Genomic DNA, 115,343 nt, shown 5'->3' with positions numbered 1-115,343 from the left:
AGCTTGGAGTATGCTTATTTCCATAACAGGAGCTTATGCATTATCTAAAAAAAGATTGCTTTTTAGAAGACAACTTAATTTCTTTGTAGTTTTTACCATGTGGTTTAATGCAGGGATGGTTCCTATGTATTTAAACTATGTTAATATGGGAGTAGCAAATAAATGGGGAATAATTGTTGCTTTTGGAGTTCAAGCTTATAATATTATTCTTTTAAGAAACTATTTTGAAGGAGTTCCCCATGAAATAGAAGAAGCAGCTACTATTGATGGTGCAACTGAATTTCAGATGATTAGAAGTATTTATATACCTATGTCAAAAGCAGCTATAGCAACTGTTACATTATTTTATGCTACTAGTAGATGGAATGGTTATTTTTGGGCTAGAATGTTATTGACAGATCCAATGGAATTAAATATGCAAGTATATATGAGAATATTGGTTGAAAACTATCAAAAAATGTTTGATGATATGCCAATAGATTTACCTTATGCTGCAGATTCTTATATATTTGCAATATTAGTATGTTCCATAATACCAGTATTGATAGTATATCCATATATTCAACAATATTTTGCTAAAGGTGTTAATCTAGGAGGAGTTAAAGGTTAATATTCATATTTGATTAACATAAGTTAATAATGGGAATACATAGTTAAATAATAAACTTATGTATTTCCATTTATTAAAAATAAAGAATAAAATAAAAGGAAGGTGTTTTATTCATGAGGAAAAATATTGCTTTTTTGATAGCAATCATAATGATGATTAGCTTAACAGCATGCGGGGGAGGAGATTTAAAAGAATCAGAAGGTGATCAGCAACAGCAAGAACAACAGCAAGAACAGCAACAGGATGATACATCTAAAGGAGAACAGAAAGAACTTGAGCTAGCTAGTTCTATAGACTTAAATATTGCATTAGGTAATAACCAAAGAACTATTACATATCAACAATCTACACCATTAGAATTACCTAGTGGAAAGGTAGTTACACAAGGAGAGTTAAAGCCAACATGGCAGTATATCCAAGAACAACTTGGAATTACTCTTAATGACGTAACTGTTCAAGACCAATCTGCTTCTGAAATGTTAGAAATTGCGGCAGCTACAAACTTTACTAATGCTACAGTTTATGGTGGAAATGGTATAGCAGAAGATTTCTTAAGTTATGGTCCACAAGGATATTTAGTTAATTTAAATGATTATATGGATTATATGCCAAACTTTGCAAAATACTTAGAAGAAAATCCTAATATTAAAACTGCTATAACAGCTTATGACGGAGGAATATATCATGTTCCTTATATAGCTGAAATTGGTAACTATGCTCGTGCATTCCATGGAAGACAAACATGGGTAACAGCATTATTAGATTCTACTGATCAATTAGAAGATGAAACTGCTACTTTAGAAATTAATTATGAAGGTTTCTGGGGTAATAAAAGACATGATAAAAATGTTATAGAATTACAAAATGCGGCAGCTAATAACAATGTTTTAGACAGAGATACAGCACTTCAAGTATTAGTAGATTATATTAATGAAACATATCCAGATTTAGAAAAACCATCTGATCTTTACTTAGGTGAAACAGCACAATACGATATAGATGAATTAATTGCTTTATGGCGTGTTATAAAATTATCACCAAATACTTTATCTAAAGTTTCTTCAGGATCAGTAGTAGATGGAGCAGTTATTTCACCATTTTTCGTAAGAAAATCCGGATATCGTGAAGATGTATTAAGATTAGCGACTTACTTTGGAGGACAAAGAGTACATGGATCAGACTCCTATGGTTCTAGATTCTATCTAGATGAAAATGGAGAATTACAATATTCATATGCTGAAGATGGTTTTATAGAAATTGTTGATTATATTAAAGATTTATATGCTGAAGGATTAATTCATAGTGAATTCTCTGATACAAGTAATAAAGATGATTTCAGAAAAGAAATGTATGGTAAAGATAAAGAAGAAGGACATAAGCAATTTGGTTTTATGACTTATGACTGGTTTGCTTCAACAACAGCAGCAAATGAAGATGTAGTGGCATTTTTACCTCCTCTTACAACAGTAGGTAGTAGTGATGAATTCATTTATTTCCTTGAAAATACTCGTGCTATAAAACCAGATGGTTGGGCAATATCTGCACAAGCATCACAAGAAGAAATTAATGCGGCGATTACTTTATTTGATTTCTTCTTCTCAGAAGAAGGACGTATTGTACAAAACTATGGTATTCCAGAAGGACTTGAAGAAAATGAAAAATTCGTTGCTCCAGATGGAACAGAATATCCTAAGTTTAAACAATGGGTATTTGATAAAGCTCAAGAATTCAAAAATGGAGATATATCTGCTTTCCTAAGAGACTTTATGGGATCATTAATTCCAATTGGTTATCCAAAAGAAATAGGTTTTGAATTACAATACACTAATGAACGTGGTCAAGCTGCATGGGCATTACATCAAAACAAAAATGTAATTATGACATCTTATGATGCAGAAAATCCATTATTTAGATTAGTTCCTCCTGTATTTGCTTTAACAGAACAGGATTTAGCTAAAATAGCAACTACATCTGTATCTGAAGATCAAGTTGATACTATGTTCTTATATATTACTGGAGATTATGAAGCAGATAGTGCTAAAGCGATACAACAACTTTATGAAGATGCTGGTATTGATAAATATATTCAAGTTTATAGAGATGCATATGCAAGAATGCAAGGTAACTAAAAAAATTGTTTTTTAACATTTTTAAAATTTATATTTTCTATTTCATACACTATGATTTTTCATAGTGTATGAAATAGATTGGAGGTATAAAATTGAAAAATATATTATTTAAAATTCAACAAGTGTTAACTTATTGTGCAATTGTAATAGCAATTATTACTTTTATAATAGGATTAGGTTTTATGACTAATTATTATGAGTTATTTTATGAGGGTACAAATGAAATGTTTGAATATTATAAAACATTGCAAATTCTTAACAGAGTTATTTTTAACGAAGCAGTAGTGTTTGTTATACTTGCTTTTATATTAAAAATTTTTGATATACATAAAAAGATGCCAGGAATTTTTGGATATATTTATGTAATAGTTTCTTCAATTTATATAATTATGACCTCTAATACAATTTTAAATGCTATCCCCTCTTATAAAAATGATTATTTAGCTTTTGATTTTTCTGTTATGGAAAATTATAAAGCATCTACTTTTGCATTTGATATAAGTACAATTATATTTATACTTTGGATTATTGTAAGTATAATGTTGATTTTAATTACTACTATAAATTTTATAAGAAGAATAAAATTTAAAAAGAGTCAGGAAATTGCGTAATTAATGTTTGAGATTTTTTGGATTACGTGATTTTAGGTAGGAGGCTATGATGAATAAGGAAAAAAGACTCTATCAAAAAAATAATCTAGGTTATAATTTTGTAATATGGTTTATTATATTAAATACGATATATACAATTTTTAAATTAAATAGTATGCCTGTAAATTTAGACATTGGTATTTTTGTGGTAATAACTATTATATTATCACTGATGGGATTTTTAATTGCAGTAAAAGTTAGAAGTTATTCTCTTTTTTGGAGTTATGGTAGTTGTGTTATAGGGATTATTCAATTAGTAAGGTATTTTTTTGATATGGGAAACATAGATATTATTTTAAGTGCTTATTTAATAGTTTCTGCTATTTGTATAATTTTAGCAGGATTTGTATCTATTAAAAGATCAAAAGAGAGAATTTCATATATTCTAGAAAATAATCTTGATGAAAAAATTCATCCGTAGGAGGATTTAAATGAAAATCTTGGAGCTTAAGAATATTAATAAGATATATCCAGGAGGCTTCCAAGCAGTTTATGATTGTAATATAAGTATTGAAAATGGAGAATTTATTGTTTTGGTTGGACCTTCAGGATGTGGAAAGTCAACACTGCTTAGAATGATAGCAGGTTTAGAAGAAATCTCAAGTGGAGAAATGTTATTTAAAGGCAAATTAATAAATGATATTGCACCATCTGACCGTAATATTGCAATGGTATTTCAAAACTATGCACTTTATGGTAATATGACAGTTTATGAAAATATAGGATTTAGTTTAACAGTTAGACATGAAAATTCAGATATAATTCATGAAAAGGTAATGAAAACAGCAGATATTGTCGATTTAAAGGATTATTTAAATAGATTTCCTAAAAATTTATCAGGTGGACAACGTCAACGTGTAGCTTTAGGACGTTCCATTGTTAAAGATTCAGATATTTTACTTATGGATGAACCTTTATCTAATTTAGATGCTAAATTAAGAACAAGAACAAGAAGAGAAATAGTTCAGTTACATCGTAAATTAAATAAAACTATTATTTATGTTACTCATGACCAAGTAGAAGCAATGACAATGGCAGATAGAATTGTTGTTTTAAATAATGGTCATATTCAACAAATAGGAACTCCACAGGAATTATATTTAACACCAGAAAATATATTTGTAGGAGGGTTTATAGGAAGTCCTCCAATGAGTTTTATAGAAGGAGAAATAAAGGGCAATAGATTTATTGCTAAAGGAATGGATTTAGAAATGCCTAATGATAGAATGTCTGCTTTAAAACAATATGATAATAAAAAAGTTATTGTTGGTATTCGTCCAGAACATTTTTATATTCCATTAGAAAATGATTCTAATAGCAATATTTTAGAATGTAAAATAGATGTTAGAGAATTTTTAGGAGCAGATACATTATTATATTTCTATGTAGGAGATAATAGATTAATAGCTAAAATTGAAACAAAAACACATACTATTGATAATATGGAAAAAATAAAATTGGCAATTAAAATGGATGAAATACATTTCTTTGATATTGAAACAGAGAAAAGAATTCGATAAAAGGAGAAAAATTTATGAAAGAAAAATTGTTTAAAATTACAATTTTTATAATATCTGCTATGGCATTAATTCAGCTTGCTTTATCTCACTTTCATATAAAAACTATGACTAAGTTATTTACTCCTGAAGTTGGGTTTTATTTATTTTTATTTATTATTTTTGGTCTTGTTACTTTATTTAATGCATCTAGTATCAAGAAAAGTTACATAAATAGAAAGATTACTAAAAATAAAGAAGAAGGGAAAAAAAGTATTTTATTATTTATAGTATCAAATATATTAAGTGTCATAGCAGCTATTGTGTATTTAAGAATATTAATTAATAATTATAAAGTTTATGATTCAGTAACTTATCAGGATATTTATTTATCTTTATATTTAGTAATTGCAGGAGTATGTGTATATGTTATAGGAGCTATTATAGTTTTAATTACAAATAAAGTTGAATAATTATAGATGGGTAGAATTATATGAGAAGAAAAAAATTTTTTACAGATAGTAGAATAGTATTTTTCATTAGATGGTGGGTAGCTGGAGCAGTATATTTTTTTATAGGATGGGGAACTAATCTAGCTAACCAAGCCAGTATAATTGATTTTGTATTTTTTCTTGGATTGGGTTTAGGCGCTGTAAATGCTTATTTAGTAAATCCCATTGTTGCAAAAACATTTAATGTACCTTTTAGTAAAAACTATAACGAAACTACAGTAGCACAAAAGGTTAGGTTGAGAATAGGAGAAATTATTAAGGCTATAATTATAGTAATAATTATGGTCTATATATACACTGCTATAAATAAATTTTTAATTTATTTATTTTCAGCTCCGAAAAATAGGATATTTTTTCCGGGAGAACCAATATCTTTTGGGTTAATATATGTAAGTTTGTGGTATTTGTTTGAAAAATTTAAAAGTATTATTAAAAAAAATAAAAAAAATTAGGAGTTGTTTTAGGGCCTATGGAATATTTTGATTTAGATTTATTAAAAGAAAATATTGAAAAAAATGAAAAATATAAAAATATGATTGAAACAATGAAGGTAGAAGTGGAAGACTTCATGAAAGATTTTCATGATGACCCTTCCAAAACATCTAGATGGGGACATCATTACTTTTGTTCTAAAGATGGAGGATTACTTATTTATAATAGGAAAACACCAAACATTCATGTTTGTGAAATTTGTGGGCATGAGTATAAAGACAATGAACTACTTAATGGTGTTTGGGTTTATATGTATCGTAATGAAGCTATTTTAACAGCATGGAAATCAGGAGTTTTATATAGAGTAACAGAAGATAATAAATATTTAAGATATATTGAGAAAATTGTTGGATATTATGCTGACCATTATACAGAATTTGTACTTCACAATAAAGAAGGCAATGAATTTGAAAGTATAGAGGAAATGGAATGGGGTTGTGGCAGAATTATGCCACAAGGACTTAATGAATCTATTGTATTAATTAGAATAGTTAATTCACTTGAATTAGTAAAAGATTTTATATCAAAAGATTTTCTTGAAAAAGTTCATGATAAACTATTTAGAGAAGCTTTTAAATTATTAAAACCCCAGGTTAATAAAATACATAACATACCATTTTGGCTTAATAATGGTATAGGTGTAATGGGATTATTTTCAAATGATAAAGAAATGATAGATTTTGCATTTGAAGGAGAATATAATGTTAGAAAACAATTACAACAAGGGGTTACTAAAGATGGTTTTTGGTATGAAGGATCAATTCACTATAACTTCTTTACTTTAGAAGGAGCTACTAATTTATTATTATTTAGTGAATTATACGATTTTGATTTTGGAAAAGAGAAAGAAATTATTAAAAAGATGTTTATTTCTGCATATAAATATGCCTTTGATAATCAACAACTTCCAAATCCTAATGATGGTTGGCCAAATTTAAATCTAAAATCATATTCATATATTTATAGTGTAGCTACAAAAATTTTTGGAATAGAAAGTGAAGTAGGGAATCTACTTAAAAATATTTTAAAATCTGATTACGAAAGGGGACAATTCCCATTATCTAGGCCATATTATTATAAAAATGATATATCCCTTGAACAACTTATATTAATACCAGAAATTGACCCTAGTACAGCAAAACCTGTTGAACAAGTTTCAATAAATTTCGAAACTTCCAATTGTGGAATTATAAAACAAAATGGAATTAATGTATTTTATAAATATGGACATAATGGACCTTCTCATGCCCATCCAGATAAAATGAATATAGAAGTAGTAATTGGAAAATATTCCTTAAGTAGAGATTTATCCAATTCTGGATATGGTAATAAGTTATGTAATGAGTGGCATAGAATGACTCCATCTCACAATACAGTAGTTATAAACGGAGAAAATCATGTGTCTGTAGAACCAGGAGAATGTTTAGAATTTAAACCAAATATTTTAGATGCAAAAGTAGTAGATGTGTATCCAGGTGTAGATTTTAGAAGAAGAATAGAGTTATCAAATACTGGATTTATGGATAAGTTTTATGTTTATTCAAAATCAGAGAATATTAGTGATTATTTCTTCCATGTGGAAGCTAATTTAATAACTGATCTTGTAACTGAATCAGCTGATTTAGTGTTCAATAAAAATGGTTATCAGCATATTAGTGAAGTAAAGAAAGTAATAAATGATAAACCTAGTATTAAATTAGACTGGAAATTAGGAGACATGGTAATTACAAGTGATATATCTTTAGAAAATAAAGAGTTATTTATTGCAAAATCTCCTGATAATCCAATTACCGGTTCAAGAACTACTCTAATTATTAGAGAAAAAGCTTCAGAAATATTATATGAATTAAAATGGAGTATAAAATAGAAAAAAATAATAAACAAAAACAAGTTTATTTTTTGATAGATTAAATATAAAAATAGAAAGGGGTGTAGCTGATGGAAATTCAAAATTATTTCCTAAATTCAGATGTAGAATTTGAAGATTTAGGAGGTGGTGTAAAAAGAAAGATCCTTGCTCATAATAAAAACTTGATGATTGTTGAAGTTCATTTTGAAGAAGGCTCTATAGGTGAAATTCATTCTCATCCCCATGAACAAATTACATATGTAATAGAAGGAGAATTTGAATTTAATATTGATGGAAATAAAAAAATTCTCAAAAAAGGGGATAGTACTTATAAACAACCTAATATTAAACATGGAGCAGTGTGCCTAAAAAAAGGAATATTACTTGATATTTTCACACCTTGTCGTGAAGATTTCTTAAAATAAATTTTTAAATAATTAAGGAGGAATAGATTATGGAAAAATACGCTTTAATTACTGGAGGAACAGGTGGAATTGGATTAGCAACAGCAAAACAGCTTGGAAAGAGTGGATATAAAATCATCTTAAATGATATTAATGAAGAACAAGGTAATGCAGCTTTAAAAGAATTAAAAGATTTAAATATTGAAGCAGATTTATATTTATTTGATGTAACTGATGAACAACAAGTAATTGATAATTTCAAAAAAATCAGTGAAAAATATGATAAACTTGATGTTTTAGTTAATAACGCAGGGGGACTTGGTGGAAGAAGCCGTTTTGAAGATATGGAAACAAGTTTTTATAGAAAAGTAATGGCTTTAAATTTAGATAGCGTATTCTATGTTACTAGAGCTGCTATTCCACTATTGAAAAAAAGTGATTATCCATCAATAGTTAACTTTACATCTATTGCTGCATGGAATGCAGGTGGTCCAGGAGCAGGAATTTATGCTACTGCAAAAGCAGGGGTAACAACTCTTACAAGAGCATTAGCTAAAGATTTAGCAGAGTATGGAATCCGTGTAAATGCTGTTTCTCCAGGAACAATTGATACACCATTCCATCAAGCTACAAAAGAAAAAGATATTAATTTATTTAATTCTTGGAAAAACAGTATTTTGTTAAAGAGATTTGGCCAACCAGAAGAAGTTGCATCAGTAATTGAATTCTTAGTAAGTAAAAAAGCTTCTTTCTTAACTGGTGAAGTTATTCAAATTAATGGAGGTCAAGCTTTTATTTAAAAATGTAAATTTAATAATTATTGCTAAAAAAGAGGCAAGCATGAAAATTGTTTGCCTCTAATTTAGGTTTAATGAAAATATATCAGAAAAGAAGGGAATAATTTGAAAAATGGATTACTAAAACGTAGAGATCTAATAATTAATGGCTCGATGTGGAAAACAATCATTTTATTAGCAATACCAGTAGCTATTAATAATTTTATTAATGCAGCATATAATTTAATTGATACATTATTTGTTTCTTATATAGGAAGTATGGAATTAGCTGCAATTACTTTTGTAGGACCTATTAATAATCTAATAAGAGCAATAAGTGATGGATTAGCAATAGGAGAAACTAATCTTGTTGGGAGAGAAATTGGGAGAGGAGATTATGAAAAAGCAAAGACTATTTCATCACAGTTTATAACTATTTCATTAATCTTAGGAGTTATTGTAACTTTTTTTTGTTATTTAAATTCTAGACAAATATTAATAAGTGCATCAGCTACCCAAAATTTAATAGATACGGCAGATATATATTTTAAACTTACAGTCTTAAGTACTCCACTTATATTTATAAATTCTTCTTTTTTAGCCATAAAAAGAGCTAATGCTGAAACATTAAAGGCTATGATTATTAATTTTATTGCTATTATATTTAAAATTATATCTACATATATTATGATTTTCCATATGAATTTAGGAATTAAAAGTTTAGCCATAGCTACATTAATAGGCAATATGGTAGTTAGTATTTATGCAATTTATGATTTATTTTTAAGAAAATCTTTTATGCAATTAAAAATATCTCTTGAAAATTTACAGTTTGAAAAAAAGGTTTTCAAACTATTATTTATTATTGCAATTCCAATAATGGTAGAAAAATCATCAATTTCTTATAGTTTTTTAGTAGTTAATAAATATGTATTAAATTATGGAGAAAAAGTGTTAGCTGGATATGGGGTTACAAATCGAATAAATTCTCTTCTTTTTTCTTGTGTAGCTGGATTTGGAACAGGTTTATCTGCTATTATAAGTCAGAATCTTGGGGCAAATCAGCAGGAACGAGTAAGGGATGGTATTAAAAAGACTATGACCTTAGGAATAGTAGTAGCAACTGTTATTATTAGTATTATACTTTTTTATCGTTATGATATAGCTAGTATATTTGCTAAAAAAGATGATGATATACTTTATCATACAGTAAATGCTATGAGTGTATATTCTATTTCAGTTATTCCATGGGCTATATTCCAAGTTATTATAGGCGTATTCCAAGGAACTGGACATACTCAAAAAAATTTATTTATGAGTGTAGCAAGAGTATATTTATTTAGAGTTCCTTTAGTAATAGCACTTTCTAAGCTTTCTCATCTTCAAGAATATAGTATTTGGTATGCTATGTTGTTTAGTAATATTTTAACAGCTGTTTTAGCATTAATATTATATGCTAAAAGTCGAAAAAATTTAAAATTAGTTGGAGAATAATTATATTAATAAAAATTAATAATAAAAGAGGAAATGATTAATATTAATTAAAAATAATCATTTCCTCTTTTTTTTGATTTAAATATTATAACATAATCAGATAATTAATGACAGTTTTAATAAATTTTTCATGGAATTATTATTATATACATAAAATAGTAGAAAGGGAATAGGGGGGATAAAGTTATGAAAAATTTTTATATAATATTATCAGCTTTAATAATAGTAATTTTTAATATTTTACAAACTAAAGATTATCCTAGCAAATTTATTAAATCATTAAATTTTATATCATTTTTAATTATAGGATTTAGATATATTATTTTAATAATATTTACTTTAAGTAATAATATTAATTTGATAAAAATACTTTCTTATATTTATATTCCACCAACTATAGGGCTTATTATTCCTTCAGCTTTAGCATTATGGTATATTATTCCTCGCTTTAGAGAAAAAATAAAAGAATGGATAGTAGTAGTAATAATATCTCCATTTATAATTTTTTATTTTATCCTTATTTATTATAGTCCTTTTCAATTAATCAATCAAAGTGGATTAGGTTATAGATTAGAGTTAATTAGCCCCTGGATTAATTATTTAATGATAGTTCAAGGAATTTTTATATTTTTAATTATATTTATATGTATTTTAGGATGTTATTGGTATAGATATAAATTCCCAAGAAGTCAATATTTATTGTTTATATTGGGATATATTTTAATTTTTATCGATGGATTAAGCATAATATTTAAAAAACTTTATATTATAGAACCTTTAATTTTATCAGAAAGTTTTGTATTAATTGCAATATTATATGCTTTTTCTACTAATCCTATAAAGTATAAATATAGAGATTAGACAGTCTATCGTTTATGTTTTATAATGGATAAAATAGTTTTATTTATTAACTAAGGAGGAATTAAAAATGAAAATAGTATCTTCCCTTTCCATAGGAGATGAAAAATTAGATTTATTAAAATCAAAATATCCCTTTATTGATTTTTGTATTTATAAAGATATAAAAAAAGTAAATAAAGAAGATTTAAAAGAAGCAGAAGTTTTTTTAACTTATGGCTTTGATACAGATAATAGTGTGATTGATAATATGCCAAATTTAAAATGGCTTCACTGTATGTCAACAGGAATTGATAAATTACCTTTTGATAAGCTTAAAGAAAAAAATATTTTATTAACTAATGTAACAGGAATTCATGGGATTCCTATATCTGAATATGTAATGGGAGTTATTTTAAATAAACGTATAGAAGCATTTAATTTATACAATCAACAAAAAAATAAAGTTTGGAAAAGAAAAATGAATTATGAAGAAATATATAATAAAACTATAACTATTATAGGAACAGGAAGTATTGGCAAAGAAATCGCAAAAAAAGCAAAAGCTTTTTATATGAATACTATAGGTATTAATACCAATGGTAAAAAAGTAGAATATTTTGATGAAATCTTTGAAGTTTCTCAATTAAATGAAGCTTTATCTAAAGGAGATTTTATTGTTAATACAGTTCCTCTTACTAAAAGAACAAGAAAAATGATAGGTAAAGAACAATTTGAATCTATGAAAAATACTGCTTATTTTATTAACATAGGAAGAGGGGAAACTGTAGATGAAAATGCCCTAATTCAAGCTTTAAAAGATAATATAATAGGAGGGGCAGCTTTAGATGTTTTTGAAGTAGAGCCCTTACCTAAAGATAGTCCTCTTTGGGAAATGGAAAATGTATATATAACTCCTCATATTTCAGGATTATCTGATAAATATATGGATAGAGCTTTTCCTATTTTTATAAAAAATCTACAGGTTTATATAGAAAGAAAAGGAGAGTATATTAATAAAATAGATTTAAATAAACAGTATTGATTTTTGCATTTATTTTATTTTTTATTAAAATCTAATAGTCTTATTCCAAAATATAATTTTATTATTTTTCTTTGCTTTAATATATATAATTAAGCTTCTAAACGTATTTTCATTTCATTAATTATTATCTTACTTTGTTCTTCAAATTTGTGTTTAGTTAATATTATTGTATAAAAAACTGGTCTATCCTAAAATTTAGAATAGACCAGTTTTTATGTACTATATAGTATCATATTTTTTAATAAAACATATACCTAGAGCATCAGGGCCCGTATTTGTTCCTATGGTAGCTCCTATATCAAATATGGGAAGAGATATTTTTATATTCCATTTATCTTCTAACATTTTACGTAGATATTCTGCTTCTTCTAAACAATCACCATGAGCAAGACAAAATTCATAACTATCAAAATTTCCTTGTATAATTTCTTCAGCCATTTCTATTATCTTTTTCAAAGCTTTTTTTCTTCCACGAATTTTGCCATAAGGAATAAGTTCTCCATCTTTTACAACAATAAGAGGTTTAAAATTTAGAACACTTCCTATTAATGAACTAACTTTGCCTATACGGCCTCCTTTTTCTAGATATTCTAAAGTATCAACAAAGAAAGTAATTCTGATAGAATAACCAGCTTTTTTCATTTTAGCAGCCTGAAGAACAACTAATCCTTGACCAGCAGTAGCTTGAATGGAATTAATTACTTCAATATTAGCATTAGGATATTCTTCAAGTAGAATATTTTTAGCATTAACAGCTGCTTGATATGAGCCACTAAATTTTGATGTTAAACAAAAACAAATAATTCCTTTATCTTTTTCCACATAAGATGTAAAGACTTTCATATAATCATCTACTGAAGGAAGAGAAGTTTTTGGGAAAACATTTTTAGTTCTTAATGTTTTATAAAAATCTTTAATGGATAATTCAACTCTTTCTTTTTGGTATTTAATTTGGTCAAAGGATATATAATAAGGAATTAAATTAATATTATATTCTTGAATTATGGTATCTGGAAGATCACAAGAACTATCAGATAAAATTACAAAATCAGACATTAAAAGTCCTCCTATCATTTCTAATATATATCTTAATTTATTGTAATATGTAAAAATATTTATGTCAATTAATTAATAATTATACCATGAGATAACAAGTAAAATATGTATATTTCCTATTATTAATTAAAAGAAAGAAAAAAGATAAGATTTTATAAAAAATATTATAATTTATCATTTTTACAAAAATATTAAATTAATAAAAAAAGAAATTTTTAGTTTAAATAAGTCAAATTTTAAAAGGTTTTTTGATAATTTTAAGGATTAAGTCAGATATTTATTAAAAATAATTATAGAACATTATTTATGTTTTTGTATAATATAAATATAGAAAATTTATATATTTATATTTTTTTTGAAAAATTTTTTTATATATAAAAAATATGATATATATTGTAAAGTATATAATAAAAAGTATATATATAGCAAATAAATATAAATTTTGACTTGTATTTTAGTTTTATAATGTTATATTATTTTTTATATTAATAATAAAGGGGGATATTTAATTTTGGTTAAATTTAATAATGATTGGGATGAAATATTAAAAGATGAATTTAATAAAGAATATTATTTAAAATTAAGGCAATTTCTTATAAAAGAATATAGAACAAATATTATATATCCTGATAAATATAAAATTTTTGAAGCTTTAAAATTAACTTCATATAAAGATACTAAAGTAGTAATTTTAGGACAAGACCCATATCATGGAGAAAATCAAGCTCATGGTTTAGCTTTTTCTGTGCAAAAAGGAGTTGAAATTCCTCCATCTTTAAAAAATATTTATAAAGAATTAATGACAGATTTAAATTGTTACATGCCTAATAATGGATATTTAGTTCCTTGGGCAAAACAAGGGGTATTACTTCTTAATGCAAGTTTAACAGTAGTGGCAAATCATGCTAATTCCCATAGAAACAAAGGTTGGGAAATATTTACAGACAATATAATAAAGTTATTAAATAAAAAAGAAACCCCTGTAGTATTTTTATTATGGGGAAATAATGCAAAAGAAAAAGCAAAATTTATAACAAATCCCATTCATTTAGTATTAAAAGCAGCTCATCCTAGTCCTCTTTCAGCTAATAGAGGTTTCTTTGGATGTAAACATTTTTCAAAAACAAATAAATTTTTAAGAGAGACGGGACAAAAGGAGATAGACTGGCAGATACCTAATCTATAAAAATTATTAAAATGTATATGTTTAATATTTTTTTAAATATATTTTAAATAAATTTTTAAGATAAAATTTAACAATAGGAAGTGATATTATAATTACTATAAAAGATGTGGCAAAATATTGCGGAGTCTCTCCTATGACTGTTTCAAGAGCTCTTAATAATAGCAAAGAGATATCTCAAAAAACTAAAGAAAAAGTTTTAAAAGCTTGTAAGGATTTAGGATACAAGCCTAATTCTGCAGCTAAAAGTTTAATAACTAAAACTACAAAAATGATTGGATTAGTTATCCCTGATATAACTAATCAATATTATGCTTATATTAGTAAAGGAGTTAGCTCTTATTTAGAAAAAAAAGGATATGGCCTTATATTATGTAATAGTGATAGAAAAAAGAATAATGAAAGAGAATATTTAAATTTTCTTACAGAAGGAAGAGTGGATGGGATTATAATTTTACCAGTTGAACCCAAAAAAGAAGATTATGAGCAAATTATAATGCATACTCCAATGGTAATGGTAGATAATTTTGCAGAAGGACTAGATATTAGTTTTGTTGCAAATGATAATTATTATGGGGCAACTCAAATAATTGAACATATGGTTAAACAGGGATACAGAAAAATAGGAGTTATTTTAGGAAGTAAAAGTTCTACTGCTTCTAATGAAAGATATAGAGCATATAAAGATGTACTTGAAAAAAATAATATAGATTTTGACACAAATATAATTATATATAGTAATGCTACGTTTGAAGATGGATTTAACAAAGCAGAGTATTTGATAAATAGAGGTGTGGATAGTATTTTTGCAATAAATGATACTGTGGCAATGGGAGTTATGAAGTATTGTTATTTAAAAGGAATAAACATTCCTAAAGATTTAGGACTTGCGGGTTATGATAATATTGAACAATCATCCATGTTTCCAGTCCCTCTTACTACTGTTGACCAAAATAATAAGTTGATTGGAGAAATATCAGCTAAAATACTTATAAATCAAATTAATGAAAAAAGCTTTAAAAAAGAAACCATTATTTTAAAACCAAAACTTATAATTAGAAAATCATGTGGAGAAGATAATTAGAAATCTTGATTTCTAATTTAAAAGGATATATAATATATTATAATCGTTAACGATAACGATGATAATATATTCAAGTTTTTCGGAGGGATGATATGGATATAAGACATGCCAGCCATTATGAAGATGTGAAACGTTATGATACAGAAACTTTAAGAAAACATTTTTTAATTGAAGATTTATTTGTGCCTGGAGAATTAAAAATGGTATATAGTCATATAGATAGAATTATTATAGCAGCAGCGGTTCCTACTAACTCTCCAATAGTTTTGGAAGGAGATAGTAAAGAATTAGGATCAGAATATTTCCTTGAAAGAAGGGAATTAGGAATTATTAATATAGGAGGAGCAGGGATTGTAACTGTAGATGGAGAAAAATACGAATTAAATTATAGAGATGGTATGTATATTGGTATGGGAACAAAAGAAGTTATTTTAGAGAGTGTAGATGCAAGTAATCCAGCTAAATTTTACATGAATAGTGCAACAGCTCATAAAACATATCCAACAGTTAAAATAGATTTAGAAAAAGCAAATAAAGTAGAAGCTGGTAGTGATGAAGAGTGTAACAAAAGAACTATTAATCAATATATACATCCTGCTGTATGTAAAAGTTGTCAATTGGTTATGGGAATGACTATTTTAGAACCAGGAAGTATATGGAATACTATGCCTTGTCATACTCATGAAAGAAGAATGGAAGTATATTTATATTTTGATATGGATGAAGAAAATGTAGTATTTCATTTTATGGGACAACCTCAAGAAACTCGTCATATAGTTATTAGAAATGAACAAGCAGTAATTTCTCCAAGTTGGTCTATCCATTCTGGAGTTGGAACCAAGAATTATGCATTTATCTGGGGAATGGTTGGAGAAAATCAAACATTTACAGATATGGACCATATTAATACTAAAGATTTAAAATAATAATAAATATATAAAGGAGAGAGTATAGGTGAGTTTTTCAGTATCAGATTTTTCAATGGATTTTTTTAGATTAGATGGTAAGGTTGCTATAATTACTGGAGGGAATAGGGGTATTGGACAAGGATTGGCAGTAGGATTAGCAAAAGCAGGAGCAGATTTATTTATTGTTAGTTATAGTAAAAACTGGGAGGAAACTAAAAAACTTATTGAAGCAGAAGGAAGAAGAGCAGAATTTTTTCAAGCAGATTTATCAAGCAGAGAAAATATTACAAAAACTGTTGAAAAATGCATGGAAGTTTACGGAAGAATAGATATTTTGGTTAATAATGCAGGAATAATAAGAAGATCTCCTATTCTTGAATATAAAGATGAAGATTGGAATAAAGTTATTGATGTTAATTTAAATGCAGTATATTATTTAAGTCAAGAAGCAGTTAAAATCATGGTAAAGCAAGGTGGAGGGAAAATAATCAATATAGCTTCTATGTTATCTTTTCAAGGGGGAAAATTTGTACCTCCGTATACAGCAGCTAAGCATGGAGTTGCTGGTCTTACAAAAGCATTTGCCAATGAATTAGCGGATAAAAATATTCAAGTTAATGCTATCGCACCAGGATATATTGCAACAGATAATACTGCGCCAATTAGAGCAGATGAAAAAAGAAATGCAGAAATACTTTCAAGAATTCCTGCTGGAAGATGGGGAACTCCTTTAGATGTTATAGGAGCAGTAGTATTTTTAGCAAGTAAAGCTTCTGATTATATGAATGGTCATATTTTAGCAGTAGATGGTGGATGGCTAGCAAGATAACAAAAAAGAACTCCTGTTTTAATAGGAGTTCTTTTTTAGATTTCGGTTGTTTTAGTAGATACATTAGAATATTTTTTGGAAGAAACTAAAATATCTTTTTTAATTAGAAGGTTTATAAGTATTACAATTGAAATACTAAGTATTATACTTACAATTATTCCTCCTTCAGGTCCAAATTTTCCTCCTGTGACCCATTCAGGACCTGAAATTTTAGTTTCTATTATACTTACCTTTCCAATTATCATACCACTAACTGGTAGTCCTAAAACGTTTCCCATGAACCAGTTCCAAATAGAATGTTGGGCACAAATACCCCATAATCCATCATCATATAGTGCATATAAAGCAGCAAATATTCCATAAAGAGTTAGATTTATTATAGATAAAATAGAAAGATTAGGATTTAAAAAATGTAAAAATCCAAAAAATAAAGAAGAAATAATAATAGACGTATAAACTTTATAATGTTTAGATAGTACAGGTAATATCCATCCTCTTACAGCTATTTCTTCACTAGCTCCTTGTACTACAAAAAATATTAAAAATAATAAAACAAATTTTATAGCAGAAGAGCCGATAGCGATAGTAGAGTTAATAGGTTGTGATGAAATTTCTCCCCATCCAAAAAATAGAATAGTTATCCAATAAGTTAATTGCATAAGAATTGCTATAATTGCACCCTTAAAATATTTTTTTAATTTATTATTAACTTTAAAGCCAATTGAGCTAAAAGGCCTTCTTTCTATTAGTTTTATGTACATAAAAAATGATAGTATAACTAAACTTGTTTTAGATATTAAAAAAGACCAAGTTATCCACAGATTATTTAATATTTTAGTATTAATGTCATGTATTAAATTTTTATTGCCTGTAATTTTTTCTATAGTTATTAAAATTATCAATATGATTAATTCAGGAACAACTTGTAGTGTAAAACATATTAAAAAATTTATAATCCAAAATATAGGTTTAATATTTCCTATTTTATTATATTTTAATTTTGAACTTTTATTAAATTCCTCTAAAAAAGTATTTTCTTTTTTAAAATAATACAATATTATACCCCCTTTTTTATTTATTACCAAATTTATTTATATATTATCATATATGTAAAAAAAACTCAATCAATTTAAGTAAAAATACAATAAAAATAAATAAATAAATATTGGAAATAAAATTTGTATTTTAATAAAAAATCAAAGTAAATATTAAATAATTTAAATAAAACATTGACATATCATATACAATTAATTATACTTAATTAGTAATTTACTAATTTACTAAATTACTAAATTAATAATTATAAATAAGGAGAAAATACAATGAAAATACCTACTACATTAAAGCATAAACCGGTTATTGTATGTGAAAATTATGAAAATGTTGATGGAAGATATGCATATAATACAGATGCAAAAGGAATTTCTTTAGGATTAGCTCAGTGGAATGATAGGGGAAAGGTTGATATTTCAGCTAAGGTATGGAGACATACTGGAGAAAAATGGTCAAGACAATCAGAAGAATTACCTCTTCATAGAGTACTAGACTTAGCAATTTTAGTTTGCAGAGCAAAATTACATTTTCAAGATGCTTATAGATATAAAAAATTATATGATGAAGAAAAGCCTGTAATAGATAGAGTAGGATTGCAGGGAGATGCTATGACAGTAAAAATATGCACAGAAAATGAAAAAATAGATGAAGATATTCAGTTGTTTAATCAAGCTCTAAGTGATGATGGAGAACTTATAGGAGAACGTCTTAAAGTATTAGCAGGAATTTTAAGAGAAATGGGATATTAAAAAGGTTAGGAGTTATCCTAACCTTTTTAAGGTGTATCTTTTACTAAAATTTCATTTTTATCAATTGTTTTTTGACAGTGAGGACAAAAATATTGAATTTGAATTTTATGATTACAGGAACTATGAACTAACTCTTTATAACATTTTTTTAAATGTTTTTCTCCCCAAAGGATAATAGTATTAAATACATCTTCTAAATCTTTTCCGCTTTCTGTAAGAATATATTTATAGCGAGGAGGATGTTTTTGATATAATACAGATGTTATAAGTTCATCTTCTTCTAAACTTTTTAAACGACTTGAGAGGAGATTACTAGGAATCCCCTCAAGATTATTTAATAACTTATTATAAGTATCATTTCCATTGGATAATGCACGTAATATAAGTAATGTCCATTTATCTCCTATAATGTTTAAGGTTTGTGCAATATTACAAGGGAAATTATATAAGTTCTTCATAAAGCAAGTCCTTCTTTCTATAAATTTTATTCATCTTCAGAATTTAATGTTTCTTCAATAGCATTTTTCATAATATCCTTAGTAAGCATACCTCTAGCATATCCTTTGATATTACCTTCTTTATCTATTAAGAAAGTAGTTGGGAAAGAAGAAATACCATATTGATAATAGATTTCTCCTGTTTCATCAAATACTGAAGGGAATGTATATCCGTTTTCTTCTAAAAATGAAATGATTTCTTCTTTAGTTAATTCTCTAGTATTTATATTATCTTCACTTCTTGGATTAGCAACTCCTAAAAATATAACATCCCCTTCATTTTGACCATACTCATTATAAAGTTCTTCTATATCAGGCATTTCTGCTTGACAAGGCGGGCACCAGGTTGCCCAAAAATTTAAGAATATAACTTTTCCTTTATAATCAGATAATGTATGTTCATTACCATACTGATCTATTAATGTAAAATCGATAGCAGGAATTTTTTTCTCTTCTGAGTTTTCATCTTCTGAATTTTCTTCTACGTTTTCTTGTTTTATATCTTCTTTTTCTTCGATAATTTCTTCCTCATGAGATGTTTGATTATTTTCTAAAGATTCTTCATTTATATTTTTAGCATTTTGGTTTTGAGAAGTAGATGAAGAAATAAAGGAATTTAGATAACTAGATACTCCATTCATCCATCCAGTAAAAGTCATAATTCCCATTAAAATAAGTATAATACCTCCAAGTTTTACTGTGTATTTTAATAACTTTCTATGAGAATTAAAAAAATTTAATGCTTGTGTAGTAAAAATTCCAAGTAATAAAAAAGGGATAATAAAACCAATAGCATATACTAAAACTAAAGCATTTCCTAAAAGAGAAGTTTTAGCACTAGAAGCTAAAATTAATACTGATGAAAGAGCAGGCCCAACGCAAGGAGTCCAAGCAAAACTAAAGGTGAATCCCATAATTAATGCTATAAAAGGATTTGCTTGTTTATTAGCCAAATTAAGATGAAATTTTCTTTCTCTATTGAGAAATTTAAATTCAAAAATTCCTACTTGGAATAATCCTAAAATTATAATAAGTATCCCTGATATTCTTGTAAAAAGCAACCTATTACTTTGAAAAAATTTCCCTATAGCAGAAAAAGACATTCCTAAAATAAAAAAGGAAAAAGAAATCCCTAATACAAAAAAGATAGTATGCAAAAATACTTTGGTTCTATTATAAATAATTTTACCATTTTGTCCAATATCATCTGTATTCCCAGCTAAATACCCCATATAAACAGGAATAATAGGGATAACACAAGGGGAAAAAAAGGATAAAATACCTTCTATAAATACTAGGGCAAAATTAATATGATTTGCTGATATTAAAGATTCCATTACCAACGCTCCTTTTTTTGATTTTATGTAATTTTATCATATAAACTTTATAAAATCAAGTAAATTTATTTTTTAAAGTTAACTATTATTATATATTTAATAGATTTATTTTATGTTGACAAATATTCTTTGTAAAAGTATTATTTAATTCGAAGTATTTTTATATATATGCATAGGTATAAAATGGATATTCAATAAAGAGAGGGAATATAATGATTTATTTAGATTATGCAGCTACTACTCCTGTTAATGAAGAAGTTTTAAAAACTTTTTATGATATATCAAAGTCATATATAGGCAATCCTAATTCAACTCATAAACTAGGACAAGAAGCTAAAAGTTGTTTAGATTTATCTACTAAAAAAATTGCTGAAATTTTAAAAGTAAAAGAGAGTGAAATAATTTATACATCAGGAGCTACAGAGGCAAATAATTTAGCAATTAAAGGGATTGCTAATGAATATAAAAGATATGGAAAGCATATTATTTCAACTTATTTAGAACATTCTTCCGTTACAGGACCTTTAACTGCATTACAAAATCAAGGATTTGAGATAGATTATGTAGATGTTTTAGATAATGGGTTAGTGGATTTAGAACATTTAAAAGAATTACTAAGGGAAGATACAATATTAGTTTCTATTGGCTATGTAGATAGTGAAGTAGGGATAAAACAGGATATTAATGAAATAGGAAAAATATTATTATCTTATCCTAATTGTTTTTTTCATGTGGATGCTACTCAAGCAATAGGGAAGATACCTGTTTCATTTGAAAATATTGATTTAATTAGTTTTGCACCTCATAAATTTTATGGATTAAACGGGATAGGAATTTTAATTAAAAAAGAAAATGTGTTACTAGAGCCCTTAATTCATGGAGGAATAAGTACAACTATATTTAGAAGCGGGACTCCTAATCTTGCGTTAATAGCTTCTGCAGAGAAAGCAATTTCTTTAGCTAATATGGATATAGAAAATAAATATCAATATGTCAAAAATTTAAATCAAAGATTACAACAATCTTTAAAAGAGTATTCAAAGGTAAGAATTAATAGTACAGATAAATCTATTCCTTATATATTAAATATAAGCATAAAAGGAATTAGTACAACAAATTTTCAAAAAGAATTAGAAAACTATGATATATATGTTTCAACTAAATCTGCTTGCTGTGCTCCTAACACTCCTTCAAGGCCAGTATATGCTATTACAAAGGATAGAAAATTAGCTTTATCCACTTTAAGAATTAGTTTAAGTCATTATACTACTATGGAAGATATAGATACTTTTTTAGATTGTTTTGATAAATGTTATAAAAAATTAGTGAAGTAGGGGGAAATATGGAGAAATATAAAGAAGTAGAAAGAAGTATTATAAAAAAATATCGTAAACAAATATGGTCAAAATTTATTACAGCTATTAATGATTATGAATTAATAAAAGAGGGAGATAAAATAGCAGTTTGTATTTCTGGGGGAAAAGATTCCACGTTATTGGCCAAATGTATGCAAGAAATACAAAGGCATGGGAAAATAGATTTTGAATTAGAATTTTTAGTAATGGACCCAGGATATAATCCTAGAAATAGACAAATTATTATTGATAATAGTAAATATCTAAATATACCAATAAAAATATTTGAAACAGATATATATAATATTGTAGCAGAAGTTAGTGATTCTCCTTGTTATTTATGTGCAAGGATGAGAAGAGGGTATTTATATAAAAATGCAAAAGAATTAGGATGCAATAAAATAGCTTTAGGTCATCATTTTGATGATGTTATAGAAACAATTTTAATGAGTATGTTATATAGTGGACAAATTAAAACTATGATGCCTAAGTTACATAGTACTAATTATGAAGGAATGGAACTTATAAGGCCTTTATATTTAGTTAAGGAAGCAGATATTATTGCATGGAAAAGATATAATAACTTACAATTTATTCAATGTGCTTGTCGACTTACAGAAAATTGTATGTTAGGAGATAGTGGTATAGGGTCAAAACGTCAAGAAATGAAAGCTTTAATAAAGAAGTTTAGGCAAACAAATCCTCATATAGAGATGAATATTTTTAGAAGTGTACATAATGTTAATTTAGATACGGTTATTGGATATCAGAAAAATGGTATAAAGCATAGCTTTTTAGATGATTATGACGAAAAATAAAAGTATTCTTGTTTTACCTGGGAAATATGCCAGGTTTATTTTTTAGGTAAAAATTTATTTCAATTTTCAAATTATTGATTTTAATAAATATAAATAGTACAATATTATAAATATATTAAAAAAAATGAATTATTACAAAAGGAGAATAGGTATGATATCTAATAAAATGAAAATTTTAGTAGCTAATAGTTCTGTAATTCGAGCTATGTTTGAAGAAGGGAAAAAATTAGCAGATATGTATGGAGAAGAAAATGTTTTTGATTTTAGTTTAGGGAATCCTAATGTAGCTCCTCCTGAAGATATTAAAACATCTATTAAAAGAATATTAGATACGGAGTCTCCTAATGTTATTCATGGTTACATGAATAATTCAGGATATCCTGATGTAAGAAATAAGATTGCAGATTTTATTAATAAAAAGTATAATTTGAATTTATCATTAGACAGCATAGTTATGACTTGTGGAGCAGCTGGAGGATTAAATATTATTTTTAAAACTTTGTTAAATCCTGGAGATGAAGTTATTGTATTTGCTCCTTTCTTTGGAGAATATAAAAATTATGTAAATAATTTTGATGGAGAATTAGTAGTAGTGCCTCCAGATGTAGATACTTTTGAGCCTAATATAGAAATATTAAAAGATAAAATAACAAGAAAAACAAAAGCTGTTATAATTAATTCTCCTAATAATCCAACAGGAGTTGTTTATTCAGAAAAAGCTATAAAGGAATTGGCTAAGGTTTTAAATGAGAAAGAAAAGGAATTTGGAAATAGTATATATCTTATATCTGACGAGCCTTATAGAGAAATTGCATATGATGGAGTAGAAGTGCCTTATATATTAAAATATTATAAAAATTCATTCATAGGATATTCATATAGTAAATCCTTATCTATACCTGGAGAAAGAATAGGATATATAGTTGCTAATCCTAATATGGACGGTTATGAAGATATAATGCAAGCTTTAAATGTTGCTAATAGAATCCTTGGATTTGTAAATGCTCCATCTCTTTTTCAAAGAGTAATTGCAGATTGTTTAGATTCTGAAGTAGATGTAAATATATACAAAAAAAATAGAGATTTGTTATACAATCATTTGATAAATCTTGGATTTAAATGTATAAAGCCCAAAGGAGCATTTTATTTATTTCCTAGAACTCCTATAGAAGATGATAAAAAATTCTGTGAAGATGCTAAAAAATTTAATTTATTATTAGTACCTGGTTCAACTTTTGGATGTCCAGGACATGTAAGATTATCATATTGTGTTTCCTATGAAAAAATACAAAAATCTTTACCCGCATTTGAAAAATTAGCTCAATTGTATAATATGAAATAAAAATAACCACCCCAAAAAAGGTGGTTATTTTATACTCTATTTCTATGTTCACCTTTTAAAAATGCACGAATATTTTCAGCTACTTCTTTAATTAAAAGGCTTCTAGCTTCAGTACTAGCCCATGCTATATGAGGAGTTATAAATAATTTTTCTTTATTTTCTACAGAAAATAGGGGGTTATTTTTTCCCATTGGTTCATGGGATAGGACATCAAGGCCAGCTCCTGCTATAATATTATTATTAAGAGCTTTAGCTAAATCTTTTTCGTTTACAATATTTCCACGACCTAAATTTAATAAAATAGCAGATTTTTTCATTTTAATAAGTTCATTATAAGTTAATAAATTATTGGTTTTTTCATTTAAAGGAGCATGTATTGAAATAATATCAGAAGTACTAAGTAAGGTATCTAAACTTACTTGCGTAAAGGGTTGATTATTGTTCTTACCGGAAGTAGAATAATAAATAACATTACATCCAAAGGCGGAGGCTATTTTAGCAACTCCTTGTCCAATAGTCCCTAACCCTATAATTCCCCAAGTTTTTCCTTTTAACTCATAAAAAGGCTTTCCTATATGAGTAAAAATATCATTATTACAATATTCCTTAGATTTAACATATTGATCATAATAAGAGAGATGCTCTATAAGATAAAAAGCCATAGCAAAAGTATGCTGAATAACACTATGTGTTGAGTATCCTGCAACATTTGTAACCACTATACCATGTTCTTTTGTGTAGTTTAAATCTACGTTATTAGTTCCAGTAGCAGTTATACAAATTAATTTAAGATTTTTAGCTTGAGATAAATTAGAAGAATTAAGTATTACCTTATTAGTAATAACAATATCTTGCTCTTTTATTCTTTCTACAACTTCTTCAGGGGAAGTTTCTTCATAAATAGTTACATCCCCTAATTCATTTAATATGGATAGATCAATGTCTTTCCCAATAGTTTTTGAATCTAAAAAACAAATTTTAGGCATAATATTACCACCCTTTTCTTTTTTAAAATATTATACAATAAATTTAAATATTAAACACTAGTATTTTTTTAAATAATTTTTTAGTTAGGAGGCAGATGTAATGGCTAATTATATTCCTAAGGAAGATCCTTATATATTTTTAAGTTGGTTAAATATGAAGCTGAGGGATGAATGTAAAGATTTAGGACAATTGATTGAAAGATATAACTTATCAGAAAAAGATATTATAAATAAAATTGACCCAATAGGCTATGCTTATGATAAGAAAATTAATCAATTTGTAACTAAATAAAAAAACACTATTGAATAATTATTCTTTCCAATGTATAATTATGAAAATAAAATAAATAAATTTGATTGAGGGGATTAATTATGAAATATAAGGTATTTGTAGATGGACAAATGGGAACAACAGGACTTCAAATTCATGAGAGATTGGCTAAACATCCAAATGTTGAATTATTGCATATTGATTATGATAAAAGAAAAGATGTAAAGTTAAAAAAGAAATATTTAAATGAAGCAGATATAGTATTTTTATGTTTGCCTGATGAAGCAGCTAAGGAATCGGCTAAACTTGTAACGAATCCGAAAACAAAAATAATAGACCCAAGTGTAGCTCATAGAACAACTGATGGTTGGACCTATGGAATGCCAGAATTAGTAAAAGAACAAAGGGAAAAAATAAGAAAATCTAATAGAGTAACAGTTCCAGGATGTCATGCTACAGCTTTTATATTATCAGTAGCTCCATTAATAAATGAAAAAATTATGCCATCAGATTATCCTATAACAGTTCATTCTATTACAGGATATAGTGGTGGTGGAAAAAAATTAATACAAAAGTATGAAAAAGAAGAAGAAAATAATCCTTATACAAAAGCCCCAAGGCCTTATGCTCTTGAGCTTAATCATAAGCACCTTCCAGAAATGACAATGTATGCAGGACTAAAAAATGACCCTATTTTTATTCCTATAGTTAGTAATTATTATAAAGGATTAGCAGTATCTATTCCTATTCATAATAATCTTTTAAATAAAAAAGCTACAGGAAAGGAGATAGCTTTAGCTCTAGCTGAATATTATAAAGATGAAAGATTTGTTAAAGTAATGCCTTATCAGCCAATGGATTTATTATTTGATGGAGGGTTTGATATTACAGGTTGTAACGATACAAATAAATGTGAAATTTTTGTTTTTGGAAATGATAAAAAAGGAAGCACCCTAATCCTTACAAGACTTGATAACTTAGGAAAGGGAGCTTCTGGAGCTGCTGTTCAAAATATGAATATAATGTTAGGCATTGACGAGGGAACAGGGTTAGAATAAAATATTAGATAATTTTTATTCTATATATTTTAAAGCATATTCAACTATGTCTTCGTTTGTATATTCTATATCAGGAGATATACCGATTTCTTGAATATTAATATTATTTGGAGTGTTCCATAACATTGTAGTAGCTTTAATGGCAAAACCTTTTGTTAAAGGAAGGGTAAACTGACCTATTCCTTTACCAAAGGTAGTTTCTCCTATTAAAGTAACATTATCTAAATTATCTTTTAAAGCTGAAATAAATCCTTCACTAGAGCTGGCAGTATTTTTATTTTGTAAAATAATTATATTGTCATAGTGAAGGGTTTGTTTTCTTTTACTCTTTACTGTTCTAGTAAATAGTTTGGATCTAGTAATATCAAAGGCTAATATTTTATTTTTTGGAAGAAATAAATCACTCATATAATATAGAGCAGAAATATCTCCTCCTCTATTATCTCTTAAATCAATAATAATATTAGGATAATCTTTTAAATAATTAATTTGGTCTTTTATAAAATCTTTAGTGTATTTTGAGTAATTGGTAAGTTTAAGATAAACAGCATTTTTTGATAATTCTTCTACATAAGAATTTTGGGCTTCTTTCTTTTCATCGACTTTACTTTTCTCATATTCTTCAGGAAGATATTGATAAGTATACATATCTCCATTTAATTCTCTTATTTCCCTTGTAACAATGGATATAACAACATTATCAAAGTATTTGTAATACTTTCCATTCACATTTTGTTTTAATTCTTTTTCATATAGTTCATCTAAAGTTTCAGTGTAAATATAATTTTGACTAATAAAATGTTTAAAAGCAAGGTAATCATAATTTAAGTAAATATAATAAGATGTACCCAATACAAATAAAATAAATATAGTAAGTAAAATATAAAATTTCCTTTTTAACTTTTTGTATTTTTGATCCATAGAAATAAACAGGGGTTTTTTTCGCCTAAACATAAAAATCCTCCTTAGTATAGTCCATATATACTAGTGTATGCCATAATTAGACGAAATACAATAAATTTTTAGAAAAAAAAGAAAGATTTTTGAAATAGTAGGCGAAAAATTAAAAGTAATATTATTCCATAATATTTACTGTATATTTTTGCTTTAATTCTTCTTGTTTTTTAATATATAATTCTTTTTGTTTTTGAGATAAACATTGTTGTTTTACATTTTCTTTAACTTCTTCAAAAGAACTTTCCCTTGCTTCATTAACCTTTTCAACTTTAATTAAATGATATCCAAATTGAGTTTTAACAGGAGAACTAATTTCTCCAACTTTCATAGAAAAAGCTGCCTGTTCAAATTCAGGTACCATTTTACCCTTAGGAAATTCTCCAAGAAATCCTCCACTATTACTAGAAGGACAACTAGAATATTTACGAGCTGCTTCATCAAAACCTAATCCATTATTAATTTCTTCTAGTATTTTTTCTGCTTCTTCTTTAGTATTAACTAAAATATGACTAGCAGCAACAGTTTTTTCTTTTATAAATTTATTTTTATTATTATCAAAATATTCTTTTGCTTCTTCATCACTAACAGAAACAGAAGACATTAATTTATTAGCAGCATATTGAATAAGCAAAGTTTTTTTCATTTGTTCTAATACAGTTATAAATTGTTCTTCTTGGTCAAATTTATTTTCAAGAGCATCTGAGTAAAGTAATTCTTGAGCAATGATTTCATTAAGTAAATCTTTTTGACCTTGTGGAGTATTAAATTGCATGGCATTTTGTCCTAAACTTTGCATAAGAGCGAAAACATCTGATTGTTTTATTTCTCTTCCATCTACTGTAGCTAAAATCTTATTTTCCATTTTTTTATCTCCTTTATAAATAATTTAAATATTCTATTTGAGTTTAACATTAATTATTAAGATTGTAAAATATAATTTCAATATAGTAATAATACAAAACAAATATAAGAAAAAACAAGATTATTTTACATAAAAAGGATGATATAAAAACTTGAAAAAACTTAATAATGTGTTATAATAAATTTTGCCCCCTTAAAGCATAAAATAGGAGAGTGGCATTATGGCAAAGTCACCATCAGAATATAAGTTAATAGCACAAAATAAAAAAGCAAATCATGATTATTTTATTGAGGATACCTATGAAGCAGGAATTGTTCTTGCTGGAACAGAAGTTAAATCTATTCGCATGGGAAAAGCAAGTATAAAAGAGAGCTTTATTCGTGTAAAAGATGGAGAAGTATTTATTTATAACATGCATATAAATCCTTATGAAAAGGGAAATATATTTAATAAAGACCCTCTTCGTACAAGAAAATTACTTCTTCATAAAAGTGAAATCAATAAAATTATGGGTGCTGTATCACAAAAAGGATATACTATTGTTCCATTAAAAATTTATATAAAAGGCAGTTTAGTTAAAATATTAATAGGCGTTGCCAAGGGTAAAAAATTATATGATAAACGTCAAGATATTGCTAAAAAAGATCAAAGAAGACAGACAGAAAGAGAATTTAAAGTAAAAAATTTATATTAAATAACTATGGGGGTGTACTGGTTTCGACGGGAATCACATATATTGGGGTAGCCATCCGCAGATTCCAGAGCTGCGTAAAAATCTGGAATTTAAATATAAACGCAGAAGATAATTTTGCACTTGCTGCCTAGTTAACGGCAGCTGTCTCTCTTAGATAACCCGCGATCTAAGAAGAGGCATCGACTAGCGGGCAACTTTCTCTCCTAAGCTTTGCGGAGAAGATCGTATTTATGAAGCTACCGAAGCTTGAAGCCTGTCGTTAGGCGTCTTGCTGAGGGAATCTTAAAATAACGACTATGATGGAAGAGACCACGATATATGGATTTTCGGACGGGGGTTCGATTCCCCCCACCTCCATTACATATTAAAAAAAGCCCTCTTACTTGAAAATTCAAGTAAGAGGGCTTTTTTTATAAATTTTATAAAAAAGATTATCTTTTATTATGTTGAATGTTATAATTATACTAAAGAGGTTTTTAGGAAATTGTTTTATGATTTTTAAAAGGAGGTCGTATGAAATGAATTTTTTAAAATTTAATTTAGCAAATATTATTTCTATAATTTGTGGATTAATATTTTTAATAATTGCCTTTTATTTCCCTAAAATTAAGCAAAATACAGTAGTAGGAATTAAAACGAAATGGACATTAAAAAATGAGGAAGTATGGAATCAAACTCATAGATTAGGTAAAATAACTTGGATAATTGGAGGAGTTTTATTTATAGGAAATATTTTTTTTAATTCTGAATTAATGTATGTTTTAAATATAATCATAGGATTATGCTTTATTATTATTGTACCTTATGTGTATTCATATATAATATGGAATAAAAAACAAAAAATGAATAGATAATATATCAAAAGGAGATAATTTATCATGAACGTTTTTGCAATATTATGGCAAGTTTTTAATACAATTTGTTTATTGTTGATAATTGTATGTATTTTTAAACTTTTAAAAAAACATATATATTAATTTATAATTAATTTTATAGTAATAAACTAACACTTGTGCCATTAGGTACAGGTTTTTTTATTTGATTTTCAATATCTTCAACTGATATTATTTTTCTTAATTTAAATTTTATAAAATATTTATTGACATATCAAAAATTATAAGTTAATATATTTTTAAAGTTGATAAATCCAATCGAAATACTATGAAATAAAACATAGGATTTCAGAAATTCCCATGGTTATTTATGAGTTAAGAAAACAGGAGGGATAATATGAATATTATTTTGGGAGTTGTTATTAATGTTTTAATTATGTTAGCTATTGTATATGGATTATTTATTATGCAAAAAAAGCACTATTCCTTTTCAAAAAGAGTGCTTGTAGGTTTAGTAGTAGGGATAGTATATGGGGCTATACTTCAAGGAATATATGGAGCAGGTTCAGAAATAGTTTCTCAATCTAATACTTGGTTTAGTATAATAGGAACAGGGTATGTAAGATTACTAAAAATGATAGTTATACCCTTAGTATTTGTATCTATTACTAGCGCAATTATTAATCAAAATTCTAAAAATCTTGGAAAAATGACTGGATTAATTATAGCAATACTTTTATCTACCACAGCAATAGCTGCTTTTGTAGGAGCTAGCACTGCTAATATATTTAATCTAAGTGCAGAAGGCTTACAATATGGAGAAAGTGAATTAGCAGCTAGTGAAAGACTAGAATTAAAATTAGAAGATTTTAAGTCTAAATCTATTCCAGAACAATTAGTTGAAGTAATTCCTACAAATCCATTTTATTCAATGACAGGACAGGGAAGTACAGCTACATTATCTGTTGTAATATTTGCAGCATTACTTTCTATTGCAGTAATTGGTGTTAGAAGGAAAAAGCCTGAATCAGCAGAGTTTTTTGAAAAAATGATTAAATCATTACATGATGTGGTAATGAGATTGGTAACCTTAATTTTAAGATTAACACCTTATGGAGTATTGGCTCTTATGACTAAGGTAGTTTCTACCAGTAATTTTAATGATATTTTAAGATTAATAAATTTTGTTATAGCATCTTATGTAGCATTAATTATAATGTTTATTATCCATTTAATTTTGCTTGCTATATTTAAACTAAATCCTATTACTTATTTAAAGAAAGTAGCTCCAGTTTTATCTTTTGCCTTTACTTCAAGAACTAGTGCAGGAACATTACCTTTAAATGTTGAAACCCAAGTGGATAAATTGGGAGTTTCCGAAGGACATGCAAACCTTTCTGCATCCTTAGGGATAAGTATAGGACAAAATGGATGTGCAGGAATTTATCCTGCAATGTTAGCTATTATGATTGCTCCTACCATGGGAATTAATCCAATGACTCCAATATTTCTAATAAAACTTGTTATTATAACAGCGTTAGCTTCTTTTGGCATAGCTGGAGTTGGAGGAGGAGCTACCTTTGCTGCATTAACAGTTCTTTCTGCTTTAGGAATGCCTGTAGGTTTAGTAGGGTTATTAATAGCTATAGAACCATTAATTGATATGGGGAGAACAGCTCTTAATGTAAGTGGAGCAATGATATCAGGATTGATATCGGGAAAACTTATGAATCAAGTTGATATAAATAAATATAATAGTTAAAATATAATTTAAAATTATATTTTAGATTAGGAAGTATAAATGTTTATAATAAATATTATACTTCCTTTTTATTTTATAACATATTAAGTAATATAAATAAAAAATTTACAAAAAATAAATAATGTATTAAACTAAAATAAAGTAATCAAAATATGATATTTTACTAATTTAAAATGTATTGAAGATATTAATTTTATCTATAAAAAGGGTGAAAATTTTGGTTGAAGTAAAAAATATAAAAAAAGTATTTAAATTAAATAAAAAACAAATGAATATTTCTAAATCAAAAAATCCTATAAAGATAGCTGTAGATGATGTTTCTTTTAAAGCAAAGGAAAATGAAATATTTGGATTATTAGGACCAAATGGAGCAGGTAAGACAACTACTCTTAGATGTATGGCTACCTTGATAAAACCTACAAAAGGAGAAATAATTATTCAGGGATATGATGTTATTAAAAAATCACAGGAAGTTCGTAAAAAAATAGCTTTTTTAACAAATGAATTAAAGTTAGATACGCATTTTACTCCATTACAGACAATGGATTTTTTTGGTTCTTTATATGGTTTATCTAAGGAAGAAATAAGAATTCGTACAGAAGAGTTATTTGAAGAATTTAATATAAAAGAATTTCAAAACTTAAAGATTGAAAAACTTTCAATGGGCATGAAGCAAAAATTATCTATTGCAGTAAGTTTAGTTCATGACCCAGAAGTGGTTATTTTTGATGAACCTACTAATGGACTTGATATTATTACTGCAAGAGTTGTAACAGAATATCTTAAAAAACTGAAAAAACAGGGGAAAGTTGTTATTATTTCTACTCATATTATGACAGAAGCAGAGAAGCTTTGTGATAGAATAGGAATATTAATTGATGGTAAAATTAGAACTATTGGTTCTTTAGAAGAAATTTTAGACTATACTAAATCAGAAGATTTAGAAGATGCTTTTTTTAAATTATATAAACAATATAAGAAAGAGGAATTATAAATGAGTTATAATGTTATAACTATTATAAAAAAAGAATTATATAGGGTATTTACAGATAAACGTTTAGTTTTTAGTGCTTTTATTCTTCCTGCTATTAGTATAGCTTTAATTTATTCTGTTATGGGTACAATGGTTGAGAATATGTCTAAAGATATACAAGAACATATTCCAGTGGTATACGTTCAAAATCCACCACAAAAATTTAAGGATTTATTAAATGAAGTACTAAAAAGCAAAGCTATGGATTTAAATATTATATCTTCTGAAGAAGATATAGGCCCTATAAAAGAAGAAATAAAAAACGGTAAAATAGATTTATTAATAACATTTTCATCAGAGTTTGAAAAACAATTAGAAGAGTATAGATATATTAGTGAAGTCCCAGAAATAAAAACATATTATAATTCGAATGAAGAATATTCAAGTGAAACAAGATTTGACTTATTTAATAATATTTTTAATCAATATGAGGAGTTAATTTTAGGGGATCGTTTAGGAGATATCAAATATGTTAATGTATTTGATATTGATAGAGAAAATATAGATGCAGATGTTGCTGATAAAAGAAAAGCAGCTGGTAAAGGATTAGGAATGATATTGCCCATGTTAGTTTCTACATTTTTGTTTGCAGGAGCTATGGGAATAGGAATAGATATGATAGCTGGGGAAAAAGAAAGAGGAACTATGGCAACGATGTTAGTTACTCCGGTAAAAAGAGAGACAATAGCTATTGGGAAAATTATCAGTTTAGGAATTATAGCTTTAGTTAGTACAGTTTCTTCCTTTATAGGGATTTTACTATCCATGCCTTTTTCTGGGAAAATATTAATTGGAAATGGAGAAGATATGAATTTAACTTTTTTGTCATTTGGAATTTTAGAGTATACAAAATTTATTCTTATAATGATTAGTTTAGTATCAATATATGTTGGGCTTATTTGTTTAATATCTATTATAGCTAATACAGTAAAAGAAGCTGGAACTTATATTGCACCTATATATATGTTAGTTATTCTTACAGGATTTTTAAATATGTTTACTACAAAAGCACCTAAGCTATGGCATTATTTTATTCCTATTTATGGCGGAGTAGCTGGAATGAGAAGTTTACTTTTACTAGAATTAACTTGGGGTCATGTATTAATTATATTAGTTTCTTCTACAATAGTAACAGGTATTTTAATAGAAATAATTCGTAGAATGTTTAATAGTGAAAAGATTATGTTTAAATCATAATAAATATATTTAGTATTTGTATAAATTAGATTAATTCAAGAAGATATATAAATAAAAATAGAAAGACTACTTTAAGTGGTCTTTTTTTGTTGGAAAAAATATCATGATATTTTAAAAAAAATATATTGACTAATAGTCAGTTTTGTAGTATAACAAAAAATGACTGTTAGTCAATATATTATAGAAGGTGATAAAATGATAGAGTTAAAATCAAAGAAAATATGGATTTCATGGACTTTAGTTTTAATATTAGTTATAGTTAATATTTTTCCAAGTTTAGTTATAGCTAAAGAAATTGAATCTGATGTGGAAGAAGAAAGTGAGGAGGAAAGTAAAGTTCTTTCTTTAGATGAAGCAATAGAAAAAGGATTAGAAAATAGTTTTTTATTAGAACAAGTAAAAAAAGAAGTTGAATTAGCTAAACTTATTGATAAAAATGCAACTTCTAGTAAACAAGACCTTTATGATGCAAAATACGATTTATTATCAGCTTCTTATGAATTAGATGATGGAAGAATTGAAGCTTATGATTCTTTAGCACAATTAGATTCTGCCGAGGCAGCTCTTAGTAATGGAATAGCACCTCAAGATATTCCTTTGCCTAATGGATATACTATTCCAAAAGGTACAAATATAAGGTCTTTTCTTAATGAAGTTGGGTTAGGAGACATGGTAGAAAGTATTATAGCTAGTGTTCAAGAACAATTAGATGAAAATAGAGTGGCACTTGATGAGGGACTTGAAGCTTTAGAAGCGGCTAATAAAGAATATTTATCTGCAAAATCAGAATATGATGCTACCATTACTTTTGCTATGACAACCGTAGCTAGGAAATTAGGAACTAGTACAATTTCTTCGTTAGATGCAACAGCTTTAGCTGATTTATTGAAAGAGATGGCAAGTATTTCTAATGAAGTTACAGCTTATTCTTATAATATTTATAAGAACCAAGTAGCATTACTTATACAGAATAGCTATTATGAAGCATTAAAACAGCAAAAACTTTTAGAAGCTAAAGATAAAGCTAGGGAAAGAGGATTACTTCAGTATGAATTAGCTAAGGCAGCTTATGAAGTAGGAGCTAAATCAAAAGATGATATGCTTCTTGCAAAATCCTATTACGAAGGAACAGAAATAGCTTATGAACTTCAGAAAAAAGATTATATTAATGCTATGACAGAATTAAAGAAAAATTTAAATATACCTTTGGATGAAGAAATAATTCTTGTGGAAAAGGAAGCAGAAGAAATTGAGGATTTTGATCTAGATAAAGGTATACAATCAGGACTTAGAGCAAGATTAGAAATAAAGAAAGCTAAAGCACAAGTTGCGATTTATAAAGAATTGAAAAAAGCAGTGGATAAAACTTATGACCATAACGATAATCAATACAAAGAAGCAGAACTTTTAATTGAAAAAGCAGAAATTGAATATAATAAAACAAAATTAGATGTAGAAGCAGAAATTAGACAGTCCTATACTACTTTAAAGGCTATGGAAAAATCCTTAGAAGCTTCTAAGGAATTATTGGATAATGCTAAGGAAAATCTTGAAATTGCTAAAGCAAAATATGAAGCAGGATATGGAATAAGTAATGCGCTTTTACAAAATCTTAATATAGAATCTATGTCTGGAACTATGGTAGAAGTTATTGCAGCAGAAGAAAATTTAGCTTCTATGGAAGAAAGAGTAATAGAAATTACTAATGGATATAATTTAGCAAGACTTAAATATTTAAATGATATAGGTATATTACCTTATTAATAAGGGGGAAGGAAAATGAAAACAATAAAAAAAGTTTTAAATCATATAAAAGATAAAAAAGTATACTATGGAATAGGTGCTATTATTCTTGTTATTGTAGTAGGTGTTACAATTGGAGTATATGTACAACAAAAAAAAGAAACAGGGCTATTTGATGATGAGGAAGGATTTATAGTTCAAGGATTTATTGAAGCTAAAGAAGTAAGTATAAATTCTAAAATTCCAGGAAGAATTAAAAAAATTTATGTAGAAGAAAATCAAGAAGTAAAAGCAGGAGATAAATTAGTTGAGATATCTAGTGATGAAATTATGGCTAAAAAGGCACAAGCAGAAGCAGCACTTCAACAAGCAGAAGCAGGATTAGAAGCAGCTCAAGCTCAATTAGAACAGGCACAGGCAGGAGTTGAGGCCTCTCAAGGTTTAGTTAATCAAGCACAGGCGGGAGTTGAAGCAGCTGAAGGTAAATTAGAAGAAGCTAAAGCAGGATTAAATGCTAGTAAAAAACAACAAGAAGTGGCAGCAGCAGTTAATGAAAAAGCACAAAATGGGGCAAGAGAACAAGAAATTGCTCAAGCTCAAGCAGCTTATGACGTAATGAAAGCAACTTATGATAGAGTTTCAGTATTAGTAGAAAAGGGTGCTGTTTCTCAACAAAAATTAGATGAAATAAAAGCTCAATTAGATATTGCAGAACAAACCCTTAGTATGGCAAAGGAAGGAGCAAGAGAAGAAGATAAAAAAGCGGCTCAAGCTACTAATGAGATGGCTGAAGCAGCAGTTACAGCAAGTCAAACAAGAGTTGATCAAGCAGAAGCAGGAGTTGTAGCAGCAAAAGCTCAACTTAGTCAAGCAACAGCGGCTTTGCAAGCTTCTAATGCACTTTTATATCAAGCACAAGCAGGAGTAGAAGTAAGAAAAGCTCAAGTAGAACAAGCAAAAGCTGCATTGCAGGAGGTAGAAGCGTACTTAAATGACACAGTGATTGTTGCGCCACAAGATGGAATAGTAACTGTTATTAATGCTGAAGAAGGAGAGTTAGTATCTACAGGGACATCTATTGCAACAGTAAGCAATATAAAAGGAGCATGGGTAGAAGTTAGTGTAAAAGAAACAGATTTAGGAAAGATAAAAGAGAATCAAGAAGTAGAAATTAAAGTACCAGCTTATCCAGATAAGGTATTTAAGGGTAAAGTATCTTCTATTAATAAACAACCTGATTTTGCAGTAAAAAGAGCAACTAATGAAAATGGAGATTTCGATATAGTTTCCTTTGGGGTAAAAATAAAAATTGAAAATGATGAACAAATTCTACGACCGGGGTTAACTGCTTTTGTAAAATTTTAAGATAGGTTGTGAGAAAATGATAAAAAGCTTCTTAGAAGAATATGTAAAATTAAAAAATGATAAAATGATTATTTTTATAATAATGATAATTCCATTAGTTGTAAACTTACTTATAGGGTGGGAATTATCTAAAGATGTTATTACTAATATTCCTATGGCAGTATTGGATAAAGACAATTCAGAATTAAGTAGACAAATTATAAAATATTTTTCAGATAATGAAACATTTAATATAATTTATGCTCAAAATGAAGAAGAATTAGAAGAATGGATACATAAGAGTAAAGTTAGGGCTGGTATGATTATTCCCAAAAAATTTAGTTCAGATGTAGTTACTTTAAAATCTCCTACCATATTACTTTTATATGATGGAAGTCATATGTCAATAGCTAGTACAGCTAAAACTATAGCTAGCGAAATATTATTGACTATAAAAACTGGAGCGGAAATGAAACAAATACAAAGTAGGCTTAATATGACTGAAAATCAAAGCTATAATGTAGCTATGCCCATAAGTTTTTCTAGTAGAATTTTATATAATCCTACAAAAAGTTTTAATAATTTCCTTACTCCAGGGCTGGGTATGGCAATCTGTCAAATTGGGATTGCACTTACAGCAGTTCTTAGCATAATATATGAAGATAAAAATAACATAAAATATGTCAGTGGTTATTTACTAGGGAAGATAGTTTTTTATGCTTTATTAGGAACAATAAGTTTAATGTTAGCGATATTTTTACAAATTTACATCATAAAGATACCTTTTAAAGGATCTTTTTTAGAAGCCTTCATATTAAGTTTATTTTTAGCCTTAGCTGTTAGTTCTCTAGCTATATTAGTTTCTACTTTAATAGAAAATAGAGTTATAGCAATTGTAGTTGTAGGAGTGCTTATTATTCCCAATACGATTATGGCAGGATATACATGGCCAGTACTTTCTATGTCTAAGAGTTATTCTTTTTTAGCATGGTTTATTCCTTTTTATCATTTTGCAGATAATATAAGAAATCTATTTTTAAAAGGAACTCTTAACAATCTAATGGGAGATATAGCATTTTTATTTATATTTTCATTAATAATGTATGGATTAAGTGTATTAGGTATAATGTTGAAGGCTTCTTTCAGGAGGAAAGATAAAAATGAAACTATTATTTGATTATATAAAAAAAGAAATAAAATTTATTTTAAATAGGAAGGGAGTATTATTTCTTCTTTTTGTTGCACCATTTGCCCTTACCGTATGGTTTGGTGGAACGTATTATCACAATTATGTAAATGAAATTCCCATAGGAGTATTAGACGAAGATAAATCTTCTCTTAGCAGGAATATTATTCAGTATTTTAATGATAATGAAAGATTTAATATTACTCATTATGCAACTAATAGAGAAGAGTTAAAAACTCTTTTAGATAATGGAGAAATATATGGAGGGATATATATTCCTCCTAATTTATATAAAAATATAAATATGCAAAAAGAAGCAAAGGTAGTTATTTTAATTGACGAATCTAATATAATTATAGGGAATAATATTTATGCAGGTGCAGCTTCTATTATACAAACCATATCAGCAGGAGTAGGAATAAAGATAATAGGTGCTAAGGGAGGACTTAATCTTTCCGATGCTACTAATATGGCATTAACTTTTAATTTTAATGATAGACTTTTGTATGACCCTAAGATGACATATATGAATTATTTAATGATAGGATTTATAGCTGTATTTTTTCAACAAATGATGTTGTCAGCTATGGCAACCCTTCTTCTTAGAGATGGAGAAAGTGTGGCACAAGAACATACATTTAGAAGAGTAATAGCTAAATTAATTGCTTGCTGTATATTTTGCATTACTTCCTGTTTTATATCTATATTTTTTATAGATAATGTATATAATGTTGAGATAAGAGGAAATGTAGGAATAGCTTTATTATTATTTATATTATTTGCTTTTGCTATTACAGGACCAGCTCTTATATTTTGTGGAATTTTTAAAGATAAAATTAAGTTTTCTCAATTTTCTTATATGTTATCCCTACCTACTTTCGTAACCTGTGGATATGTATGGCCTATAGATCAAATGCCTACTTTATTAGCAAATATAGTAAAAGTTATATGGCCTCTTGTAAATTTTGCAAGACCTTTAGATGAGGTTCTTTTTAAAGGAGTACCTTTTGAAACTATATGGATAAATATTATAGGATTAGTAATATATTCAATATTTTATATAATTGTAGGAGTTAAATTTTTTAGTTATAGATTTACTTTACAGAATGATATTAAAAATGTTAATATAAATTATAAAAGTAATTCTAATGTAGTTTCTAATTAAAAGGATTTGAGGTCATGGGAAAAACAGAGGAAAAGAAAAAAATAAAAAAACAAAGATTATTTGAGACAGCCCTTGAGTTATTTCTCATTAAAGGAATCAATAAAACCACAGTAGATGAAATTGTAAAAAAAGCAAAGGTTGCTAAAGGAACATTTTATCTTTATTTTAAAGATAAGTATGATTTAAAGGAAAAAATAGTGGCTGAACAGGCTTATAAAATTTTTGAAGATGCTATAAATCTTAGTCGTAATCAAGAATTTGATAATTTTATAGATCAATTTATATTTATTGTAGATGTTATAATAGATTATCTAGTAGAAAATCCAATGTTGTTAAAATTTATTTATAAAAATTTATCTATTGGATTATATGAAAAAACAATTTCTACTTCTTTAGAAGAAACCTACTCATCGATATTAAATATGTTTATTAATAAAGCTAAAGAGTCAGGAATTAATTTAAAAAATCCAGAAATAACCTTTTTTACTATAGTTGAAATGATTAGTTCTACTTGTTATACTTCTATATTATATAATAAGCCTGTTCCCATTGAAGAATATAAACCTTTTCTTTATGAGTATATAAAAAAATTATTAAAAGAATAACTTGCTAAAAAAGCCCATATAAATAGACAATTTGTCTATTTATATGGGCTTTTTTAATATTTTTCCCATTGTGTTAATATTCTAGATATTTCTGCATTATCATTATCTCTTATAAGATTATGATAAAAAATATTTTGATTTTCATTTAAGATAGCATAAGAATGTATTAAATCTTTATAAAAAATTTCTTTCATAAACATAATTTCTACAGATTTAATCCAATGTTTTTTACGATATTCTAAAGGGATTGTTTCAATAGCTCCTGCTAGATAACGAACATTATTAACGTGTTGGTTAAAATCTAAGTCATAGCTTCTTATTACTTGGGAAAGCTTATATTCTTTTCCTTCCATAGGCATAATTTTTGTAAACTTAAAATTAGGGATTGCTTCTTTATATTTACATTCATTTTTGTCAATGTATTGTGATATAGGGACAGGTCTTTTTGAAATTATATCCATTATAATCCAGCAACTTGTTCCTCTAGATATAAGTTTTCCGTCATCATTTTTTACTTCAAAATCAATGAAAAGTTTTAATCCTTTAATATCTCTAGTCCATATGCATACATGAACGTTATTTCTCCAAAAAGGCATGATGGTTAAAAAATCTATTTTTAGATTAACAAGCATCCAAGTTTTATTTTCTTCTTTAAGATGATAGGCTGCGATTTTTTGCTTATCAAAAGCACAGGCTATAGTATCCTGAAAAAAAGATCCTATATGATATGGTTTTAATCTATAATTACTATCGATTTCACTGCTTCTTATTGTATAACTATGTTCATAATGCATACTAATCCCCCTTTTAATTTAAAATTCTAATACATACTAAAAAATTTGTCAAAGCTATAACAATATTATATTTATAAAAGATATTAATATTAAGAAAAATATAAAAAATTTATTTATTATTTTAAGAATTATTATATTTTAACCGATATATGTATGTAAAGATCTTTATATTTTTATGAGATAGGTGAAATTATGTATATTAATTTTGTATCAGAACTTAGAATTATTAATAATATGAATTATATTCAGAGAAGACAAAATGTATTAGCATATCGTTTATCTACAGGAAAGAGAATTAATTCTGCAGCAGATGATCCAGCAGGATTTGCTATTTCTGAAAAAATGAAAGCTCAAATTAGAGGATTAAGACAAGCTCAAAGGAATGTTTTAGATGGTATTTCTCTTATACAAACAGCAGAAGGAACAATGAATGAAATTCATTCTGTATTACAAAGAATGAGGGAGTTAGCTGTACAAGCTGCTAATGGAACTAATACTGACGAAGACCGGGCAAAACTTAATGAAGAATTTCAATATTTAAAAGAAAGTATTTCTCAATTTGCAAGTAATGCAGAATTTAATACAGAGCCTATTTTAGATGGTTCTAAACAAGATAAAGGAAATGGGATAAATCTTCAAGTAGGTCCTAATGCTGGAGATATGGTAGAATTAGTAATTGGAGATATGACTGCCGTTGGAATAGGAATTAATTATTTAGATATTTCTACAATAGATAATGCTACTAAAGCTATGGAAAGTTTAGATAATGCTATTAGTATAGTCTCATCTCAAAGAGCAAATTTAGGAGCTATGCAAAATAGGTTAGAACATACTTTGAGTAACTTAGAAAATTACGAAGAAAATTTAACAGCAGCAGAAAGTAGGATAACAGATGCAGATATGGCAGAGACTATGATGGAATATACTAAGAATAATATGCTTTTAATGGCCAGTCAAACAATTTTAGCACAGTCATTTAAGATGAAAAGACAAAGTATTTTAATGTTATTAAAAAGTTTAGATGATTCTCATGATAGTGACAATATTTAAATAATAAAAAAATTGTCTTTACAAATATTCTTTACAGGAGTATACTTATAAATAAAAATTTAATAAATTGAAGTGCTAGGGGTGCCATTGGCTGAGAAGGAGAAATCCTAACCCTTGAACCTGATGTGGTTAGTACCACCGTAGGGAAGCATATAGAAATTCATAAGATATATTACTTATGTATTTTTATATATATTGTAAATATATAGGCTTGCCTGCGGGCAAGCTTTTTTTATATGTGTATAAAGGTACTCTTAGCATTTAGAAAATTTAATACAGGAGGTGAATAAGTGAAAATTATCTTAAATGGTAAAAAAGAAAATGTTCAAGAAAATATTACTCTTATGGATTTAATTTTATCTAAAAATTTAAATCCAGATACTATTGTAGTTGAATATAACTTAAATATCGTTAAAAAAGAGGAATGGAGTAATACTTTTTTAAAAGAAAATGATTCCATAGAAGTATTAAGATTTGTAGGAGGAGGATAAAATGGAAGATAAATTAGTAATAGGAGATGTGGTCTTAGAAAGTCGTTTATTTATTGGAACAGGGAAATATTCTGATGATAAAATGATTCCTAAAATCATAGAAAAAAGTGGAGCTCAAGTTATAACCGTTGCTTTAAGACGAATGGATTTTGAAGATAAATCTGAAAATGTTTTAAATTATATACCAAAAAATGTTAGGTTGCTTCCTAATACATCAGGAGCTAGAAATGCTAATGAAGCAGTTAGAATTGCGAGGCTTGCTAGAGCGGCCGGTTGTGGGAATTGGATTAAAATAGAAGTGATTTCAGATAATAAATATTTGCTACCTGATGGATATGAAACTATAAAAGCTACTGAAATATTAGCTAAAGAAGGATTTGTGGTACTACCTTATATAAGTCCAGACCTTATGGTAGCAAAGAGTTTAGTAGATGCTGGAGCAGCTGCAGTTATGCCCCTTGGAGCACCTATAGGAACAAATAGAGGACTTAAAACAAAAGAATTAATACAAATTCTTATTGATGAAATTTCTTTACCTGTAATTGTAGATGCAGGAATTGGAAAACCTTCAGATGCCTGTGAAGCTATGGAAATGGGAGCAGCAGCTTGTCTTTTAAATACTGCTATTGCTAGTGCAGAAGACCCTGTTCTTATGGCAGAAGCCTTCTCCCACAGTGTAAAAGCAGGAAGAAAGGCATATCTTGCAGGATTAGGATCTGTTTCAAAATATGCTAATGCATCATCTCCATTAACAGGATTTTTAGATTCAATAGAAAATTGTTGATAAAGAAGGGATTGATATGAGTTTTTATGATGAATATTTAAAATATAAAAATTTTAATTTTAATAAATTTTTTAGTAGTGTTACAGATAATCAAATTATAAAAAGTATTAATAAATCAAAATTAAATATAGAAGATTTTTTAGTTTTATTATCTCCAAAAGCCTCTAATTATTTAGAAGAAATGGCACAAAAGGCTCATAAACTTACTATACAACATTTTGGTAAAACTATATTACTTTACACTCCTTTATATCTTTCAAATTATTGTACTAATCAATGTGTTTATTGTGGATTTAATTGTTCTAATAAAATAAAAAGAAAACAGTTAAGTTTAGAGGAAGTGGAAGCTGAAGCTAAAGCTATAACAAGTACGGGACTTAAGCATATCATTATTCTTACAGGGGATGCTAGAAAGATTGCAACGGTAGAATACATTAAAGAATGTACTAGAATTCTTAAAAAATATTTTCCTTCTATTGCAATAGAAGTTTATGCTATGGAACAAGAAGAATATGAAATACTTGTAAAAGCAGGAGTAGATTTATTAACTATTTATCAAGAAACTTATAATGAAGAATTATATGATAAATTGCATGTAAAAGGACCTAAAAAAAATTATAGATATCGTTTAGAAGCTCCTGAAAGAGCTTGCAGAGCAAATATTAGAGCAGTAAATATTGGAGCACTTTTAGGGCTGGATAAAGAATGGAGAAGAGATGCTTTTTTTACAGGCCTTCATGCTTTTTATCTTCAAAATTTATATTTGGATACAGAAGTTAGTATATCTCTTCCTAGAATTAGACCACATGTAGGTAGTTTTAAACCAGGAGCTATAGTAAATAATAGAGATATGGTTCAATTTATGGTAGCTATAAGACTTTTTATGCCTAGAATTGGAATTACTATTTCTACTAGAGAGAATTCTAAATTTAGAGATAATATTATTCCCCTTGGAGTAACTAAAATGTCCGCCGGTTCTATTACATCTGTAGGAGGACATTCTAATAAAGATAATTATACTGGGCAATTTGAAACATCTGATAAGAGAGATGTAAATCAGATGAAAAATGCTATTTATAAAAGAGGATACCAACCAGTTTTTAAAGATTGGCATGCTATTTAAAGAGGTGATTTATGAATTATTTTGAAAAATCACTTATGAATACTATTGGAGAAAAAAGATTAAAAAAAATACAAAAAGTTAAAATAGGTATTGCAGGAGCAGGAGGTTTAGGCTCTAATTGTGCTTTTAATTTAGTTAGAAGTGGTTTTAAGAATTTTAAAATAGTTGATTTTGATATTATAGATTATTCTAATCTAAATAGACAGTTTTTTTATTATAACCAAGTAGGACTACCAAAAGTAAAGGCATTAAAAGAAAATTTAATGCAAATTAATCCGGATGTTAATATAGAAGATAGTCAGATTAAACTAAATAAAGATAATATGGATTTAATATTTAATGATTGTGATGTAGTAGTAGAAGCCTTTGATAAAGCAATTTATAAAAAAATGATTGTAGAAACTTATATAAATTCTAAAAAGTTAATAGTTTCAGCTTCTGGTTTAGGAGGATGGGGGAATAGCGATGAAATAAAAGTTCATAAAATTAAAGATAACTTTTATATAGTAGGAGATTTAATAACAGAAGTAGGAGAAAAAACTCCTCCTATATCTCCCAGGGTAAACATTACAGCAGCAAAACAAGCTGATATTATTTTAGAATATATCCTTAGAAAGGATGAAAATTTTGGATAAAATATATCGTATTATAGATGCTAATATAAATCGGGTATCAGAAGGGTTTAGGGTTTTAGAAGATTTATCACGATTTTATTATGAAGATTATAATTTAACAGAAAAACTTAAAAATATTAGACATAAAGTCAGAAAAATTATAAGTAATATGGATAAAATTATTGATTATAGGGATTCAATAAATGATTTAGGACTAGAAATTTCTAAAAAAAGTGATCTTGATAATAAAAAAAATTTAAACCAATTAATTACAAGTAATTTTAAAAGAGTTCAAGAAGGATTAAGAGTAATAGAAGAAAGTTTAAAAATAATAGGAGAATATGAAATATCAAAATTTTATGAAGGATTTAGATATGAATCTTATAATTTAGAGAAAATATATAATAATAAGTTAAAAAATATAAAAAAGAAAAAGTTAATAGATACAGATATATATTGTATTACAGCAGAAGAATATTCAAATGGAAGAGATAATATTACTGTTGTAAAAGAAATGATTAAAGCAGATATTAAAGTTATTCAATATAGAGAAAAAAATAAAAATAAATTACAAAAATATAAAGAATGTAAGATAATAAGAAAATTAACTAAGGAAGCAGGAGTGACTTTTATAGTTAATGATGATATAGATATAGCTTTAGCAGTAGAGGCTGATGGGATTCATATAGGGCAAGATGATCTTCCTATAGAAGAAGCTAGAAAATTAGTAGGAGAAAAAATGGTAATAGGCTTATCTACTCACTCTCCAAAGCAAGCTAGAGATGCTGTAGATAGAGGGGCAGATTATATAGGAGTAGGTCCAATCTTTAAAACTTTTACTAAAAAGGATGTATGTGATCCAGTAGGACTTACATATCTTCAGTATGCAGTAAAAAATATAGATATTCCCCATGTAGCTATAGGAGGAATAAAAGAAAATAATATATCTTCTGTAGTAAAAAATGGGGCTAGATGTATAGCTTTAGTTTCAGAAATTGTAGGAGCTTGTGATATACAAGAAAAAATTAAAAGGCTCAGAAACATTATTAAAGAAAATAAAATTGAAAGGGAGAATATAAATGCTTAATTATACAACTCAAATGGATGCAGCCAAAAAAGGAATTATTACTAAAGAAATGGAGATAGTATCACAAAAAGAACAAATAGATGTAGATAAGTTAAGAGAATTAGTTGCTAAAGGTAAAGTAGTTATCCCTGCTAATAAAAATCATACATCTTTAGAACCAGAAGGTGTAGGAGAAGGATTAAGAACGAAAATAAATGTTAATTTAGGAATATCTAAAGATTGCTGTAATATAGATTTAGAAATCAAAAAAGCAAAATATGCACTTAAATTAAAAGCAGAATCTATTATGGATTTAAGTTCTTATGGGAAAACTAGAGAATTTCGCCAAAAGCTTATAGGATTTTCAAAAGCTATGATAGGAACAGTACCTATATATGATGCAGTAGGATTTTATGATAAAGATTTAAAAGATATAACAGCAGAAGAATTTTTTGATGTAGTAGAAAAGCATGCCATGGATGGAGTAGACTTTATGACTATCCATGCAGGAATAAATAAAGAGACTGCTAAAAAATTAAAAAATAATAGGAGACTTACCCATATAGTATCTAGAGGTGGCTCCTTAATGTTTGCATGGATGGAACTTAATAATAAAGAAAATCCATTTTATGAATATTTCGATAGACTTCTCGAAATTTGTAAAAAATATGATGTTACTTTAAGTTTAGGAGATGCTCTAAGGCCAGGAAGTATTCATGATTCAACAGATGCTTCTCAAATAGAAGAATTAATAGTATTAGGAGAATTAACTAAAAGAGCATGGGAAGAAAATGTTCAAGTTATGATAGAAGGTCCAGGACATATGGCTATTAATGAAATAGAAGGAAATATGATGCTAGAAAAAAGATTATGTCACGGAGCACCTTTTTATGTTTTAGGTCCTATAGTAACAGATATAGCTCCAGGATATGATCATATTACCAGTGCCATAGGAGGAGCAATAGCAGCTTCAAGCGGAGCAGATTTTCTTTGTTATGTAACTCCAGCAGAACATCTTAGACTTCCAATTTTAGAAGATATGAAAGAAGGAATTATAGCTACAAAAATAGCAGCCCATGCAGCAGATATTGCAAAGGGAATAAAAGGAGCAAGAAATTGGGATAATGAAATGAGCAAAGCTAGAGCAGAACTTGATTGGAATAAAATGTTTGAATTAGCCATTGATCCAGAAAAAGCTATAAAATATAGGGAAGAATCCACTCCAGAACATGAAGATTCTTGTACTATGTGTGGAAGAATGTGTTCTATGAGAAATATGAAAAAGATTTTAAAAGGCGAAGATATAAATCTTTTAGCAGAATAGAATAAGTTTAGAAAAAGGAGTTTTTAAATACTCCTTTTTTTATAACTTATATTCTTATATATAGAATTTTACAAAAAGAAAAAATTATTTTTTTAGATAATATATTGAATTATTTAAATTAATTAATAAATTTGATTTTAAAATAAAAATAAAGTAATATATTAACATTACAAAAGAAAAAATAAAATATTAATTTTATATACATGGAGGGAAATGTTGTGAAAGTAACATCTAAAACTTTTTTAAAATCAAAAAAGGAAAATAAAAAACTTACAATGCTAACAGCTTATGATTATACAACAGCAAAATTAATAGATGAAGCTGGAATAGATGCCATATTAGTTGGAGATTCCCTTGGCATGGTAATGCTTGGCTATGAGAATACTTTATCTGTTACAGTAGAAGATATGATTTATCATACAAAAGCTGTAAAAAGAGGAGTAAAAAATGCATTAGTAGTAACTGATATGCCTTTTATGTCTTATCACATCAGTGTAGAAGAAAGCATAAAAAATGCAGGAAGACTTGTTAAAGAAGGAGGAGCAGAAGCTATAAAAATAGAAGGAGGAAAAGAAGTTGTTCCACAAATTAAAGGAATTATTAATGCAGGAATTCCTGTTATGGGGCATTTAGGGTTAACTCCTCAGTCGATTCATAAGTTAGGAGGATATAAGATACAAGGTAAAAACTTAGATGAAGCTAAAAAATTAATAGAAGATGCTTATATTTTACAGGAGGCAGGAGTATTTTCAATTGTTTTAGAGTGCGTACCATATCCTATTGCAGAACATATAGCAAAAAAACTTGATATACCTATTATAGGAATTGGAGCAGGAAAGGGCGTAGATGGACAAGTTTTAGTTTGTTTCGATTTGTTTGGTATGTATGAAGATATTCGACCTAAATTTGTAAAGCAATATTTAAATATGGGAGAAAAAATAAAAGAAGGAGTAAAAAAATACATAGAAGAAGTAAGACAGGGAATATTTCCAGAAGAAAAGCACAGCTATAATATGGATAAAAATATATTGGAAAAAATAATTAAAAATTAAACTTAAAAGGAGAAGATAGGTATGAAAAGGATAGATACTATATTAGAAATGAAAAAAGAAATCAAAAAAGTAAAAGAACAAGGGAAAAGTATAGGATTTGTACCAACTATGGGATTTTTACATCAAGGGCATGAATCATTAATAAAAAAGGCAAAGGGAACTTGTGATTGTGTTGTAGTGAGTATTTTTGTGAATCCAACTCAGTTTGGACCAGGAGAAGATTATGAAGATTATCCTAGAGATTTAGATAGGGACTTAAATATTTGTGAAAAAGATGGAGTTGATTTTGTTTTTGCTCCTTCTGTAAAGGAGATGTACCCTAAAGGATATAATACCTTTGTAAATGTAGAGGAAATTACAGATATACTATGTGGAGAAAAAAGGCCAGGACATTTTAGAGGAGTTGCCACTGTAGTTACTAAATTTTTTAATATTATAAAGCCTGATTTTGCATTTTTTGGAGAAAAAGATTATCAGCAATTAATTGTAATAAAGCAAATGGTAAAAGATTTAAATATGGATGTTAATATTGTAGGATGTCCTATTATAAGAGAAAAAGATGGATTAGCAAAAAGTTCAAGAAACAAATATTTGAATAAAGAAGAAAGAGAAGCTGCCACTATTTTATATAAAGCACTTCAAAAAGGAAAACAGCTTATAGGATTAAAAGCTTATTCTATTTCTGAAATAAAAGAAAGATTAGAAAAATATATTTCAAGTGAACCAAAGGCAAAGATAGATTATATAGAAATTTTAAATGCAGATACCTTAGAGATTCCAAAATCTTTAGATGAAAAATTAATAATAGCTTTAGCTGTAAAAATAGGAAAAACAAGACTAATTGATAATTGTATTATAGGAGGGTAGTTTTATGTTTTTACATTTCATGAAATCAAAAATACATAGAGCAGTAGTAACAGAAGCTAATTTAAATTATATGGGGAGTATTACTATTGATGAAACTTTAATGAAAGCTGCTGGAATTTTTGAAGGAGAAAAGGTGCAAATAGTAAATAATAATAATGGAGAAAGATTAGAAACCTATGTGATAAAAGGGGAAAAAGATAGTGGAATTATTTGTTTAAATGGTGCGGCAGCAAGAAAAGTACAAGTAGGAGATGAAATAATTATAATAGCTTATTGTATTATTAAAGAAGAAGATATAAAAAATCATAAGCCTAAAATAGTATTTGTTAATGAAAAAAATAAAATTATAAATTTAGATAATAAAGAAGCAAATAAATAAAATAAGTAGCAATAATTATAGCTACTTATTTTATTTTACCATTTATTTTGTAAAATAATTTTTAATTGAGAAAGTATATCAGATTCAAAAATTTTATGGTACAATATATAAATATCTTATGCAATTAATTAGTATCATAAAAAATACAAAAGACTTAGGAGTGACTTAGATTGAACAATAATAAATTAAAAGCTATTATTTTAATGCTTCTTTCTTCTTTTAGTTTTGCAGTTATGGGGGCTTTAGTAAAATTAGCAGGAGATATACCTAGTATAGAAAAGGCATTTTTTAGGAATTTAGTTAGTTTATTAATTGCTATTTTTGTAATAGTAAGAAGGAAACAAAATCCTTGGGGAAAAAAAGAAAATAGAAAATTTTTAATAGGAAGAGGTATTTGTGGTTCTATGGGATTATTAGCTTATTTTTATAGTATTGATAAATTATTACTAGCAGATTCTGGTATGTTAAATAAAATGAGTCCCTTTTTTGTAATTATATTTGCAGCCATATTTTTAAAGGAAAAAATCAAAAAATATCAAATAGTTTCTTTAATTATTGCTATTTTAGGTGTAATTTTTATTATTAAACCTAGTTTTCAGTTTCAAGAATCAATACCAGCGTTTATAGGTTTGATGTCAGGTGTATTTGCAGGAGCAGCATATGTATTTGTTAGTTATTTAGGTAATAGAGAAAATGCACATATTATAGTTTTTTATTTTTCTTTTATTTCTACTATTATAACTATTCCATACATTCTTTTTAATTTTACAAGTCCTAATGAAATTCAATTAATTTTGCTTATAGGAACAGGTATAACTGCTGCTATTGGTCAATTTTTACTTACCTATGCATATAAATTCGCTCCAGCAGGAGAAGTCTCTATTTATAATTATTCAAATGTAATATTTTCTAGCATTTTAGGCTTATTCTTATTCTCAGAAATTCCAGATATTTTAAGCTTTATGGGGTACATTCTTATTATTTTAGGAGGATATATTATTTATCGTTTTGGTAGAGTAAAGACTGCTTAACTAAAAAGGAGAGATATAATGGAAAATAAAAAATTAAGAGAAATCAAAAGAAGTTTAGAGGCTCTTCCTGTTTTAGAAAGGAGAAGGGAGAAGTTACAGTATACGATTAATGAAGCACAAAAAGAAGTTAATTCTTTATTAAAAAAATATGAATCAGAATCCTTAGATGTAGAACGTCTTGAAAAAGATTCTTTATCAACAACATTATTAAAATTTATTGGGAAATATGAAGACAAATTAGATAAAGAATCAAAAGAAATGATAGCAGCTAAAATGGAATATGATAAGGCGTGTCATAGACTAGAAGAATTACAAGCTCAACAGAATGAATTAATTAGCAGAATTTCTAGCCTAAAAAAAGATAAGGAAATTTACGAAGCAGAAGTAAAAAGAAGAGAAGAAATAATTTTATATAAATTTGATGATAAAGTATCAAAAATATATAGGCAATTAGAAGAAGAGAGAAAAGAACTTACTAGACAATTAGTAGAAATGGATGAAGCTATTAGTGCTGCAAAAAAAGTTATCTATACAGCAAGAAGTGTCCTAAGCCATTTAGAAAGTGCAGAAGGCTGGGCAACTTATGATGTATGGGTAAAAGGTGGTATTTTTACTCATATGGCAAAATATGACCATATAGACCAAGCGGAAGCTGATTTTAACAGATTACGTTATCAAATAAATGATTTAAGGAAGGACCTTTCTGATATAAACATAATAGATGTTCCACAAATTTCAGAAATTGATGGAACAACAAGAGTTTTTGATTTTTGGTTTGACAATATTTTTACTGATTTAAACGTTATGAATAGAATTAAAAGTAATATAGAAGAAATTAGAGCTTTAGAGAGAAAAATTGAGCATATAATCTACAATATAGAAAATAATAAATCACAAATTAATAATAAAATAGAAGAAATAGAGGAGAAGAAAAAAGAATTGATTATTTCTTTATAAAAAAGCAGGGAAAATTCCCTGCTCTTTTATTTACAAAGATTAGTATTAAGAAGATTGGATAAAAATATTAAAGAATGTTTTAATTTTTTCGTTATCAGGGAATTTTTTTATTAATGTTTTTAAATATTCATTAGCATAATCACTTCCCTTAGAATGTCTATATATATAAAAATTAGTTAAATAATGTTGTGGATTATCTGGTTCTAATTTAAGCAATTTTTCATTTATTTCCAATGATTTATCGTACTCATCTTGAGAAATATAACAATCAATTAATCTATCATATAAAGATGTCAAAACTAAGGAGTTATTATTATTTACTGAAAAATTTATTGCTTTATTTAATACACTGATAGAATCTTCATATTTTTCAAGATAAAAATAAGAATCAGCTATATATTTAAGGGCTAGAGGATAAGCAAATTTATCTTGTGTATCCATAGAAATATATTTATTAAAATAATCAATAGCACTATTATAGTCCTTTGATTCATAATAAAAATATCCTTTGTTATAGCAGATTAAGCTTAATTTATCTGTATCTTGTGCTTTTTTTGCTTTATCTTCCAGTATGTTAAGTATATCAATTCCCTCACTTAGTTTGTTTAACTCAAGTTTTGTATTTGCAAGATTGAATAAAGATTCTTCTGAAAATAGATTGTTAATAAATACTTTATCATAATATTGTTCTGCCTTTTTAAAATTTGATTCCGAATACATTAAGTTGCCTTTATTTATTAAGAATTGATTATATTTAAATATAGCAACTATAAATATAATAATTACAGCAATAGTTACAAAAAATTTTGACTTAATGGCAATCACCTCCTTTTTTAAAAATAATTTGAAATAAGATATAATTTATGTTATTATATCTTAGTATCCATATTATACATTAATTGTAATTATATATCAAGTAAAGAAATTGAAATTAATAATATTAATTACATGGAAGGAGATTATAATGAAAAAAATTAATAAAATTGCTACAGGAGTAATAATGACACTGTTAATGACTTCAAGTACATTTGTAAGTGCAGCTCCAACAAAAACTAATGAAATAGAAACTATTGTTCCTAGAGGAGCTTATGAGAAAAATATAATTACTCAATCAATAGGAGGTATCGTTCCATTAGGAGGAACAGGTTATGTAGATGCTTATAAGACTGTATCTGATACATCATATCTATATACAGCAGGAGCGAAAACTAAATCATATTTAACTTTAAAAGTACTTAACGGACATTTTTATTCTGATATAGGTGGTCATAAGTCAGTATATTTTGATAGAGATAACTCAGGAATATATTTATCTGAAGGTAATTGCTCTATCATATCTGGAGTTCCTGAATGGGAGAGTCATGATGGAAATAGATGGTTTGATGAAATTATAAGAGTGCAAGGAAATGAAGAAGACATATCATATTCAGCTAAGTTAACTTTGAATGAAGCTCTTGAAATATTGAATACAGGTGGACTAAAGTTATCATTGCCAAAAGTAGGAGAAATTTCAACAGAGTCACAACTGAGAACAGTATTTAGCGGCTCTACTGAGGTATCTTTTGATGTAACTATGACTTCAGATTTCAGAGAATATTATTATGCAAAACTTGAGATATTAGGAATTGGTTTAATAGATTTTACATTGGATCAAAACTAATTACATAACAATATATAATATATGTATAATATGGATATAAATATAGTGATAAAAAAATTAAGATCTTAATAAAAAAGAAACATTCTCTATACTAAAAACATTTAGTCATAGGAATGTTTCTTTTTATTTTAATAAATATATGGAATGATAGTTATCTTACTTAATAAAATCAGGAAGAGAATCTTCAGTATAGTATCCATATTCTATTGTGAAAAATTTATTAACATGTATTTCTACTAAATATTTATATTTGTTATCCCTTCTAGAGTTAAGATAAGAACGAAGAATTTCTTCTATTTTATTTTTGTCGGTTATTTCCCAAGTATTTACATAAAGTAAGGATTCATCTATATTCCCTAATAAATCATATACGTTATTTATAGGGTCTTTTAATTCTTTTATAATAATTTTATCTACATCTTGAGGCAAGATTCTAGCATTTTGAATATAGTTCTTTTTTATAAGCCAATTTTCTAGATTTGTATAATATTTTTCAAAACTCTTACGTATTAATTTATTTTCATAATCAATGTTAAGAGTTGATGTTGAATTTGCGTCCTTTAAATAAATATTTATATAACCCCAATTATCAGTTTCACTTGTTAATTCTTCATAAGATGCATCAAGAATTTCTTGTTTTAAAATTTCTAAGTATTCTTTAATTTCTTCAGGATTTGTAATGATAAGATTTCTATTTACTATATTAGATACTAGCTCAATTTTTTGTATATCGTTATAATTAGTACGAAATAAATTATAATTATACATTTTTTTATATTGGGAAGAAACTATAATTTGTTGATGATTTATATCATTAGCAATATAATCATAAGGAATAATGTAATTTCTTTTTATAGTTTTATTATTATTTAGTATATATGTTATTGGTAAATGAGTTTTTACATCATTTTGATTATTTATTATATTGTTTTTATCAAGGATAATTCGTTTATGAATGTTTTGGATTTTTTTTATAATATCCTTATCATCAATTGGGATAATTAAATCTTTATCATTATAAGATATATCATATACCACTCCTTTTATTTCATTAATATCAGGGATTCTTGTTTCATATCCTAATAAGTCTGTTTTTAAAATAACACCTATAATAAGTATAATTCCTACATATATGGAGTATCCTTTTAATTTATGGAATACCCATATAGTTTTTTCTATAAGCATTTCTGAAATAACATATCCAATTAATGAGCCTAAAAACATTCCTAGATATAGCCAAAGATTTTGATATGGGCTTTTATAAAAAAGTTCTGAAAGATAAATTCCTACCATACTCATGCTGCAAAAAGTTACTCCGTATTTAAATACAGTTTTTAAGCTATTAAAAACAATGGGATTAGAAGCATTTTCTAAGTTTCTTTTTTTGTATGAGATATAACTTAAAATATATAATGCAATACATACACCTAGGAAAAATATAATTCTTTTCCAATTTAGGGGAGAAGAATTAATAGTGTATACCAAAGGAATAATATTTTGTTCTAAGTAAGTATTTCCTAAATAAATACTTGAATTAAATCCGAATAAAAATTTTTCTAATAAAACCGTAGAGAATCCTATCAAAGTAATAGGTAAAAATGGAAAAACTACTGCACATAAGATATGTATAAATAATGTTCCAGTGATCATTCCAGCGAAAGTAGCAATTAAAAAGATTATAGAAGATGAAAGTATACTAAATATAAAATCAGTCCAAATTCTTTTTATAGAAAAGAAATTAATAAACCAGGTTGGAAGAATATCTTGTTCTAAGTTAGTACATATTAGGTATAATATAATTGTATTTAAAATAAGGGGAACTATAAGTAAAATCATTCCTGATAATATATGGCTATTAAATAACTGATTTCTTGTAAAAGGCAGGGCATGCATCATACCAGTAGACTTTTTTGATTGAAGATAATTAAATAATACAATAGCAAATAATATAGATGTACATAATATAAATATACTTTCGACTTCATAAGAAGCACGGGTTAAATAGTAATCATTATGATAAATTTCTTCATTTAGTTCATTATTAGCAAACATACTTAATATGTGCAGAGGTTTTACGGCAAATAGTGCTAAAAAATATATAACACTAATGGGCCAAAAACGTTTTAAGTTTTCTTTAATTAAATTAAAGTTAAAGAATAATTCCTTCGATTTCATATCCTTCTCCTCCTAACTCATACATAAATATTTCTTCAAGGGTAAGGGGTAATACGTCTACAAAAAGTGGATTATAAGAGTTAATAAGGTTTAAGCAATCTTTTTGATTTCCCTTCATAATTAAAACCCATACACTGCCTCTTTTTTCTTTGTAAAGAATATTATCTTTATTAATAAGTTTTTGTGGAATATCATTTTTATAAGCCACTTGAATTTTATATATATCAGATTTTAAATCATCTAAGTCTCTTTCAAGAACAATTTCTCCATTATTAAGTATTCCAACATAATCGCATACATTCTCAATTTCTTTTAAATTATGAGAAGAAATAAGTACGCTCATTTCTCTTTCAGCCACATCTTGAATAATAAGATTCCAAACTTTTTTCCTGATTAAAGGGTCTAATCCATCAATGGGTTCATCTAAAATCATGACCTTTGGCATAATAGAAAGAGTAAGCCAAAAAGCAACTTGTCTTTGCATACCTTTAGATAGATGAGAGATTTTTCTTTTTTCATTTATATTAAAGAATTTTTGAAGATTTTCATAACGTTTTTGATTCCAAGTTGGATAAATTTTTTTATAAAATGAAGCCATTTGTTTTATATTGTATTGTGAAAAAAAGAAAAGTTCATCGGGGATATATCCTATTTTTTGCTTAGTTTTTATATTTTCATATATTGGTTCACCATCAATTGTTATTTTCCCTTTATCCTGTTTAAAAGTACCAGTTAAATGTTTTATCAACGTGGTTTTACCAGCGCCATTAGGACCAATTAAGCCATATATAGAACCTTTTTTTACATTAAGATTAATATTATTTAAGACTTTAATTTTTTCAAAAGATTTATATAGAGATTCAACTTTAATCACTATTTTCCCCTCCCTTTGAATTTTGATATATTTCTTCTATAAGATTAAGAAGTTCCTCTTTTTCAATTCCCATGTAGATGAGTTCTAGTAAATTTTTAGTAATTTCATCTTTTAACTTTTTCACTTTATTTTCATCCACCTTTTTAAATTTTTCATTTACAAAGTTTCCTCTGCCTCTTATAGAATATATATATCCTTGACGTTCTAATTCTTTATATGCCTTTTGTATTGTATTAGGATTAACTGTGATTTGAGAAGCTAATTCTCTGACAGAGGGCATCTTTTCATTAGGTTTTAACACGCCATTAATAATTAGAGATTTAAATTTATCTACAAGTTGTTCATAGATTGGTTTTCTACTTTTTAAATCTATTTCAAACATGAACCTCCTCCTAAACAAATGTATTAAGTGTAATATTATAAATAATACACTCAATACACATTATAAATAAAAATATAAAATTGTCAATATAAATTTTAAAAAAAATATTGAAAATGATTATCAATATTATTGACAAGTTATTTAAATAATAGTATATTTAATATTGTATATATTATAAAAACAATACAGAATATGTAAAAAAGTATAAATGAAAAATGTATAAGGAGGATTTTACATTGAGTATAGTAATTATTGGAGGCAATGAGAGGATGGAATGTAAATACAAAGAAATATGTAAAAGGCATAATTGCAAAGTAAAAGTATTTACAAAAGTATCAGGAAGTTTGCGCTCAAAAATAGGAAATCCTGACCTTATCATATTGTTTACATCAACAGTATCGCATAAAATGGTTAGATGTGCGGTAGCAGAAGCTGAAAAAAATAATATTACTATAGAACGTTGTCATAATAGTAGTATTAATGCTTTAAAAAAGATTATGGAAAATTATTTTAGTGATAAGTTAGCCAATGCTAATTAAAGTATATTATGTTTTTAGTATTTTTATAATACATAAATTTACAAAATATTATTTTATATATTCTTTTTCCCATGTATAATATAATAAATAATAAAAATTTTTAATTACAATTGATGGGAGAGAAGAATGTGAAACTAATATCTTGGAATGTAAATGGACTTAGAGCTTGTGTAAAAAAAGGATTTATGGATTTTTTTAAAGAAATTGATGCAGATATTTTTTGTATTCAAGAAACTAAATTGCAAGAAGGACAAATTGAATTAGACCTTGATGGATATTATCAATATTGGAATTATGCAGAGAAAAAAGGTTATTCAGGAACTGCTATTTTTTCCAAAATAAAGCCTATTAATGTAGTTTATGGAATAGGAGAAGAAGAACATGATAAAGAAGGAAGAGTAATTACCCTAGAATTTCATAAGTTTTTTTTAGTAACTGTATATACTCCTAATTCTCAAAAAGGACTTACAAGACTTGATTATCGTATGAAATGGGAAGATTCTTTTTTAACCTATTTAAAAAAATTAGAAAAGACAAAACCAGTTATTTTTTGTGGAGATTTAAATGTTGCCCATAAGGAAATAGATTTGAAGAATCCAAAGACCAATCGTAAAAATGCGGGATTTACTGATGAAGAAAGAAGTAAATTTGATGCACTATTAAATGCAGGATTTATTGATACTTTTAGGTATTTTTATCCAGAAAAACAAGGAGCGTATACTTGGTGGTCTTATATGTTTAATGCAAGAGCTAATAATGCAGGATGGCGTATAGATTATTTTTGCGTTTCAAATAGTTTAAAAAATGAATTAAAAGATGCGATGATTTATAGTGATGTAATGGGATCAGATCACTGCCCAATAGGACTTGAAATATTTTAAAAGACGAGATTTAATCATTTCTCGTCTTTTTACTTAGTCTTTTAATTCGTCTTTTTTCTGCTTCTTCATATTCTTTTTTTTCCTCCTCTGTTTCAGGAATAAGAGGAGGTACTGGAGTAGGCTTTCCATTATCATCTAAGGCAACAAAAGTTAAATAAGCTTGATTAGTCAATATTACAGCACCTGTTTTAAGATTTTCAGCATATACTTTTACTTTAACTTCCATAGAAGTCCTTCCTACCCAAGTTAATTTAGCTTTTAACATAACTAGTTCACCCATTCTAACCGGATGTTTAAAATCTAGGCTGTCCACATATACAGTAGCTACGGTTTTATTAGAATGTCTTGAAGCAGCCATTGCTCCTGCTATATCAATCCAATGCATAATTCGACCGCCAAGTAAATTACCAAGAACATTTGTATCATTAGGAATTACCAATTCAGTCATTTCAACTGCGGATTCTTTGGGAGTTTTTCCATTCATATTTCTATCCTCCTAAATAACTTTATATATTTTCTATTTTAAAATTTAAAATTTATTATATCACATAGAAAATTGACTTTTAAAGTATTAACTATTTTCTAAAATAATTAAAGAAATATTGCATATATAAATACCTTATGTTAGTATAAAGACTGTATTATTGTATTAAACAAAGGCGTTTAAGACGAATAACTCGTTTTAAATGCCTTTATTTTGTTTAGGAGGGGATAATATGCAAAAGCATGGCACAAGAGTTATTCAATTATCATTAATATTATTTTCTATAATTTATATCGGTCTTATATTAAATCAAGGATTTGGAATAAAACTTTGGTTTTACGCAATTATTTTAATAATTATAACAGAATATTTTCGAATTTTTTATGTTAAAGAAATTAAAAATTTAAAAAAAGAAAAGAATAAATATGAAACAGAGTTCAAAAATTTTAATAATGAAGTTCAAGTAGCTTCAAGTCAAGTTTTATCAGTATCAGAACAATTAGGAATTACATTAGAAGAAAATAATGGATTTACAAAAGAATTATTTTTAAGAATAAAGGAAATGACAGATTTAAATGAAACAGTAAGTAGTAATATTTATAATACTATAACTAAAATAAAAGAATTGATTAAAATGATAGAAGAGACTGGAAATACTTCCTACTCTACTCAAACTCAAAGTTTAGAATCAGAACATATAATTACAAAAAGTTTAAATGAAATAATGAATATTGTAAATAATGTAAAAGATATACAAGAAACTACTAATAGTGCTATGAAATATGTAGAAAATTTAAGCAAAGTATCAAAGCAAATACAATATATTTTGGATACAGTTGATGAAATATCTAGGCAAACTCATCTTTTAGCTTTGAATGCATCTATTGAATCTGCAAGAGCTGGAGAAGCTGGAAAAGGGTTTGGAGTAGTTGCTGATGAAATTAGAAAACTTTCGTATAATACAGGGGAAGCAGTAAAAAATATAGGAGAACTTGTTGATAATATCAATAAGGAAATAAAAAATGTTTATGAAATTATGGAGGAGAATTCTAAAAGAGTATCTGAAGGAATGAAAGTTTCTAATAATATTGAAAAAAACCTTATTAATATTAATGTGACATTTAAAAACATAGTAAACATGGTTGAAAAAATAAGTACTTTATCTCAAGAAGAAGTTTCTGTAACAGAAGAAGTAACTAATATTATTGAAAATATAGAAGAAAAAATTAATCAAGTTAATAATAGTGTAGATAAGGTACATACCTCGGTAAAATTTCAAAAAAAAGGTATGGAAGAGATAGCACATATGGGTAAAAGATTAAATAATGCTTCACAAAATTTAATGGAGGTATTTAATAAATTAGATTATGATATAGTAAATTTAGATAATGAAAAAATTAAACAAAATATATCAAATGCTTTAGAAATTATTAAAGAAGAAATAAATAAAAATAAAAATATACTTAGTATGGATTCAAAAATTCATAAAGAAATTTTATCAAGTCTTATAGAAAAATATAAATTTATAGAAGCAATATGGAGTAATGATTTAAAGGGAAGATTTGTATGTTCAATTCCTGAATCTGGGATTGCTAATGGTAATATTCGTGAATGGTTTAAAAGAAGTATTAAGGGAGAAGAATATGTTTCTGATGTATATATTTCAGCAATAACAAAAAAACCTTGTATAACCATATCATTTCCTATTTATAATAACAATAATATAATAGGAGTAATAGGTTTTGATTTAAAGATGGAAAATTAATATTTTCTATTTTTTAAAATTATGCTACTATTATAATTGTATTTATAATCATATTTTTTACATAAATTTATTTTTGTACTAGCTGTCTTTAATTTGACAGCTTATTTTAATATCTATACAATAATTATTTAAATATTAAACTATATAATAAAAAGTTTAATATGGGAATACAAGGAATATTTAGAAAGGAAGAGTAATATGCAAGAAATAGTTCAATCTGTGGATAGAGCATTATCTATACTAGAAGTATTATCAAATTATGAGGAAGGGTTAGGATTAGCAGAATTGAGTTCCAAATTAGGGCTTCATAAAAGTACAGTACATAGATTATTGGCTACATTAATAGTAAAAGGATATGTAGAACAAAGTTCTTTAACAAATAAATATAAAATTACATTAAAATTATTTGAACTGGGAAACAAAAAAATATCGAATATTAATATTTTAGAAATAGCACGACCATATTTAAAAGAACTAATGAAAAAAACTAATGAAGTTGTTCATTTAGTTATAAGAGAAAATATAGATATTATTTACATAGATAAAGTAGAATCAGAAAACACTATTAGAATGCATTCTAAAATAGGAAGAAGAAGCCCTATGTATTGTACAGCTGTAGGAAAAGCTATAATGGCAGGACTTGAAGAAGAAGAAGTGCAGGACATTTGGAATAAAAGCGAAATAAAACAATATACTGATTTTACTATTACCGATTTTAATGATATGAAAAAAGAGTTAGAACGTATTAGAAAAAAAGGATTTGCCATAGATGAACAGGAGAATGAATTAGATGTTAGATGTATAGGAGCAGCTATTTTTGATTATACAGGAAAGCCCTATGCGGCTATTAGTATATCTGGTCCTGTTACTAGAATGACTGATGAAAAAATAGAAAAGTTTTCAAAATGGCTATTATATTATGCATCAGAATTATCTAAAGAATTAGGTTATAAAATTAAGTAACCTAGTTCTTTAATTATGAAGTGTTAGCATAAAATAATAGTATATTTATATAAAAATAAGATATAATAAGAATAATAAAGAATAAACGAATAAATTGAATTAAATTAAAGATAATTGAAATATAATGACTTATTTAGTATTTTGCATAACAATAAAAGATTGCTTATAATAAAAACAAAGTTCATATAGTGGAATACAATTTCACATAGTGAAACGGAAAGGACTGAGATATTAATGATTCCCAAAATTGAAACTTTGAAAAAAATTACAGATGTTGGTATTGTAGCAGTTGTTAGGGCTGAAAATGAAGAAAAAGCAGAAAAGATTGCTAGAGCTTGTATTGAAGGCGGAATTCCAGCCATTGAAGTTACTTTTACTGTTCCTAATGCTCATAAAGTAATCGAATCTTTAAAATCTAAATTTACTAAAGATGAATTAATTGTTGGAGCAGGAACAGTGTTAGATAGTGAAACTGCAAGAGTAGCTATCCTTTCAGGAGCAGAATACATAGTAAGTCCTGGTTTTGATCTAGAAACAGCTAAATTATGTAATAGATATCAAGTTCCATATATGCCTGGATGTATGACTATTACAGAAATGATTCATGCAATGGAAGCTGGGGCAGATGTAATTAAAGTATTCCCAGGAAGTGCTTTTGGACCAGATATAATTAAAGCAATAAAAGGACCTCTTCCACAAGCAGTACTTATGCCTACTGGAGGAGTAAGTTTAGATAATGTAGATCAATGGATTAAAAATGGATGTATTGCTGTAGGAGTTGGTGGAAAATTAACTGCTGGAGCTAAAACAGGAAATTATGAACTTATTACAGAAACAGCAAAACAATTTATTGAAAAGATAAAAGAAGCTAGAAAATAAGGAGTGGAATTAATATGAGTAAAAAAGTAGTTACTATGGGAGAAATTATGCTCCGACTTTCAACACCTGGATACTTAAAATTTCAACAAGCTAATTCTTTTGATGTTGTGTATGGTGGAGGAGAAGCTAACGTTGCTGTATCCTTAGCTAATTATGGACTTGATGCTTATTTTGTAACTAAACTTCCTGATAATCCTATTGGACAGTCTGCTTTAAACAGTTTGAGACAATATGGAGTAAAAACTGATTATATTGCTAGAGGTGGAAATAGATTAGGTATCTATTTCTTAGAAACTGGTGCTTCTATGCGCCCATCTAAAGTAGTTTATGATAGAGCTAATTCTGCTATTGCAGAAGCAGATGTTTCAGATTTTAATTTTGATGAAATTTTTGAAGGAGCAGAATGGTTCCATTTTAGTGGAATTACTCCTGCTATAAGTGATAAAGCAGCTGTTCTTACAGAAGAAGCTTTAAAAGCGGCTAAAAAACATGGAGTGACTGTAAGTGTAGATTTAAACTATAGAAAAAAATTATGGACTCCAGAAAAAGCACAAAAAGTAATGACTAATTTAATGCAATATGTTGATGTATGCATTGGAAACGAAGAAGATGCAGAAAAAGTATTAGGTTTTAAACCTGGAGAAACAGATGTTACTAAGGGAGAATTAGAATTAGAAGGATATAAGAGCATATTTAAAGCTATGAAAGAAAAATTTGGATTTAAATATGTAGTGACAACTTTAAGAGAAAGTTATTCTGCATCTGATAATGGATGGAGTGCTTTAATCTACGATGGAAATGAATTCTATCGTTCAAGAAAATATGACATTCGCATCGTTGACCGTGTGGGAGGTGGCGATTCTTTTGCAGGAGGTTTGATTTATAGTTTAGTTACTGGTCAAAACTTCAAAGATGCATTAGAATTTGCCGTTGCGGCTTCCGCACTTAAACATACAATTCCAGGAGATTTTAATCATGCTTCTTTAGAAGAAGTTATGACTTTAGTTAAGGGGGACGCTTCTGGAAGAGTGCAACGATAATTAATAATTTTAATTAATTAAGTTTGCTCATTGATATTATTGTTTTCCTGTAGGAGTATGTTTAAAAAACATACTCTCTTTTTTATAATTAGAAAATTAAGGAGGGAAAGGGTATGGAAGTAATTACATTTGGAGAATCTATGGTATTATTTAGCCCTAATTCTAAAGGTCCCCTTCGGTATGTAAATCATTTTAGAAAAAGTATAGCTGGAGCGGAGTCTAATGTAGCAATAGGACTTGCAAGATTAGGGCATGAAGTTGGATGGTTCTCAAAATTAGGGGATGACGAATTTGGAAGGTACATAAAATCAGTAATAAGAGGAGAAGGAGTAGATGTATCAAGAGTAATAACAGACTCTAAACATAATACAGGACTGTTATTTAAAGAAAGATTTGCTCACACTAATCCTAATGTATATTATTATCGTAAAAATTCTGCTGCTTCTAATATAACTCCTGAGGACTTAGATGAAGAATACATAAAAAGTACAAAAATATTGCATTTGACAGGAATAACTCCAGCTTTATCTGAAAGTGCAAAAGAAACAGTTTTTAAAGCAATTAAAATAGCAAAAAATAATGGGATAACCATATCTTTTGACCCTAATATAAGATTAAAACTTTGGAGTCTTGAAGAAGCAAAGAAAGTTCTTCTTGAAATAGCTAAATATGCAGATATTGTTTTCCCAGGAATTGATGAAGGGAAAATTTTATTAGGATTAAAAGAACCAGAAGAAATATCAAAAGCTTTTATGGATATGGGATGTAAAATAGTTGCAATTAAGTTAGGTAAAGAAGGATGTTATGTTGCAGATACAAATCACGAAGAATATGTTGCGGGTTATCCAGTAGAAGAAGTGGAAGATACAGTAGGAGCAGGAGATGGATATGCAGCAGGATTTTTATCAGGAATTTTAAGAGGATTATCTTTAACAGAATGTGCTCAATATGGGAATGGGGTAGGAGCTATGGCTACTCTAGTTAGTGGTGATATGGAAGGACTTCCTACTTATCCGCAATTATTAGAATTCATAGGAAAAACAGAATATATTGATAGATAATAGATAGATTTATTATACAAAAATGGACTTATTTCAAATTTTAAGCGAGTACATAAAAGTACTCGCTTTTTATATTGGAAAAGCTATTCTTGCAAAATAAATTACAAATACTAATGTAATAGAACTTAAAAGAGTAGAAATCATTACAGTTTGTGAAGCAAAATCTGAGCAATTATCATATTCAACAGCAATAAGAGCTGTATTAACTGCTGTTGGAACAGAAGAAGAAATCATAAGAGTTTGAGCTGCTATCCCTTCAAAACCAAATAATAAAATTAAACAAAAAGCAATAATAGGTCCTCCTAATAATCTGATAAATACAGATAAATATACTTCTTTATTTTTAAAGTCAAATTTAGTTTTAGAAAGTTGAACTCCTAGAGCGATTAAAGCTATAGGAACTAGTCCCCCTTTAATATAGGAAAGAGCTGGCCATATGGGAGTAGTAGAAAAATCAAAAGGGATTAATTTTAATAAAAAAGCAGTAGGGATAGCATATAAAGTTGGCATTGCTCTGATTTTTTTAATAGAATCTTTCCAATGCATATTAGCTTTAGCTGCATTAAAAAATCCAATACTATTAGTGGTTATATTTTGAGTTAATAATACCATAATTTGAATAGCTAAAGCAGTGTTTAAATAGGGAGTTTCTCCATTTATAATAAAAGGATAATTACTAAATACTAAACTTATAATAGGAATACCAATGTTTCCAGAATTATAAAAAAGTATAGAATTTGTAAAAGCATTTCCTAATTTAGAATCATATTTTTTAAATTTAGTAATTATTTTAGATAAAATAAAATTTACAATTAATAAAGATATTGCAAAAATGATAACTTTTAATAATTTTAATTCTATATCAGTAGTATATAAATTTACAAAAGTAAAAGTAGGGACAAATATATAGAAATTAAGTTTGCTGATGGTATAAATATCTAAATTAAATTTTTTACTTAATAAAAATCCCAAAGAAATTAAAATAAAAATAGGAAAGATATTATTCATTAATATAAACAAAAATATATCCACGACATATACCTCCATATTATATTCTTTTAAAAAAAACGATATGAAAAGTATATCATAAAAAGCAAAAAAAGACACTAAGAAATTTATTATAAATTGCAATAAGATAATATTATGATAATTATTAATTAATAATAAAATTTATTATCTTTATTATAAAATATTTGAAATATAATATAGTTTATAGTAGAATAATTTAGTTAAGTATTAAGGAGGGAAATAAATGAGTGTTCGCAGTTTTTTAAAACTAGTAGAAATTCAAACAAAAGTAGCTAGTGTTATTCCTTTTTTATTAGGAAACATATATACCTTTTATAGATTTAAGGAATTTAATATTAAAAATTTTTTATTAATGTTTTTATCTCTTATATGTTTTGATATGGCTACAACAGCCATTAATAATTATATGGATTATAAAAAAGCTAAAAAAACTTATGGTTATAATTATGAATCCCATAATGCTATTGTAAGAGATAACTTAAAGGAAAGTACAGTAGTTGCTACTATATTTATACTTTTATTAATAGCTTCAATATTAGGATTCGTATTATTTTTAAATACTAATATAGTTATTTTACTTTTAGGAATCATATCTTTTTTAATAGGTATATTTTATTCTTTTGGCCCTGTTCCAATTTCTAGAATGCCCCTTGGAGAAATATTTTCAGGCTTCTTTATGGGATTTGTAATAACTTTTATATCAACATATATTCATATTTATGATATGGGTATAGTCGAAATTATTTATGAAAATAAAATGATAATATTAAATATGAATTTAGAAGAAGTAATTTATATATTTCTCATTTCTTTACCAGCTATAATGGGAATTGCAAATATTATGCTTGCCAATAATATTTGTGATATAGAAGATGATATAGAAAATAAAAGGTATACTTTACCCATATATATAGGGAAAAATAAAGCTCTAAAACTTTTTAGAAGCTTGTATTATATTTCATATGCTAGTATTTTAATTTTGATAGTATTAAAAGTAACACCAATAGTATCGGTATTAATGTTTTTAACTTTTATTCCTGTTAATAAAAATATTAATATATTTATGAAAAAGCAAACTAAAAAAGATACTTTTGTAGTAGCTGTACAAAATTTTGCATTAATAAATTCTGCTTATATATTAGTATTATCTATTGGAACCTTATTGCAGTATTGTAGAATATAAATTTATATACTGGGATATACTTATTCAAAAGAGATTTTTTAAATTAATAAAATATAAATTTGGGAGATATAAGAATGATTGAATTAGGAAAGGTACAAAAATTAAAAGTGATAAGAAAAACTTCCTTTGGAGTTTATTTAAATACTGGAGTTTATTTAAATACAGAGAAAGGTAATAAAGAAAGTGATATTTTACTTCCTAAAAGTCAAATACCAAAAGGAACTAAAATAGGAGATGAAATAGAAGTATTTGTATATAGAGATTCTAAAGATAGGATGATTGCTACAACTAAAAAACCTAAATTGACTTTAGGAGAAATAGGATTACTTAAAGTTGTAGAAAAAAGTAAAATAGGAGCTTTTTTAGATTGGGGATTAGAAAAGGATTTATTTTTACCTTTTAAAGAACAAACATGTTCTATTAAAAAAGGAAATAGTTATTTAGTAGGTATATATATAGATAAAAGTAATAGGCTTTGTGCGACAATGAATATATATAAATTTTTAAAGTATAATGCTCCTTATCAAGTAGGGGATAAAGTTAAAGGTATAATTTATAAAATTAAAGATGAAATAGGGGCTTTTGTTGCAGTTGATAATAAATACCATGGACTTATTTCGGATAAAGAATTTTATGGAGAATATAAAGTTGGAGATGAGATAGAAGCTAGAGTTATAAAAATAAAAGAAGATGGTAAATTAGATTTAAGTATAAGGGAAAAGTCTTATATGGAAATAGATAAAGATGCTAAATTAATCTTAGGAAAATTAATTATTCAAGATGGAGAATTACCATTTAACGATAAAACTGACCCAGAAGTAATAAAAAAAGAATTTAATATGAGTAAAAGAGCATTTAAAAGAGCTATTGGGAAATTATTAAAAGAACATAAAATTAAAATTACCAAGAATGGAATCATACATAATAATAAAAACATAAAGTAGGGGAGAAAAATGGAAACAATAAAATTTAAAGAATTAAATATATCAAATGAAATAAATAGAGCTATTGAAGATATGGGGTTTGAAGAAGCTACTCCAATTCAAGCTAAATCAATTCCTCATATATTAAAAGGAAAAGATATAATAGGACAAGCTCAAACAGGAACAGGAAAAACAGCAGCTTTTGGAATACCTATTTTAGAGCAAGTAAATTCTTATGATAATAGTTTGCAAGCTTTAGTGTTATGTCCTACGAGAGAATTAGCAATTCAAGTTTCAGAAGAAATAAGAAAGTTAGGTAAATATCTTCATGGGATAAAAGCTATCCCAATATATGGAGGGCAACCAATAGAAAGACAAATTCGTGCATTAAAAAAAGGAGTTCAAATAGTAATAGGAACTCCTGGTAGAGTAATGGACCATATGCGTCGAAAAATATTAAAATTAGACAATTTAAAAATGATTGTATTAGACGAAGCAGATGAAATGCTTAATATGGGATTCAGAGAAGATATAGAAACAATATTAAAAGATACTCCAAATTCAAAACAAACTTTATTATTTTCAGCAACTATGCCTAAATCTATTTTAGAAATTGCCAAAAATCATCAAAAAAATCCTGAAATAATTAAAGTAGTACACAAACAATTAACAGTACCTAATATAGAGCAGTATTATTTTGAAGTAAAAGAGAGAAATAAATTAGAAGTTCTTACAAGACTTATTGATATGCATAATCCTAAATTAACTCTTATTTTTTGTAATACTAAAAAGAAAGTGGACGAATTAGTTAGTTCTTTACAAGGAAGAGGATACTTTGCTGATGGATTGCATGGAGATATGAAACAATCCTTAAGAGATAGAGTTATGGGAAGTTTTAGAAATGGGAATATAGACATACTAATAGCCACAGATGTGGCAGCTAGAGGTATAGATGTAGATGATGTAGAAATTGTATTTAACTATGATGTGCCACAAGATGAAGAATACTATGTTCATAGAATAGGAAGAACAGGAAGAGCAGGAAGAACAGGAAAAGCATTTACCTTTGTAGTTGGTAAAGAAATATATAAGCTAAGAGATATTCAAAGATATACAAAAACTAAAATAAAACTTCAACAAATTCCTAGTCTAAATGATGTAGAAGAAGCTAAACTAGATATACTTATGGGAGATATAAAAAATATTATAGAAAATGAAGATTTAAGTAAACAAATAAGAATTATTGAAAGATTAATGGAAGAAGATTATACGTCCCTAGATTTAGCATCAGCTCTTTTAAAAATAGTTATGGGTAAAGAAAATGAAAAAGAAGAAGATATAGATATTGAAAATACAGGGTCAGAAGAAGGTATGGTGCGTTTGTTTATAAATATTGGGAGAAAGAAAAATGTAAGAGCAAAAGATATAGTAGGGGCTATTGCAGGAGAGACAGGACTTTCTGGTAAACTTATAGGAACTATAGATGTTTATGATAAATACACTTTTGTAGAAGTTCCTAAAAAATATGCAAAAGATGTATTAAGAATAATGAATAAGGCTCAAATTAAAGGTAAACCCATAAATGTAGAGCCAGCAAATAAAAGAAAATAAATAATGAAAGAGGGAGTTTTATATGGGAGAATTAGATTTCATATACAAAAGACATAGTATTAGAAGATTTAAAGATATAGAAATTCCTGATGAAGATATTAATGAAATTATTAAAGCTGCAACTTACGCACCATCAGGCAATAACATTCAAAATTGGCATTTTGTTGTAGTTAAAAATAAAAAAATAATAAAAGAAATGGTTAAAATTGTAGAAGACAAGAATAAGGAGCTTTCAGAAAATATTCCTGATGAAGATATGAAGCAAAGATTTAGAAGATATGTTAAATATCACACAGTATTTAGAAATGCACCAGTAGTTATTCTAATTTTTTGTGGTCCATATGATATAACAGGATTAGATTTTATAAAAGCAAATAATACAACCATGGAAGAATTAATAGATTTTCAAAAACCAGATCCAGCCATTCAAAATATAGGAGCAGCAATGGAAAATCTTCAATTAGCTGCTACAGCTAAGGGTTATGGAGCTTGCTGGATGACTGGTCCTAGTTATGCAAGAAAAGAATTAGAAAAACTAATTAATTTAGATAAAGAAGGATATTTTCTAGCAGCCATGACTCCTCTTGGTGTTCCAGAAGATGGAGATATAAAAAGTCCTCCAAGAAAACCATTAGAAGAAGTTATGACTGTAATAGAATAAAGTTCTAATGCAAAGATATTAAACTTTATTTGTTGTTATGATTTTTTTATATAATCTTGAAAAATATAAAATTAAAAGTATATTATTTTATAATAGTATATAATATCTTAAAAATATTAGATAAAACGGTTGGATTACAAGAATTTTTTGAATTAAAAAATTTAGTATATTTAATTTATATCGCTATAAATGACCTTATATTTAAACTAATACTAATAAATAAAATAATAAAAACAGGAACAGTTTTGGTTCCTGTTTTTATATTATATTTTAATAATTTTACATTTTTCTAATGAAATATTGCATGTAAATTGAAAATTACAAATGGAATAAATAATAAGGGTCTTATTTATTTTTGTTTTAAAATCTGATATACTAAGTAATAAAATATGTTTGTTGCATAAGATGCATAAATTTTTAAAGGAGAGATTAGTATGAGAATAACTTATAAAACAAAAGATATTTTAGATATTTTTAATATTAGTAGGCAAACTTTATATAATTGGATAAACAATAATTTAATATCAAAACCCAAAACTGATTGGAGAGGTTGGCGAATTTGGGAGGAAAAGCACATAGAAGAAATTAGTAAATTAATTACAGAAAAGAAGACTAAAGCAGAAATAAAACAAAGCAAAGCTAATAAATTAGTTAAAATTCATAATCGCAGATATCTTGGTAGTAAATATAAATTAATACCATTGATTAAGAAAGTTATAAAAAAAGAATGTGAAAATTTTACGACTTTTGCGGATATTTTTGCAGGTACTGGTGTGGTTGCAGACACATTTAATTCTGCAAATACAAAAATAATTGTAAATGATATTCTTTATAGTAATTATATTATATACAACACTTTTTTTTCTAATCAATCTTACGATAAGACAAAAGTTAAAGAACTTATAAATCAACTAAATAACATAAAATCTCAAGAAGACAATTATTTTTCTATAAATTTTAGTAATACATATTTTAGTTATGAAAATGCATTAAAAATTGGAGAAATTAGAGAAACAATTGAAAACTGGGCTAATAAAGAACTTATTAACTTTAGAGAAAAATCAATTTTAATTACATCCTTAATTTACGCTATGGATAAAGTAGCAAATACTTGTGGACATTATGATGCATTTAGAAAAACAATTGATAGTGGAGCCACTCCTATTAAGTTACTTATGCCATATATTAAAGATAATTTTAATATAAATAATGAAATTTATCGAATAGATGCCAATTTACTTGTAAGAAATTTAAAAGCAGATATTATTTATATTGATACTCCATATAATTCACGACAATATTCTGATTCTTATCATTTACTTGAAAACGTTGCTAAATGGGAAAAACCTGAGGTTATTGGTGTAGCAAGAAAGATGGTTGATAGAAGTGAGATAAAAAGTAGTTATTGTACAAAAAAAGCACCTATAGTTTTTAAAGATTTAATTAATAATTGTAACTGCAAATATATAATTGTATCTTATAATAATATGTCTAAAAAAGGGGATGGACGTTCTAATGCTAAAATAAGTGATGATGAAATAATAGAAGCGTTACAGAGTAGAGGAACAGTAAAAATTTTTGATACAGATTATAAGTATTTTACTGCAGGAAAAACAATTATAAAAGAGCATAAGGAGAGACTTTTTTTATGCAAAGTAAATTAGTTAAATCACCACTTAATTATATAGGTGGTAAATATAAATTATTAAAACAAATAACACCATTATTTCCAAATAATATTGATACAATGGTAGATTTATTTTGTGGTGGTTGTAATGTAGGAATTAATGTTAATGCAAAGAAAATAATTGCTATTGACAAATTAGATGTATTGATAAACATCATGAATATTTTTAAAAAATTAAATTCGCATGATATAATTAGTATAATTGAAGCTAATATTAATAAGTTTAATTTAAGTAATACTTCAAAATATGGTTACGATTATTATAATGTAAATAGTTCTGATGGATTAGCAAAAGTTAATAAGAAAAATTTTTTAAAATTAAGAAATTATATAAATCATATTACAAATAAGGATAGTGTAGAATATTATATTTTACTATACACGCTTATTATTTTCTCATTTAATAATCAAATAAGATTTAATTCTAAAGGGAAATTTAATGTTCCTGTAGGGAAAAGAGATTTTAATAAAAAGATTAGAAATAATCTATTGAATTTTATAGAAAGATTGCATAGTATTAATATTGAATTTATATGTGATGATTTTAGGCATTATGATTATAATAGATTAGATAAAAATGATTTTGTTTATGCAGATCCACCCTATCTTATAACATGTGCGACTTACAATGAACAAAATTCTTGGACCGAAACAGATGAAATAGATCTCTTAAACTTGTTAGACTTCTTAAATGATAGAGGTATTAAGTTTGCTTTATCTAATGTATTAGAAAGTAAAGGGAAAAGCAATGATATATTAAAAAAGTGGAGTAAAAAATATAATGTAAATTATTTGAATTATAGTTATAAAAATTCGAATTATCAAATTAAGAATAAAAATAGTAAAAGTGTTGAAGTATTGATTACAAATTATTAAAGGGGAATAACAATATGCCTAAATGTTGGAGTTTAAGTACTACAATAAGAAATCCAGAGAGAAATATATCTTTTTTAAAAGTACTTGCAGAGTTTGAAGGTAAAGTTTTTACAGAAGAAATTCAAGCAGCTTTTTTTAAAAGACTGATTCAAACCAAAAATTATAAACCAATGGGATTACCACATAATATTAAAGTCAAGTATGAAGAACCTGAAGAATTTACAGATGAAGAACTTGAGCAAATATTAAACTTAATACAATATGAAAATTCGCAATTTGATAATCAAGAGCAGATATATGCTTTTCGTGGTAGAACTGCTGTTGGAAATCTGAATAAAATGGGAATGGCTATAGCAAGGGAGTCAATTGGTACTGTTACTATTACGCCATTAGGACGAGAGATTTTATCTGATTCTCCTAACTTTGAAAATATATTTTTGAGATATTTTTTGAAGTGGCAACTTCCTAATCCTGCTGAATCTGGGTATAATGGATTTAATATTAATCCTTTTATTGGTACCCTACATGTGATTAATAAGGTAAATGAATTATGGAGTAAAGAAGGCTATAAACCTGTTGGTTTAAATAAAGAAGAGTTTGCACTTTTTATTCCTACTTTAACTAATTATAAAGATATAAGAAAAACGGCAGAAAATATTATAAGTTTTAGAAAAACAGTTAGAACATTAGATCGTAATAATGCAAGAGAATATATAGATAATTGTTTTAGAAAAACAGTTATAGATATTTTTGGATTAGATAAAAGAGATGAAATTAATATTGTAAAAAAAATAAATAATTTATATGATTATGGAGATTCTGCAATTCGTTATTTTAGACAGACAAACCTATTGTATTATCGTGGTAAAGGTAGGTATATTGATTTATCACCTACAAGAGCAGTTGAAATACAAAAGATATTAAAAACATATGATGGAAGAGCTAAGCACTTTAAAAATATATATACATATTTAGAATATATGGCTGACATAAACCAGCCAATATTACCTTGGGAAGATTTAGAATCTCTTAAAAAAATATATGCCAAATTATTTGATACAGCTATTAATCTTCAAAATTTTATAGAACAGAATTATAAAGGACAAAGCTTACATAAATTTAATCTTGTTAAAACTAAATATAAAACTTCAAATGAATATAATGCCCAAATAAGTGAATTAAAGACAATTATAAAAATACTTCAGACCGATTATTTAATTTTATCAGAAAGAAATCTTAATAATTTACCTAAGTATATTGAAAAATTAAATGATCTTGCTACTAGACGAAAAGCTATATCTGGACAGGATCCGTTAAATCTTGAATATTATGTAGCACAAACTCTTATTGCTTTAGATGATGCTCGCAAAATTATGCCTAATTATTTGGTAGCAGATGATAATATGCCTATTTTTACTGCCTCTGGAGATAAAGCTGATATTGAATGTTATTATGATGATTTTAACATGATTTCAGAAGTAACACTTTTAAAAGGGCGTAATCAATGGTATGCAGAAGGACAACCTGTAATGAGACATTTAAGAGATTTTGAAGATAAAAATCCTAATAAAGATAATTATTGTTTATTTATTGCCCCATTAATACATAGAGATACATTAAACACTTTTTGGATGGGAATTAAATTAGGGTATGAAGGTAAAAAACAAAAAATAATACCACTTACTATTAATCAATATAATAAAATACTTCAAATAGTTATTGAATTAAACAATAATTATAATATTCGAATTAAACAGAAAAATATAAAAGATTTAATTGATGAATTATATAATTCGTCTGAAAATTTTATGGATAGCAGAGAATGGATACAAACTTTTGATGATATTATTGAAACTTGGGGTATTAATTTAGTTAGTTTAAAATATGATATCATACAAAAACAAACTTCTGAAAAAATAGAAAAAAATGATTTTAGTTTCCAAGAATTTCTAAAAAAACAAACTAATAAAAAAGAATTAGAGAATCAAAGAGAGAAAATACTTAATAGTTTAAAACATGATAATAAAATAGATCTTGATAGAGAAAAAACTAGAGAAAATTTAGGATTTAGAGATAATAATAAATTTTACGAATTTAAAAATGTCAAAAAAGTGAAAAATATAAGTGAAAGAATTAAAAGTGCAAAAATACTTGCACAGATTAAAAATTATAAGTATTCACATATAGAAAAATTTTGTGAGAAAAAATTAGATAAAGAGGAAAGATGATCTTATCTATAAAACAAATTATATATACTGATGCTAAATTAGAAAAATTATTTGTCTTTGATAAAATAGATTTTAGGGTATTGACATATCGTAAAATTATAATATAATAATATTATAATAAATTTTATAAAAATTTGTTAGAAAAATCAATATCTTTAAAAAAGGAGGTTTTGATATGAATAATATTACTGTATATTCCACTCCAACTTGTCCTTTTTGTCATATGGTTAAAGATTATCTGAAGAAAAATAATTTTAGTTATAGAGATATTAATGTAGCAGAAGATCAAGTAGCTGCTCAAGAAATGATAAGAAAATCTGGGCAGATGGGAGTTCCTGTAATTGATATCGATGGGAATATTGTAGTAGGATTTGATAGAAATAAAATTAATAGTTTATTAGGAATATAAAAATTGTCCCTTAATAAGTTAATTCTTATTAAGGGATTTTTTATATTTATTGCTCAAATATGAAATATAAAGTATTATATAATAGAAAAATATTAAGAAATGTAGAAAGAAGGTGGCTATGTGAGTTTAGCAGATAAGATTTTTATAGATATGTGTGAAGATATATTAGAGAATGGAATAAGTTCAGAAGGTCAAGAGGTAAGACCTAGATGGGAGGATGGAACTCCTGCTCATACTATAAAAAAATTTGGAGTAGTTAATAGATATGATTTATCTAAAGAATTTCCCATTTTGACTTTAAGAAAAATTCCGTTTAAATCTGCTATTGATGAAATTCTTTGGATTTGGCAAAAAAAATCGAATAATATAAAAGATTTAAATAGTCATATATGGGATGCTTGGGCAGATGAAAATGGGTCTATAGGAAAAGCTTATGGTTATCAATTAGGAATTAAACATAAATATAAAGAAGGAGAATTTGATCAAGTTGATAGAGTACTTTACGATTTAAAACATAATCCATATAGTAGAAGAATTATAACTAATATATATAATCATCAAGATCTAAATGAAATGAACTTATATCCTTGTGCATATAGTGTTACCTTTAATGTAACAGAAAATAAATTAAATGCCATTTTAAATCAAAGATCTCAAGATATTTTAGTTGCTAATGGATGGAATGTGGTGCAATATGCAATATTAATTCATATGTTTGCACAGGTTAGTAATTTAGAAGCTGGAGAATTAGTTCATGTTATAGCAGATGCTCATATTTATGACAGACATATTCCTATTATAAAAAAATTAATAAAAAGAAAATCATATCCAGCTCCTAAATTAATAATAAATCCTGATATAAAAGATTTTTATGCTTTTAAAGTTGAAGATTTTAAATTAGAGGGATATAAATATGGAGAGCCTATAAAAAATATTCCTGTGGCAATATAGGAGGTACAAATATGAATGCCATTGTAGCAGTAGATAAAAATTGGGGAATAGGCTGTAGGGGAGACCTATTAAAAGTAATACCTGAAGATATGAAGCAATTTAGAGAAAAAACTTTAGGAAAAGTAGTGATTATGGGAAGAAATACCTTTGAATCTTTACCTAATAAAAAACCTTTAAAAGATAGAATTAATATTATACTTACTAGAGATATTAATTATAAAGTAGAAAATGCCATAATATGTAATTCTATATCAGAATTATTTTTAAAAATAAAAAAATATAATAGTGAAGATATTTTTGTAATAGGAGGAGAACAAATTTATAAACTTCTTCTTCCATATTGTAATATAGTATATGTTACAAAAATAAAAGAAGTATACGATGCTGATACATTTTTCCCTAATTTAGATAATAATAAAGATTGGGATTTAATTAAAGAAAGTGACATAAAATCTTATAAAGATACTTCTTTTCAATATACCGTTTATAAGAATAATAATATAAAAAAGATAAATTTCTAGGGTGATAATATTATGTTAAAAAAAATCCATTATAATTCTCCAGTTATTTTAACATTTACTTGTTTAGCATTTTTAGTATTTATTTTAGGAGAATTGACAAATTCTAAGTCTACTATATTTTTATTTTCAATTTACAGAACATCTATAAAAGATCCACTTTTTTATATTAGATTATTTACTCATATATTAGGGCATATTAATTGGGAACATTTTATAAATAATTTTTTATTAATTCTTCTAATAGGACCTATTTTAGAAGAAAAATATGGGTCTTATAATATACTTTTCATGATATTATTTACAGCTTTTATTACAGGAATTATTAATGTTATGTTTTTTAATACAGCATTATTAGGAGCTAGTGGAATAGTTTTTATGTTTATTCTTTTAAGTTCTTTTACTAATATTCAAAAAGGAACTATTCCGTTAACTTTAATATTAGTAATAGTTATTTTTATAGGAAGAGAAATAATGGAAGGATTATTTTCTAAGGATCAAATATCTCAATTAACTCATATTATAGGAGGATTTTGCGGGGGAGTATTTGGATATTTAAAAAGTAAGTATTTATAAATTTAAAATTTTAGTGTATCATAATAACAACTAATTAATATAAATAAGGAGATGTATTACATGGAGAAAAATTATACTGAAGAAACTACCATGGATCAAGTAATGGAAGATATTGAAAAAAACATGAAAAAACTTAGGCCAGGAGATATTGTAAAAGGAAAAGTAATAAAGGTAACAGAAGATGAAGTTTTAGTCAATATAGGTTATATGTCAGATGGAATTATAACAAAACAAGAAGTATGTGAAGATGAAAATATAGACCCAAGAGATATTTTAAAGGAAGAAGATGAAATAGATGTATGCATTATTCAACTAGATGATGGAGAAGGAAATGTTGTTTTATCTAAAAAACAGGCAGATAGAGTTGTAGTATGGGAAGAATTAAATGATTACTATACATCAGATACTCCTTTTGAAGTAAAAATTAAAGAAACAGTAAAGGGAGGAGTAGTTGCAAATATAAAAGGAGTTAGAGGATTTATACCAGCTTCTCATCTTTCTATTCATTATGTAGAAGATTTAAATGAATATGTAGGAAAAACTTTAAAAGTAAAACTTATTGAATTTGATAAAGCAACTAATAAAGTTGTATTATCTAGAAAAGTAGTAGAACAAGAAGAAAGGGAACTAAAAAAACAAGAACTTTTTAAAAGTCTTCAAAAAGGAGAAAAAAGAAAAGGTGTTATAACTAAGCTTACAAAGTTTGGTGCTTTTGTAGATTTAGGTGGGGTAGAAGGTTTAATTCATTTATCTGATCTATCTTGGAAAAGAGTATTAGATCCTGCTGAAGTGGTTAAAATAGGAGATAAAGTAGAGGTTTATGTAATAGATTTTGATGAGAAGAAAGAAAGAATTTCCTTAGGATTAAAAGATATAACAGAAGATCCTTGGAATGAAGTAAGTAATAAATATCAAGTAAATGATATTGTAGAAGGTAAAGTTGTTAGAATTGCTAATTTTGGAGCATTTGTTGAAATAGAACCCGGTGTAGAAGGATTAGTTCATATTTCACAAATTTCTGATAAACATATTGCAAAAGTGTCGGAAGTGATCTCAGTAGGAGATAAAGTTAAAGCAAAAATAATAGAATTAAATACAGAAGAAAAAAGAATCGGATTAAGTATTAGAGAAGCAAAAGAAGATTATAGAGAAGATATATCAAAATATAATAATGATGAACAAGATAATATTACAATAGGAGATATACTTAAAGATAAATTAAAAGGATTAAAATTTTAAAGGCAACCAGTGGTTGCCTTTTATAAAGTTTGTTTATAGGTTTGTTCAATTTTTTCTCTAAAAGGGGCAAAAGTTTCATCAGAAAATTGAATTCCTTCTGAAGAATTATAAAGAAGAATAGAGCCATTAGTTGAATAATAATATAAAGAAGATATATTTGTATTTGGATTATAAAAATAAATAAGGTCTCCTATCATTTTATGAGAAGCAGCTCTTTCTTTTTCAATTCTTAAGTAAGGAACAAGTTCTTCTGGTACATCGCTTTCTTCTGGAAGTATATTAGGTAAATCAGAAAGAACAGCATCGCTTTGTACTATAGATTTAATCATTTCATCTACAGAAACTACATTTTTATTAGTTTTTCCAGAAGCCTCATTAAATAAGGCAAATCCAAATAGTACTACAAATAATCCTACAAAAAGCCAAATAAAATTTTTACCGTTGTTTTCTTGCATAATTATAACCTCCATATTGATGTATTTAAAAAAACCTACTTAAGGTAGTATAACAGTTTTATATATTAAATTCAATTATATGTCTTAATTTTTCTGCTTTTATAAATATAATTTTTTGTTGAAAATAATTCCAATAATTGGTATTATAATAATGATTTTACAAAAATAAAATTAAATGGGGGATTTATAATGCAGATTAAAAAAATCATTAGTGTAATATCAATTATTTTTATTATAAGTTTTATTCCTATTTATACAAAAGCAAAAATAAATAATATTTTTATAAATAATATAAATAAAGAAATAAATAATATTTTTGAGGGAAAGGAAAATATAAATATAAAAGATTTTTTTAACAAAGAAAATATAAACAACATTTTATCAAATGATATAGAAAAAGAAAAGAACAGAGAAACAAATAATAGTTTAGAAGAAAAAGAACAAATAGAAAATGTAAGATTGATAGAATTTATTAAAGAACTTATAAAGATTTTTTATGAAGAAGAAGTTTTTGAAGATGAAGATTATATTATTTTAGGAGAAGAAAAAGGATATTTAAAAGGGATTCCTAATAGAAATAAGAATGAGATTCTCACAAAGTCTATGGCATCTAGAATAATATGCAATGTATTAGAACTTGAGCCAATATACTCTAAATATTCACTTTTTGAAGATATTAAAAATACTTATAATGAAGCATATATTAATGCAGCTTATGTAAATAATTTAATAGATAGTGAAGATGAAAATATGTTTTATCCCAATAAAAACATAACCAAAAAAGAATTAGAGAATATATTAGAAAAAATAAAAAGATTTAAATATAATACCGATATTTCTAACAGGACAAATGAAAAAGTAAAAAAACTTTTATCAATGACAGAATTTAAATCTCCTTTTAAAAAAATAAATTATGGTTTAGAAATAGGAATTTTAGAAAAAGGGAATAATAAAGTATTTATTAATGGATATTTAATTCCTTCTTTTATGTATAAGGATTCTACTATGATAGTTTTATCAGATCTTCAATACTATGGATTTGATATAGAATTTGATAAAGAAAGTAAAAATATATTTTTATATAGAAATGGAAATAAAAATATTATAGGTATATCAGATGATGAAATTAAAAAAAGAGAAGATGCTCTTATAAAAAAACCTATGATTTATACAAATATAGACGTCTATATAGGAGATAGAAAGATTCCCTCTTATAATGCTAATAATAAGACTATTATTTATATAAAAGATTTATTAGTATTTGGTGATATTATTTGGAATGAAAATGAAAAAGAAATCAGTATAAACTTAATAAAAGAATATAATAAAAAAGATTTAAAGATTGAAATAATAGAAAATAAAATATTAAACCATAGTGATAACACAGTTGATCTAGAGATAGTTAATGTTTGGTATGATGTGAAGAAGAAAGAATTTAATATAGAAGAAGATTCTTTTTACGGAATTCCTAAGAATGGGTATGAAATTTTTGATTTAAGGAAGTATGATTCATATGAAAAATATTTATATATAGGAACAATAATTAAAAGTATAAATTTAAAAGAAAATCCTTTATTTATAGATGAATTAAATTATTTAAAATCAGATAAAATTATTGAATATATGCTAAACATATATAAAAACCTAGAGGAAGAAATTTTATCTTTAGTAAAACCTTCTATAATTATTGGGACAATGAGAAGAAGTGTATCAGGATTTGAAAAGGGAGAAAAAGTAGAAATATTATATGCTGAAGCAGGATACTGGTATCAATGTAAAAGCATAGATGGAAAAAAAGAAGGAAGGATTCCTTGGGGTTCTGTATCAATTCCTGAAGATCCACCAACTAATAAAAATCAAATGACTAAAGAACAGTTAGAAGCATATGTTAATATAAAAGATTTTAAAAGTAATACAGATTATTTTGTATGGACTGATTTAGATAGACAAATTACTCATGTGTTTAAAAAAGAAAATAATAGCTGGAAGCTTGTAAGAAGTATGCTTTGCTCAACTGGGAAAAATATTACTCCAACTCCAAGAGGATTTTTTACAATTAAAGCAAGGGGAGCATACTTTGGAGATGGCTATATGTGTAAAAATTGGGTTCAAATATGGGGGGATTATTTATACCATTCAGTTATTATGGATGCAACAGGGACTTATATTTTAGAAAATAATGTTTTAGGTAAAAGAGCTTCTCATGGATGTATTCGTTTTTCCCTAGAAAATAGTAAATGGTTTTATGATACAATTCCTAGAGATACTACTGTATGGATTAACTAAAAATAAAAAATTTTTTATTTTTTAGAATTAAACTTGACACGAACATAAGTTTCTATTAATCTAATTAGAGAAATGAATATAGAGGAGTTTTATTTATGTCAACAAAAAAACAAGAGAAAAAATACGGAAATGAAAGCATATCTCTTTTAAAAGGAGCAGATAGAGTTAGATTAAGACCTAGTGTTATATTTGGTTCAGATGGACTTAGCGGATGTCAACATGCATTTTTTGAAATTCTTGCTAATGCAATTGATGAAGCTAGGGAAGGTTTTGGAGATAAAATAGAGGTGACTGTATATAAAGATTCTTCAATTATGGTAAAAGATTATGGAAGAGGCATTCCTTTGGATTATAATGAAAAAGAAAAAAGATATAATTGGGAATTAGTATTTTGTGAACTATATGCGGGAGGAAAGTATAATAATAATGATGGTGAAAATTATGAATTTAGTTTAGGATTAAATGGGCTTGGAAGTTGTGCTACTCAATATAGTTCGGAATATATGGATGTAATAGTTTATAGAGATGGATATAAATATGAGTTGCACTTTGAAAAGGGAAATAATATAGGAGGACTTAAAAAAGAAAAAAGTGATAGTAAATATACAGGAACAATTATAAAATGGAAACCAGATATAGAAGTTTTTACTGATATTAATATACCTATTTCTTATTTTAAAGAAACCTTAAAAAAGCAAGCAGTTGTTAATGCAGGAGTAGTATTTGAGTTAAAAGATGAAGTTTCAAATGAAAAATATGTATACTGTTATGAAAATGGTATTGTAGATTATATAAAAGAAATAAATAATGATAAGGGTTTTTCTTCTATTCAATTTTTTGAAACTGAGACTAAAGGAAGAGATAGGGAAGATAAACCAGAATATAAAGTAAAAATGCAAATAGGTTTTTGTTTTAATAACGAAATTAATCTTTTAGAATACTTTCATAATTCTAGTTTCTTAGAGTATGGAGGAGCACCAGATAAAGCAGTAAAAAGTGCCTTTGTATATGCTATAGATAAATATTTAAAAGCTGAGAATAAATATAATAAGGGAGAAAAGAAAATAACTTTTACTGATATTGAAGATAGTTTAATTTTAGTTAGTAATTCATTTTCTACTATAACCAGTTATGAAAATCAAACAAAAAAAGCTATTACTAACACATTTATTCAAGAAGCGATGACTGATTTCTTAAAAAAGAAATTAGAAATATATTTTATAGAAAATAAAGACGAGGCAGAAAAAATAGCAAACCAAATATTAATAAATAAAAGAAGTCGTGAAAAGGCAGAAAAAACAAGGATTGATATAAAAAAGAAGTTAGGCGGGGAAATAGATGTTGTAAATAGAGTTAAAAAGTTTGTAGATTGTAGAACTAAAGATATTAAAAAAAGAGAATTATATATTGTTGAAGGAGATTCTGCTTTAGGGTCTTGTAAATTAGGTCGTAACGCAGAGTTTCAAGCTATAATGCCTGTTAGGGGGAAAATACTTAATTGTTTAAAAGCAGATGATCACAAAATATTTAAAAATGAAATAATTGTAGATCTTCTTAAAGTTTTAGGATGTGGAGTAGAGATTAATAATAGACATAGTAAAGACCTTCATACTTTTGATATAAATAAGCTTAAATGGGATAAAATTATTATTTGTACAGATGCAGATGTGGATGGATATCAAATAAGAACTTTAATTTTAACTATGCTTTATAGACTTGTTCCTACTTTAATAAAAGAAGGAAAAGTGTATATTGCAGAAACTCCCTTATTTGAAATTAGGAGTAGTAGAAAGACTTATTTTGCTTATAATGAAAGTGAAAAAAAGAGAATTTTATCTCAAATAAAAGGTAAATATACAATACAGCGTTCAAAAGGATTAGGAGAAAATGACCCGGATATGATGTGGGAGACCACAATGAATCCAGAAACAAGAAGACTTATAAAAGTTATTCCAGACGATATAGAAAAAACAAAAGAAATTTTTGAAATTCTTTTAGGAGATAAACTAAATGAAAGAAAAGAATACATTTCACAATATGGACACAACTATTTAGATGAAATGGATGTAATATAAAATAAGTAAGGAGAACATCTATGGAAACACTTACAACTATGCAAAAAATTACTGATACTATAAAAGAAAATTATATGCCCTATGCTATGAGTGTAATTGTATCTAGGGCAATTCCAGAAATAGATGGGTTTAAACCATCCCATAGAAAATTATTATATACTATGTATAAGATGGGATTATTACAAGGAAATAGAACAAAATCAGCTAATATTGTAGGGCAAACTATGCGTCTTAATCCCCATGGGGATCAAGCAATATATGAAACAATGGTTCGTCTTACAACAGGAGCAGAATCTTTATTAGTACCTTTTATTGATTCAAAAGGGAATTTTGGTAAACAATATTCAAGGGATATGGCTTATGCAGCTCCTAGATATACAGAAGCTAAATTAGAACCTATTTGCAAGGAATTATTTTCTGATATTGATAAAAACACAGTTGATTTTGTGGATAATTATGATGGAACTATGAAAGAACCTACCCTTTTACCTACTACATTTCCTAATATTTTGGTTAACCCTAATCAAGGAATAGCAGTAGGAATGGCTAATAATTTATGTTCTTTTAATTTAAAAGAAGTATGTAAAGCTACCATAGCTTACCTAAAAAATGAAAATGTAGATTTATCCAAATATATAAAAGCTCCTGATTTTCCAACAGGAGGACAGATAATTTATAATAAAGAAATAATGAATAAAATATTAGAAACAGGTAGAGGTAGTTTTAAGGTTAGGGCGGTATATAATTATGATTCTAAAAATAATGCTATTGAAATTATAGAGATTCCCTATACAACTACGGTAGAAGCTATTATTGATAAAATAGTATCTTTAATTAAATTAGGAAAGATAAAAGAAATATCTGATATTCGAGATGAAACAGATCTTAATGGATTAAAATTAACATTAGATTTAAAAAGAGGAACAAATCCAGAAGATTTAATGAAAAAATTATATAAACTTACTCCTTTAGAAGATAGTTTTAATTGCAATTTTAATATACTTATTGAAGGACGCCCAAAAGTTATGGGCGTAAAAGAAATACTTTATGAATGGACGAAATTTAGAATATCTTGTATTCGTAGAAAATTTCAATACGAAATAAATAAAAAGTCAGAAAAAATGCATCTCTTGTTGGGACTTGAAAAAATATTATTAGATATAGATAAAGCAATAAAAATAATAAGAGATACAGAAAAAGAAAAAGATGTTGTACCTAATTTAATAAAAGGTTTTAAAGTAGATGAAACTCAAGCAGAATTTATTGCAGAAATAAAACTGAGAAATCTTAATAAAGAATATATTCTAAAAAGAACTTCAGAAATAAATAAGCTTAAAGAAGAAATAAAAATACTTTCTGATATAATAGAAGATGATGATAAAATCAAAGATGTAATAAAAAAAGAACTTCAAGAAGTATCAAAAAAATATGGTAAGCCAAGAAAAAGCCAAATTATTCAAGAAGAAAAAATTGAAACCATTTCAGAAGAAGATTTAATAGAAGATTATAATATAAAAATATTTTTAACAGAGCACCAATATATCAAAAAAATTTCTCTAGTTTCTTTACGAGCTAATTCAAAGCATAAATTAAAAGATGGAGACAAAATTTTACAAGAAATAGAAACAACTAATAAAGAAGAAATTTTGTTATTTTCTAATAAACAAAATGTATATAAAATAAAAGCATATGAATTAGAAGATACTAAAGCTAGTAATTTAGGAGATTATATTCCAAATATATTAGAATTAGAAGAAGACGAAGAAATAATTTATATTATTAACGATAATAATTATGAAGGTAACTTATTAATATTTTATGAAAATGGGAAAGGGGTTAAAATTCCTCTTAAGTTTTATAAAACTAAGCAGAGCAGAAAAAAATTAATAAATGGATTTTATAGTCGTTCAAAATGTGTTAGAATTATTTATGTTAAAGAAGATATAGACCTTATATTAAAAAGAAGTGATAATAGATATATACTTATTAATACAAATCTTATTGATACTGTAAGTAAAAGGACTGCTGCAGGGAAGCAAGTAATAAAAAATTCTAAAAGAAGTTATTTAAAAGCAGTATATTGTTTAGATGAATTTAAAGAAGATAATTTAGAAAATTTAAGAGTAAATACTTTACCCGCATTAGGGAAAGTAATTGATATACAAATGAAATTAAATTTTGAGGGGTATGAAGATAATGAAAAGTGATATAAAAGAGATATTATTTACAGAAGAAGAATTATTAAAAAAAGTAGAAGAACTAGGGAAGAAAATCACCAAGGATTACGAAGGTGAAGAACTTACTGTTATAGGAATATTAAAAGGTTCTAATATTTTTATGGGAGATTTAATTAGAAAAATAGATATTCCTGTTTATATCGATTTTATGGTTGTATCAAGCTATGGACAATCTACAGAAAGTAGTGGAGTAGTAAAAGTTTTAAAAGATTTAGAACATAGTATAGAAGGAAAAAATGTTTTAATAGTAGAGGATATTATAGATACAGGACTTACTTTAGATTATTTAAAATCAAATTTACTTAGAAGAAAGCCTAAATCTCTTAAAATATGTACTCTTTTAGATAAACCAGCAAGAAGAAAAATTGATTTAAAAATAGATTATAAAGGGTTTGAAATCCCTGATGAATTTATTGTAGGGTATGGTATAGATTATGCAGAAAAATATAGAAATCTTCCTTACGTTGCAGTATTAAAAGAAGAAGCATATAAATAAAATGCAGAAGAATTTTCTTCTGCATTTTTTATATTCCCCAGAAGTCAATTATTTTATCAACTATATATTTTTCTTCCTGATATGAAGTATCTATGATCATTGAAGGAATAGACGAAATTTTACATAAATTTATAAATTTTTCTTGTTGTATCATAAAATTTTTAATTATTTCTTTTTCTGTATCACCGTATCTTTTTAGATATTCTAACCAACAGCTTTCTTTTCTACGAAATAATCTTTTATAAAGCATATCTTCATTTACAGTAAAAAGACATATTTTACAACCTAATAAAGATAACTTAGTATCAATTGGTTTTACCATATCCCAAGTAATATGAGGATAATGGCATACATGGGTTAAATGAAATCTTTCAAAAATATAAGATATTTTAGATTCTTCATAACTTTTACCATTCCAATCTCTTTCATTAAGCCTTTTATCAAGTCTTTTTAAAGTATTAATGATATCCCATAGTAAATTTAGATTATCTTCTATTTTTAAAATATTTTCTCTATCTTTTTTTTCAAGAATTCTTTGAGTTTGGTGTTCGGTATAAACTATAGTAGAAAGAGCTTTTCTATTAATATAAGTATTATTTTTTAGTAAGCATTTTAAAATAGTAGTTTTCCCAGAACCAGAAATGCCTTCAAAAACAAGTCCATTCATATTATTATTTATCATTTCACTCACCATTTCATATTTAATATTAATGTTTTTATTATGGACTAAAGTAAAAGCTTTTGTCAAATAAGTGAAAAGTTTGACAAAAAATTAACTATATCATATACTAAGGTTGAAATATAATAAGGGGAGTGAATAATATTGATAGTCGAAGTATGTATAGGAAGTGCTTGTCATTTAAAGGGAGCTTATGAAGTAGTCAGTATATTAGAACAATTAATTAAAAAAAATAATTTACAAGATAAAATAATAGTAAAGGGCTCTTTTTGTTTGGGAAATTGTACAAAAGCAGTATCCGTTAGAATTAATAATAAAATTTATTCAGTTCAACCAGAAACAGTGCAAGATTTTTTTGAGAAAGAACTTCGAAGGAAGGTTGAAGTATGCAAATTATGAATTTTTCTGCCGCTAATTGCAAGAATTGTTATAAATGTGTAAGATTTTGTCCAGTAAAGGCTATAAAAATTGATAATTACCAAGCCAAGATTATAGAAGATAGGTGTATTGCTTGTGGACACTGTTTTATGGTTTGTCCTCAAAATGCAAGAAATATAAAAAGTGACCTTGATAAAATAAAACTTGCAATTGAAGGAGAAAAAAAAGTAATTGCATCCATAGCTCCTTCTTTTGCAAGTTTTTTTGAAGAACCTAAAAAATTAATTACAGCATTAAAAAAATTAGGATTTGAATATGTAGAAGAAACTGCTATAGCAGCAGAAGAAATAACAAATAGATATATAAAATATATAGAATATAATAAACCAGAAAATATAATTACAAGTTGTTGTCCATCGGTTAATTTTTTAGTACAAAGATATTATCCAAAGATTATTCCATATATGTTGCCTATAATATCACCTATGCTTGCTCATGGACAAATATTAAAAAAAAGATACGAAAATAGTTATGTAGTATTTATAGGGCCGTGTATTTCAAAAAAATGTGAGGCAGCAGGAAATATTTCTAATAAATGCATTGATGCAGTATTAACTTTTGAAGAATTAGTACAATGGCTAGAGGATAGAGAAATTAATATAAATGAGTTAGAAGAAACTCCTTTAGAAAATATAGCTGGTAAAAAGGGAAGTATATACCCTATTGCAGGGGGAATTTTGACTGGAATGAAAGAAGTTGTAGATAAATACGGATATGACATTATAAAAGTAGATGGAACTAAACAATGTAAAGAGTTATTTGAAAGTATAAAACAAGGCGATTTAAAAAATGTATGTGTAGAAGCTAGTGTTTGTGAAGGAGGTTGTGTAGGAGGTCCAGGAGTTCCTAAAAAATCAAAAAGTATATATGTTAGAAAAATGAATTTAAAAAAATATTTATTAAACAAACCTAAAACTACGGAAAAAAGCACTATTTTAGATTGGGAAGGAATTGAGTTTAGTAGAACATTTGTAGATAAAAGTATAAAAAGAAATTTACCTAGCGAAGAAGATTTAAAAAAAATTCTTAGAAAAATGGGGAAATATGAAAAAAGTGATGAGTTAAATTGCGGAGCTTGCGGTTATGATACCTGTAGAGAAAAAGCTAAAGCCGTATATGAAGGAATGTCCCAATTAGAAATGTGTATGCCTTATATGAGGAGTAAAGCTGAAAAGATTAGCAATATTATATTTGAAAAATCTCCCAATGCAGTATTTATTTTAGATGAAGATTTGATGGTAAAAGAATTTAATCCTGCTGCAGAAGAAATGTTTCATATAACTCAGAAACAAATAAAGTCAAAACCAATTTCTACAATAATAGATGATACGGATTTTAGAACAGTTATAGAGACAAAAAAGAGCATTTTTGATAAAAAAGTATATTATACAAACTATGGAGTAATTGTTTTAAAAAATATACTTTTCCTTGAAAAACAAAATATGATTTTAGTTATACTTCTTAATTTGACCTCAGAAGAAAAAAGAAAAAGAGAATTAGCAGAAGTTAAGCAAAGTACTTTAGATATTGCTCAAAAGGTTATAGAAAAACAAATGAGGGTAGCTCAAGAAATTGCTAGTTTATTAGGAGAAACAACAGCAGAAACAAAGGTGACCCTAACAAAACTAAAACAAATAGTACTAGGAGAAGATGGTGAAAGAAAATGAGCTATTATATTGATGTGGCATATAATAGTATTTATAAAGAAGGAGAAGAATTATGTGGAGACCATGTAGAAATAACACGAATAGAAGATGGAATAATTATTGTTATGGCAGATGGCCTTGGAAGTGGAGTTAAAGCTAATATATTAGCTACATTAACATCTAAAATAGCAGTTACTATGTTAAAAGAAGGTGCTAGTTTAGATGAAACAGTAGATACTATTATTCATACTTTACCAGAATGTCAAATAAGAAAATTAGCCTATTCCACTTTTACTATTATTAAAGTTTATAATGATGGAAAGATATATATAGCAGAATATGATAATCCACCATTTTTTTTATTCCATTCTGGAGTAGATAGAGTAGTAAAAAAACAAAAAAATATAATAAATAAAAAAACAATATTAGAAAGCAGATTTACGATAGATGATAAAGATTTACTAGTAGTAGTTAGTGATGGAGCAATTCATGCAGGTGTTGGTAAATTACTTAATTTAGGATGGCGCTGGGAAAATATAAATGACTATTTAAGAGATCTTTCTATTGTTGAAAAAAATTCAAAAGATATAACAGGAAATTTACTTGGAGTATGTGAAAATTTATATGATGGAAAACCAGGAGACGATACTACTGTTATAACTATAAAGCTCAGGAAACCAGAAGTAGTAAATTTGTTTACTGGTCCTCCTAAAAAACGAGAAGACGATTCTAAAGTGATAAAAGAGTTAATGAATAAAAAAGGTAAAATTGTAATTTGTGGTGGAACAACAGCTAATATTGCATCTAGAGAATTAAATAGAGAGATTATAGTAGATACTAACAGTTATACTAAAAATCTCCCACCCATAGCTAAAATAGAAGGAATTGATTTAGTAACTGAAGGAGTATTAACTCTTAATCAATGTGTAGAAATTATAAAAAAATATATTAATACTTCTTGTTATAGTGAATTAAATAAGATAGAAGGAGATGATGGGGCTACAAAACTTGCAAGACTTTTAATTAATGATTGTACTCATTTAAATCTTTGGGTGGGTAAAGCCATTAATCCTGCTCATCAAAATCCAGATTTTCCTATGGATTTTAATATAAAAATAAAAATAGTAAATGAATTAGTTGAATGCATGAAAAAATTAGGAAAAGAAGTTACAATTAAGTATGTTTAAATATAAAATCCCTTAGTTTAACTTAAAACTAAGGGATTTATGCTCTTTCTTCTTTTCTAAATTGTTTTTTGGTAAATTTTTTAATAAATAAATAAAATTTAGGTAATGTTTCAGTATAGATTGCTACATAAAGAATAAAGCTCATAATAAGTCCATACATAACATCGAGAATAGAATGTTGTTTAATCATTACTGTAGACATAATAATTAATATATTAGAAATAAAAGATGCTATTTGCAATTTTTTCATTTTACTTAGTGTTTTATTTTTCCTAAGAGCTATAAATACAGCCATGGAATCTATTACATGCATACTAGGAGCAGAGTTAGTAGGGTTGTCTATTGTATAAATATGGTTAATTAACTTATAAAAAATATTTGTATCATTTATAACTGGCCTTAAATTTTGCCCATTAGGGAAAATAAGAAATATTATATAGCAAATAGTCATTCCACCGAACATAAACATGGCAAGTCGATAAAAATCTTTTTTACAATTAAATCCTAAAAAAACTAAGGAAGCGGTAATATAAAAGTACCAAAATATATAAGGTATAATCATTATAGGAACAAAAGGGATGTAATCATCAATTGGATGATACATATAATATTTTGGAACAGTAATTTTGTTTAAAATTTGATATCCAAGTCCAATAACAAGATAATAAAGTAAAATAAAAAAATGACGATTTTTACTTAAAAAATTTTTTATATATGTCATACAATCCCTCTCTACTTGTATTAGTACACTTGTAATAGTATAGCCTATTTATGGGAAAAAATCAATATAATTATTAAAAATATCAAAAAAAATATAAAAATATTTTCTTTTATTTTTATTTTTTAGTTATATTTATATTTACGATAAAAAAATAGTAAGCTATAATTTAATTTAAAAAAGTTGTTACACTTACAAAGGAGGATAGATATGGATATTACTATAAGAAAAGCTGAAGATAGAGATATAGAAGCTATGATGGATATTTATAATTATTATGTTTTGAATACTTGTGTTACCTTTGATTTAGAAAAAAAAGACATACAAAATAGAAAAAAATGGTTTGAAACCCATAATGAAAATTATCCTATAATAATAGCAGAATATAAAAATAAAGTTGTCGGATATGCTTGTTTATCTAGTTTTAGACCTTTATACAATAATACAGTAGAAAATTCTATTTATATACATAGAGATTATAAAAATATAGGAGTAGGAAGTTTGTTGATGAAAGAGCTTATTAAAATAGCTTCTAAGCTAAATTACCATGTTATAGTAGCTGTGATTGAACAAGATAATGAAGAAAGTATAAAATTTCATGAAAAATTTGGATTTAAATATATGGGAAGCTTAAAAGAAGTTGGATATAAATTCAATCAATGGAGAAATGTAGTTTTTTATCAATTAACTTTATAGAAATAAAGACTTTATTAATATTTATATATTGGAGGGAAATGCAATTTTAAATACGATTTTATTTGATTTAGATGGAACACTTTTACCTTTAAATATGGATATTTTTATAAAAATTTTTTTAGAACAAATTAGCAAAACGTTTTCTTATTTTATGAATCCTAAAGAATTTATAGATAATATTTATAAAGCGCTTAATGATATGGTAGAAAATACTGAATACAGAATTAATGAAGAAATTTTTATGGAATCATGTAAAAAATATATTAATGAAAAAGATATTAAAGAATTAAAAAAAGATTAGATATATTTTACGATAAAGAATTTTTAAAAACAAGAGAAGCAGTTATAGATATCCCAATAATCAAAGAAACTATAAAAATTTTAAAACAAAAAAAATATAATATGGTAGTAGCAACTAATCCAATTTTCCCTAAAAAAGCTATATTGCATAGAATAAAATGGGCTGGATTTGATCCAGAGGATTTTATGCATATAACTTCCTATGAAGAAAGTCATTATTGTAAACCTAAAATTCAATTTTATGAAGAAATATTAAAAAAAATTAATAAAATTCCAGAAGAATGTATGATGGTAGGAAATAACGTAGAAGAAGATTTAATAGCCGGAGAATTGGGAATTAAAACATATTTAATAGAAGATTTTATTATTAATTCCTCCAATACTAATTTTATTAGTACTTATAAAGGTAATTATAATGATTTTTACAAATTTGTAAATAACTTACCGGATTTAAATGATTAAAATAAAAAAAATAGGGAAAAATATTAGTGTAAAGTATCATTGTTATGAAAAGTAAAATTATTTTTCATAACTAATTGACATTAGGTCAAATATATGATACTTTTAAATAGGCAGTATGCCAAATAAATTTTTGTTTTGGAGGATTTTTAAATGAAAAAAGGTACAGTAAAATGGTTTAATGCAGAGAAAGGATTTGGCTTTATTTCTGTAGAGGGAGAAGATGATGTATTTGTACATTTCTCTGCTATCCAAGGAGAAGGTTTTAAAACTTTGGAAGAAGGTCAAGCGGTAGAATTCGAAGTTGTAGAAGGAGCCAGAGGACCTCAAGCAGCGAATGTATCTAAATTATAATAAGGATAATTATTATATATTTAAATATATATCGCTACACAAAAATGCCACCCAAATGGGTGGTATTTTTGTATAGAAAAACATGCACAAACTTTAGAAGATAGATAAATTATATCATAATAAAATTGTATATACATAAAATAGTTATATTATTTTAATTTTTATGATATAATTTATACAACTTTTTAATACTTGAGGAGGAAATATAATGAAACAAATAAAATATAAAAGTACCCGTGGAGGACAAAAAAATATCTCCCCTTCCCAAGCCATTATTCAAGGGATTGCTAGTGACGGGGGATTATTTGTCCCAGAAGAGATGCCAAAATTAGAATATTCTTTAGAAAAATTAAAAGATATGAATTATCAAAAATTAGCATATACTATTATGCAACATTTCTTGACAGATTTTACAGAAGATGAATTAAGAGAATGTGTTAATAAAGCCTATGATACAAAATTTGATACTCCTAAAATTGCTCCTGTAGTGAAAAAAGATGGAGTATATTTTTTAGAATTATTTCATGGTCCTACTTTAGCTTTTAAAGATATGGCTTTATCCATACTTCCTTATCTTTTAAAAACAGCTGCTAAAAAACTTAATATAGAGAAAGAAATAGTGATATTAACAGCTACATCAGGAGACACAGGAAAAGCAGCTTTAGAAGGATTTGCTAATGTAGAAGGGACAAAAATAATAGTATTTTTCCCTCAAGATGGAGTTAGTGAAATTCAAAAACGTCAAATGACAACTCAAACAGGTAATAATACTTATGTAATAGGAATTGAAGGTAATTTTGATGATGCTCAAAATGGAGTAAAAGAAATATTTGGAGATAAAGAATTTAATAAAAAATTAAATGAAAATAACTATATGTTATCATCTGCTAATTCAATAAATATAGGAAGATTAGTTCCCCAAGTAGTATATTATTTTTATGCTTATTTTCAAATGGTTAAAGAAAAGGAAATATCCCTTGGAGATATTTTTAATGTGGTAGTACCAACAGGAAATTTTGGAAATATACTAGCAGCTTATTATGCTAAGCAGATGGGACTTCCTGTGGGGAAATTAATATGTGCATCTAATGATAATAAAGTATTATATGATTTCTTTAATACAGGGAAATATGATAAAGACAGAGAATTTATTCTTACTATCTCACCTTCTATGGATATACTTATTTCTAGTAATTTAGAAAGGTTAATATTTAAAATAGCAGGAGAAGATACAAATAAGACAAAAGAATTAATGGAAACATTAAAAGTCAAAGGAAATTATGAGATTACGAATGAGATGAAAGAAAGATTAGGAGATTTTTATGGAGGATTTGCAACTCAAGAAGAAACTCTTAAACGTATAAAAGAATTATTTGAAAAAACAGGATATCTAATAGATACTCATACAGCAGTAGCATATGCTGTATATAAAGATTATGTAAGCAAAACAAAAGATATGACTAAAACAGTTATAGCTTCTACTGCAAGTCCATATAAGTTTACTACCAGTGTTATGGGAGCTATAGATAAAAAGTATAAAGATTATTCAGATTTTGAACTAATAGAAAAAATGAATGAATTAACTAAAAAAGATATCCCAAAAGGAATAAAAGATATTGATAAAAGACCAATTCTTCATAATAAGGTTTGTAAAAAGAATGATATGAAAAAAGTAGTAGAAGAAATATTATAAAATATGGCTCTTTGTTAATATTTGGAGTAGAATCTTAAAAATTCTGCTCCACTATTGACTTTGAGTCTACTTTAATGTAAAAATAAGTTTTTGTAGCATATATAAACTTTTATAAAAATTTTTTAAATTATAGTCATATACCTAATATTTATTAATAAGACTTAAAATTATAATTTATTTTTTTATGCGTTTGACATTAATAAATTTATATATCGAAATTTCTTATAGTTTTATTAAATAAAACTGTTAGCAAAAGTGTAAAAAAACAATATTGCATTTGAACAAAAAATATGTTAATAATAAATTGATTATTTTATCCGAAGAAAGGTAGTGGTGTTAGGGTTGGGAAAAAAACTGGCTTTATATGGATTTAACAATCTTACAAAATCTCTTAGTTTTAATATTTATGATGTATGTTATGCAGAAAGTCAAAGAGAACAAAAAGAATATATAGAGTATATAGATGAACAATATAATTCAGAAAGGCTTACTGAAATTTTATGTGAAGTAACTGACATAATAGGAGCACATATTCTTAATATTTCAAAGCAGGATTATGACCCGCAAGGAGCATCTGTAAATGTTTTAATAGCAGAAGAGCCACTAATGCCAGATCAAGTAGATGACAGCTGTAACCAAGGAATTTTAGAAGATATATATAGCATAAGCCGGGATACTATTCATGCTCATTTAGATAAAAGCCATGTTACAGTTCATACTTTTCCGGAGTACCATCCCGATAATGCTATTTCTACCTTTCGTGTAGATATTGATGTATCTACTTGTGGGAAAATTTCGCCTTTAAATGCATTAAATTTTCTAATAAATAGTTTTGATTCAGATATTATTACTATTGACTACAAAGTTCGAGGATTTACAAGGGATATTCATAGAAATAAATATTTTATAGATCATAATATAAAGTCAATTCAAGACTATATAGATGAAAAAATATTAGAAAAATATGATTCGGTTGATGTAAATGTATATCAAACTAATACTTTTCATACAAAAATGCTTATAAAAGAAATAGACTTGCAGAATTATCTTTTTAATAAAGACATACATGAAATTTCTCCTAGAAAAAGATTAGAGATAATGGAACAACTTCGAAAGGAAATGATAGATATTTTTAGTGGTATGAACATATATGGAGGTAATTAAAATTGGAACAAAAAAAGGCCCCCATATATGAAGCTTTGCTAAAACATAAACTTGAAAGAATAGTGCATTTTGATGTTCCAGGGCATAAAGGAGGAAGAGGGAATAAAGAACTTACGGAGTTTCTAGGAGAAAACTGTCTTAAGGTTGATGTAAATTCTATGAAGCCCCTTGATAATTTAAACCATCCAGTATCAGTTATAAAATATGCTCAAGAATTAGCTGCAGAAGCGTTTGGTGCTAACAGTTGCTTTTTTATTGTCAATGGTACAACAGCGGCTGTTCAAGCTATGGTAATGTCTGTTTGTAAAGCTGGAGAAAAAATTATTATGCCTCGTAATGTACATAAAAGTGCTATAAATGCTCTTGTATTATCTGGAGCAATTCCTGTGTATGTTAATCCCGGTATTAATAAAAGACTTGGGATAGCTTTAGGTATGTCTATTATAGATATAGAAAAAACAATCAAAAAAAATCCAGATGCTAAAGCTATTTTAGTAAATAATCCTACTTATTATGGAATATGTTCTAATTTAAGAAAAATAGTAGAAATAGCTCATAAATATAACATGATGGTGCTTGTAGATGAAGCTCATGGAACACATTTTTATTTTGAAGAAAATTTGCCTGTTTCGGCTATGGAAGCAGGAGCGGATATGGCAGCTGTGAGCATGCATAAAACAGGAGGTTCATTAACTCAGAGTTCTATACTTTTATGCGGCGAAAATGTTAATAGTGACTATATTAGACAAGTAATAAATCTTACTCAAACAACAAGTGCTTCTTATTTGCTGTTATCTTCTCTTGATTTAGCCAGAAAAAATTTAGTTTTAAATGGCAAAGAAATTATTAGAAAAATTATAGAACTTTCTCAATATGCAAGAGATGAAATAAATAAACTTGGCGGTTATTATGCTTTTTCTAAAGAACTAATTGATAGAGATGCAATATATGATTTTGATATTACAAAACTTTCTGTAAATACTAGAGATATTGGCCTTTCTGGAGTAGAAGTATATGATATTCTTAGAGATGAATATGGCATACAAATAGAATTTGGAGATTTAAGTAATATTCTTGCAGTAATATCATCTGGAGACAGAGATATGGAGATAGAAAGATTAGTTTCAGCTCTTTATGAAATTAAGAGGATTTATTCTAAAGATTCTACATCTATATATGACCATAATTATATAAATCCTGAAGTAGTATATACGCCTCAAAAAGCGTTTTATAGTAATAAAAAGTCTGTGCCTATTAAAAATAGTAAGGGTAAAATAAGTGGTGAATTTATAATGGCTTATCCTCCTGGTATTCCTATATTAGCTCCTGGAGAAAGAATAACAGAAGAGATAATAGATTATATAATTTATAATAAAGAAAAAGGAAGCTTACTTATGGGGACAGAAGATATGAACATTGAGAATATAAAAGTTATGGAGGAATAATATGGAACTTTGGTTTACAGAAAAACATATAGAAAATGCAAGATTTTCAATTAAAATAAAAAAACAATTATTCAGTGAACAAAGTCAGTTCCAAAGAATAGATATATTAGAATCCTATAATTTTGGGAAAATATTAGTTTTAGATGGATATTTAATGATTACAGAAAAAGATGAATTTATTTATCATGAAATGATAACTCATGTACCTATGGCAGTAAATCCTGAAATAAAAGATGTTCTTGTAATAGGAGCTGGTGATGGGGGGACAATACGGGAACTTACACGATATAAAACAATACAAAAAATTGACATGGTTGAAATAGATGAAATGGTAGTAAAAACATGTAAAAAATACATCCCCCAAACAGCTTCTAAATTAGATGACAGTAGAGTTAATATATATTTTGAAGATGGATTAAAATATGTACGTAGTAAAAAAGAAGAATATGATTTAATTATTGTTGATTCAACTGACCCTTTTGGACCAGGAGAAGGATTATTTACAAAAGAATTTTATGGGAATTGCTATAAAGCATTAAAAGAAAATGGAATTTTAATCAATCAGCATGAAAGTCCTTATTATCCAAAAGATGCACTAGCAATGCAGAAAGCTCATAAAAAAATAAAATCTGTTTTTCCACTGGCTTATGTTTATCAAGCTCACATACCCACATATCCTTCAGGACATTGGTTGTTTGGGTTTGCTTCTAAAGGATTTAATCCTGTTGATGATTTAAAAGCACAAAAGTGGAATTCTCTAGGATTAAAAACTAGATATTATAATACAGAATTACATAAGGGATGTTTTGCACTTCCTAACTATGTAAAGGAGCTTTTGAAAAATGCATAAAAATATTCATACTATATTAGGGTGTGATAAGAATTATAATGATAGTAAAATAGTGGTATTTGGAGCTCCTTTCGATGGAACTACTTCATATCGACCGGGGGCCAGATTTGCTAGTTCAGCTATTAGGAATGAAAGTTATTCTATAGAAACTTATAGTCCATATCAAGATAAAGATTTAGAAGATATATATGTGTTTGATGGAGGAGACTTAGAACTTCCCTTTGGCAATGTACAAAAAGTATTAGAGAAAATAGAAAAATATGTTTTTAAAATAATAAAAGATGATAAAATTCCATTAATGATTGGAGGAGAGCATTTAGTAACTTTAGGAGCAGTTCAAGGAATAGTAAAAAAATATAAAAATCTTCATATAATCCATTTTGATGCTCATGCTGATTTAAGAGATGAATATTTAGGAGAAAAATTATCCCATGCTACGGTTATAAGACGCTGCTGGGATTTAGTAGGCGATGATAAAATATTTCAGTTTGGTATTAGAAGCGGTTGTAGAGAAGAAATCTATTGGGGAAAAATGCATGTTAAAACATGTTTTTTTAATTTTGATAATTTAAATTTAATAGTTGAAAGATTGAAAGATAAGCCTGTTTATTTAACAGTAGATTTAGATGTACTAGATACTTCTGTATTTCCAGGGACGGGAACTCCGGAAGCAGGAGGAGTAACTTTTAATGAATTATTACATGCTCTAAAAAAAGTATCAAAGTTAAATATTGTAGGCTTGGATATAACAGAATTATCTCCGCCTTTAGATATAACAGGAGCTTCAACTGCCCTGGCTTGTAAACTTCTTAGAGAGCTACTTTTATTAATTTATAAATAGGAGGAATGTAAATGGGAAAAGCATTGATAATTGGAGCAGGTGGAGTAGGCAGTGTAGTTGCCCATAAATGTGTTCAAGCTCCTGAAGTTTTTGAAGAAATTTGTATAGCTAGTAGAACAAAATCAAAATGTGATGAATTAAAGCAAAAATTAGATGGAGGAAAAACAAAAATTCAAACTGCTCAAGTTGACGCAAATAATACAGAAGAAATTATTAATTTAATTAATAAATTTAAACCTGATATTGTAATAAACGTAGCATTACCATATCATGATCTTCCAATTATGGATGCATGTCTTGCTACAAAGACCGATTATGTTGATACAGCTAACTATGAGCCTCCAGATATACCTAAATTCGAATACAAATGGCAGTGGGCATATAAAGATAAGTTTAAGGATGCAGGGATAACAGCTCTTTTAGGAAGTGGATTTGACCCAGGAGTAACGGGAGTATTTACAGCTTATGCTAAAAAACATCATTTTGATGAAATACATTATGTTGATATATTAGATGCTAATGCAGGAGACCATGGTTATCCTTTTGCTACAAATTTTAACCCAGAAATTAACATTCGTGAAATAACAGCAAAAGGAAGTTATTGGGAAAATGGAAAATGGATTGAAACAGAACCCTTAGAAATAAAAAGAAAATATAATTTTCCTGAAATTGGAGAAATGGATATATACCTTTTACATCACGAAGAAATAGAATCCTTAGCAAAAAATATAAAAGGGGTAAAAAGAATAAGATTTTGGATGACTTTTTCAGAAAAATATTTAACTCATCTTCAAGTTTTACAAAATGTAGGAATGACTTCTATAGAGCCTATTGAATTTCAAGGAATGAAAATTCAGCCTTTACAATTTTTAAAGGCAGTACTTCCTGATCCAGCAACTTTAGGTCCAAGGACAAAAGGGAAAACTAATATTGGATGTATTTTCCAAGGCATAAAAGATGGTAAAAAGAAGACTTATTATCTCTATAATGTTTGTGATCATCAAGAATGCTATAAAGAAGTAGGTTCACAGGCAGTTTCTTATACAGCAGGGGTACCAGCAATGATTGGAGCATTAATGGTGATGACTGGTAAGTGGAAAAAACCTGGAGTATTTAATGTAGAAGAATTTGATCCCGATCCTTATATGGATGCATTAAATAAGTATGGATTACCATGGAAAGAAAGTTTTTCCCCAGAGCTTATAGATTAGGAGGAGAAAATGAATAAGATAGATATAAATTTTAGTAAAGTACCATCTCCAGCGTATGTAGTTGATGAAAGACTTATAATAAAAAATTTGGAAATTTTAAAAAACGTAATGGATAGAACAAGATGCCGTATTCTTCTTGCACAAAAAGCTTTTTCTATGTTTTCTTTATATCCTTTAATAGGACAGTACTTAAGCGGTACTGCTGCAAGTTCACTATTTGAAGCAAGGCTTGGGTATGAAGAGATGAAAGGAAAAGAAGTTCATATATACTCTCCAGCATACAGGGAAGAAGAATTTGATGAAATTATGAACTTTTGTGATCACATAATATTTAATTCATTTTCTCAATGGAATAAATATAAGGATAAAATTAAAAATTCAGAGAAAAAAATTGAGTGTGGATTACGCATTAATCCAGAATATTCTGAGATAAAAACAGAAATTTATAATCCTTGTGCTAAAGGTTCAAGGCTTGGAATAACATTAAAGAACTTTAAAGAAGATGAACTTGATGGAATTGATGGCCTCCATTTTCATACTATGTGTGAGCAAAATTCAGATGTATTAGAACGTACTATAAAAATCGTAGATGAGAAATTTGGGAAATATTTAAAGAAAATGAAGTGGATTAACTTAGGGGGAGGTCATCATATTACAAGACCTGATTATGATATTGAAACATTAATTAAAGTCATAATATCTCTAAAAGAAAAGTATGATTTAGAAGTTTATTTAGAACCTGGAGAAGCTATAGCTTTAAATGCAGGATATCTTGTAACTAGAGTACTTGATATAATTAATAACGAGATAGATATTGCTATTTTAGATACTTCTGCAGCTTGCCATATGCCTGATGTTATAGAAATGCCATACAGACCTAATATAATAGGAGCTGGTAAACCAGGAGAATATCCTTATACTTATAGACTTGGAGGAGTTACCTGCCTTGCAGGGGATATAATAGGGGATTATTCTTTTAAGAAACCTTTAAAAATAGGTGATATATTAGTTTTTACTGATATGGCTATATATACAATGGTAAAAAATAACACATTCAATGGAATTAATTTACCATCTATAGTTAATTATAATGATAAAGATGGAATAAAAATAATTAGACAATTTGGATATGAGGATTTTAAAAGTCGTTTATCGTAATATATTTAATCATAACCACCCGTTTTACGGGTGGTTATAATTTTTAACAATAATTAATCTTCTATAATTTCCTTAAGAGAATTTATAAGTCTTTGATTTTGTTCTGGTAGTAAAAAGCAAAATCTCATATATCTAGAATCTAAGAAAGGAAAGCTACTGGCATCTCTTATAAGCATTTTTTGTTTAATTAATTTTTCAAATATATCTGATGAAGTAATATCATTTCTAAGTAGTTTAAATAAAATGAAATTTGCAGTAGGTTTATATACTTTAATATTTTTTAAATTTTTAAGAGAATTATATATTTTATCTCTTTCAGAATTTATAAGTTTTTTTGTAGCTTCTATATATTCCATATCTTCTAGCATAATTTCAGCTCCAAAGGAAGCTAATATATTTATAGTCCAAGGATTTTTAATTTCATTTATTTTATTTACTAAATCCATATTACCACACAAGCCATATCCAAAACGAAGCCCAGGAGCAGAGAAAAATTTAGAAATTCCTCTAAGAATAATAATATTATCAAAATATTTTATCAAAGGTACAGAACTTATATTGTCCATATTTTTAGCAAACTCTATATATGTTTCATCAATCATAACAAAGATATTTTTATTTTTACAATATGATAAAATTTCTTCAAGATTAGTTCTAGATATAGCAGAGCTAGTAGGATTATTAGGATTACATAAAATTAAAAGGTCTATATCTTCAGTTAAGCTTTTTTTAAAATTATTAATATCAATTTCAAAGTTTAGCTCTTCTTTTAAAGGGTAATACTCTATATGTCCCCCATTTAAAATAACTTCCCTTTCATATTCTGAATAAGTAGGTCCTATGATTAAAGCTTTTTTAGGATGAATTAGATTAATAAAAAGGGAGATAAGTTCTGTTGAACCATTGCCTACCAATATAGATTCAAAATCAGCACCTGTATATATAGAAAGTTTTTGACGAAGTTTTGTGTATTTTCTATCTGGATATGTGGAGATTAAATCTAAATTTTTAGCTAATTCTTTTTTAGCTTTCGGAGAGATTCCTAAAGGATTTACATTAGAACTAAAATCAATAATTTCATTTCTAGGAATTTTATAAAAGGTTTCTATAGCTTCAAGATCTCCACCATGTAAATAATGTTTCGATTTTTCCATAGTATTCTCCTCTTTATAAATAAATTTTTATATATTATACATTAAATTTAATTATATCATATTATTTACGCAAGAGTTTTTAATAAAAAAATATTTTTAAATAATAAATTATTAAAAATATATAAAAAAAGTAGTTATAATATATAAATTATTTTAAAAAAGAAATTAAAAAAGCTTAAAATTATACAATAAAAAACATATATTCTGAATAATTTGACTAAATATTTAAGAAACTATATATAAGGATATTAAGATATATATATAAATTTTAAATAGTTATAAAAATAAAAATATTGACATTCAACAAAATTATTGTTATTATAAAGAAAACGTTTACTGTGTGTTTTGACACAGTTTTTTTATAAACAAAACAGAAAACGTTTACTATATATCAAATATTTTTATAATAGGTTTATTGTAAGAGGTGATATTGTAAATGGGGAAAAAAGCTCCAACAATTTCTGATATAGCAAAGCTTGCTAATGTTTCCATTGCGACAGTATCTAGAGTATTAAATAATACTAATTATCCGGTTAAAAAAGAAGTAAGAGAAAAAGTATTAAAAATAGCTAAAGAATTAAATTATAAACCAAATATTTTTAGTAAGATGTTAAAGGGAGGCATGAGTAGAGAGATTGGAGTAATTATACCTAGTATTACAAATCCTTTTTATGCTCAGTTAATTTCTGCTGTAGAAAAAGAATGTATAAATAGAGATTATGTGCCTATTGTTTGTAGTTCATATAATAGTTCTAAATTAGAAAAAAAACATCTAGATATGTTATTACAGAAACAAGTAGCAGGAATGCTTATATCTACTATTAATACGAGTAAAACATTTTTAAAAAGTTTGTCTAGTTATAATATGAAGTTTGTATTATTTGACCAAAACTATGAAGATTTAGAATATGATAGTGTATCCTTTGACTTCTATAAAAGTAGTTATCTTGCTGTAGAATATTTAATCAAATGTGGACATAAAGATATAGCTTTTTTAACTGCCCCTATAGATAGAAAAAGTAGAAAAATGATATATAAGGGATACAAACAAGCTTTAAGAGATAATGGATTAAGATTTAATAGAAAAAGGGTAGTTATATCTTCTATAAAAGATATGGAATTTCAGGGAGAAAGAGAATATGAAAACGGCAAAAAATTGGTTAAGATGCTTCTAAAATCAGAAACATTACCAGATGCCATTGTAGCTATAAATGACATGACTGCTATTGGGATTATAAAAGAATTAATGAGTAATAAGATAGATGTTCCTAATGATATATCAGTTATTGGATTTGATAATATTTCAATTGGTGAAATGATAAATCCGTCTCTTACAACAATGCATCAACCTGCATATAAAACTGGAACTTTAGCTGCAAAAATGCTTTTAGACAGAATAGAAGGCAAAGAGATAGAAAATAATAAGATAATTTTACAACCTACTCTTATTGAAAGAAATTCAGTTAAAAAAATACACATAAAATTAAGGAGGTAATACAATGAAACAATTAAAATTTGGGGAAATAGATTTAAAGATTTTTGAAACAAGAGAAGAAATGGGAAAGGTAGCAGCAAAGGAGGCAGCAGAAGTAATTAAAGAATTGCTTTCTAAAAAAGAAGAAATAAACTGTATTTTTGCAGCGGCTCCATCACAAAATGAATTTTTAAAAAGTTTAGCAGAAAATAAAGACATTGATTGGAGCAGGATAAATGCATACCATATGGATGAATATATTGGATTTGAGATAGGAGATAGTAGGTCCTTTAGTGGTTTTCTAAATAATGCCATTTTTAAAAAAGTTCCTTTTAAATCAGTTAATTTGTTAAATGGACTTGCTGATCCTGAAGAAGAATGTAAAAGATATGGAGAATTAATAAAAAATAGTCATATTGATATTGTTTTTATGGGAATTGGCGAAAATGGACATATTGCTTTTAATGATCCAAGTGTTGCCAATTTTAAAGATGAAAAGATTGTTAAAGTAGTTGAATTAGAAGAATCTTGTAGAATACAGCAAGTTAATGATGGATGTTTTCCTACTATAGAAGATGTTCCTAAAAAAGCCATAACTCTTACTATTCCTACTTTATTAAATACTGATTATATTTTTTGTATTGTTCCAACAATTAATAAGGCAAATGCAGTTGCTTCAGCATTAAAGGGAGAAATTACTGAAAAATGTCCTGCTTCCATTTTGCGTATTACAAAAAATGTCAATATGTATATTGATGAGGCATGTGCATCAAAATTGTAGATAATATATTGGGGGAGTCTAGATGAAGCTTAAAAGTAATAACAAATATTATATTTTAGGGATTATTCCATTAACTATAATTGTTTTAATATTATCTTTAATCTTGAGTTATGGAAAAGTGTGGATATTTTATCCGATTCTTTTTATAGGAACTTTGGTGATTTATCAATTATTTAAAAAGTTTATTTATTTGCCGAGACCTTTGAAAGAATATACGGATTTAAAACCAATTAATTTGGAGTTACCCATAAAATATGATGTTGAATATTTTAGCTCTAAGGATTTGGACAAGTATTCATTTTTAGTAAGAAATATAGAAATACTTTCCCCCCTTTACATGAAATCAGGAGAAAAATTAAAAGTAGTAATTAGTGAAAATTTGTTAAAAAGTAAAAGCAAAAAGTTTATAAAAATAGCAGTTTGCAGAGAAATAGAAAAATATAGAAGAAAAAGTTTAGTTAAGATTGTTTTAAGTTTTGTAATGCCAGCTTTAATATTAGCAATAGTTATTTTAGGAGGATTAGTATTAAAAATAGAATTATTAGATTATTTTAATCCTATGGTTGCGTACTTTATTTTACCTTTTTTAGTAGTAAGTTGTTCATTAATATATTTGTTTTTTTGGAATAAATATATATCCTATGAAGAAACAAAATTAGATTTGTTTTTAACATCATACTTTAATGTAAATGATGTTGAAAAATATATTAATGAAATTGAAAAATTAGAAGGGAGGGAAGAAAAAACAAAGTATAAGGAATTTAATAATTATTATGCAAATCAGAGGATCAAAAGACTAAGAAATTTAAAATAAGGGGGTATTTTTATGACCATGCATGCGTTGGATTATTTTATGGTTGCACTATTTTTTATTGTTATGTTGATTATTGGTTTTAAATCAGTAACTTCCGTAAAAAGCTCAGAAGATTTTTTCGTAGGTGGTGGGAAAATACCTTGGTGGCTATCTGGAATTTCTCATCATGTATCAGGATATTCAGGAGTTGTATTTGTAGGATATGCAGGTATTGCATATACTCATGGAATATCTATTTATTTTTGGTGGGGTGTTAATATTGCTATTGCCATGGTTCTAGGAGCAATTTTAATAGCCCCTAGATGGCCACGTTTAAGAAAGGCTTTAGGAATTCAATCTCCTACAGAATATTTAAAAATGCGTTATAATACTGCAGCACAATTAATTATAGCAATTTCCGGAGTAGTTGTAAAGCTTTTAGATGTAGGTGCTAAATGGGCATCTATGGGAATTTTATTATATGGATTTACAGGATTACCTATTTGGATTGGTATTATAGTATCTAGTTTAGTATCTTTAGTATATATTGCTATTGGAGGATTAATTGCAGACCTTTGGACAGATTTTGCGCAGTTTGTAGTACAAATTATAGCAGGTTTAGTATTATTTATTGGAGTTATATCTCATTTAAGTGAATATGGACTTAATTTCTTTAGTGTATTTTCTGAGTTACCTGAAGCAAATACAGCGATATTTAATGCAGGAAGAGGACAAGGTTCCTTATCATGGACTCTACTTTATTTCTTTGTAATATTCTTTAGCTATAGTGGTGGGACATGGAATCTTGCAGCAAGATTTATTTCAACACCTAATGACAAAGAAGCTAAAAAATCAGCTTATCTATCTGCAGCACTTTATTTAGTATGGCCATTTATCTTATTTTTCCCAATGTGGTGTGGACCACTTATTTTCCCAGGTTTAACTCAAGCAGAAGCAGAAGCAAACTTATATGCTATGTTAACAAATGAATTTTTACCTGTTGGATTAGTAGGATTAGTTCTTGCTTCTATGTTTGCAAACACATTATCTATGTGTACTTCAGATGCAAATACAATTTCTTCTGTTTTAACTCGTGATGTTCTTCCAATTTTTAAACCTGAATTAAAAAATATGACAGAGAAAAAATCCTTATATTATGCTCGTATAACTACAATTGCATTTACTTCATTAACTATTTTAGTAGCATTATTTAGAGATCAACTTGGTGGAGTAACTGGATTGATTCTATCATGGTTTGCAGCTTTATTAGGTCCTACAGCTATTCCTCTACTTTTTGGATTATTACCTCAATTTAAATATTCAGATGCAAAAGCAGCTATTATTTCTATGCTTGGAGGATTAGGAGTATTTGCTCTAACCAAGATGGGATTAAAATTAGAAGCTGATGTTGCATTAATTGCACCCCTTGCTGTATCATTTATTTTATTTGCAGGTATAGGATTATTAAACAAATATGTATTAGGATATAAAGTGCCTGATGAAATAGAAGATTTAATGGTAAAATTAGATAATTAAGAAAATATAAAGAAAGAACTGATGGTAATGCAAAAAGATGAAATTTTAAATTTTTATATTTCACAAATACAAGATAATTTCATGCCTTACTGGAGACAGTTTGAGGATAAAGAAAATGGTGGAATATTAAATTGCATTAATAATTTTGGGGATAAAAAATTAAGTAATAATAAATTTACTTGGTCTCAAGGAAGATATTTATGGATACTTGGTAAAATTTATGATTTAAATCAAAAAAATATTTTCCCTAAGATTGATAATGAAAGTATAAAAGTTCAAATGGATAAAACATATAATTTTATTACTAGATATTCCATCTATGATTCTAAATGTTGTTACTTATTAGACGAATTTGGGAATAAATTAGTTGATGAGAAAACTAAGAGATATGATGCAAGTATTTTTGCAGATTGTTTTGCATTAATTGGCATGGCACAATATGTTAAATCATTAAATAAAAAGGAATTAGTAGAAGAAGTAACAGCTTTATATAATAGTATTACAGAACGTATTAAACAAAATGATTTTCTAACCCAGCCTTATCCTATTCCAGAAGGTTATAAAGTTCATTCTATTCCAATGATTATGTTAAATACTACCTATGAATATATAAAGATGCTTCAAAAGTTAGGTCTTGATTATAAAAAAGAGATAGAATACGGCCTTAAGCAAATTAATACTATATTAGAAGATTTTTGTTGTAATGATTTGATACGGGAATATATATCTATAGATGATAATTATGAAACATATTTACTAGATAGACATATTAATCCTGGACATACTTTAGAGGATATGTGGTTTATCATAGAATTTTTAAGAGAATTTGGGGATTTAAATAAATATATTTCTAAAATTGTTAGAATTTCTAAAAAAACTTTTAAATTGGGATGGGATAAGGAATATGGCGGATTACTTCGATTTGTAGACAAGGATGGAACAGCTCCCCATGGAGTATTCCAAAATAGTGATTATGAACTATTAATTAGAGACACTCATGATATGAAGCTGTGGTGGCCCCATTCTGAAATACTCTATTTATTTCTTTTACTTTACGAACTTACAAATGACGAAGAAATGATAAAACTTTATGAAAAATCTTTTGAATATGTATTTAATACATTTCCAAATAAGGAAATAGGAGAATGGATACAAATTAGAAAAAGGGATGGTACTCCAGAAGATAAATTAGTAGCATTACCAGTTAAGGATCCATTTCATATTTTAAGAAACTTTATAAAAATTATTGAGCTATATGAAAGTTGAGGGGAAAATATGAAACTAGGAATATCAAAAATAAAAATAACTCCTCAAAATCCAGTACGCTTGTGCGGGTATGCAACTCGCACAAGCAATTTTGAAGAAGTTAAAGAGGATATTTATATAAGAATACATGCTTACAATAAAGATAATAAGGATATATTATTTATTTACGGAGATTTACTTTGGTGGGGTTCTGATTTTGTTAAAAATATAAAATCTGATTTAATTAAAAAATTTCCTCTAGAAAAAAATAATATTTTTTTTATAGCTTCTCATAATCATTCTGGACCGCCTACAAGCAATCTTTTTACCAGCCCCTTAGAAACTTATGATAAAAAATATAGTGAATTTTTAAAACAAAAGGTTGTAGAAGGCATAAAAAAAGCATTAGAAAATATGGAAGAAGTTACGGGGGAAATATATTATGGAAAATCTAATTTAAACGTTTTTAGGAGGGTAATAGTTGATGGAAAGGTTACTATGGCTCCTAATTACGATATAGAAGTAGATAGAAATTTAACAATTGTAGGATTATATAGAAAAGATCATACTTTAAAGGGTTTAATAATTCATTATCCATGTCATGCAAATATTTCTAATGAAAATTATATACAACCAGATTATCCTGGAGTAGCTCTTAGAATGTTAGATGAAAAGTTTCCAAGTAGTGTATCTATATTTTTACAAGGATGTACAGCGGATATAAGACCTAATTTTGTATTAGGGAACAAATTTGTATCTGGTACTTACAAAGAAGTTATAAAATTTGCAACATCATTTTATGAAGATTGTTGCAAAACTTTAAAAACAGACCCCTTATTATTAGATTTTAATTTAAAAACATCTAAAAAAGAAGTGATTTTATATGAAGAAAATTTAAAAACTTTAGATGAAATAATATTAATGTTAAAGTCAGAAGTAGAAGTTGAAAGAGAATGGGCTAAAAAAGTTTTAGAAAAAGATAATAGAAATTATGAAATTATGGAAATAAATAAAATAGATTTTGCAGATAAAATTTCTTTTTTAACATTTAATGCTGAAGTTTCCCAATATTATTCTAAGTTTGCAAAATCTCTTGATAAAAATATTATTTCTATGGCGTATACGAATGGAATGATTGGATATATTTGCACAAAAAAACAAATATCAGAAGGGGGATATGAACCAGAGGGTTCAGCATTATATTTTGCATTATCGGGAACTTATAAACCAGAAATAGAAGAAAAAATTCATAATAATATAAAAAAATTAATTAGAGGTGAATAAAATGAAATCAGGATTAGTAATGGACGCTTATTATAAAGAAGTAATAGGTATTATTACTGATATTCATGAAAATGAAAAGGAAAGAATTATTGAAGTAGCTAAAGTAGTTGCAAATCACGTAAAACAAGATAAATTACTCTATATTTGGGGACCTGGAGGACACTCTAATCTTGCTGCAATGGAAATATTTTTCCGTGCAGGTGGACTTATGCATGTTAACGCAATTTTAAATACAGACACTATGTTAAGTGTTGGAGCATTAAAATCCATGCAAACAGAGAGATTGCCAGGATATGGAAGAATAGTAGTAAACGATTATAATATAGGAGAAGGAGATTTATTTATTGTTGCAAATGCATATGGTATTAACTCTGCAACAATTGATGCAGCGTTACAAGCAAAAGAAAATGGAGCAACAGTAATAGGAATTAGCTCTCATGAACATGCCAATAATTGTCCTAAAGACCATGTGGCTCGTCATCCTTCAAAGAAAAATTTACATGAAATAGTTGATTATACCATAGACTGTAAAGTTAAAGTAGGAGACGCTGTAATAAAATTGCCTGATTTTGAACAAAAGATAGGAGCATTAAGTACTTTTGCTAATGCATATGTATTAAATTGCGTAGTAATTGAAGCTATTAATATTATGGTAGATGAAGGAATAAAACCACCAGTTTGGATGAGTGGAAATGCTCCTGGTGGAGATGAGTGGAATAATAAGTTTATGCACAGATTTAGAGATAAGATAAGGATGTTGTGATATGAAAAAAATATTATTTAAAAATGCCAATATTATTACTCCTACAGGTATTACAAAGGGAGAAGTATTAGTTTGTGATAAAAATATTGAAAAAGTAGTATTTAATAAAACAATAGAAGATTCAGCTGATGAAATAATAGATGTTGAAGGAAAATATTTATCTCCAGGATTTATTGATATTCACACTCATGGAGCAGGAAATGCGGATTTTATGGATGGAGATATAGATAGCATTTATCAAGCATGTAAAGCTCACATGCTTCATGGGACAACTTCTATTGTACCTACAACTATTACAAGTACGAAAGAGTCCTTGCTTCATGTAGTAAGTCTTTTTAATCAACTTGATTTACAAAAAGAAGGCTTTCCTAATATTTTAGGACTTCATTTAGAAGGGCCATATTTTGCATATAGCCAAAAAGGAGCACAAGACCCTAAATATTTAAGAAATCCAGATAAAAGTGAATATGAAGAAGTATTAAATGCAACAGATAGAATTATTAGATGGTCCTTTGCAGTAGAGTTAGAAGGGTCTAGGGAGTTTTTAAATACATTAAGAGAACATAATATAATTAGTTCCTTAGCTCATTCCGATGCAACCTGTGAAGAAGTAATCAGAGCTTATGAAAATGGCTTATCTGCATTAACCCATTTCTATTCTGCCATGTCTACTGTAACACGTAAAAATGCTTATAGAGTAGCAGGAGCAGTAGAAGCTGGATATTTACTAGATGATTTATATGTTGAAGTAATTGCTGATGGAAAGCATTTACCAAAGGAATTACTTCAGCTTATATATAAGGTAAAAGGTTCAGATAGAATATGTTTAGTAACAGATTCTATGAGAGCAGCAGGAATGCCTGATGGAGAATATATATTAGGTAGTAAAGAAAAAGGAATGAAGGTTATTGTTGAAGATAATGTAGCAAAGTTAATGGATAGAAGTGCTTTTGCAGGTAGTGTAGCAACTACTGATAGACTTGTTAAAACTTTTTATGAATTAACCCCAGCACCTTTATATGAAGTAGTAAAAATGATGTCTTTAACTCCTGCAAAATTACTTAATATAGACAAAAATAAAGGTTCCATTGCTCCCAATAAAGATGCTGATTTATTAATATTTGATAAAAATATAAATATTGAAATGGTTATGGTTATGGGGAAAATTAATTATATGAAATAACTTATTTGTTTTAAAATAAAAGAGTAAATATACCAAAAAGTAGGTGTATTTACTCTTTTTATGATGTAGATAAGCTTATAGCTGAATAGATTTTAAAATATTGTAAAATCATAATAGATTAGGATATAATAAAAAAAGGACTTAAAAAGTACGGAGGGATAAAATGGAAGATGATAGATATGAAATTAAATTAGAAGAATATACTGATGGACCTCCAATACTTTCAGTTTCTAAAAAAGAAATAAATATAGAAATTATTTATTCTAGTGTGTACACGGGAGCTATAAAGCTAAAAAATATAGGGAAAGGAGAACTTAAAGGTAGAATTTTTTCTAGAAAAGGATATACTCAGTTTATTCCAAGTCAATGGGTAGGAAATGAACAAGTTATAATATATCGTATAGATACTAAGGATATGGCATGGGGAAATACATATGAAGATATCTGGTTTATAGAATCTAATGGGGGAGAAGAAGAAGTTTCAGTTTTTATGTATATTAAAGAACCAACATTAATACTAAATGAAAAAGATAGTATATCTACATTAGAAGATTTTTCTAAATTAGCTAAAGAAAATTGGGATATGGCAAAAGAAATATTTTTTTCGCCTAAATTTTATATATGGCTTGAACAATATAAAAAATTATCATGGGAAAAATTATATAATAAACTTATTTTAACTTCTACTAATAGAGATTGGGCATTAGAATATTTTTTAAGATTAACAGGTTATAAAGAAAAGGCAATTATAGAAGTTATTAATTTAGACAATAATTTTAATACAGAAATTATAATACAAAAAAAAGGATGGGGCTTTGTAGAATTTAATATAGAAAATAATCTAGAGTGGGTTAATTTTTATAAAACTCATTTTACTAGTGAAGATTTTATAAAGAATCAATTAATAGTTTATTATAAAATTTTAAAGAATAAAATACCCTCTCAAAAAAGTGTAGGATATATTTATATTGTATGCGAAGATGAAAAAATTCCTTATAAAATTTATGCAAAAAAAGAAGATATTTTTGAGATTAGTTTTTCAAAAAAAATATATAATAAAAGAGACAGTGGAACATTAATTATCAAAAATAGAAGTGGAGAAGATGCTAAGGTAAAAATAATTCCTAGAGAAAAATTTATAAAATTTGAAGCTAAAAGATATTTAATATCTAAAAAAGCAGAGATACCTTTTATAATTTATTTAAAGAATTGGAATATGAGAATTTTAGGGAAAAAACCATATTATGAATTAATGCTTACAATAAGTATTAATACTAAAAAATATAAGTTTAAAGAAAACTATATCATAAAAGTTAATGCAATTAGCTAGTGAGGGAAATAAAATGATAGAATACAAAAAAACTTTAATAAAAGCCGTATCCTATTGGTTAATTGGTCAGCAGTACAATAATAGAGGAAAAGATTATTTTATAAAAGCTTTAGATTTATTAGATAAAATTAATATAGAAGACCCAACGGATATAAAAGTTTTCTTAGCTAGAATTCAATTAAATATTAATTTAGAAAGATATGAAAAAGCTAATAATATGATAAAAATTTTATTGCAATATAAAAAATATTTTAAAGAAAATGATAAAATAATTTTAGGGATTTTATATTATTTAAAAATATTATTAGATTATTATACGGGAAGACATATATTTATACAAAGTAGTATTAGAGTTTTTGATGAATGTCTAAAAGTAGAAAATGCAGGAATATTATTTTTTTTAAAGGCTAAAATAGAAAAAGAATTATTTGAAGATGAAAAAAATGAAATAAAATACTACTATGAAGCATTTAAACATGGTTTTAGAAGTCCATTTTTATATTTAGAGATGTATTCTATCTTTATTCTAAATCCTTCTTATTTTTATTCTATGCAAGATGTACTTAAATACATATTTATATATTCCATAAAATATAAAATTATAAATAAAGAAAGTATGCTTTTATTTACAAATTGGATGCTTCAATTTAAAGATAATACAAAAATCCCTATATCATATATAAAAGATATTTATAATAAATGGGATACAAATGAACTTTTAAATCTATTATGTAAAGCTTGTATAAAACAAAATAAGAAAGATAAAGAAGCATTTAAAGTTTATGAAAGCGCAATAAAAAGACAACTTTTTATAAAAAATTTATATTTAAATTATTTAGAAACTGCCAAAAATCTTAACATAAATGATATTCCTTTATCTATTATACAGTCTGCATTAATAAAAGAAAATTTAAGTGAAGATTTAAAAGCTTATATTTATTCAATTATATGTACTAATGAACAATATAAAGTTCTTTTTAAAATAAATTATAAAAAAATTTTATACTTTGGAGAAAATGCATTAAAAAAGAATAAAAAAGGTAAATATTACATAGATATTTATTTCAAACTTCTTGAAAAAAATCCCAATAATTATTTGTTCAAACAAGTAGTTTTTGATCATTTGTTTTTATATGAAATAAGTATTAATTCTCCATTTATTAAGTATATTTGGGTTATGGAAAATGAAAAAGAAAATATGACTACATATACAGTTACTGGTAATACTTTATATATAGAAGCGGCTTCTTCTAAAGAGTCAGATTTAACTATTCTTTGCTTAGGAAATAGGCAAAAAAAAATTTATTCTAAGGAATATATCATAGTAAAAAAATTAATAAAAGAAATTCCAATAGAAATTTTATTACAATATTATGATGAAGGATATAAGAATCCTAATCTTCTTATAATGCTTACAAAACATTTTATATATGAAATAGAACAAAATAAAAGCATATCTAATATATATAAGAAAGTTGAAAAAATTATTTTAGAATGTTTAGAAAATAATATTATATCTAATGAATTTAGAATAAGGGCTTCTACTGCTTTAGGAAGCTTATTTATTAGGAGCGCTAATCTAGAAAAGGCAGCCCTTTATTTTAAATCTTTAAATCCAAATAATTTAAATATATTACAAATACAAGAGGGAATAAGGTCTTTTATTAAAATTAATGAAATTAATTTAGCTATAGCATGGGCTAAAAAATTACCTAAAATTGAAAATGATATATGTTTTGAATTAGTTAAAAAGTCTATTAGTTTAGAAATAAAAGACTTTTTTATTATAAATAAAAGTTATGAATTACTTTTAAATGGAAAATATGATATATTTATATTAAATTATGTTATAAATAATTATGAAGGAAGTTTAAAAGATTGGTATAAATTAAGGGATATAGTAATTTCTTTAGAAAAATCAACTTTTTATATAGATAAAAAAATATTAGAAAAAGGCATATGGGTTCATGGATTAGATGAAAAATTAGAGCAAGTATTTCAAAGTCTTTATGAAAAAGAACCTAATTCTCCACTTATAGAAAAGTTTGTAGTTTATTGTTGTTATGAAATTTTAGTAAATAAAAAAATAGTTAATAAAAAAACTTTAGAACCATTAGAAAGCATATTTAAAAAAACAAAAAATATGATACTAGGAACAGCTTTACTACAAGTTTATTCAAAATTATCAAATGATGTTAAGGATAAAAAAGAAATTATATACCCTATCTTTTCATGGATGAAAAAAAATCAATTTATTTTACCAATTATTAAAGAAAAGCAAGACAAATTCCCTTATTTTTCGTATATAGAGGAGAATATTCCATTTATACATTATACAACAGAGAAAAAAGAAGTTAATTTTTGCTATAAAATATCAGGTTTTCCTCTAATTAAAAAAAGAATGTATCATGTGGCTTTTAATTTATATGCTACTTGTATAACTTTATTTTATAATGAGAGTATGGAATATTATATTGAAGAAATAGATAAAGAAGGTAATTATGAACTTACAGAAGTTAAAATCTATACAAATAAAGGGAAGAATATAAAAACTTCTCCTCAAAAACTATATGAAAAGTTAAATAATACAATAATTTATTTTGAAGATTTAGAATTTAAAAAAGCAGAAGAAGAATTAGAAAATATAATTTATGAAAATAACGCAAATAATTTAGGATATTTAATATGATAAAAACTAAAAGGAGGAATATTTGTGGGAACTTTAGGATTAGATGTGGAAAGAGGTTTATTTTTAGGAATTGATTTTGGGACAACTAATTCCGTTGTTAGCGTGTATGATTTTAAAGAAGGAGAAGTACATACTATTCCTATTGATGGAAGTAATATTTTTCCTACTGCTATACAGTTTGAAACAGACCCCGAAGACCCTGATAAATTATCTAGAATTTTTGGAATACAAGCAAAAGAAGCTGCTATAATTTATCCTCAAAGTACAGTTTTATCTGTAAAACGTTTTCTTGGAGGAGATGAAAAAATAAAAATTTCAGTTGATGATAAGGAATATGAATTTACTCCAGAACAAATTGCGGGAGAAATCTTAGGATATTTAAAGCAAAAGGCAGAT

General features: G+C 26.5%; 112 protein-coding genes, 1 other RNA gene and 1 riboswitch (2 of these 114 cut by a window edge). Of the genes, 95 read left to right on the top strand and 18 right to left on the bottom strand.

All coding sequences use genetic code 11. The features are described from left to right. From OM90_RS04935 to OM90_RS04875, 13 genes are all read left to right on the top strand, one after another. Positions 1-610, top strand: the 3' portion of a protein-coding gene (locus OM90_RS04935; protein WP_058485792.1) for a carbohydrate ABC transporter permease. The gene continues 254 nt to the left of window position 1, outside the view; only the last 610 of its 864 coding nucleotides appear in the window; its start codon lies beyond the left edge, outside the window; it ends in the stop codon at positions 608-610. Between the two features lie 113 nt (positions 611-723). After that, on the top strand, positions 724-2,739 hold the full coding sequence (locus tag OM90_RS04930) for a type 2 periplasmic-binding domain-containing protein (RefSeq protein WP_058485791.1): 2,016 nt from the start codon (positions 724-726) through the stop codon (positions 2,737-2,739). A gap of 92 nt (positions 2,740-2,831) precedes the next feature. Further along, on the top strand, positions 2,832-3,350 hold the full coding sequence (locus tag OM90_RS04925; protein ID WP_058485790.1) for a hypothetical protein: 519 nt from the start codon (positions 2,832-2,834) through the stop codon (positions 3,348-3,350). Positions 3,351-3,399: 49 nt separating this feature from the next. Further along, on the top strand, positions 3,400-3,810 hold the full coding sequence (locus tag OM90_RS04920) for a hypothetical protein (RefSeq protein ID WP_058485789.1): 411 nt from the start codon (positions 3,400-3,402) through the stop codon (positions 3,808-3,810). Between the two features lie 10 nt (positions 3,811-3,820). Then, positions 3,821-4,909 carry an ABC transporter ATP-binding protein gene (locus OM90_RS04915; RefSeq protein ID WP_058485788.1) on the top strand — a complete coding sequence of 363 codons (1,089 nt, stop codon included), beginning with the start codon at positions 3,821-3,823 and terminating at the stop codon, positions 4,907-4,909. Between the two features lie 14 nt (positions 4,910-4,923). Further along, positions 4,924-5,358, top strand: a complete 435-nt coding sequence (locus OM90_RS04910; RefSeq protein ID WP_058485787.1) for a hypothetical protein — start codon at positions 4,924-4,926, stop codon at positions 5,356-5,358. A gap of 20 nt (positions 5,359-5,378) precedes the next feature. Further along, positions 5,379-5,849, top strand: coding sequence for a hypothetical protein (locus OM90_RS04905; protein ID WP_058485786.1), 471 nt, complete (start codon positions 5,379-5,381; stop codon positions 5,847-5,849). A gap of 17 nt (positions 5,850-5,866) precedes the next feature. Beyond that, entirely contained in the window at positions 5,867-7,756 is a 1,890-nt protein-coding gene (locus tag OM90_RS04900; RefSeq protein ID WP_058485785.1) for a heparinase II/III domain-containing protein, read from the top strand. 71 nt (positions 7,757-7,827) lie between these two features. Next, positions 7,828-8,163 (top strand): cupin domain-containing protein, encoded by a 336-nt coding sequence (locus OM90_RS04895; protein WP_058485784.1) that lies wholly within the window; start codon positions 7,828-7,830, stop codon positions 8,161-8,163. Between the two features lie 29 nt (positions 8,164-8,192). Next, positions 8,193-8,942 (top strand): SDR family NAD(P)-dependent oxidoreductase, encoded by a 750-nt coding sequence (locus tag OM90_RS04890; RefSeq protein WP_058485783.1) that lies wholly within the window; start codon positions 8,193-8,195, stop codon positions 8,940-8,942. Between the two features lie 102 nt (positions 8,943-9,044). Further along, entirely contained in the window at positions 9,045-10,412 is a 1,368-nt protein-coding gene (locus tag OM90_RS04885) for an MATE family efflux transporter (RefSeq protein ID WP_058485782.1), read from the top strand. Positions 10,413-10,598: 186 nt separating this feature from the next. Then, on the top strand, positions 10,599-11,273 hold the full coding sequence (locus OM90_RS04880) for a hypothetical protein (protein ID WP_058485781.1): 675 nt from the start codon (positions 10,599-10,601) through the stop codon (positions 11,271-11,273). Between the two features lie 67 nt (positions 11,274-11,340). Beyond that, positions 11,341-12,294 carry a D-2-hydroxyacid dehydrogenase gene (locus OM90_RS04875; RefSeq protein WP_058485780.1) on the top strand — a complete coding sequence of 318 codons (954 nt, stop codon included), beginning with the start codon at positions 11,341-11,343 and terminating at the stop codon, positions 12,292-12,294. A gap of 219 nt (positions 12,295-12,513) precedes the next feature. On the opposite strand, the gene OM90_RS04870 is transcribed toward OM90_RS04875, so the two are convergent. After that, a complete protein-coding gene (locus tag OM90_RS04870) occupies positions 12,514-13,350 on the bottom strand; it encodes a DegV family protein (RefSeq protein ID WP_058485779.1) in 837 nt (278 codons plus the stop codon). A 511-nt stretch (positions 13,351-13,861) separates the two neighbouring features. On the opposite strand from OM90_RS04870, the gene OM90_RS04865 reads away from it, so the two are divergent. The 4 genes from OM90_RS04865 (at position 13,862) to kduD (ending at position 17,354) form a co-directional block, all read left to right on the top strand. Beyond that, positions 13,862-14,536, top strand: coding sequence for a uracil-DNA glycosylase (locus OM90_RS04865; RefSeq protein ID WP_058485778.1), 675 nt, complete (start codon positions 13,862-13,864; stop codon positions 14,534-14,536). Between the two features lie 106 nt (positions 14,537-14,642). Further along, entirely contained in the window at positions 14,643-15,617 is a 975-nt protein-coding gene (locus OM90_RS04860; RefSeq protein ID WP_278335777.1) for a LacI family DNA-binding transcriptional regulator, read from the top strand. Positions 15,618-15,709: 92 nt separating this feature from the next. Beyond that, entirely contained in the window at positions 15,710-16,543 is an 834-nt protein-coding gene (gene kduI, locus OM90_RS04855; protein ID WP_058485776.1) for a 5-dehydro-4-deoxy-D-glucuronate isomerase, read from the top strand. Positions 16,544-16,571: 28 nt separating this feature from the next. Beyond that, a complete protein-coding gene (gene kduD / locus OM90_RS04850; RefSeq protein ID WP_058485775.1) occupies positions 16,572-17,354 on the top strand; it encodes a 2-dehydro-3-deoxy-D-gluconate 5-dehydrogenase KduD in 783 nt (260 codons plus the stop codon). Between the two features lie 35 nt (positions 17,355-17,389). Here the strand turns inward: kduD and OM90_RS04845 are convergent, their stop codons facing one another. Beyond that, the gene (locus OM90_RS04845; protein ID WP_058485774.1) at positions 17,390-18,409 is read right to left on the bottom strand and encodes a CPBP family intramembrane glutamic endopeptidase; all 1,020 of its coding nucleotides are present in this window, start codon (positions 18,407-18,409) and stop codon (positions 17,390-17,392) included. Positions 18,410-18,676: 267 nt separating this feature from the next. Between OM90_RS04845 and OM90_RS04840 the strand changes: the two genes are divergently transcribed. Continuing rightward, a complete protein-coding gene (locus OM90_RS04840) occupies positions 18,677-19,156 on the top strand; it encodes a DUF6530 family protein (RefSeq protein WP_058485773.1) in 480 nt (159 codons plus the stop codon). A gap of 26 nt (positions 19,157-19,182) precedes the next feature. On the opposite strand, the gene OM90_RS04835 is transcribed toward OM90_RS04840, so the two are convergent. Continuing rightward, entirely contained in the window at positions 19,183-19,614 is a 432-nt protein-coding gene (locus tag OM90_RS04835) for a winged helix-turn-helix transcriptional regulator (RefSeq protein WP_058485772.1), read from the bottom strand. A gap of 26 nt (positions 19,615-19,640) precedes the next feature. Next, positions 19,641-20,990, bottom strand: coding sequence for a redoxin family protein (locus OM90_RS04830; protein ID WP_058485771.1), 1,350 nt, complete (start codon positions 20,988-20,990; stop codon positions 19,641-19,643). 212 nt (positions 20,991-21,202) lie between these two features. Here OM90_RS04830 and OM90_RS04825 point away from each other — a divergent pair, with 212 nt between their 5' ends. The 3 genes from OM90_RS04825 (at position 21,203) to OM90_RS04815 (ending at position 24,505) form a co-directional block, all read left to right on the top strand. Beyond that, positions 21,203-22,324 (top strand): cysteine desulfurase family protein, encoded by a 1,122-nt coding sequence (locus OM90_RS04825; RefSeq protein ID WP_058485770.1) that lies wholly within the window; start codon positions 21,203-21,205, stop codon positions 22,322-22,324. 8 nt (positions 22,325-22,332) lie between these two features. Next, on the top strand, positions 22,333-23,163 hold the full coding sequence (locus OM90_RS04820) for a tRNA lysidine(34) synthetase (RefSeq protein WP_058485769.1): 831 nt from the start codon (positions 22,333-22,335) through the stop codon (positions 23,161-23,163). A gap of 151 nt (positions 23,164-23,314) precedes the next feature. Next, positions 23,315-24,505, top strand: a complete 1,191-nt coding sequence (locus tag OM90_RS04815) for a pyridoxal phosphate-dependent aminotransferase (protein ID WP_058485768.1) — start codon at positions 23,315-23,317, stop codon at positions 24,503-24,505. Between the two features lie 29 nt (positions 24,506-24,534). Here the strand turns inward: OM90_RS04815 and OM90_RS04810 are convergent, their stop codons facing one another. After that, complete coding sequence (locus OM90_RS04810; RefSeq protein WP_058485767.1) at positions 24,535-25,491, bottom strand: D-2-hydroxyacid dehydrogenase; 957 nt, start codon at positions 25,489-25,491, stop codon at positions 24,535-24,537. A 100-nt stretch (positions 25,492-25,591) separates the two neighbouring features. On the opposite strand from OM90_RS04810, the gene OM90_RS04805 reads away from it, so the two are divergent. Both OM90_RS04805 and argC read left to right on the top strand, forming a co-directional pair. After that, positions 25,592-25,783, top strand: a complete 192-nt coding sequence (locus OM90_RS04805) for a DUF4250 domain-containing protein (RefSeq protein ID WP_058485766.1) — start codon at positions 25,592-25,594, stop codon at positions 25,781-25,783. 80 nt (positions 25,784-25,863) lie between these two features. After that, on the top strand, positions 25,864-26,820 hold the full coding sequence (gene argC / locus OM90_RS04800) for an N-acetyl-gamma-glutamyl-phosphate reductase (RefSeq protein ID WP_058485765.1): 957 nt from the start codon (positions 25,864-25,866) through the stop codon (positions 26,818-26,820). A gap of 15 nt (positions 26,821-26,835) precedes the next feature. On the opposite strand, the gene OM90_RS04795 is transcribed toward argC, so the two are convergent. Together OM90_RS04795 and OM90_RS04790 are read right to left on the bottom strand one after the other, a co-directional pair. After that, the gene (locus tag OM90_RS04795; protein ID WP_058485764.1) at positions 26,836-27,774 is read right to left on the bottom strand and encodes a S41 family peptidase; all 939 of its coding nucleotides are present in this window, start codon (positions 27,772-27,774) and stop codon (positions 26,836-26,838) included. 121 nt (positions 27,775-27,895) lie between these two features. Further along, on the bottom strand, positions 27,896-28,639 hold the full coding sequence (locus OM90_RS04790) for a peptidylprolyl isomerase (RefSeq protein WP_058485763.1): 744 nt from the start codon (positions 28,637-28,639) through the stop codon (positions 27,896-27,898). Between the two features lie 220 nt (positions 28,640-28,859). Between OM90_RS04790 and smpB the strand changes: the two genes are divergently transcribed. From smpB to OM90_RS04740, 11 genes are all read left to right on the top strand, one after another. Then, positions 28,860-29,333 carry an SsrA-binding protein SmpB gene (gene smpB, locus OM90_RS04785; RefSeq protein WP_058485762.1) on the top strand — a complete coding sequence of 158 codons (474 nt, stop codon included), beginning with the start codon at positions 28,860-28,862 and terminating at the stop codon, positions 29,331-29,333. Between the two features lie 8 nt (positions 29,334-29,341). After that, positions 29,342-29,693: a transfer-messenger RNA gene (ssrA, locus tag OM90_RS12265) on the top strand. Between the two features lie 158 nt (positions 29,694-29,851). Continuing rightward, positions 29,852-30,187, top strand: a complete 336-nt coding sequence (locus OM90_RS04780; RefSeq protein WP_058485761.1) for an SdpI family protein — start codon at positions 29,852-29,854, stop codon at positions 30,185-30,187. Between the two features lie 376 nt (positions 30,188-30,563). Beyond that, positions 30,564-31,928, top strand: coding sequence for an L-cystine transporter (locus OM90_RS04775; protein WP_058485760.1), 1,365 nt, complete (start codon positions 30,564-30,566; stop codon positions 31,926-31,928). Positions 31,929-32,145: 217 nt separating this feature from the next. Then, a complete protein-coding gene (locus tag OM90_RS04770) occupies positions 32,146-32,922 on the top strand; it encodes an ABC transporter ATP-binding protein (protein WP_058485759.1) in 777 nt (258 codons plus the stop codon). Then, positions 32,923-34,158 (top strand): ABC transporter permease, encoded by a 1,236-nt coding sequence (locus tag OM90_RS04765; RefSeq protein WP_058485758.1) that lies wholly within the window; start codon positions 32,923-32,925, stop codon positions 34,156-34,158. A gap of 195 nt (positions 34,159-34,353) precedes the next feature. Next, positions 34,354-35,922 (top strand): TolC family protein, encoded by a 1,569-nt coding sequence (locus OM90_RS04760; RefSeq protein ID WP_058485757.1) that lies wholly within the window; start codon positions 34,354-34,356, stop codon positions 35,920-35,922. Between the two features lie 15 nt (positions 35,923-35,937). Further along, positions 35,938-37,266 carry an HlyD family secretion protein gene (locus OM90_RS04755; RefSeq protein WP_058485756.1) on the top strand — a complete coding sequence of 443 codons (1,329 nt, stop codon included), beginning with the start codon at positions 35,938-35,940 and terminating at the stop codon, positions 37,264-37,266. Between the two features lie 16 nt (positions 37,267-37,282). Further along, positions 37,283-38,422 carry an ABC transporter permease gene (locus tag OM90_RS04750; protein WP_058485755.1) on the top strand — a complete coding sequence of 380 codons (1,140 nt, stop codon included), beginning with the start codon at positions 37,283-37,285 and terminating at the stop codon, positions 38,420-38,422. Further along, positions 38,406-39,596, top strand: a complete 1,191-nt coding sequence (locus OM90_RS04745) for an ABC transporter permease (RefSeq protein ID WP_058485754.1) — start codon at positions 38,406-38,408, stop codon at positions 39,594-39,596. The genes OM90_RS04750 and OM90_RS04745 overlap by 17 nt, the downstream gene beginning before the upstream one ends. Before the next feature lie 14 nt (positions 39,597-39,610). After that, a complete protein-coding gene (locus OM90_RS04740) occupies positions 39,611-40,201 on the top strand; it encodes a TetR/AcrR family transcriptional regulator (protein WP_058485753.1) in 591 nt (196 codons plus the stop codon). Positions 40,202-40,254: 53 nt separating this feature from the next. Here OM90_RS04740 and OM90_RS04735 read toward each other — a convergent pair whose 3' ends face one another. Next, positions 40,255-40,995, bottom strand: a complete 741-nt coding sequence (locus tag OM90_RS04735) for an acyl-[acyl-carrier-protein] thioesterase (RefSeq protein ID WP_058485752.1) — start codon at positions 40,993-40,995, stop codon at positions 40,255-40,257. A 192-nt stretch (positions 40,996-41,187) separates the two neighbouring features. Here OM90_RS04735 and OM90_RS04730 point away from each other — a divergent pair, with 192 nt between their 5' ends. The 12 genes from OM90_RS04730 to OM90_RS04675 all read left to right on the top strand — a co-directional run bounded on the left by OM90_RS04730 (position 41,188) and on the right by OM90_RS04675 (position 51,733). Then, positions 41,188-42,045, top strand: a complete 858-nt coding sequence (locus OM90_RS04730) for a flagellin (RefSeq protein ID WP_058485751.1) — start codon at positions 41,188-41,190, stop codon at positions 42,043-42,045. Positions 42,046-42,112: 67 nt separating this feature from the next. Next, positions 42,113-42,209: riboswitch (TPP riboswitch) on the top strand. 126 nt (positions 42,210-42,335) lie between these two features. Further along, positions 42,336-42,536, top strand: coding sequence for a sulfur carrier protein ThiS (thiS, locus tag OM90_RS04725; RefSeq protein WP_058485750.1), 201 nt, complete (start codon positions 42,336-42,338; stop codon positions 42,534-42,536). A 1-nt stretch (position 42,537) separates the two neighbouring features. After that, the gene (locus tag OM90_RS04720; protein ID WP_058485749.1) at positions 42,538-43,320 is read left to right on the top strand and encodes a thiazole synthase; all 783 of its coding nucleotides are present in this window, start codon (positions 42,538-42,540) and stop codon (positions 43,318-43,320) included. 16 nt (positions 43,321-43,336) lie between these two features. Continuing rightward, a complete protein-coding gene (gene thiH / locus OM90_RS04715; RefSeq protein WP_058485748.1) occupies positions 43,337-44,443 on the top strand; it encodes a 2-iminoacetate synthase ThiH in 1,107 nt (368 codons plus the stop codon). Positions 44,444-44,454: 11 nt separating this feature from the next. Beyond that, the gene (gene thiF / locus OM90_RS04710; protein WP_058485747.1) at positions 44,455-45,078 is read left to right on the top strand and encodes a sulfur carrier protein ThiS adenylyltransferase ThiF; all 624 of its coding nucleotides are present in this window, start codon (positions 44,455-44,457) and stop codon (positions 45,076-45,078) included. Continuing rightward, entirely contained in the window at positions 45,071-46,144 is a 1,074-nt protein-coding gene (locus OM90_RS04705; RefSeq protein ID WP_330381832.1) for a thiamine phosphate synthase, read from the top strand. Before thiF ends, OM90_RS04705 begins: the two co-directional genes overlap by 8 nt. Then, entirely contained in the window at positions 46,137-47,447 is a 1,311-nt protein-coding gene (gene thiC, locus OM90_RS04700) for a phosphomethylpyrimidine synthase ThiC (protein ID WP_058485745.1), read from the top strand. The genes OM90_RS04705 and thiC overlap by 8 nt, the downstream gene beginning before the upstream one ends. 218 nt (positions 47,448-47,665) lie before the next feature. Then, positions 47,666-48,499, top strand: coding sequence for a 3-methyl-2-oxobutanoate hydroxymethyltransferase (panB, locus tag OM90_RS04695; RefSeq protein ID WP_058485744.1), 834 nt, complete (start codon positions 47,666-47,668; stop codon positions 48,497-48,499). Positions 48,500-48,520: 21 nt separating this feature from the next. Next, positions 48,521-49,366: a pantoate--beta-alanine ligase gene (gene panC, locus OM90_RS04690; RefSeq protein ID WP_058485743.1), complete on the top strand. Its 846-nt coding sequence runs from the start codon at positions 48,521-48,523 to the stop codon at positions 49,364-49,366. A gap of 4 nt (positions 49,367-49,370) precedes the next feature. Next, a complete protein-coding gene (panD, locus tag OM90_RS04685) occupies positions 49,371-49,745 on the top strand; it encodes an aspartate 1-decarboxylase (protein WP_058485742.1) in 375 nt (124 codons plus the stop codon). Between the two features lie 170 nt (positions 49,746-49,915). Beyond that, positions 49,916-50,776: a DMT family transporter gene (locus tag OM90_RS04680; protein ID WP_242860862.1), complete on the top strand. Its 861-nt coding sequence runs from the start codon at positions 49,916-49,918 to the stop codon at positions 50,774-50,776. 18 nt (positions 50,777-50,794) lie between these two features. Further along, entirely contained in the window at positions 50,795-51,733 is a 939-nt protein-coding gene (locus OM90_RS04675) for a hypothetical protein (protein WP_058485741.1), read from the top strand. 45 nt (positions 51,734-51,778) lie between these two features. Here the strand turns inward: OM90_RS04675 and OM90_RS04670 are convergent, their stop codons facing one another. After that, positions 51,779-52,453, bottom strand: a complete 675-nt coding sequence (locus tag OM90_RS04670; protein ID WP_144428540.1) for a tetratricopeptide repeat protein — start codon at positions 52,451-52,453, stop codon at positions 51,779-51,781. A 244-nt stretch (positions 52,454-52,697) separates the two neighbouring features. On the opposite strand from OM90_RS04670, the gene OM90_RS04665 reads away from it, so the two are divergent. After that, positions 52,698-53,393, top strand: a complete 696-nt coding sequence (locus tag OM90_RS04665) for a hypothetical protein (RefSeq protein ID WP_058485739.1) — start codon at positions 52,698-52,700, stop codon at positions 53,391-53,393. Between the two features lie 156 nt (positions 53,394-53,549). Here OM90_RS04665 and OM90_RS04660 read toward each other — a convergent pair whose 3' ends face one another. The 3 genes from OM90_RS04660 to OM90_RS04650 are packed head-to-tail and all read right to left on the bottom strand — an operon-like array spanning position 53,550 to position 56,824. Next, entirely contained in the window at positions 53,550-55,568 is a 2,019-nt protein-coding gene (locus OM90_RS04660; protein ID WP_058485738.1) for a hypothetical protein, read from the bottom strand. Beyond that, positions 55,543-56,442, bottom strand: coding sequence for an ABC transporter ATP-binding protein (locus tag OM90_RS04655; RefSeq protein WP_058485737.1), 900 nt, complete (start codon positions 56,440-56,442; stop codon positions 55,543-55,545). Before OM90_RS04655 ends, OM90_RS04660 begins: the two co-directional genes overlap by 26 nt. Then, entirely contained in the window at positions 56,435-56,824 is a 390-nt protein-coding gene (locus tag OM90_RS04650) for a GntR family transcriptional regulator (protein ID WP_058485736.1), read from the bottom strand. Before OM90_RS04650 ends, OM90_RS04655 begins: the two co-directional genes overlap by 8 nt. 236 nt (positions 56,825-57,060) lie before the next feature. On the opposite strand from OM90_RS04650, the gene OM90_RS04645 reads away from it, so the two are divergent. Both OM90_RS04645 and OM90_RS04640 read left to right on the top strand, forming a co-directional pair. Beyond that, positions 57,061-57,363 (top strand): DUF2325 domain-containing protein, encoded by a 303-nt coding sequence (locus tag OM90_RS04645; RefSeq protein ID WP_058485735.1) that lies wholly within the window; start codon positions 57,061-57,063, stop codon positions 57,361-57,363. A 128-nt stretch (positions 57,364-57,491) separates the two neighbouring features. Continuing rightward, a complete protein-coding gene (locus OM90_RS04640; protein WP_058485734.1) occupies positions 57,492-58,244 on the top strand; it encodes an exodeoxyribonuclease III in 753 nt (250 codons plus the stop codon). Positions 58,245-58,254: 10 nt separating this feature from the next. Here the strand turns inward: OM90_RS04640 and OM90_RS04635 are convergent, their stop codons facing one another. Next, positions 58,255-58,728 carry an acyl-CoA thioesterase gene (locus OM90_RS04635; RefSeq protein ID WP_058485733.1) on the bottom strand — a complete coding sequence of 158 codons (474 nt, stop codon included), beginning with the start codon at positions 58,726-58,728 and terminating at the stop codon, positions 58,255-58,257. A gap of 232 nt (positions 58,729-58,960) precedes the next feature. On the opposite strand from OM90_RS04635, the gene OM90_RS04630 reads away from it, so the two are divergent. The 5 genes from OM90_RS04630 to OM90_RS04610 all read left to right on the top strand — a co-directional run bounded on the left by OM90_RS04630 (position 58,961) and on the right by OM90_RS04610 (position 64,436). Next, on the top strand, positions 58,961-60,493 hold the full coding sequence (locus tag OM90_RS04630; RefSeq protein ID WP_058485732.1) for a methyl-accepting chemotaxis protein: 1,533 nt from the start codon (positions 58,961-58,963) through the stop codon (positions 60,491-60,493). A 198-nt stretch (positions 60,494-60,691) separates the two neighbouring features. After that, complete coding sequence (locus OM90_RS04625; protein WP_058485731.1) at positions 60,692-61,456, top strand: IclR family transcriptional regulator; 765 nt, start codon at positions 60,692-60,694, stop codon at positions 61,454-61,456. Between the two features lie 234 nt (positions 61,457-61,690). Next, complete coding sequence (locus tag OM90_RS04620) at positions 61,691-62,335, top strand: bifunctional 2-keto-4-hydroxyglutarate aldolase/2-keto-3-deoxy-6-phosphogluconate aldolase (protein ID WP_058485730.1); 645 nt, start codon at positions 61,691-61,693, stop codon at positions 62,333-62,335. Between the two features lie 14 nt (positions 62,336-62,349). Further along, a complete protein-coding gene (locus OM90_RS04615) occupies positions 62,350-63,375 on the top strand; it encodes a sugar kinase (RefSeq protein WP_058485729.1) in 1,026 nt (341 codons plus the stop codon). A gap of 113 nt (positions 63,376-63,488) precedes the next feature. Further along, positions 63,489-64,436, top strand: coding sequence for a sugar kinase (locus tag OM90_RS04610; protein WP_058485728.1), 948 nt, complete (start codon positions 63,489-63,491; stop codon positions 64,434-64,436). 69 nt (positions 64,437-64,505) lie between these two features. On the opposite strand, the gene OM90_RS04605 is transcribed toward OM90_RS04610, so the two are convergent. After that, positions 64,506-65,468 (bottom strand): AEC family transporter, encoded by a 963-nt coding sequence (locus OM90_RS04605; RefSeq protein ID WP_058485727.1) that lies wholly within the window; start codon positions 65,466-65,468, stop codon positions 64,506-64,508. 220 nt (positions 65,469-65,688) lie between these two features. Between OM90_RS04605 and menA the strand changes: the two genes are divergently transcribed. The 12 genes from menA (at position 65,689) to rpsA (ending at position 78,327) form a co-directional block, all read left to right on the top strand. Next, the gene (menA, locus tag OM90_RS04600; protein ID WP_058485726.1) at positions 65,689-66,648 is read left to right on the top strand and encodes a 1,4-dihydroxy-2-naphthoate polyprenyltransferase; all 960 of its coding nucleotides are present in this window, start codon (positions 65,689-65,691) and stop codon (positions 66,646-66,648) included. Positions 66,649-66,722: 74 nt separating this feature from the next. Further along, entirely contained in the window at positions 66,723-67,592 is an 870-nt protein-coding gene (locus OM90_RS04595) for a CvfB family protein (RefSeq protein WP_058485725.1), read from the top strand. Positions 67,593-67,601: 9 nt separating this feature from the next. Then, positions 67,602-69,182 carry a DEAD/DEAH box helicase gene (locus tag OM90_RS04590; RefSeq protein WP_058485724.1) on the top strand — a complete coding sequence of 527 codons (1,581 nt, stop codon included), beginning with the start codon at positions 67,602-67,604 and terminating at the stop codon, positions 69,180-69,182. A 22-nt stretch (positions 69,183-69,204) separates the two neighbouring features. Next, positions 69,205-69,843: a nitroreductase family protein gene (locus tag OM90_RS04585; RefSeq protein ID WP_058485723.1), complete on the top strand. Its 639-nt coding sequence runs from the start codon at positions 69,205-69,207 to the stop codon at positions 69,841-69,843. Between the two features lie 434 nt (positions 69,844-70,277). Further along, on the top strand, positions 70,278-71,507 hold the full coding sequence (locus OM90_RS12365; protein ID WP_058485721.1) for a DNA adenine methylase: 1,230 nt from the start codon (positions 70,278-70,280) through the stop codon (positions 71,505-71,507). Beyond that, positions 71,492-72,406, top strand: coding sequence for a Dam family site-specific DNA-(adenine-N6)-methyltransferase (locus OM90_RS12360; protein ID WP_058485720.1), 915 nt, complete (start codon positions 71,492-71,494; stop codon positions 72,404-72,406). The genes OM90_RS12365 and OM90_RS12360 overlap by 16 nt, the downstream gene beginning before the upstream one ends. Before the next feature lie 14 nt (positions 72,407-72,420). Beyond that, positions 72,421-74,634 (top strand): AlwI family type II restriction endonuclease, encoded by a 2,214-nt coding sequence (locus tag OM90_RS04565; protein WP_058485719.1) that lies wholly within the window; start codon positions 72,421-72,423, stop codon positions 74,632-74,634. A gap of 175 nt (positions 74,635-74,809) precedes the next feature. Beyond that, the gene (locus OM90_RS04560; RefSeq protein WP_058485718.1) at positions 74,810-75,043 is read left to right on the top strand and encodes a glutaredoxin family protein; all 234 of its coding nucleotides are present in this window, start codon (positions 74,810-74,812) and stop codon (positions 75,041-75,043) included. A gap of 120 nt (positions 75,044-75,163) precedes the next feature. Beyond that, positions 75,164-75,994 carry a thymidylate synthase gene (thyA, locus tag OM90_RS04555; protein ID WP_058485717.1) on the top strand — a complete coding sequence of 277 codons (831 nt, stop codon included), beginning with the start codon at positions 75,164-75,166 and terminating at the stop codon, positions 75,992-75,994. Between the two features lie 11 nt (positions 75,995-76,005). Next, positions 76,006-76,515, top strand: a complete 510-nt coding sequence (locus tag OM90_RS04550) for a dihydrofolate reductase (RefSeq protein WP_058485716.1) — start codon at positions 76,006-76,008, stop codon at positions 76,513-76,515. A gap of 12 nt (positions 76,516-76,527) precedes the next feature. Beyond that, on the top strand, positions 76,528-77,088 hold the full coding sequence (locus tag OM90_RS04545; RefSeq protein WP_058485715.1) for a rhomboid family intramembrane serine protease: 561 nt from the start codon (positions 76,528-76,530) through the stop codon (positions 77,086-77,088). Positions 77,089-77,148: 60 nt separating this feature from the next. Then, complete coding sequence (rpsA, locus tag OM90_RS04540; protein WP_058485714.1) at positions 77,149-78,327, top strand: 30S ribosomal protein S1; 1,179 nt, start codon at positions 77,149-77,151, stop codon at positions 78,325-78,327. 20 nt (positions 78,328-78,347) lie between these two features. Here rpsA and OM90_RS04535 read toward each other — a convergent pair whose 3' ends face one another. Beyond that, positions 78,348-78,782: a hypothetical protein gene (locus OM90_RS04535; RefSeq protein WP_058485713.1), complete on the bottom strand. Its 435-nt coding sequence runs from the start codon at positions 78,780-78,782 to the stop codon at positions 78,348-78,350. Between the two features lie 189 nt (positions 78,783-78,971). Here OM90_RS04535 and OM90_RS04530 point away from each other — a divergent pair, with 189 nt between their 5' ends. From OM90_RS04530 to hpt, 4 genes are all read left to right on the top strand, one after another. Beyond that, positions 78,972-81,068 (top strand): L,D-transpeptidase family protein, encoded by a 2,097-nt coding sequence (locus OM90_RS04530; protein ID WP_058485712.1) that lies wholly within the window; start codon positions 78,972-78,974, stop codon positions 81,066-81,068. 95 nt (positions 81,069-81,163) lie between these two features. After that, positions 81,164-83,143 carry a DNA gyrase/topoisomerase IV subunit B gene (locus OM90_RS04525; protein WP_058485711.1) on the top strand — a complete coding sequence of 660 codons (1,980 nt, stop codon included), beginning with the start codon at positions 81,164-81,166 and terminating at the stop codon, positions 83,141-83,143. A gap of 20 nt (positions 83,144-83,163) precedes the next feature. Next, positions 83,164-85,350 carry a DNA gyrase subunit A gene (locus OM90_RS04520; RefSeq protein WP_058485710.1) on the top strand — a complete coding sequence of 729 codons (2,187 nt, stop codon included), beginning with the start codon at positions 83,164-83,166 and terminating at the stop codon, positions 85,348-85,350. Then, complete coding sequence (hpt, locus tag OM90_RS04515; RefSeq protein WP_193391926.1) at positions 85,340-85,876, top strand: hypoxanthine phosphoribosyltransferase; 537 nt, start codon at positions 85,340-85,342, stop codon at positions 85,874-85,876. Before OM90_RS04520 ends, hpt begins: the two co-directional genes overlap by 11 nt. Positions 85,877-85,904: 28 nt before the next feature. Here the strand turns inward: hpt and OM90_RS04510 are convergent, their stop codons facing one another. Next, positions 85,905-86,558 (bottom strand): hypothetical protein, encoded by a 654-nt coding sequence (locus tag OM90_RS04510; RefSeq protein WP_058485708.1) that lies wholly within the window; start codon positions 86,556-86,558, stop codon positions 85,905-85,907. Positions 86,559-86,699: 141 nt separating this feature from the next. Here OM90_RS04510 and OM90_RS04505 point away from each other — a divergent pair, with 141 nt between their 5' ends. Genes OM90_RS04505 through OM90_RS04495 form a run of 3 tightly spaced genes read left to right on the top strand, consistent with a single transcriptional unit; the run spans position 86,700 to position 89,826 of the window. Then, positions 86,700-86,954, top strand: coding sequence for a (2Fe-2S) ferredoxin domain-containing protein (locus OM90_RS04505; protein WP_144428539.1), 255 nt, complete (start codon positions 86,700-86,702; stop codon positions 86,952-86,954). Then, complete coding sequence (locus OM90_RS04500; protein WP_058485706.1) at positions 86,942-88,660, top strand: [Fe-Fe] hydrogenase large subunit C-terminal domain-containing protein; 1,719 nt, start codon at positions 86,942-86,944, stop codon at positions 88,658-88,660. The genes OM90_RS04505 and OM90_RS04500 overlap by 13 nt, the downstream gene beginning before the upstream one ends. Continuing rightward, positions 88,657-89,826, top strand: a complete 1,170-nt coding sequence (locus OM90_RS04495; RefSeq protein ID WP_058485705.1) for a SpoIIE family protein phosphatase — start codon at positions 88,657-88,659, stop codon at positions 89,824-89,826. The genes OM90_RS04500 and OM90_RS04495 overlap by 4 nt, the downstream gene beginning before the upstream one ends. Positions 89,827-89,863: 37 nt before the next feature. On the opposite strand, the gene OM90_RS04490 is transcribed toward OM90_RS04495, so the two are convergent. Next, positions 89,864-90,547, bottom strand: a complete 684-nt coding sequence (locus tag OM90_RS04490; RefSeq protein ID WP_064505497.1) for a phosphatase PAP2 family protein — start codon at positions 90,545-90,547, stop codon at positions 89,864-89,866. Between the two features lie 207 nt (positions 90,548-90,754). Between OM90_RS04490 and OM90_RS04485 the strand changes: the two genes are divergently transcribed. The 11 genes from OM90_RS04485 to nspC all read left to right on the top strand — a co-directional run bounded on the left by OM90_RS04485 (position 90,755) and on the right by nspC (position 100,715). Then, on the top strand, positions 90,755-91,240 hold the full coding sequence (locus OM90_RS04485; RefSeq protein ID WP_058485704.1) for a GNAT family N-acetyltransferase: 486 nt from the start codon (positions 90,755-90,757) through the stop codon (positions 91,238-91,240). 94 nt (positions 91,241-91,334) lie between these two features. Next, positions 91,335-91,541 (top strand): hypothetical protein, encoded by a 207-nt coding sequence (locus OM90_RS12355; RefSeq protein ID WP_207643862.1) that lies wholly within the window; start codon positions 91,335-91,337, stop codon positions 91,539-91,541. After that, positions 91,526-92,002, top strand: a complete 477-nt coding sequence (locus OM90_RS12255) for an HAD family hydrolase (RefSeq protein WP_084757963.1) — start codon at positions 91,526-91,528, stop codon at positions 92,000-92,002. The genes OM90_RS12355 and OM90_RS12255 overlap by 16 nt, the downstream gene beginning before the upstream one ends. Before the next feature lie 150 nt (positions 92,003-92,152). Further along, positions 92,153-92,353, top strand: coding sequence for a cold-shock protein (locus OM90_RS04470; protein ID WP_058485701.1), 201 nt, complete (start codon positions 92,153-92,155; stop codon positions 92,351-92,353). Between the two features lie 208 nt (positions 92,354-92,561). Next, positions 92,562-94,046 (top strand): threonine synthase, encoded by a 1,485-nt coding sequence (gene thrC, locus OM90_RS04465; RefSeq protein WP_058485700.1) that lies wholly within the window; start codon positions 92,562-92,564, stop codon positions 94,044-94,046. A 342-nt stretch (positions 94,047-94,388) separates the two neighbouring features. Further along, positions 94,389-95,210 (top strand): adenosylmethionine decarboxylase, encoded by an 822-nt coding sequence (speD, locus tag OM90_RS04460; RefSeq protein WP_330381830.1) that lies wholly within the window; start codon positions 94,389-94,391, stop codon positions 95,208-95,210. 2 nt (positions 95,211-95,212) lie between these two features. After that, on the top strand, positions 95,213-96,655 hold the full coding sequence (locus tag OM90_RS04455; RefSeq protein WP_058485698.1) for an aminotransferase class I/II-fold pyridoxal phosphate-dependent enzyme: 1,443 nt from the start codon (positions 95,213-95,215) through the stop codon (positions 96,653-96,655). A 1-nt stretch (position 96,656) separates the two neighbouring features. Further along, the gene (gene speE / locus OM90_RS04450; protein ID WP_058485697.1) at positions 96,657-97,505 is read left to right on the top strand and encodes a polyamine aminopropyltransferase; all 849 of its coding nucleotides are present in this window, start codon (positions 96,657-96,659) and stop codon (positions 97,503-97,505) included. Next, on the top strand, positions 97,498-98,346 hold the full coding sequence (gene speB, locus OM90_RS04445; protein ID WP_058485696.1) for an agmatinase: 849 nt from the start codon (positions 97,498-97,500) through the stop codon (positions 98,344-98,346). The genes speE and speB overlap by 8 nt, the downstream gene beginning before the upstream one ends. Positions 98,347-98,357: 11 nt before the next feature. Continuing rightward, positions 98,358-99,557: a saccharopine dehydrogenase family protein gene (locus tag OM90_RS04440; protein WP_058485695.1), complete on the top strand. Its 1,200-nt coding sequence runs from the start codon at positions 98,358-98,360 to the stop codon at positions 99,555-99,557. 9 nt (positions 99,558-99,566) lie between these two features. Next, on the top strand, positions 99,567-100,715 hold the full coding sequence (nspC, locus tag OM90_RS04435) for a carboxynorspermidine decarboxylase (protein WP_058485694.1): 1,149 nt from the start codon (positions 99,567-99,569) through the stop codon (positions 100,713-100,715). Between the two features lie 53 nt (positions 100,716-100,768). On the opposite strand, the gene OM90_RS04430 is transcribed toward nspC, so the two are convergent. After that, the gene (locus OM90_RS04430) at positions 100,769-101,869 is read right to left on the bottom strand and encodes a pyridoxal phosphate-dependent aminotransferase (RefSeq protein ID WP_058485693.1); all 1,101 of its coding nucleotides are present in this window, start codon (positions 101,867-101,869) and stop codon (positions 100,769-100,771) included. A gap of 436 nt (positions 101,870-102,305) precedes the next feature. Between OM90_RS04430 and OM90_RS04425 the strand changes: the two genes are divergently transcribed. From OM90_RS04425 to OM90_RS04375, 11 genes are all read left to right on the top strand, one after another. Next, positions 102,306-103,364, top strand: a complete 1,059-nt coding sequence (locus tag OM90_RS04425; protein ID WP_058485692.1) for a LacI family DNA-binding transcriptional regulator — start codon at positions 102,306-102,308, stop codon at positions 103,362-103,364. Between the two features lie 4 nt (positions 103,365-103,368). Further along, on the top strand, positions 103,369-104,124 hold the full coding sequence (locus tag OM90_RS04420; protein ID WP_058485691.1) for a glucosamine-6-phosphate deaminase: 756 nt from the start codon (positions 103,369-103,371) through the stop codon (positions 104,122-104,124). Between the two features lie 22 nt (positions 104,125-104,146). Next, positions 104,147-104,938: a hypothetical protein gene (locus OM90_RS04415; RefSeq protein WP_058485690.1), complete on the top strand. Its 792-nt coding sequence runs from the start codon at positions 104,147-104,149 to the stop codon at positions 104,936-104,938. 12 nt (positions 104,939-104,950) lie between these two features. After that, entirely contained in the window at positions 104,951-106,453 is a 1,503-nt protein-coding gene (locus OM90_RS04410) for a sodium:solute symporter family protein (RefSeq protein WP_058485689.1), read from the top strand. Positions 106,454-106,474: 21 nt separating this feature from the next. Next, positions 106,475-107,719 (top strand): AGE family epimerase/isomerase, encoded by a 1,245-nt coding sequence (locus tag OM90_RS04405; protein WP_242860861.1) that lies wholly within the window; start codon positions 106,475-106,477, stop codon positions 107,717-107,719. A 9-nt stretch (positions 107,720-107,728) separates the two neighbouring features. Next, positions 107,729-108,982: a neutral/alkaline non-lysosomal ceramidase N-terminal domain-containing protein gene (locus OM90_RS04400; protein WP_058485688.1), complete on the top strand. Its 1,254-nt coding sequence runs from the start codon at positions 107,729-107,731 to the stop codon at positions 108,980-108,982. Between the two features lies 1 nt (position 108,983). Next, positions 108,984-109,745, top strand: a complete 762-nt coding sequence (locus OM90_RS04395; protein WP_058485687.1) for a sugar isomerase domain-containing protein — start codon at positions 108,984-108,986, stop codon at positions 109,743-109,745. 1 nt (position 109,746) lies between these two features. Then, on the top strand, positions 109,747-110,928 hold the full coding sequence (gene nagA / locus OM90_RS04390) for an N-acetylglucosamine-6-phosphate deacetylase (protein WP_058485686.1): 1,182 nt from the start codon (positions 109,747-109,749) through the stop codon (positions 110,926-110,928). Between the two features lie 163 nt (positions 110,929-111,091). Further along, positions 111,092-112,258: a DUF5717 family protein gene (locus OM90_RS04385; RefSeq protein WP_058485685.1), complete on the top strand. Its 1,167-nt coding sequence runs from the start codon at positions 111,092-111,094 to the stop codon at positions 112,256-112,258. A gap of 13 nt (positions 112,259-112,271) precedes the next feature. Further along, positions 112,272-114,947, top strand: a complete 2,676-nt coding sequence (locus OM90_RS04380) for a DUF5717 family protein (protein ID WP_058485684.1) — start codon at positions 112,272-112,274, stop codon at positions 114,945-114,947. Between the two features lie 24 nt (positions 114,948-114,971). Continuing rightward, a protein-coding gene (locus OM90_RS04375) for an Hsp70 family protein (RefSeq protein WP_058485683.1) crosses the window boundary here: on the top strand, positions 114,972-115,343 show its 5' portion. It continues 1,308 nt past the right edge of the window; 372 of the gene's 1,680 nt are visible here — the first part of the coding sequence; it begins with the start codon at positions 114,972-114,974; its stop codon lies off the right edge, out of view.

This window comes from Defluviitalea phaphyphila (assembly GCF_001466305.1).
GTDB lineage: Bacteria > Bacillota > Clostridia > Lachnospirales > Defluviitaleaceae > Defluviitalea_A > Defluviitalea_A phaphyphila.
This window is presented reverse-complemented; position numbering and strand designations above follow the sequence as displayed.

Excerpts from the sequence above, each read along its gene's own strand:
- OM90_RS12360 (WP_058485720.1), top strand. The coding sequence starts at position 71,492 with ATGCAAAGTAAATTAGTTAAATCACCACTTAATTATATAGGTGGTAAA.
- menA (WP_058485726.1), top strand. The coding sequence starts at position 65,689 with ATGAGTGTTCGCAGTTTTTTAAAACTAGTAGAAATTCAAACAAAAGTA.
- OM90_RS04665 (WP_058485739.1), top strand. The coding sequence starts at position 52,698 with ATGAAAAAAATTAATAAAATTGCTACAGGAGTAATAATGACACTGTTA.
- OM90_RS04790 (WP_058485763.1), bottom strand. The coding sequence starts at position 28,639 with ATGGAAAATAAGATTTTAGCTACAGTAGATGGAAGAGAAATAAAACAA.
- OM90_RS04840 (WP_058485773.1), top strand. The coding sequence starts at position 18,677 with ATGAAAATACCTACTACATTAAAGCATAAACCGGTTATTGTATGTGAA.
- OM90_RS04425 (WP_058485692.1), top strand. The coding sequence starts at position 102,306 with ATGGGGAAAAAAGCTCCAACAATTTCTGATATAGCAAAGCTTGCTAAT.
- nspC (WP_058485694.1), top strand. The coding sequence starts at position 99,567 with ATGAATAAGATAGATATAAATTTTAGTAAAGTACCATCTCCAGCGTAT.
- panD (WP_058485742.1), top strand. The coding sequence starts at position 49,371 with ATGTTTTTACATTTCATGAAATCAAAAATACATAGAGCAGTAGTAACA.
- argC (WP_058485765.1), top strand. The coding sequence starts at position 25,864 with ATGAAATATAAGGTATTTGTAGATGGACAAATGGGAACAACAGGACTT.
- thrC (WP_058485700.1), top strand. The coding sequence starts at position 92,562 with ATGAAACAAATAAAATATAAAAGTACCCGTGGAGGACAAAAAAATATC.
- OM90_RS04595 (WP_058485725.1), top strand. The coding sequence starts at position 66,723 with ATGATTGAATTAGGAAAGGTACAAAAATTAAAAGTGATAAGAAAAACT.
- OM90_RS04830 (WP_058485771.1), bottom strand. The coding sequence starts at position 20,990 with ATGGAATCTTTAATATCAGCAAATCATATTAATTTTGCCCTAGTATTT.
- OM90_RS04750 (WP_058485755.1), top strand. The coding sequence starts at position 37,283 with ATGATAAAAAGCTTCTTAGAAGAATATGTAAAATTAAAAAATGATAAA.
- OM90_RS04610 (WP_058485728.1), top strand. The coding sequence starts at position 63,489 with ATGGAAGTAATTACATTTGGAGAATCTATGGTATTATTTAGCCCTAAT.
- thiH (WP_058485748.1), top strand. The coding sequence starts at position 43,337 with ATGAGTTTTTATGATGAATATTTAAAATATAAAAATTTTAATTTTAAT.
- hpt (WP_193391926.1), top strand. The coding sequence starts at position 85,340 with ATGAAAAGTGATATAAAAGAGATATTATTTACAGAAGAAGAATTATTA.
- OM90_RS04545 (WP_058485715.1), top strand. The coding sequence starts at position 76,528 with ATGTTAAAAAAAATCCATTATAATTCTCCAGTTATTTTAACATTTACT.
- OM90_RS04745 (WP_058485754.1), top strand. The coding sequence starts at position 38,406 with ATGAAACTATTATTTGATTATATAAAAAAAGAAATAAAATTTATTTTA.
- thiC (WP_058485745.1), top strand. The coding sequence starts at position 46,137 with ATGCTTAATTATACAACTCAAATGGATGCAGCCAAAAAAGGAATTATT.
- kduI (WP_058485776.1), top strand. The coding sequence starts at position 15,710 with ATGGATATAAGACATGCCAGCCATTATGAAGATGTGAAACGTTATGAT.
- OM90_RS04825 (WP_058485770.1), top strand. The coding sequence starts at position 21,203 with ATGATTTATTTAGATTATGCAGCTACTACTCCTGTTAATGAAGAAGTT.
- smpB (WP_058485762.1), top strand. The coding sequence starts at position 28,860 with ATGGCAAAGTCACCATCAGAATATAAGTTAATAGCACAAAATAAAAAA.
- OM90_RS04675 (WP_058485741.1), top strand. The coding sequence starts at position 50,795 with ATGGAAAATAAAAAATTAAGAGAAATCAAAAGAAGTTTAGAGGCTCTT.
- OM90_RS04535 (WP_058485713.1), bottom strand. The coding sequence starts at position 78,782 with ATGCAAGAAAACAACGGTAAAAATTTTATTTGGCTTTTTGTAGGATTA.
- OM90_RS04920 (WP_058485789.1), top strand. The coding sequence starts at position 3,400 with ATGAATAAGGAAAAAAGACTCTATCAAAAAAATAATCTAGGTTATAAT.
- OM90_RS04795 (WP_058485764.1), bottom strand. The coding sequence starts at position 27,774 with ATGTTTAGGCGAAAAAAACCCCTGTTTATTTCTATGGATCAAAAATAC.
- OM90_RS04765 (WP_058485758.1), top strand. The coding sequence starts at position 32,923 with ATGAGTTATAATGTTATAACTATTATAAAAAAAGAATTATATAGGGTA.
- OM90_RS12365 (WP_058485721.1), top strand. The coding sequence starts at position 70,278 with ATGAGAATAACTTATAAAACAAAAGATATTTTAGATATTTTTAATATT.
- OM90_RS04405 (WP_242860861.1), top strand. The coding sequence starts at position 106,475 with ATGGTAATGCAAAAAGATGAAATTTTAAATTTTTATATTTCACAAATA.
- OM90_RS04500 (WP_058485706.1), top strand. The coding sequence starts at position 86,942 with ATGCAAATTATGAATTTTTCTGCCGCTAATTGCAAGAATTGTTATAAA.
- OM90_RS04400 (WP_058485688.1), top strand. The coding sequence starts at position 107,729 with ATGAAACTAGGAATATCAAAAATAAAAATAACTCCTCAAAATCCAGTA.
- OM90_RS04900 (WP_058485785.1), top strand. The coding sequence starts at position 5,867 with ATGGAATATTTTGATTTAGATTTATTAAAAGAAAATATTGAAAAAAAT.
- OM90_RS04735 (WP_058485752.1), bottom strand. The coding sequence starts at position 40,995 with ATGCATTATGAACATAGTTATACAATAAGAAGCAGTGAAATCGATAGT.
- OM90_RS04415 (WP_058485690.1), top strand. The coding sequence starts at position 104,147 with ATGAAGCTTAAAAGTAATAACAAATATTATATTTTAGGGATTATTCCA.
- OM90_RS04810 (WP_058485767.1), bottom strand. The coding sequence starts at position 25,491 with ATGCCTAAAATTTGTTTTTTAGATTCAAAAACTATTGGGAAAGACATT.
- OM90_RS04420 (WP_058485691.1), top strand. The coding sequence starts at position 103,369 with ATGAAACAATTAAAATTTGGGGAAATAGATTTAAAGATTTTTGAAACA.
- OM90_RS04870 (WP_058485779.1), bottom strand. The coding sequence starts at position 13,350 with ATGTCTGATTTTGTAATTTTATCTGATAGTTCTTGTGATCTTCCAGAT.
- OM90_RS04620 (WP_058485730.1), top strand. The coding sequence starts at position 61,691 with ATGATTCCCAAAATTGAAACTTTGAAAAAAATTACAGATGTTGGTATT.
- OM90_RS04650 (WP_058485736.1), bottom strand. The coding sequence starts at position 56,824 with ATGTTTGAAATAGATTTAAAAAGTAGAAAACCAATCTATGAACAACTT.
- OM90_RS04805 (WP_058485766.1), top strand. The coding sequence starts at position 25,592 with ATGGCTAATTATATTCCTAAGGAAGATCCTTATATATTTTTAAGTTGG.
- OM90_RS04740 (WP_058485753.1), top strand. The coding sequence starts at position 39,611 with ATGGGAAAAACAGAGGAAAAGAAAAAAATAAAAAAACAAAGATTATTT.
- thiF (WP_058485747.1), top strand. The coding sequence starts at position 44,455 with ATGAATTATTTTGAAAAATCACTTATGAATACTATTGGAGAAAAAAGA.
- panC (WP_058485743.1), top strand. The coding sequence starts at position 48,521 with ATGAAAAGGATAGATACTATATTAGAAATGAAAAAAGAAATCAAAAAA.
- OM90_RS04835 (WP_058485772.1), bottom strand. The coding sequence starts at position 19,614 with ATGAAGAACTTATATAATTTCCCTTGTAATATTGCACAAACCTTAAAC.
- OM90_RS04905 (WP_058485786.1), top strand. The coding sequence starts at position 5,379 with ATGAGAAGAAAAAAATTTTTTACAGATAGTAGAATAGTATTTTTCATT.
- OM90_RS04670 (WP_144428540.1), bottom strand. The coding sequence starts at position 52,453 with ATGTATTCGGAATCAAATTTTAAAAAGGCAGAACAATATTATGATAAA.
- OM90_RS04775 (WP_058485760.1), top strand. The coding sequence starts at position 30,564 with ATGAATATTATTTTGGGAGTTGTTATTAATGTTTTAATTATGTTAGCT.
- OM90_RS04495 (WP_058485705.1), top strand. The coding sequence starts at position 88,657 with ATGAGCTATTATATTGATGTGGCATATAATAGTATTTATAAAGAAGGA.
- OM90_RS04560 (WP_058485718.1), top strand. The coding sequence starts at position 74,810 with ATGAATAATATTACTGTATATTCCACTCCAACTTGTCCTTTTTGTCAT.
- OM90_RS04565 (WP_058485719.1), top strand. The coding sequence starts at position 72,421 with ATGCCTAAATGTTGGAGTTTAAGTACTACAATAAGAAATCCAGAGAGA.
- OM90_RS04380 (WP_058485684.1), top strand. The coding sequence starts at position 112,272 with ATGATAGAATACAAAAAAACTTTAATAAAAGCCGTATCCTATTGGTTA.
- OM90_RS04820 (WP_058485769.1), top strand. The coding sequence starts at position 22,333 with ATGGAGAAATATAAAGAAGTAGAAAGAAGTATTATAAAAAAATATCGT.
- OM90_RS04930 (WP_058485791.1), top strand. The coding sequence starts at position 724 with ATGAGGAAAAATATTGCTTTTTTGATAGCAATCATAATGATGATTAGC.
- OM90_RS04720 (WP_058485749.1), top strand. The coding sequence starts at position 42,538 with ATGGAAGATAAATTAGTAATAGGAGATGTGGTCTTAGAAAGTCGTTTA.
- OM90_RS04470 (WP_058485701.1), top strand. The coding sequence starts at position 92,153 with ATGAAAAAAGGTACAGTAAAATGGTTTAATGCAGAGAAAGGATTTGGC.
- OM90_RS04585 (WP_058485723.1), top strand. The coding sequence starts at position 69,205 with ATGGGAGAATTAGATTTCATATACAAAAGACATAGTATTAGAAGATTT.
- OM90_RS04430 (WP_058485693.1), bottom strand. The coding sequence starts at position 101,869 with ATGGAAAAATCGAAACATTATTTACATGGTGGAGATCTTGAAGCTATA.
- OM90_RS12355 (WP_207643862.1), top strand. The coding sequence starts at position 91,335 with ATGGATATTTTTATAAAAATTTTTTTAGAACAAATTAGCAAAACGTTT.
- OM90_RS04780 (WP_058485761.1), top strand. The coding sequence starts at position 29,852 with ATGAATTTTTTAAAATTTAATTTAGCAAATATTATTTCTATAATTTGT.
- OM90_RS04760 (WP_058485757.1), top strand. The coding sequence starts at position 34,354 with ATGATAGAGTTAAAATCAAAGAAAATATGGATTTCATGGACTTTAGTT.
- OM90_RS04590 (WP_058485724.1), top strand. The coding sequence starts at position 67,602 with ATGGAAACAATAAAATTTAAAGAATTAAATATATCAAATGAAATAAAT.
- OM90_RS04530 (WP_058485712.1), top strand. The coding sequence starts at position 78,972 with ATGCAGATTAAAAAAATCATTAGTGTAATATCAATTATTTTTATTATA.
- OM90_RS04815 (WP_058485768.1), top strand. The coding sequence starts at position 23,315 with ATGATATCTAATAAAATGAAAATTTTAGTAGCTAATAGTTCTGTAATT.
- OM90_RS04730 (WP_058485751.1), top strand. The coding sequence starts at position 41,188 with ATGTATATTAATTTTGTATCAGAACTTAGAATTATTAATAATATGAAT.
- OM90_RS04520 (WP_058485710.1), top strand. The coding sequence starts at position 83,164 with ATGGAAACACTTACAACTATGCAAAAAATTACTGATACTATAAAAGAA.
- speE (WP_058485697.1), top strand. The coding sequence starts at position 96,657 with ATGGAACTTTGGTTTACAGAAAAACATATAGAAAATGCAAGATTTTCA.
- OM90_RS04890 (WP_058485783.1), top strand. The coding sequence starts at position 8,193 with ATGGAAAAATACGCTTTAATTACTGGAGGAACAGGTGGAATTGGATTA.
- OM90_RS04615 (WP_058485729.1), top strand. The coding sequence starts at position 62,350 with ATGAGTAAAAAAGTAGTTACTATGGGAGAAATTATGCTCCGACTTTCA.
- OM90_RS04915 (WP_058485788.1), top strand. The coding sequence starts at position 3,821 with ATGAAAATCTTGGAGCTTAAGAATATTAATAAGATATATCCAGGAGGC.
- OM90_RS04485 (WP_058485704.1), top strand. The coding sequence starts at position 90,755 with ATGGATATTACTATAAGAAAAGCTGAAGATAGAGATATAGAAGCTATG.
- OM90_RS04550 (WP_058485716.1), top strand. The coding sequence starts at position 76,006 with ATGAATGCCATTGTAGCAGTAGATAAAAATTGGGGAATAGGCTGTAGG.
- OM90_RS04635 (WP_058485733.1), bottom strand. The coding sequence starts at position 58,728 with ATGAATGGAAAAACTCCCAAAGAATCCGCAGTTGAAATGACTGAATTG.
- OM90_RS04625 (WP_058485731.1), top strand. The coding sequence starts at position 60,692 with ATGCAAGAAATAGTTCAATCTGTGGATAGAGCATTATCTATACTAGAA.
- nagA (WP_058485686.1), top strand. The coding sequence starts at position 109,747 with ATGAAAAAAATATTATTTAAAAATGCCAATATTATTACTCCTACAGGT.
- OM90_RS04440 (WP_058485695.1), top strand. The coding sequence starts at position 98,358 with ATGGGAAAAGCATTGATAATTGGAGCAGGTGGAGTAGGCAGTGTAGTT.
- OM90_RS04525 (WP_058485711.1), top strand. The coding sequence starts at position 81,164 with ATGTCAACAAAAAAACAAGAGAAAAAATACGGAAATGAAAGCATATCT.
- OM90_RS04895 (WP_058485784.1), top strand. The coding sequence starts at position 7,828 with ATGGAAATTCAAAATTATTTCCTAAATTCAGATGTAGAATTTGAAGAT.
- OM90_RS04910 (WP_058485787.1), top strand. The coding sequence starts at position 4,924 with ATGAAAGAAAAATTGTTTAAAATTACAATTTTTATAATATCTGCTATG.
- OM90_RS04660 (WP_058485738.1), bottom strand. The coding sequence starts at position 55,568 with ATGAAATCGAAGGAATTATTCTTTAACTTTAATTTAATTAAAGAAAAC.
- OM90_RS04490 (WP_064505497.1), bottom strand. The coding sequence starts at position 90,547 with ATGACATATATAAAAAATTTTTTAAGTAAAAATCGTCATTTTTTTATT.
- OM90_RS04630 (WP_058485732.1), top strand. The coding sequence starts at position 58,961 with ATGCAAAAGCATGGCACAAGAGTTATTCAATTATCATTAATATTATTT.
- OM90_RS04410 (WP_058485689.1), top strand. The coding sequence starts at position 104,951 with ATGACCATGCATGCGTTGGATTATTTTATGGTTGCACTATTTTTTATT.
- OM90_RS04395 (WP_058485687.1), top strand. The coding sequence starts at position 108,984 with ATGAAATCAGGATTAGTAATGGACGCTTATTATAAAGAAGTAATAGGT.
- OM90_RS04755 (WP_058485756.1), top strand. The coding sequence starts at position 35,938 with ATGAAAACAATAAAAAAAGTTTTAAATCATATAAAAGATAAAAAAGTA.
- OM90_RS04385 (WP_058485685.1), top strand. The coding sequence starts at position 111,092 with ATGGAAGATGATAGATATGAAATTAAATTAGAAGAATATACTGATGGA.
- OM90_RS04510 (WP_058485708.1), bottom strand. The coding sequence starts at position 86,558 with ATGATAAATAATAATATGAATGGACTTGTTTTTGAAGGCATTTCTGGT.
- OM90_RS04875 (WP_058485780.1), top strand. The coding sequence starts at position 11,341 with ATGAAAATAGTATCTTCCCTTTCCATAGGAGATGAAAAATTAGATTTA.
- speB (WP_058485696.1), top strand. The coding sequence starts at position 97,498 with ATGCATAAAAATATTCATACTATATTAGGGTGTGATAAGAATTATAAT.
- OM90_RS04880 (WP_058485781.1), top strand. The coding sequence starts at position 10,599 with ATGAAAAATTTTTATATAATATTATCAGCTTTAATAATAGTAATTTTT.
- rpsA (WP_058485714.1), top strand. The coding sequence starts at position 77,149 with ATGGAGAAAAATTATACTGAAGAAACTACCATGGATCAAGTAATGGAA.